A 115,343-nucleotide genomic window follows, 5' to 3' on the forward strand; every position below is an offset into this window, starting at 1 on the left:
TATTGGAAGACGAATGTCATACCTGCCGATGTGGCGAGTACGGTGAAGCAGCATTTGATACAGGTCATGGAAGACCCGCGCGGCACCGGACGAGGAGCACGCGTGCCTGGTATTCGCATGGCGGGCAAGACTGGAACAGCTGAGCTGAAACAAAAAAAGGGCGAGCTCGGGATGGAAAACGGATGGTACGCCGTTTTTAATGTAGATGATCCACGTTTGCTGGTTACCATGATGATCGAAGATGTCCGTGGTCGGGGTGGCAGTCATGTACTCGATGCACGTATCAAACGGATTTTCACGAAGGTACTGAAAGAGTAGGGAGAGTAAGGATGAAGGAAGAAAAAAATGATCGTTTGAAACGACTACAAATCGTCTATATCGTCGTATTTCTGATGTTTGTCGTAATCATTTTGAGATTAGCGCAAATCCAAATCCAGCAAGGGAGCGATTATGCAAATGAGCTGGCAGACAGATCGTATAAAAAAGATTACATTCCTGCTATGCGAGGAAACATTTATGACCGCAACGGATATGTCATTGCCGAAAGTCGGCCTTCCCATCTCGCTGTCTTCCGTGAACAAGAGGTCATGGAGAAGAAAGCATACTTTAACCTGGTGGAAAAGCTGGAGAAAATACTGAGCCTCGACAAGGCCACGCTGTTAAAAAAGATGGATGTCGGCTATGCCTACGAGAAAGGCAATTATGTGGAAGCGGCACGGCAATTGCCGCGCTATTTGGAAAAAGAGTTGAAGGTGGATTTGACGGATAAAGAAATCGCGGTGCTGGGTGAGCATCGCGGCGATTTGCCGGGGATTGAAGTGGTGACAAAACCGATCAGGAAATACGATCCCAAGCAAATCGCTGTACAGGCGGTCGGATATGTCCGGCCCTTTCATATTGCTGAAAATGTGAAGCTCGCCTCTTACAAGGATGAGAGTACGCGGTATTTGCCGAACCAGTTAGTTGGATTCGATGGGATTGAGCTATCTTACGAAAAAGAGCTTCGCGGGAGCAACGGTTACCGGATGTATGAGGTCGCAGCAAATCAGACGGTTGTGAAGCAAGTGGAGGAAGTTCCATCCGTCCCAGGCAATCATGTGTATCTCACCATTGATCAGCGGGTACAGCTAGATATCCGGGATTCGATCCGAGCGTTTCTTCCGAAGATGCGTGCAACCATCCCTGAGGCGAGGGCTGCAAAGGGAGCGTACGTTGTGGCAGTCGAGGTCAAGACAGGAAAGGTCGTCGCGATGGTCAGTTATCCGGAATACGATCCAAACGTGTGGATTGAGGGACCGGATCAAAAAATGTATGACGAGATCAAGCTAGCGGTGACGAATGGGACGATTCGGGAATCGCCATACGATACGAGGCCATTGACGGGCGAGGCGGCCATCCAGGAGGGTTACAAGCATCCGGGCTCGATTGTACCATCAGGGTCTGTCCTCAAGCCGATTACGGTATTGCTTGGTTTGCAGGAAGGCATCATCTCTCCCTCCGATCGTTGGAATGATGGAGGGGTGTATCACTATGGTCGTGGAACAGACCGGATTAAGAACGACAGTTCCAAAGCGCATGGCATGATTAGCCCTGCAATTTCCCTGCAAAAATCATCGAATACGTACATGGCGAGAATCGGGGAGGAGCTGTCCCGTCGAAAAGGAAAAGAGTCAGCGTCCGTGCTGCAATCGTACTATCACGCATTCGGATTAGGGGTTCAGACTGGCGTGGATTTGCCGAATGAAAACAAAGGAAAAGAAGACTACTTGGTGATGGATGAAAACTATGGACCATTAGCAGCGATGGTGCAGGCTTCCTTTGGGCAGCAAGTTCGGGCAACGACGATGCAATTGGCACAATATGCGGCGACGCTTGCGAATAAAGGTGTGCGTTTGCAGCCGCAGATGGTAGATAAGATCACAGACGCAGATGGGAAACTAGTGAAAACGTACACGCCAAAAACCATGAGCACCTTCCCTCACCCAGATAAATACTGGGGCATTCTGGAGCAAGGCATGGTGATGGTGACGAAACCAGGGGGAACAGCAGTCCGCGCGTATGAGGGAATGCCGTTTCAGGTAGCAGCAAAGACAGGAACATCTGAGCAAGATATTTATGTACCGGTGACGGTGACAGATGAGAAAACAGGACAGAAAAAGACAAGGTGGAAAATGCACGGCCGCATTACGAATGGTGTCAGCATTTCGTATGCCCCAGTCGACGATCCTGTCCTGGCAGTAGCCGTAATCGTTCCTGAGGGTGGTTATGGGGGCAGATCGGCTGCGATCATTTCACGTTCCGTATACGATGTGTATGACAAGCATATCGGATTGAAATAGCAAGCTGTTCGAAGTGATTCTGTCGAGGATCTACTTCGGGCAGCTTCTTTCATTTACCATGCCCCTCAAATAATGCGTTAGATAGCGTATACAAGCTATAATAGAAGGAATATGAGAGGGGGAAGCACCGTTGATTGCAAAGGAAGCCTATCGACAGTTAAAACAGATGATCTACTCCCTCGACGCGGTCAGTCTTGAGATTTGCCGTCACAATGAACCACTGATCCTCTCACCTGGTCATTCTCATCGAATCGGGTTTGTCAAAAATATAAAAGGAACAATGGAAGAGAGCGGGAAGAGACAGTTAGTTGAGGCAGGAGATGTGTTTTTTAACAAGCCGAAGACGAGCGTTTCTTTGCGGACGGAACAAGACAAAGAGCTGGAGATCTTTTTCATTGAATTCTCCTATTGGATCGAACAAAACGAAACAGGGAAAGAGAGAGTATTTGTTCCGGGGGGAGAAAATTTTCCTCTGGAAGGGACTTTCCGTGTACGCAGTCATTCGCAGGTATTGCATTTAATGGAGGAACTACATAGAAGCTATGCGTCAAATGAGGAGAGAGAGCAATTTCGGCGGAGGTTGTTATTCGAGCGCATTCTGTACATTCTGGTGAAAGATTTTTCTGCGATTGAGAGCAACGAAAATACGATGGCTAGCATCGAGGAAACGATTCTGTATGTCGACCAGCACTATATGCTCAATCTCACGCTAGAGATGTTGGCAGGAAAGGCGAATGTCAGTCCCAGCTATTATTCACGCATGTTCAAAACGTTAAAGGGTGTGAGCTTTTCCGATTACATGACGAGCCTTCGAATCAATCGGGCAAAGGTGCTTCTCCGATTGTCGGGGAGTCGATTGCGTGAGGTGGCACAAAGTGTAGGCTATAACGATGAGTTTTACTTCAGCAAGATGTTTAAAAAAGTCGTTGGCCTATCCCCATCGGAATACGTCAAGACGCATATGAGACAAGATAATTCATGAAATCGAGCAAGATTCTTCATGGTATGGTATAGTGGCTATCGATATAATCTCTATTGAAAATGATTTTCAATTTCGATAGAGTTTTATTTTGGTAGGAGGTTTTCTCATCATGAGAGCAAGACTGTTGTTACCTGGCTTTCTTCTTATTTTTATGGTATCTGTCTTTTTGAGTGGTTGCGGAACAGCGACACAAAATGCACAGGGAACAGCTCCAGCAGCTGCGACCCATACAGAGTCTGCACCAGCAGCTTCAAGTGAAAAACGAGTGATCAAGCATGAGCTGGGGGAAACGGAAATCGTTGGCAAGCCTGCGCGTATTGTCGTGATGGACTTTTCCTTTGCAGATGCTTTGGCGACATTGGGTGTAGCTCCTGTAGGAATCTCTGATGACAATGATGCGAATCTGATCATTCCTGAGGTGAAAGAAAAAGTAGGAACGTATACATCGCTCGGTTCTCGTTACGAACCAAACATGGAGCTGATCAGTTCCCTTGCTCCTGATCTCATCATTGCAGATTTGAACAAACACAAGGCTGTATACGACAAATTGAAGCAAATTGCACCTACTATTGTACTGAATGACCACCAGGCGAACTATGAGCATATGCTAGCCAATTACGCCGTAATCGCGGATGCAGTAGGCATGAAAGAAGAAGGCAAAAAACGCCTGAACGAGCATCAAGCGAAAATGGATGCCATCAAAGCGAAGCTGCCAAAAACAGATGCCAAGCTGAAGGTTCTGCCGGCAGTAGTGAACCCGACCGGATTCTTCGCTCACTCCAATGCTTCCTATGCTGGCTCTCTGCTGGAATACCTCGGGTTGGAGGATGCAGCAAAGAGTGAAGAGGCGTATCCAAAAACCAATCTGGAACAGCTGGTTGCCCTCAATCCAGACGTACTGTTTTTGATGAAAACAAGTGACAAGACGATTGTGGATGAATGGAAGACGAACCCACTTTGGCAAAACATCAACGCCGTAAAAAATGGCAAGGTGTTTGAGGTAGCACGCAATAAATGGGCGCTGTCGCGAGGCTTGATCGGATCGGAGTTAAGTTCGGAGGAAGCAGTAACGCTTCTTTCTGGCAAATAAAAGGAAACTTTTCGGGATGGGTGTCGTAGCTGACATCGATCCCGTCGTTTTTGCGGGAGGAGGTTGTACCTATGGAGGGAGCTTCAAAGGCGGGCATCGTTATTTCGGCAGGAATGCTCCTGCTCGTTTTTGGTTTAGTCGTCAGTATCTCGGTTGGTTGGACAGACATGGGGTTGGTGAGTGGTGTAAAATCCCTTTTTGCCCCCTCTACATCGCAGGAGCATTTGATTGTGACGACACTCAGGCTTCCAAGAGCGCTATTGGCGGTAATCATTGGGGCCAGTCTCGGCGTGGCTGGTGCGATTATGCAAGCAATGACAGGAAATCCGCTTGCTTCTCCACAGACGTTTGGGGTTAACGCAGGTGCATCGATGGCAGTCGTAGCTGCCTTGGTGCTCTTGCCAAATCTCCCGGTGCCATTTTTAGCGCCACTCGCTTTTGGCGGGGCAGTCATAGGCGGATTTGCGGTGTACTATCTCGGTGCGGCTGGGGGGATGACTCCTGTTAAGCTGGCTTTGGCTGGCACAGCGGTCCATCTGTTTCTCGCTTCGATTACAGAAGCGTTCATCTTGTTTCATCAGCACTCTACCGATCAAGTCCTGTTTTGGCTTGCAGGGTCATTGGATGGAGCAGATTGGACGGATGTGAACCGTGTGCTACCTTGGTCGATCGCGGGGCTCGTGGTTGCCTTTTTTATGGCTCGCTCCATCGGCATTATGCGTATGGGTGAGGATGTGGCCAAAAATCTTGGACAACATGTATTTCGGGTACGGATGATCTGTGGAATCATTGTCATCGTACTCGCAGGCTCGGCTGTTGCTGTTGCTGGTCCGATCGGTTTTATCGGATTAATGGTGCCTCATTTGACCCGACTTTTGCTAGGAAGAGAGAGTCAGCTATACCTCCCGATTACAGCGTTACTCGGCGCATTGCTGCTGGTCTATGCCGACGTTCTTGCTAGATTCATTGCGTATCCGTATGAGTCGCCAGTAGGCATCGTGACCGCTTTTCTGGGCGCTCCCTTTTTCCTCTATTTAGTGGGTAAGGAGAGGAGAGCTACATGACACGCAGACAAAGTATTGCACCTGCCCTTCTACTGTTGCTCATCGTCACTGCTGTTATCAGTATCGGAACTGGGGCGGTGTCCATATCACCCCGTGAGGTAGTCGAGTCACTTTTCGGGACGGGGCCGAAAAATCATAGCTTTATTATTGGAGAGTATCGTTTGCCGCGTGTTGTCCTCGGCATGCTGGCTGGAGCGGGATTGGCGGTATCCGGGGCTATTTTACAAGGAATGATTCGCAATCCGTTGGCCTCTCCTGACGTAATCGGCATCACCAAAGGGGCGGGGCTCGCATCTGCCATCGTCATTTTTCTTTTTCCCAAATCTCCGGCTTATTTGCTGCCGTTGGCGGCATTTGGGGGTGCGGCAGTTGTCGCTGCTATTTTGTATGTATACACCGCACGAAAACGCGTTCAGCCCGCTACTCTAGCGCTGGTAGGGATCGCCATCGGGGTCATTTGTCAGGCGGGCATCCAATACCTGATGGTCAAAAATCCGGGGGATGTCAATGCGGCACTGCTCTGGATGGCAGGCAGCTTGTGGGGGCGGGGATGGGAACACGTATGGGCGGTGCTTCCGTGGATACTCGTCTTTTTACCAATTGCTTATTTATTGGCGTACCGGCTCGACGTATTGTCTCTTGGAGATGATGTAGCAGAAGGCTTGGGCGAGGATGTGACGAGACTGCGTGTTGTACTTTTGGTAACCTCTGTCGCACTTGCAGGAGCATGTGTGGCGGTTGTCGGTTCCATCGGGTTCGTGGGTCTGCTCTCACCGCATATCGCTCGTCGATTGGTAGGTGGGAAGCACGCACTTCTTCTCCCGGTCGCTGCTCTGCTCGGTGCTACGCTCATGGTCGCAGCTGATGGGCTAGGCAGATGGCTTTTGCCGCCGATGGAGGTTCCCGTGGGCATCGTGACAGCTGTCATTGGAGTTCCGTATTTCTTGTATTTGATCGGACGAGAGAAAAGAAAAGGAGCATAAAAGAAGGGACCGAATCTTGCAAAAGGACTGCTTGCGAGATTCGGCCTTTCTTTTATGTGGTAAAATATAGCAGGTATAAGGTTGTTAGGGGGATGACTATGGTAGGGATGGAGATAAACGATTTATTAAGATTCGTTTTGATTACTTTTATTATAAGTTTACTCGTTATTTCCGTTGCTTTATTGCTTCAAAAGAAACGAGGCAATCTTGTCAATGGATTCACACTTAGTATGATTTCAGCAATTTCCGTAATCGTTTCTGGAACGAATCTTATGATTATGGGTTATATAGCTGATGAATTTAATCTAAGTGGAGATGCTATGTCCACCTATATGTTTTTCATCATATTAGGGTTAAACATACTTAATTTTCTTCTTTACTTAAAAAAAGAATGAGGGTTCGAATGTTGAAAAAAACGGAAAAACTCGATCGTTCGGCGATACGAAGTCTTTCCGTTTTTTTATATGTCAGGTTAAGCCAGCGAGACTGCGGCGTTTTTATTTCGTATCTGCTTTTTGCAAAAAGCTGCGGATAACTTGCACGTATTCGTCTGTCTCTTCCAGATAGCCGACATGCGAGCTGTTTTCAAAGACATGGAGCTCGGCGTTTGGAACCAGAGACTGATAATAACCTGTCGATTCAGGTGTCGCTTCATCATAACGGCCACAAACGAACAGGGAAGGGATGTTGATTTGATGCAGCTTGGGTGTGTAGTCGAATGTTTTCAGATTCCCTGTCGGGCAAAACTCAGACGGTCCCCACATCGTCATGTACACTTCTTTGTTCGCTTTTGGACGACTTTCTGTCATGGCTGTTGGCATTGGATCAAGGCGGCACACATGGCGCTTGTAGTATTCCTTCATGGCATCCTGGTATTCTTGTGAATCAGTTGTGCCCTGCTCCTCGTGTGTGGCGATGGTTTGTTGCACATCCACTGGCAATTGCTCGATTAAACGATCCGCGTCCTGTTTCCAACGCTCTGCGCTCAGGCATGGGCTGGAGAAAATAATGCTCTGTACCCCTTCCGGCTTGGCATCCACCAAATAAGCTGCTGCCAGCATCGTGCCCCACGAGTGCCCCAGTATGTGAACCTCTTTTAAGTCAAGGGCTTGTCTGATGCAAGCCAGCTCTTCCACAAAGCGCTCGGTTTTCCAAAGAGTCAGATCAGTTGGTCGATCGGAATTTCCTGACCCAAGCTGATCGTAGAAAATGACGGGTCTGTCGCTTCCTAAGACATGAAGCGTTGATTTGAGCGGATCATGCGTATTGCCAGGTCCTCCGTGAAGGACGATCAAGGGCGTTTTCTCCCCTTCGCCGACACGACTGTACCATACTCTTCCGCCAGGAACGTCAATATAGCCTTCTTGCATACTCATCGATAATGCCTCCACTTCAGGTTCATGCTGAGCTTTCCTTCTATCAATATAGCACATGTGAGAGTGCTTTTCTTTTTATACGTATTGTTGCAGTTTGAACATAAAACTGATACGATGATTTTATGGGACAAGAGTATAGACGTACAGCTACCACAGTATCTCTCATCAACTATCATTTTGTTTTCTGCCCTCGTTATCGAAGAAAGGTATTAGTAAAACAGGTGGAAATACGATTCAAGGAACTACTTGAAAAAATATGTCAAGAGAATGACTGGCATCTTGTAGCAATGGAAGTCATGCCAGATCATGTTCATCTGTTCCTGAATTGTCTTCCCGCCGATTCTCCATCAGACGTAATGGCAAAAGTGAAAGGAGTGACCTCTCGAATATTAAGGCAGGAGTTTCAGCATCTTGCTCATTTACCTAGTCTGTGGACACGCTCTTTTTTCGTAAGTACGGCAGGAAACGTATCAAGCGAAACAGTAAGGCTTTATGTGGAAGAACAAAAGAAGAGGGGGTGAGTATGTGCAAGCTTTAACTGTTACGATTCGCCTATTTCCTGATCAACCAGATATTCTCCGTCATTTAGGGAAGGAATATATTTGTGTAGTCAATCAGCTAACAGAACAAGCTGAACAACACGGAGCATTTCCGAAAATGACGACAAAAGATGTAGATACCATTCTTCCATCTGCCGTTTGCAATCAAGCGATTCGTGATGCCAAAAGTGTTTTCCGTAAAATCAAGAAACTAGGTATTCGCCCCATACTTAAAAAATCGGTCTATTTCGTCAACAATCAAAACTACACGGTATCCGACAATACAGTTGCTTTCCCTATCGTTGTAGATGGAAAGACGAAGAAAACAGCATTTCGTGCTACGATGACTAGCCGAGATAGGAAACTGTTAAGCAAAGGAAAATCAGGATTGATGCGTATCATTGAAAAGTCAGGGAAATGGTACGCTCAAATTTCGGTAGAAGTGCCTACAAGCGTAATAAACAACGAAAACATGATGGGGATTGACCTTGGTTTAAAAGTTCCTGCTGTTGCTGTCACTTCTACAGGTAAAACCCGATTCTTCGGAAAGGGCAGACAGAACAAGTACATACGAAGAAAGTACCAACAACGCAGACGAAAACTAGGAAAACTCAAAAAGTTGACTGCCATTCGTAAGTTAGGCAATAAAGAGCAACGTTGGATGAAAGATCAAAATCATAAGATTAGCCGTCAAATTGTCCAAACAGCCATTCAAGAAGGTGTGTCCATCATCAAGCTTGAACGACTAGGGAATATTCGCAAGACGGCAAGAACTAGCCGTAAAAACGCAAAGAATCTACATAGTTGGACTTTCTATCAGCTTCAACAATTCATCTCCTACAAAGCAAACCTTGTCGGCATAAAGGTTGTCGAGGTGAATCCTGCCTATACTTCTAAATCTTGTCCTGCCTGCGGGGAGAAGAATAAAGCGAGAGACAGAAAGTACGAATGTTTATGCGGATTCAACGCTCATCGTGATCGGGTTGGAGCGATGAATATCATGAATCAACCTGTGGCAGATGGTAACAGTCTGTCAGCCTAAGATGCTATAGGCACTGTCTTAGGATGGGCTGATGAGACAGCCCTGAACTTGGGGGAACTACGGTTAGCAGAAATGCACGACCGACTACCACCCAAGAATCCCACTGATATCGAAGGTATCAGCTTGCGGCTTTAGCCGTGGGAGTCTCAAACTTTTTTTAGAATTGATTTAGAGCTTGTTTAGTCCCGCCTTTTATCATCACTGGTATAGAAAGCGATGACAGTTGCTTTCGATGAAAAAGGAGGGATCAACATAAGAAAAAGTGTTGGGTGTCGGCTTGTCAGTTGGGATCACAGGAGCATTAAAGTAGGAATACGAGGCATCTGCGAGTTCGGATAGCTCGACGATGGTTGCGTACGAATCGGCCCTGCATCAAACAAAGGAAGCGAAGAGCATGCACTCACTGACAACGGAGCGAAGCTGCTTACACTGGAGGGAGTCTCAAAGATCGATCATAATCAGCAAATTGGAAATGTGGATAACATAAGAAATCCCGATACATCAAACACTTGGGTAATTAGTACCAAGTGTTTATTCTGTTTACCATAAATCGACAGAGTTATGTAAAATATAGGGCAGATGTCGAATAGTGTGTGAGTAATGCGAGCTAAGGGAGACACAGATTATGGAGAGAAAAATCAAAATCCTTGGAACAGGAAAATACTTACCTACTCGGCGAGTGACAGCGGCAGAACTAGAAGAAAAGCTGGGACTTGCGGCTGGATGGGTAGAGAAAAAGTCCGGGGTAAGTGTCAGGCATTTTGTGACGAACGAAACGGCAGCACAGATGGGAGCCATCGCTGCTAGGCGTGCTTTGGAAGCGGCGGGCCTTTCCCTTCACGATATCGATTGTATTGTATGTGCGAGCGGGACGGCGCAGCAGGAAATCCCATGCACGGCTGCTTTGATTCAGGAAGAGCTTCAACTAAGCAAAACAGGTATTCCTTGCTTTGATATAAATGCGACATGCCTCAGCTTCGTCACTGCACTGGATGTGATGTCGTGCCAGATGGCGGTTGGTATTTACGAGCGAGTCTTGATCATTTCGTCAGAGATATCCTCCGCAGGTTTGAATTGGGAGCAAAAAGAGAGCTGCGTGCTGTTCGGAGATGGAGCTGCGGCTGTTGTCATCGGCAGGACGCCAGAAACAGAAAGCTCCCGCATCTTGGGTTCAAGTATGAAAACATATAGTGAAGGAGCGCATTATTCCGAAATACGGGGTGGCGGTACGTTGATCCACCCGAGCCAATTTGCGCAAGGAAGAGAAGCAGACTTTGCATTTGATATGGACGGACGAAAAATTTTTCGCCTGACCTCGCAATTGATTACCGGATTTGTGGATCGCTTGCTGTCAGGAGCCTCCGTAACCAAGGAGCAAATTCGTACAGTCATTCCTCATCAGGCCAGTGGGATGGCGATGCGGATCATGGCAGGTAAGCTCGGATTTAGCGACCAGCAAATGGTGAACATTTTGGCAGAGCACGGCAATGTCATCGCAGCTTCGATCCCGATGGCGCTGCATGAAGCGATTGGGCAGAATCGGGTACAGCGAGGCGATCACCTGATGCTGCTGGGTACATCTGCCGGCTTGTCTCTCGGGGGAATTGTGCTTGAATACTAAACAATCAGTCTTGCTGACAGGAGGACGAGCTCCAGCTACGTTAGAGCTTGCGCGCTTGCTGGGCTCTGCGGGACATCGGGTCATTGTAGCGGAGAGTGCGCGGCGACATTTATGCCAGCACTCTCGTTATGTAGAGCGCTCCTACCAAGTGCCTCCTCCCCGACAGCTGCCCGATGCTTATATCGAAAAGCTGTGTGAAATCATGCAGCGTGAGCGCATCGATCTTTTGATCCCGACTTGCGAGGAGATATTCTACGTCTCGCGCGGGCGGGATCGCTTGCTTGACTTTGGTGAAGTGCTTGTAGAAGGAATCGAGGTACTGCGTTCGTTGCACGACAAATGGCTTTTTGCCGAAATGGCGAGCGAGGTGGGAGCACTGGTTCCACAGACGGTTCGAGTACAATCTCCTGCTCAATTGCGGGAGGCCATGCTGCAAGCAAGGGGGCCAGTTGTGCTGAAGCCCGTCTATTCTCGCTTTGCAGCTCATGTAAAGATCGTGGCAGACCCGTCCTCTGCGGCAGGGCAGTCCACGCTACCGGAACCGACAGTTAGGCAGCCATGGCTAGTCCAACAGTTTATAAAAGGGAAACAGGTGTGCAGCTACGCTGTTGTTCAGAATGGACAGCTCACCTTGTACGCCGATTACGAAACAACACATACAGCTGGACAGGGTGCCTCGATTCACTTCGCCTATTCAGCCCATCCACAGGTAAGGGACTTTGTTAGTTGCTTCGTGCAACGGCATACGTTTAGCGGACAAATCGCATTTGATTTCATTGAGAATGAGCAGGGAGAGCTATACGTGATCGAATGCAATCCACGCCTGACAAGCGGTGTGCATTTGTTTGCGGGACATCAAGAGGCTGCGACTGCTTATTTTTCGGATCGGGGAAAAACCGTTGTTCCTGCTGGAAAACAAGCTAGTATGCTAGGGATGGCGATGCTGACATACGGCCTCGCTGGCATAACGAATGGCGAGAAGGCAAAGCGTTGGGTGAGCGATTTGCTTTCTGCGAGGGATGTACTGTTTAGGCGGGATGATCCGCGGCCTTTTTTTAATCAGTTCTCCATGCTGGCAGATTTGGCTTGGCAGAGCTTTCGAACGAGAAAAAGCATGATCGCTTGCAGTACGAGCGATATCGAATGGAACGGAGAAGAGGCGTAAGGACGTGAGGAAGAAATGAACAAGCGAGTTCTAGTAACAGGGGCGACGGGGTTTCTCGGACAGAAGCTGGCTACACGCCTGCATGAAATAGGCTATGAGGTAACAGCGCAAGGGAGAGACGAGCAGATCGGCCGGCAATTGCAGGAGCGAGGCATCCAATTCCTTCGGGCAGACCTAAGAGACAGAGAAGCCATGGTGAAGGCTTGCCGCGATCAGGACATCGTGCATCACGCGGCTGCTTTTTCCTCCCCGTGGGGAACGTACCGTGACATGTACGAGACGAATGTGACAGGAACAATTCATGTCATCGAAGGCTGCAAGCAACACGGAATCGAGCGTCTGATCCATGTATCGACGCCGAGTATTTATTTTGCTTTTGACGACAAGCTGGGAATCCGCGAAGATGAGCCGATGCCCGTACTGTTTGCCAATACATACGCACAGACCAAATATCAGGCGGAGCTGGAAGTCGACAAGGCGTTTCTTGCAGGGCTTCGGACGATAACGATTCGTCCTCGGGCCTTGTTTGGCCCAGGGGACAATGCAATCCTTCCCAGATTGATCCGCGCCAATGAAAAGAAGTTCGTTCCGCTGATCGACGGAGGCAAAGCGATCATTGATTTGACGTATGTGGAAAATGTCGTGGACGCGCTGATCTTGTGCATGGATTCTCCAGCGCACACATTGGGACAGGCATACAACATTACAAATGGAGAGCCAGTGACGATGATCGAGGTGTTGTCAGATGTGTTTCGTCGCTTGGAGGTTCCGCTGAAAACGCGCGAACTGCCATATTGGAAGGCGTATGCGGCAGCTTGGGTGCTTGAGACACTCTCCAAGACCGTTTTGGGTTATCGCGAGCCGGTCCTGACGCGTTACTCGGTAGGCGTGCTCGCCAAATCACAAACCTTGGATATCTCAAAGGCGAAGCGCGATCTGGGCTATGAACCGCGGGTGAGCATTGCCCAAGGCATAGAGACGTTTACAGAATGGTGGAGGACGCATGATGGACGTTAAACTGACGCTGATGGATACAGGCTACTGCCAACAGCTCGAGATGTTTTCACGAAAAGGCGGCCGGATGAAAAATATTCCGTTTCACGCCATCGCAGGGCTTATCGAGCATCCCGTCCACGGAATGCTGCTCTTTGATACGGGCTATTCACAGCGCTTTTTTGATGCCACGAGCAAGCTTCCTTATTCGCTGTACGGCAAAATAACGCCCGTATTCTCGGAGGCACATGAGAGTATTTTTGAGCAGCTCGCGGCACGCGGAATCAAAACGACAGAGATAGCAGGTATTCTCATTTCCCATTTTCATGCCGATCATATCGGCGGTCTGCGAGATTTTCCGCATGCGCGACTATACTGCTTCGAGAGTGCCTACAACCACGTCAAAGGAAAGACGGGTTGGGCGGCGCTGCGGGAGGCGTACTTGCCTGATTTGATGCCGGACGATTTCGAAGAACGGGTGACTTTCATTGATCGCGGAAGGCTGGTGACATTGCCTGATGCTTACGCGCCATACACCCAAGGCTACGATTTATTTGCGGATCAGAGTCTGTACATCGTCGATCTGAACGGACATGCAATTGGGCAGTTTGGTGTGTTCCTGCGCGACCGGGATCATGGGGATGTATTTTTGTGCGCGGATGCCGCTTGGTCGAGTGAAGCCTATCGCGGCAACCTGCTGCCTCATCCACTAGCTATGTTGATCATGGCGGATCGACAGGCGTATCGTGAGCATTTGCACAAGCTGCATGTACTATCCCGCCAACGTCCCGACATGAAAATCATGCCGACACACTGCGGGGAAGTCTGGCAAGCCAGCAGAGGAGAGTTCACATGGAGATCATGACGCTCTTGAAGCAGTATGTAAAAACGAAGTGGCTTGCCCGTCGATTTTCCTCGCGTGAGCAGTTAGTAAAATGGCAAGAAGCGCAGGTCAGAGCGATGTTGTCTCGCATTTTTCCAGCCTCTCCTTTTTACCGAAAGAGATTGGTAACGCCAGAACAATGGAGACAGATGGAGCCGGTTGATAAAAAGCGCATGATGGATCATTTTGACGAGCTGAATACGTGCGGGATCAAGAAGGAAGAAGCATTTGCGATTGCACTGAAAGCAGAAACGACACGCGATTTCACTCCCCAATTAAATGGCGTGACCGTTGGCTTGTCTTCTGGGACGTCTGGCAATCGCGGACTTTTTCTCGTGGGACCGCAGGAGCAGGCGAAATGGGCAGGGGTGATTTTGGCGAAAGCACTGCCTGGTCAGCTATGGTCGACACATCGGATTGCTTTTTTCTTGCGAGCGAATAGCAACTTGTATACGGCGGTCAACAGACGTCGCATTCAATTCTCGTTCTTTGATTTGCAAATACCGCTCGATCAGCACCTTGATCACCTGAATCAGTATCAGCCGACGGTGTTGGTTGCGCCAGCCTCGATGTTGAGAATGCTCGCGACTGCCCAGCGTCAAGGGAAATTGCGGATTTCTCCGATTAAGGTGATCTCGGTGGCAGAAGTGCTGGACCCGTTGGATCAAACGTACATCTCAGAAGTGTTTGGGCAGATTGTGCATCAAATTTATCAATGCACAGAAGGGCTGCTTGCGGTGAGCTGCTCACACGGGACGTTGCATGTCAATGAAGACCTCGTGGTGGTGGAAAAGGAGTATCTCGATGAGCAAAAGGAGCGATTCTTTCCGATCATCACAGACTTTTCCCGGACGACACAGCCGGTTATCCGTTATCGATTGAACGACATTTTGACGGAAAAGCGTACGCCATGTTTGTGCGGCTCTGTATTTATGGCGCTGGAATCGATTGAGGGCAGGGCAGATGATCTGTTTGTTTTTCGCCATGAAAACGAAGCGCGATGGATATCGGTCTTTCCTGATTTCATCCGTCGGGCTGTCATTACCTCGTCTGATGAGGTCGAAGAGTATACGGTACGGCAGCTAAGCTACGAGAAAGTTGAGGTAGCACTGCTCATGAAGGATGGGGAAGGACCGTCCACGCAAGAGCAGGAGCGAGTACGCCAAGGCCTGAAGCGAGTCATTGCCGATCAGCAAGGACAATTGCCTGCGATTGTGTTTGCACCGTACGAGTTGGATCTCGGTACGAAAAAATTGCGGCGGGTAGAGAGGATGTTTGTTCAAGGTGAGCAGGCAATTGATTGAATGGTATGAAGGGACCTCGGCGGGGCAAATCCCTTGGGAACAGGCGCAGGATGCTGACTACGTCAAAAGCTATTTGTTGCCCATGATGACGGAACAACCATCCCGCTATGTGCAAAATGTACAAACGCAGATGCATGCACTCCGTGTAGGCGATCGGATCATGCCCGTAACGGTGAACGATACCGAGTATGACAATTCGTATGTCAGTTCGGTGTTTACCCATTACGTGACATATGCGAAGGAAGAGCTAGGCATGCTCGATTCCGTGGCGCTGAGGCGGGTGTTGTCGACTGTACTCACAGGGCTTGGACGCTGGATGAAAAAAAGCCAATGCAATCAAATGGTCATCGTCAACAATTGGCTGTTATCGACGAATCTGTATCATGATGTGCGTGCAGATGAAGTGAAGGACATCACGGAAAACGGCATCCAAAAGTTCCCTGATCATATCATCGCGTTTCGATCTGTTTGTCGCAGGCTGTATCCGGATTTCCACAAGGGACTCGTAGAGAAGGGCTATCTCATGGTCCCCAGCCGCTACGTCTACCTGTTTCACCCCGATTGGCCAGCGCAGGGCAAGTGGCGGGTCCGCAATACGCTCAACCGCGATCGAAAAATGCTTGCCAAATCCGGCTATCGCATCCTGCGTCATGAGGAGCTGGGGGAACAGCATGTCGAGCGAATCGTTGCTTTATATAACGCGCTGTATCTGGATAAATACTCCCAGCATAATCCACAGTTTTCGGTGGAGTTCGTCCAACTGGCGATGCAAAAGAGGATATTGACCCTCATCGGCTTGGAAAAAGACGGACGACTGGACGGCATTCTTGGCTATTTTGAGCGCAATGGTGTCATGACAACGCCGCTATTCGGCTACGATACGACGCTCCCCAAAGAGACCGGACTGTATCGGATGCTGTCATGCCTCTTGGTTCAAGAAGCACAGAGCAAAGGCATCCTACTTCATCAAAGTGCGGGCGTAGGCGCATTCAAAGCGGACAGGGGAGCCGAGGGGGAACCGGAATATACAGCGGTGTATGTCAAACATTTGCCGTTTTATCGTCAATCGGTCTGGAAGGTACTCGCTTTCTTGCTGAATCAAATCGGGATCAAAATGGTGGAGAAGTACCGACTGTAAACCATTTGCACACTTCGACGCTCATCGAACTAACCGTCAGGTACACTACATGTAAGAAGAAACAAGTAGCTTGCCTGAAACGGGGGAACAACGTAATGAATCGAATTTTGTTCGGCATACTTGTCGTCGTGACGACATCATTGATGGGCTCGTCTTTTGCAGTAGGAAAGATTGGATTGGCCTATTTTTCACCATTGCTACTGGTAGGACTGCGTTTTACGTTGGCAGGACTGATCATGGGCGCATGGGTATGGAAAAAACCGCTCCCGAAGTCGGCGGGTGACTGGGGGAAGCTATGCTTGATTGGATTTTTGCAGACGGCTGCTGTCATGGGATGTATCTTTTTGAGTCTGCGTACGATCACAGCGGGTGAATCCTCGATCCTGACGTTTATGAACCCACTGCTCGTGGTCGTATGGGGAACGTTGTTTCTAGGCATATCCTATCGGCTGACGCAATGGATGGGTGTTCTGATTGGACTGGTTGGGGTGTTCATCACGCTGGGCTTCCATCTGCAATGGGAGACGGGAACGTTGTTTGGTATCGGGTCCGCCCTTGCGTGGTCAATTGCCACGATCCTCGTCAAAAAGTGGGGAGTCCGATTCAACGTGTGGGTGATGACAGCCTATCAAATGTTGTTCGGAGGAATTCTTCTCCTCGTGATGGGGTTCACGCTGGAAACGCCGAAGCTGATTGTGACACCGACTGCTGTGTTCGTCGTCCTATGGCTCGCGATCATGGCTTCCATTGTGCAGTTTGCGACGTGGTTTTACTTGCTGAATCACGGAGATCCAGGCAGGACGAGTGCTTTCTTGTTCCTCGCTCCGTTCTTCGGTGTTTTGTCGGGTTGGGTGTTGCTGGGTGAGGTAGTGCAATGGCATGTGTATGTGGGAGGATTGTTGATTTTTGCAGGGATTTTCCTGGTGAACTGGACGTTTTCCCCGCGGAGGCAAGTAAGTGAAAAAGCACAGCTGGCAGAGTAGCTAGCTGTGCTTTTTGCATTCATCTACATGCAGTCCGAACTCGGTCATAAATCCAGAGCTGCCTAACGGCGTGACACGGACTGCTCTCCCGCCCGGCACTCGTTCGATCCAGCCAAGCTCAAAAAAACGGTTGGTGAGTGAAGCTCCGAGGCTGCCTGCCAAGTGGTGGCGACGCTCGCTCCAATCCAAACACGGACGGGCAAAGCGACGTCTACTCTTCTTCTTGGCCTGAAGGTCTACGCCGAGTGATTGCAGCTTGGTTTTTCCCGCTTCACTGAGCACGTAGTCTTGGCCGGATGCTTCAATCAACTGCAATTCCAGCAATTTCTGCGTCAGGGCAACGCCTACTTCGCCTGCGAGATGGTCGTAGCAGGTGCGAGCATACCGGATGGCTCGTAATTGGTCGGACTCGCGCAAGGAACGAACAGGCTTAGGGGCAGCGATCGTCATTAATGATTCTAGGGCATGGGCGACATCAGGGCTGGCTAGACGATAGTAGCGATGTCGGCCGTGTGACTCGCTGACCAAAAGACCGCCTTCCACCAGCTTTGCCAAATGCGTGCTTGCCGTTTGGGGGGTGACTTTTGCGGTTCGTGCGAGTTCACTGGCGGGGAGTGCCTTGCCGTTCATCAGGCTGACCAGGATGGAGACGCGGGATGGTTCTCCTATGAGGGACGCGACCTCTATAATATTCGGGCTGGTACTCATCAGACAGAGGACCTCCTCCATTATTTTTTCTTCTATTCATGACTCTAGCAGAATCTTACAACTAAAAAAACTAGAGATGTTCCGTAAATAGATGTTGTAAAATATATCCAAACATGAAAGGGGGGAGATCCACATGGAGACCAAGCAATGGCGAGTAGGAATTTTTTTATTTGACGATGTGGAGGTGTTGGATTTTGCAGGTCCGTTTGAAGTATTCTCGGTGACATCTATGGAAAATGACAGCCATATACCTTTTCATGTAAAAACGGTATCGGAAAAAGGGAGCATGATTCAGACGTTGAATGGTCTGAAGGTTCAACCTGATTACAGCTTTGCCAATATGCCTGTTTTTGATATTCTCATCATTCCTGGCGGGATAGGTGCGAGGGAACGAGAAGTTCATAATGAGCAGGTGATCAAATGGATTCGTGAGCAAATGCAGCAGGTGGAGCTGATGACCTCTGTCTGCACAGGAGCTTTTTTACTTGCAAAAGCAGGCTTATTATCGGGCAAAAAGGCAACGACCCATTGGGCCAGTCTCGATCGAATGGAAAAGGAATTTCCAGAAGTCATTGTGCAAAAAGGAGTAAAATTCGTGGATGAAGGAAATATCGTGACATCTGCTGGAATCTCAGCGGGTATCAATATGTCCTTTCACATCATTAAACGATTAGTAGGTGCGGAAGTAGCAGAACAGACTGCGAAGACGATGGAGTATGATATTGTCCTCTAAAAGAAAGCGGCAGGCCATCTCTTTGGATACAAGACCAAAGGATGGGCTACCGCTGTATAACAGCTATACGATTTACTTCGCGGTAATGCTTTCACCTTGACGCGGATTCAATCCGTTCTCCCACTGTACGCGAATGGATTTACTATTGAACAAATCTTTACCGTCAGAAACCTGATAATGCAGATGAGGCTCGCTGGAATTGCCAGAGTTGCCGCATACCCCAAGCAAATCCCCTTTCTCCACACGATCGCCAACCTTCACCTTGGCGGAGCCTTCCTTCAAATGGGCGAAGTAGCTGAATTCTCCGTTGCCATGATCGAGGATGACGACGTTGCCAGCGGGCTGCTGTGCGTTCATCGCTCCCACAGGGACATTATCTTTGATATCATTGACGACATGCACGACGGTTCCTGTCTGGGGTGCTAGTATTTCTTGCCCAAATGCGAAGTAGCTCTCGTTTTTCGCAGGATCACCCTTGTAGGAAAATCCGTCTTTGACCTGAATCAGATCGTATGCATATCGTTGGCTTTCGACCTCATAGTGATAGTTTGAAAGAACATTCTGACCTCCCCAAAACACATACCACTCACCTGCAAACGGTGCGCTATACGCTAGCTTTGTCAAAGCATTGTCGGTGTCAGGGTAGCTTTGCAGCGGCTTTAATAAAACGCCCGTAATGATCCCTTTTTCATCTGTCGTAAGGACAAGGCCCCGTTTGGCGTCCTGATCCACCCAAGTGTCATAATCACTGCCGTTTACGGACGTGTGGGAATGGTGATTCCACGACTTCAACCCCGAGCTAAAAGCAGTATACCCTTCTACAAACTGTGCTTTTGAAACCTGCTGTTTGAATGACGAGCTTGTTTGGTCATATACATCCTCTATTTTTCCGTTAAGGAGAGCTTGCACAAAAGATTCCGTTTTAACCGTCATCGTCTTTGCACCTTCTTCTTTCTTTGTGGGGGATTCAGTAGTAGAGGGAATTGCGGTTGCTTCTGATTGCGTAGCACATCCTGTCAAAAGAATTGCTCCTACCCCGAGTGAAATCCATACGTTTTTCATGTCGCCACTCCTATCTTTTTCTTAGCGCTAGCTCTATTATAGAAAGCCACTCTTATCGGACATGAAACGCTGCCTTACAGGATGCTTAAATCGAACGCAGCAAAATTATGATTCCGTTAAGGTTGTTGCGGACGCGCGCTGACACTGCGCATGATAAAATGGAGGATAACGCAAAAGCGCAAAAGGAGCGAAGTGATCGTGAAAGATGCAGCTATCCTTCTCGTGGACGACGAGCAAGCCATTCTCCAATTGCTTGAGACCGTACTGCACAAAGAAGGATTCCACTCGATCGACAAGGTGAAAACGTCCGAGGAGGCGCTCTATGCATGCGAACGAAAAAGCTATGACTTGATCGTCCTGGACGTAACGCTTCCGAACATGAGCGGCATAGAAGCTTGTCCATTCATCCGCCGTCTGACGGATGCGCCGATTTTGTTCTTGAGTGCGAGAGATACCGATTTTGACAAGCTGACCGGATTTGCTGTTGGCGGAGATGATTACGTGACGAAGCCGTTTAATCCGATGGAAATCGTCGCACGCATCAAGGCATTGCTTCGCCGTACACGCAAACAGAACCCGGTCGTACAGATAGCACCCGTTCAAGGTGTCTATGATTTTGGGCGTTTTCAAGTCTATGAAGCAGCAGGGGAGCTCTGTGTGGAGGGGAAAGGCATTCCTTGTCCGTCCCTTGTTTTCCAACTGTTGCTATTTTTGTGCAAAAATCCGAATCGGATATTTTCGAAGAGCGAGCTGTACGAACGAGTATGGGGCGTGAATAGCTTACGTGACGACAACACCATCATGGTACATATCCACCGGATTCGGGAGCGCATCGAGCCCGATCCAGCTCAACCGGAGTTTTTGGTGAACGTCAGGGGACTCGGGTACAAAATGGTGAAAAAGGGCCTTCCTTATGAATATTAAGAGTAGAATCGCGCTCCATCTGATCATGTGGTTGGTGCTGGTTGGCCTCATTCTCTTTGTGCTAGCCGGGTTTACGTTATATTGGACGCTTGAAGAAATGTCAAAAGTACAGTCCTCTCGTCAATTTGAGAGTGTCGGCTTGCAGAGGCTGATCCAGACCATTGAAGTAGAGGGAGAGGATGTCCGTTTTGACCCGAAGCTGCTCGAGGAGGTGCGAGAAAGCGGAGGGTGGCTTCAGCGGATTGATGAAAAGGGTTATGTCACCGACTCTTTCTTTACCCCGCCTGACGTACCCAGCTACTACGGTCCTGGCCAATTAACGGCTTATTGGCTCCGAAAAAGCCCGTTTCCGTATCAGCTCTCGCTATGGATACAGGAAAAAGACGGCGTAGCACACACCTTGCTGTATGGCATGACGAACCGCGATGACGACTTCTTGCAGCAGATGATTAAGGAGGCTGATCGTAAAAATAACGAGATCATGCTTCCTCCAAGCATCCAAAATCAACTGAAGAGTAAAGCGGGCTGGGTGCAGCTCCTTGATCCGAAGGGAACAGAGCTGGCTTCCTTCAATAAGCCTGCAAAAGCGATTAAGGATTTCTCGGTGGAAGAACTGGCGCTACGCTCGATATACCCAGATCGCTACGGAGCAACAATCGTATCGCATTATGATCAAAAAAGAGGCCAAACCTGGGTGCTCAGTTATCCGTTGCCAGGAACGACTCCCGGGGAAGAACCGCTTTTGACACCGGAAAGTAAGGCCCTTTTTATCGGGATGGGCATGTTGCTCTTGTCGGCGATGTTCGTCTTCGGGATTGTGTCCTACTTGTTCGGACAGCGATTTGGTGCACCGATTGTTCACGTTTTACGATGGCTGACCTTTCTGCGTGGAGGAAAGTACGAGGAGCCTGCCAATGCGGAGGGTGTTCCGCTCAGCCAAGACAAGCGAGGGAAGAGAAAGCGCAAATACCGTATCTACCAAGATGTGATTGATTCGATGGATTCCTTGTCGCAAACGCTTTACCGCAACGAAAAGCTTCGCCAAGAAACGGAGCAATTGAGAAATGAGTGGATTGCAGGTGTTTCCCATGATCTGAAAACACCGTTGTCCTCTGTCAAAGGGTACGCGCATTTGTTAGGAAATGCCGAGTATACGTGGACGACAGAAGAGGTACATGCTTTCGCCAAAATTATTTTGGACAAGTCAGCGTATATGGAAGACTTGATCAACGATTTGGCGCTGACGTATCGATTGAGGAACGGACAAGGAGCTCCTACAGTCGAGCTAGTTGACCTGAATGTTATTACTGCTGAAGCCATTACCGAAGCAGCAAAACATCCCTTGTACCCGGAAGGCTGCATCCAGTTTACCCCCTCTGCCGAACCTGTTTACATGCTCGTCTACAAGCCTTGGTTTCAGCGTATCGTGGATAATCTGGTAGCTAATGCCTTGATTCACAACGAGAGCGGTACGACTGTGTCCATCAGCGTACAGGCAGTCGAGCCATCAACAGCTGTGCTCATTTTTAGCGATAATGGTAGTGGGATGGATGAAGAAACAGCAGATCGACTTTTCGAGAGGTATTATCGTGGCACAGACACCGAGTCCCGCACGGAAGGCTCTGGCCTTGGGATGGTCATTACAAAAGCATTAGTGGAAGCGTTTGGTGGTTCAATCGAAGTGAAAACAGCTGTCGGGCAGGGGACGACGATTTCGATTACGTGGGAAGCGGAGCAACCGCCTCGTGCTTAAATAGGCTGATATGGAGTGGAAAAGGCTGCGTTTGCGAGGTCAGGGGTGACCAGCAAAGGCAGCCTTTTTCGTTTCAGAGATGATTCTTACACCTTAAATTGTTGAATCGATTCATGCAGCTCGTCCGCCATTTTTGACAAGGAAGCAGCAGAGGACGAAATTTCCTCCATAGAGGCTAATTGTTGTTCAGCGGCAGCAGAAATGTTTTGTGTTCCGAAAGCCGTTGTCTCCGCAGTGGTGGCAATCGCTTCAATGGAATGGACAGCTTGCTCTGCTCCGGTTGTCATGTGATGAGTGGCAGTGGTAACTTGCTGAATTTGACGTGCTACTTCTGTCGTTCCAGACAAAATTTCCTGGAAGGCCTTGCTGGCTTCATTTACGACTTCGATTCCAGCCGAAACCTCAGATGTCGTCGTCTCCATCACGTATACGGCTTTGTTCGTATCGACTTGAATCGCGCTAATGAGGTCTTTAATTTGCTGGGTAGATTTTGCAGATTGCTCGGCCAAGATACGTACCTCATTGGCAACGACAGCAAATCCACGTCCATGCTCTCCAGCACGGGCAGCTTCGATTGCAGCGTTTAGCGCCAACAGGTTCGTTTGTTCGGCAATTGAGGTGATGACCTCAATAATTTTGCTGATTTCCGAAGAGCGGTGACCAAGCATTTTGATTGATTCTGCCAGCTCTTGGACAGTAGTGTTGATGGAATTCATTTGAGCGATGCTACCGACAATCGCATCATTGCCGTTTGAGACCAGCATGTTTGTTGTATCGACTGTCAGAGAGACTTGTTCGGAACTGGATGCAATTTGTTGCAGACTCGAGGACATATCGTTGATCGTCTTAACCGTTCCATCGATCGTTTTGGACTGATCCTCTGCTCCGACGGCGATCTCTTGCATCGTGACGGCAATTTGCTCGGTTGCCTTACTCGTCTGTTCTGCACTCGCCGTCAACTCCTCAGAGGTAGAAGCGACATGCAGAGAGCTGATGCGGACACGAGAGATGAGCTCGCGCAAATTCTCTGTCATATGGGTCACGTCATGGACCAATTGCCCAATTTCATCACGGTTTTTTACCACGATGTCTTTCCCGGACAGATCACCACCAGCAATTTCTTTCACACGTTCGGCAACCAAGGCAATAGGCTTGGAAATGAACCCAGAGGCATACCACGAGACGAAGAATCCGATGATCAAGGAGAGTCCCAGCACGATCAGCAAATCAGACAGTACACTTTCAGCAGCGGCATTGAAGTCTTCCATGTAGCTACTTGCGCTTACGATCCATCCCCAGTGAGGGTCTAGCTTGGAGTAGGCAATTTTCGGATAGAGAACATCTGGCTCCGCTGGCTTCGACCACTGATAGTATGTAAAGCCGCCACCTTCCTGACCGCGCTTAATCATTTCTTGGGTAAAAAAGATACCATCAGGATCTTTTGCATCCCACTGATTCTTCCCCTCAATGGAAGGAGAGGCCAGCATGACACCTTTCTCATCCAGAACGAACATGTATCCACTGGCACCAGAATCGACATTTTTGTTAATCGAGCGGGTTCCATCCGACTGCTTAGGGCCGAGGATGTGAAGTTTTACTTGCTCTTGCGCATCTTCTTTGCTGATTTTGCCAGCTTCGACCTGTTTCTGGAGAACATCAATCATTTCAATCGTCAAGTTCACGTTGTTTTTTAAGATGCGGCTGCCCAAGTCGTCCAAGCTGTAGCTCGCAGAATAATAGCCCTGAATTCCGATGTTTAAGGCAGGAATCGCCAATAGCAGGAGACATAACAGGACGAGCTTAGTTCGTAGAGACCTTGAACGGGAGAACTTGGCTGTTTTCATAAAGAACACCTCGTTGATCCATAGTATTTTATCTAGAAAAGAAAACACCAAGATGATTGCCCCTAGATTACGTCAATTATCGACAATATGTAAACGTTTTTATAGAGGATTTTCAAAAAATCAGCAAAAAAAATAAGATAAGTCATCGTTGCTGCATACATGAGCAGATTCGAAAGCAGTACAGACCAGCAGGAAATGGTATGATTAGGAAGATAGAACGCTTACGGATGGAGGCTATCTCATGAAATTCATCGATAATCAAGGGATTACAGATCCGCGCATCAATTTGGCGATTGAGGAGTACGCCCTGAAGCATTTGCCCAATAGTGACGACTACTTGCTGTTTTATATCAATGAACCTTCTATTATTATCGGAAAAAACCAAAACACTATTGAGGAGATTAATGCAACTTATGTAGAGGAAAATCATATTCATGTCGTTCGGAGACTGTCTGGAGGCGGCGCTGTTTATCACGATCTGGGCAATCTCAACTTCAGCTTTATTACGAATGATGACGGTGAGTCCTTCCACAATTTCCGCAAATTCACGGCGCCTGTGGTACAAGCCTTGAAAACATTAGGGGTAGAAGCAGAGCTGACAGGACGAAATGACATACAGGTCGGGGAACGGAAAATTTCTGGCAACGCACAGTATTCGACCAAAGGACGCATGTTCAGCCACGGCACGCTGCTTTTTGATTCGGAGATGGAAAACGTCGTGTCTGCTCTCAAGGTAAACGCAGAGAAGATCCAGTCCAAAGGGATCAAATCTATTCGCAGCCGTGTCGCCAACATCTCGGAGTTTTTGGAGACGAAGATGACCATTGAAGAGTTCCGTCAGGCGATTCTCCGTTCGATTTTTGGAGAAGGGGAGATCGAAGAATACAAGCTGACTGAAAAGGACTGGGAGAACATTCACGAGCTTTCCCGTTCCCGTTACCAGACTTGGGAGTGGAACTACGGCAAGTCTCCGAAAAGCAACTATCGTCAATCCAAACGTTTCGATATCGGCACCGTGGAGATTCAGCTTGATATTGAAAAAGGCAAAATGAAAGAAGTGAAAATATACGGAGATTTCTTCGGTGTACGTGATGTAGCGGAGCTGGAAGCAGTGCTGCGAGATACGCCGTATGATCGTTCCTCAATCAGTGAGAGACTCGCCGACATTAATCTTCAGGAGTTTTTCGGGAATCTGGATCAAGCATCTTTTGTTGATCTGTTACTCGTCTAAAAAAAGAACGTCAAAAACCTAACTTTTGTTAGGTTTTTTTCATTTCCTCCTCTGATAGCATTGGTTTGCATGATTTTGTCATACAAAAGAAAAAGAGGGGGTATTTACATATGGGCAAACAGCAGCCAAAAGCCAAAACAATCCTAACAGCGGTTGTATCCACGGGTTTTTTGCTTTCTTTTGTCGGCAATGCCTATGCAGCCGTTTCCTATCCGATTAAAGAAATCCAGACAATCGGGACAGTCAGCGCTTCAGTAGTAGAAGAGCAAACGGATGGGGAAGTACGAGAGGCATCAGGGGAAGCAGTAGAAGAAGAGAACCAGTCATGGGAGTCCTTGCTAGAGTCTGAGGGGCACACAGCGACGAATGGATTTATTGCCTACCGATTGGAGAATGCCCCAGACAAGGCACCTGCTGCAAAGAATTTCCGTTTGATGGCCGCCATAGATGATCGAAATCCTACACGGATCAAAATCAAAAACTTTATTTGGCTAGAGAAAGAGCAGCTAGTATTGCTCAGTTTTTCTCCGATTCGTGCCACGAAAAAAGAACAGACGGTTTCCCTGCGCTTGCAGTATGACGGTGAAGAAGAGGAATTTGAACCATACGTGATTGCCGAAAGAGGGACAAAAGCAGAGCGGATCGAGCTGGTAGCGGTCGTTGAAGATGCGCGGCTATCTACCAAAGATAATACGGATAAGTCGCTAACGCTCATCGCCGTTGCATTTGATGAAAATGACCGCATCGTTACTGGACGGGAGCTGCTCTGGAGCTCTAGCAATAGACGAATTGCCTTTGTCAACATCGAGGGCAAGGTAACAGCAAAGAATGAAGGTCTGGTAGAAATTACGGCAAAAATGGACGATGCGGAAGCCGTCTTTGAGATAGCCGTAGATGGAGCGGAACTGCCTGATTTGCCCACGCTTTCTGTCAGCGAGACCATGATAGAAGAAGCAGGAGCAAATGATGGCAGCATCACAGCCAAACAAACGCTCAAGCTATCAAATGGCAAGTTCCTTGGCGAATTATCTGCCGATGATATCGAAGTACATAATCTGCCTGAGGCGCTGGATATTGAGGTCAACCAAGAGAGTGACGACGAGCTCATCATTTTGTTTACGGGACAGGCCAAAAAGCATACCGTCGCGGACACTGTAAAAGAGGTCAGCTTCACGATCGACAAGCGAAACATCAAGCGCGCACAGAAAGATGTCACAAGTGACAGTTTTTCCATCCGTTTCAGAGACCCCGTCATTGTGATTCCGACCCCAATCGATCCTCCACCGATCCCGGCTCTGCTAAAGGCGAAGAGAGCTGTCGAAGAGCTGTTTACGGATGGGAAGAAAGAGGAGCTGCGGGCAGGAACGACCCAGAAACAGATCGATGATGCGAAGAAGCTGGTCGAGGGTCTGGACAATCGAGTATCGGAAAAGCCGGGTCTGCTTGCTGATATCGGGAAGGCACAGGAGCAGTATGACGACTTGCTGCTAGTCGAAGCAAAAAAAGCCGTTCGTGACCTGTTCACCGATGAAAGCCAGGCAGCGCTAAAACCGGAAGTGACACAGAGCACCATCGATGCAGCGAAGGTAAAGGTAGATAGGCTAAAAGATGGCTCGGAGACAAAGGTATTCCTGTTAGCGGCCATTCAAAGAGCGAAGGAGCTATTTGATCAAGGGGATAATCTGCTGGAGGAAGCAAAGCGAGCAGTGGAGGGGCTTTATACGACGAATGATCTGGTCGAACTGAGGCCAAAGGTCACTCAGGAAATGATCGATGCAGCCTATTCAAAGGTCGAGCTTCTGCGTGAAGGTCCAGAAAAAACACACTGGATGTCCTATGTAGAAAAAGCACAAATGTTGTTCAATAATCCACGCGTAGATCGTTGGCCGGATGCAAAGATCGAGCTGCCGATTGCTCCGACTCAGAACCGTCAAGTTACGATTGGCGACAAATGGGAGCCCGCAATGGACAAAAGGGCATTGAGCGAATATCTTGAGGTATCTGTAAAAAACCAGCCTCTCTCGTACAACTATGACAACCAGTTGGATCGTTTTGTAATCAATGAAAAGGAGTACATCACCGTTGAGGTCGACGAGTCTTTACTGGAGATGACCCATGGAGATTATGGAGTGACGTTTAAGGCCAAACCAGCGGTTACAGAAGATGACAACTCTTATGCAGTGTTCAAGCTGTATCGCGGCCAAGATTTGCTGGATACAGAGGAGATCGGTGTCGGGTTTGATGCTACAAACCCACAATTGTCCCCAGACGTTACCGAAGAGGGAACAACCTATACATTGTCGGCGTCAGAGCCACTACGTAATGACCCAAATCCCAATTTGCGGTTGTTATTCTCACCTTCCGGAAATTTTGACGACAAGAGAGAAGTGACGGGGTATGCCAAATTCCAGGTGTCAGGAAACACCATTCGCGTAACGTTTCAGGATACGTTCTACAACACGTTCGGGTCTCTCATCACGGAACAGAGCAAGCTTTCCTTTGAACCAGGCTTCATAAGGGATAAGGCCGGGAACTTAATACAAGGTACTGCAACAGCACCTGTAAAACCCAAGCAATGAGTAAGCCAAAGTCCATCGAGGAGGTACGAACATTGCAACTAGAGGAACTGACTGCTAGTACTGCGCGGGCGTATAAATCGTTAGTGCACCCCAAGCACCTGGAGTTGCTGGACCATATCAACGGCTCATCTGTTTGGGGATTCGGGGCTTCTAACAACAATCAGCCTGCGGGCATCGTGTTGGGGCGATCCGCTGTAAATGAAGGACAGGCCAAGATCATCGAGCTTGTGGTAGCAGAGGGGCATCAACGGCGGGGAATGGGCATGAAGCTGCTGTGGCACGCTGAGCAAAAAATGAGAGAGCAAGGCATCAGCGATGGTCAGTTCGCTGGCTTCATCAAAGCACAAGATTTTTCATGGCTTTCCAAAATTGCGATCAGGGAAGGATGGCAGTTGCCAAGGGTAAAAACCTATATGTACACACTCGGCTCGATGCGGTTGGGTGAATGCCATTGGGTGGAGAGGCTGGCGCTCCCCGTAGGTTTTACCCTCTTTCCATGGAAAGACCTGACCCCAGCAGAGCGACTGGACATTGAACAGGGAGAAGGGCAATGGTACACGCCGCAATTGTCTCCGTTTTTTGAAGAAGGAAAATTTGATCCCGACTATAGCACAGGCTTGCGCTATCAGGGGAAAGTCATTGGCTGGGTGATCGTACAGCGAATGGCCGGTAATCTGCTTTTGTACAAAACGATGTTCGTCCAGGAGAAGTATCAGCAGCAAGCAAGAGGAATTACGCTGTTGATGAAAACCATTGCACAGGTGCAGCCAGCGTTTCCCTTTGGCATGTGCTTTGTTGAGCATGACAACGAGCCTATGTTGCGGTTTATGGAAAGAAGATTGGGTCCGACAATTTTGCACCGGAAGCTCTGGATTGAAACGACGAAGGTACTAGTCGGACAATATTCGGATCACTTCTGTTAAAAATGTATGCTTGTCACGCAGGGGTAGCGACGACCGTCGATATAAAAAAAGGATAGAGATTCAGGGCTTCCTGAATTTCTATCCTTCCTTTTTTTAGACTACATGGACGGAACTTTTCTTCCACTCGGTTGTTGCTTTGTGACTGAACGGTATTGCAGTTGCTTTCTTTGGAAGTGGTTGTTCCCAATTAGAGCAAGGATCACGAGCAAGGTGCCGCACAATTCGTAACGGCTGATCTCATAACCTTGAAACGCCATCATGGCAAAGGTCGTGATCGGAACCAGGTTGATAAACAAAATGCCATTGAGCGGAGTGAGCAGCTTGATACCTGCATTCCAGCTCAAAAGAGCTACAAAGCCAGGTAAAAGAACCATGAACGCCATTTCGTATTTGATGGACATCACCGTTTCGATGGTAGGAACCGGAAGCCATTGAAAGAGTGAGGAAGTCGTGACAATTACGAAATTCACGCCTGTTCCCAAGAGACACGTCAACGTGGAGTAGCGAAGCGTAGACCACGTGTTAAAACGCCCGCCGCCGATCGAGTAGACGACCCAACCCACGACACCGATGAAAATGAAGAACAACGGGAGCAAATGCTCACTTGCTGTAGTAAAGAAGGTAAGATTGCCATTGGTAATAACTAGGACAGCACCGACCAAAGCTACCAGAATCGTCGCCAGCGTATAGTACGGCGGCAGCTTTCTAGTGGTAACGGACAAAAGGACAATCGAGATCATCGGCATAAGCACTTCCATAATGGATGCTGCAATCGTGCCTGGCTCTCCCATCAAATCCTGCCCGAGAAAGACTCCCATATTGTAGACGGTAAACGCCATTGTTCCAAAAAACAGCAGAGACTTCCCGCGCCCCTCAAAACGAAAAGCAGACAAGCCTTCTTTTGCCCAGAGCAAACCGCACAAAATGATTGTTACGAAAAAATAGCGAAGAAATGAGAAGTAAAATGGATCGATCTCTTGCAGTGCGATGTGCGCAACCGGAAACATTGCCCCCCATGACATACTGGCGACCATGCAGAGAATAGACCCCAAAAGTAGTTGCTTGTTCATTATGCGATTTCTCCCTTTTTTTGAACTTCCTCTATGATGTTGACTTATCACATCATACTGGATGGAAATATGTTAGTATAATGATTGATAATAACTTTATGTATCATTTTCAGTGATAGATGAAAGGAGGGAGAAAAACGTGGAGATCAATGATTTGAAAATATTCCAGATGGTCGCCACATTGGGCAGCGTGAGCAAGACCGCCGCCGAGCTGAGCTACGTTCAGTCGAATGTGACGGCGCGGATCAAGCTGCTGGAAAAAGAGCTGGGGACACCTTTGTTTTATCGCAACAAGCGAGGCATGACTTTAAATACAGAAGGGAAGCGCCTGCTCGAGTATTCGCGAGAGATCATCGCCAAATTCGAAGAAATGCAAAAGTACTTTCATCGGGCTTCCGAGCCGTCCGGGGTGCTGGAGGTCGGGATGGTCGAGACAATCAATGCCCTTCCGAGGTTGCTATCCTCGTATTGCAGCCAGTACCCGCATGTGGATATTTCACTCAAGGCAGGCGTGACAGAGCATTTGCTGCAAAAAGTATTGGATCTCGCGCTGGATGGAGCGTTCGTGAGTGGACCGATCAACCATCCTTTGATCGAGCAGGAGCAGGTGTTTCAAGAGGAGCTGGTGTTGGTAACGAAAAACAGTTCCTTCACTGCCAGTGATATCACAGGGAAAGCTCTTTTGCTCTACAAAAAGGGCTGCGGGTATCGAGAACGGTTAGAGACCTGGATGAAGGTAGAAGGCTTGATTCCGAAAAAAGTGATGGAGTTCGGAACGTTTGAGACAATTATCGGGGGCGTAGCAGCGGGGATCGGCATTACCATTTTACCGAAGTCGGCAGTACATCACTTGGTCGAGAGCGGAACGGTTCATATTCATCGCATCCCGGAGCCTTATCATGAGGTCATAACCGTTTTTATTCGCAGAAAAGATTCATTTGTAACGAACACGATGCAAGCGTTTCTGGACGAAATCCGTTTGCAGAAAACGAAAGCGTAAGTGCTGCAATTTACTCCTTCCATCGTTCAGAAAAATATGGTAAATTTTATTTCAGAACAGACGTTCTGTATTTGGCTGTGCAAAAGAGGGAGGGAGCAGTTCGATTTATGGACAGGTATACCGAAATTGACGAAGTGATCGCTTATATACATCGGCATTTAGACGAGCCTTTACCACTTTCCCGGTTGGCGAATCATGTTGCGTATAGCCAGTATCATTTTGCGCGGATTTTTAAAGAAAGAATCGGTCTCCCGCCTCTTTATTACGTATCGACCATGCGACTCCAGAGGGCAAAGGATTTACTGCTAAGGACGAATATGAGTGTTCGCGACATCGGTCTGGAAATTGGACAGCAGAGCCTGGGGACGTTCTCTACCCGTTTTACGGAGCGTGTCGGGGTATCGCCTAGCGAATTTCGAGAAACGGCCCAGCTAGCAGAAGACCGTCTCCTTTCCTTGCAGCAGTTAACAGAGTGGACTCGGTTACATCCGGCCCCCGAGCGACCCATGACCATTGCAGGGACAATCGAGTCCACAGAGCCTTTTCAAGGTGTCATTTTGATTGGATTGTTTGCCAAGCCAATTCCAGAAGGTCTTCCTTTATACGGAACATTGCTACCCTCACTAGGCAATTTTTGTTTTACCAATGTCAAACCGGGCACGTATTACTTGATGGCGACGTCTGTTGCCTGGGGCATGCAGGCGATGGATTTTCTCTTGCCGTACGAGACATTGCGAACACGTTCCAAGAAACCAATCATTGTCACACCAACTGCGATCGTCCCTCATCAGCAAGTTACTCTTCATGTGCCTCATCCGGACGACCCTCCTATCTTGATTTCTCTTTCTTTGCTCATGAACAGATTCATTCAGCGGCTTCCTCAATAAGAACAATAGTCCCTTGTTTCAAAATGGCGGTCTTACGAATCAGCGGACTGCCTTTTCGTCATGGTCTGGTTAGAATGGAGCTTCTTGGGAAAGCCTACTATCACAATAGTCGAACTTTTTTCTGTGAGCAGGATATTGGACGAAAAAACGAAATGATAACTAGGCGCGAATATCATGCGCAAAAGAAAGGAAAGCAGGGAACGAGAATGTCAAAGCCTTACAAAAAAGTTTTTTGGGCAGCCGGTTTTGGCTGGATGTTCGATGCCATGGATGTTGCACTTTTATCTTTTATTATGGTGGCATTACGACAGGAATGGGGTTTGACAGGGGAAGAGGCCGGGCTGCTAGGGACGGGTAATCTCGTCGGCATGGCGATAGGGGCGATTGTAGGTGGCTATTTGGCTGACCGAATTGGCCGCAAGCCAGTGTTTTTACTGACCTTGGTCTTGTTTGGTTTGGCGAGCTTTGCGAGCGCTTTCGCAACTGGTTTTGCGACTATGATGCTGTTCCGGTTCCTGATGGGACTAGGCTTGGGTGCCGAACTGCCGGTAGCCTCGACGCTAGTAAACGAGTTTGCGCCACCGGAGAAGCGAGGAAGTACGGTTGTGCTGTTGGAGAGCTTTTGGGCGGTTGGGTGGATCGCGGCAGCCGTCATAGCGTATTTCATCATTCCGGACTACGGCTGGCGCGTGGCTGTCATGATCGGAGCATTGCCCGTCGTGTATGCCTGGTTCGCTCGGAGGAGCATTCCTGAATCTCCGCAGTTTCAAAAGCATGCCGAGAAGATTCCTGTTGGAAAGCTGTTGACGTCCCATCGCACAGAGACGATTACGCTGTGGGTCGTCTGGTTTGCAATTGCGTTCTCGTACTACGGCATGTTTTTATGGATGCCATCTGTTTTGGTCGACAAAGGCTTTACAATGATCAAAAGCTTCCAGTACGTACTGATCATGACGTTGGCCCAACTGCCAGGCTATTTCGCGGCAGCTTATTTCGTGGAAAAATGGGGACGGAAATGGACGCTGGCGACCTTCTTGTTCATGACCGGTGTGATGGCCTTCGCTTTTGGACAAAGCAGTGGCACCATGGAGCTGTTGGTGACGGGAGCCTTCTTGTCCTTCTTCAATCTGGGTGCTTGGGGTGCTTTGTACGCGTATACACCGGAAAATTATCCGACACCGCTGCGCGCTACCGGTTCTGGTATGGCATCCGGTGTCGGAAGAATCGGCAGTATTATCGCGCCGTATCTCGTCGGTTACTACTCGTCGCATCATTACAGCTACACGTTCATTTTTAGTGTATTTACCGCGGTGCTGATCGTGGGAGCAATCGTCCTGCTCATGTACGGACGAGAAACAAAAGTCCTTGCTAATTCGGGACCTCGTACAGGCCAAGTATAGCACGCACCTGCTCTAGGACCTCACGTTTCAGTTCTTGTGGCTCCAGCACTTGAATGTGCGGGCCGAAGCTGAGCACTAGCGAGCATGCTGATGCAAGTGTATGAAATTCAACCTCTGCTTCCATCCAGTCGTCTGTTGCGGCTTGGGTGGAAGCTATTTTTATATAACGCTCCTGTTTTACAGCAGGCAACGTCTCTTTTTTGACTAGCAACCGCGCAGGATAACGTGGGAGGCTGGACTTGAAGTCCATTGTGGATTGTTCCCAATAAGAAGCGAGGTCGAAATCGCTTGGGCGGATGAAGCCATCATCCAGGAGTTGTGCATCCAATAGTCGTGAAATCCGGTACGTCCGCATGTCCTCGTCCACTTTTGCGACCAAATACCAAATGCTTCGCTTGGCGACGAGTCCGAGCGGGCAGACAATGCGCTCTACAGCCACATCTTCGCGCATGTAACGAATGAACAGCTTGCGGGAGAGCCATACGGCATCTTGAACCACCGATAAGAAAGAAAACGTCTCCGTCGATTCATGCCAGCCAGCCCCATCGATATGAAGGAGCTGACGTACGTGGATAGCATCCTGCTGAACCGTTTTGGGCAGCGCGGACAGCAGCTTGAGAAAAGCAGCTTCATAGTTTTCATGCAGTCCGAGATCATTCAACAAGGCAGCGGGGGACGCTACTAGCAGTGATTGCAGCTCATCTATTTTCATTCCGGTCAAATTACTGCGATACCCTTCTGCCAATGCCCAGCCCCCATCTGCACCGCGCAGCGCATAGACGGGAACGCCTGACGCACTCAAAGCCTCCATATCACGATGAACGGTTCGCTCGGACACCTCCAACCTTTCAGCTAATTGCTTGGAAGTCATACGACCATGGTTTTGCAAGAGTAACAAAATCGCAAGGAGTCGATCTGCCCGCATAAAAAGCCCTCCTAGAAGTAAAAACAACATTGCTTTGATTGTATCGTAACGAATATGACAGCAGTTGTCATATTTACTTCGTTATGCTCCATGTATGAATCGATAAGGAGGCATGACGAATGAAGCCATTACAAGGCAAAGTAGCGGTGGTAGCAGGCGGCACAAGAGGAGCAGGACGGGGGATTGCGGTCAGTCTGGGAGAGGCAGGGGCGACGGTATATGTGACGGGACGCACGGTGCGTGGTCAGCACTCTGATATGGCACGACAGGAGACAATTGAAGAGACAGCAGAGCTCGTGACGGCAAGCGGCGGAAACGGGATCGCTGTGCGAGTCGATCATACGCAGGAACAAGAGGTAAAAGCATTCTTTGAGCGAGTAAAGGCGGAGCAAAATGGACAACTCGATCTTTTGGTCAATGACATCTGGGGTGGAGATCCGTTGACTCACTGGGGGACGCCGTTCTGGGAGCAGCCATTGGTAGACGGTCTATTGATGCAAGAACGCGCCATTCGTACGCATATGATTACCAGTCACTATGCGGTTCCACTCATGGTCGCACAGAAAAAAGGGCTGATTATCGAGATCACGGACGGAATCGACTATCGGTACCGCGGCAATCTGTACTACAGCTTGGCAAAAATCTCGACGATTCATCTAGCGGTGTCGATGGCAGAGGACCTGCGCTCGCACGGGGTTACCGCGTTGGCTTTAACACCGGGCTTCCTGCGATCAGAAGCAATGCTCGATCAATTTGGCGTGACAGAAGAGACGTGGAGAGAGGCGGCGAAGCAAGATAAGCATTTCATCATGTCGGAAACACCTACGTACATCGGTCGAGCGGTGGTTGCGCTGGCTTCGGACCCGGCAGTCGCAGACAAAACAGGGAAAACGCTCAGTACATGGGGCTTGTCGGACGAGTATTCTTTTACGGATCGAGATGGTAGCCGCCCGCATTGGGGAAATTACGCAGAGGAACAAGGGTTTTACCGCTAGTTTCAGGGAACATACAAAACGGCTCCTCAGATTCATTCGAGGAGCCATTGCTTAAATTGCATCCAGTACATCCTCTTCCGTAATAGATGGAATCTCGTCTGACACAAACACGTTCTTATATTCGGTGCCGCTGTCCCCACCGGTCGCCTTAAATAACTGATTAGGGGTATTTGGAAACCATCTCACGTGACCAACTTCTTCATCATAACCACCGTTGAGAAACAAAAGATATTCGCCTTCTGGAATTTCAGTCTGCTTATGATCCGCAATCGGAGCAATCTCTTTATCTTTATCAGGTTGAAAACCTACGATGCGGTACAGCTTGATCGTATCTCCTGCCTCAATCTGGTGATCGGTGAGGTTTTGAAACACGTTGTCCACGGCTACTTCATACACATAGAATAAGAGGACTTCGGTTTTTTCTTCTTTGTATGCTTTGGGAACGGAGCCTCTCAAAATAACCATGGCGTCTTGGGTGATTTCTTCTGTGGATGAAAAAGTTTTCGATAGCGCAAAACCACTTGAGGAGTGTGTGGGCTCCTTCGTCGTGCAAGCAGAGCCGACCGCTAAAAGGAAAGCTGAAAGAGTGATGACGCCAAACCATTTTTTCACGGGACACTCTCCTCACGTTCAGGCAGCTATGCCAACGGCTGCGTATTCTTCTTTTTCCCAAACCAGCTTTTCACATTGCCATTCAAAATCAAATGGGTGATCACCCCCGCAATCAAGCCCCAGAAAGCAGCACCGATTCCGCCAATGGAGATGCCGGAAATCGTGACAAGAAACGTAACCAGGGCGCTTTCCCGTTCCTTCGCTTCGCTCATCGCCTGTGCGAGGCTGGAACTGAGCGAGGCAAACAGAGCCAAGCCAGCAATGACGGCGATCAATTCTTTGGGCAAGGCAGCGAACACCGAAGCCATTGTAGCGCCAAACATCCCGAAGAGTAAGTAAAAGCCGCCGCAGGCAATTCCGGCAATGTAGCGCTTGGTATGATCCGGATGAGCTTCTTTTCCCGTGCAAATCGCAGCTGTAATCGCCGCGAGATTGATGCCTGGTGAACCAAAAGGAGCGAGCAATAGAGAAGCGATACCAGTAGTCGTTACGAGCGGTCCAGCAGGTGTATCGTACCCGTCTGCTTTTAAGACGCTAATTCCTGGGGCGTTTTGAGAGGCAAGCGCGACGATGCACAATGGAATCCCCAAGCCGATGATCGCATCGAGAGAAAACGTCGGCATCGTAAAGACGGGCTGGACGAGGGACATCTGGACATTGTCCATTTGCAAACGCCCCAAAAGAAAGGCGACACCCAAGCCGACCAAAAGCGTAAGTACGACAGCATACCGTGGAGACCAGCGTTTGGCGAACAGGTAGCAAAAGATCATCGGCAGAGCCAATGCAGGCAGGTGTTGCATGGAAACAAAGACTTCTACGCCAAAAGACAGGAGAATCCCCGCGAGCATGGCGGTCGTTATCGACTGCGGGACGTATTTCATTAAGACGGAAAATAAACCAGAAACACCGACGAGCGTAATGACCACGGCCGAAAAAATATACGCGCCAATCGCGTCGGGAAAGGAGTATACCGTCAAGCTGGTGACTAACAGAACGGCCCCCGGCGTCGACCAAGCAGTGATGATCGGGGTGCGAAACCAGATACTGAGCACAATGCACGTCAAGCCGCTCCCAATCGAGATGGCCCAAATCCAAGAGGCGAGGACTGCATCGCTGAGTCCGGCACCCTTGGCAGCTTGAAAGACGATCAGCAATGGTCCTGCATAGGAGACCATCGTGGCGATGAGTCCAACAATAACGGCAGATAGAGAGAAGTCAGCAGGGATTTTTTTCAGGGTCGAGAAAGGTTTTTCGGGTACCACGACGTGAATGCCTCCTAGATGCGCCAATTCAGACGTTATGCTTTTTCGTTCAAAATGTAGCGAATCGTCCGTTTGGTGATGTTTAATTTTTTGCTTAAAAGCTGTCTGTTTCCATTCGTTTCGGTCAAGCCCTTTTCGATAATCGTTCGCCCGATCTCGCCTTCGAGCTGTTTAACCCGCTTGATCAAATAATCGAAGTCGATCCCGTCTACAGAGGTGACAAGGCGGCTGATCGTATCGACAAAGTGCTCACATTCGTGATCGATGACTTGTTCTATCCGTTTGGGAACAGTGGGTGGATGCACCTGTACCATGCGATTCCGCAAATTGGCTGGCAAATGATCGGCACGCAGTCGATCGCATTCGTGCAACGCAATGGTTTGATTCAGTACGTTGATCAGTTGGCGGACGTTGCCCGGCCAATCATAACGCTGCAAGAGCTCGATGGCATCCTGATCGATTTCGCAGGGCCCTCCACTGCGCTTTTGCAAGTAGTAGTGCGCGATTGTGGAGATATCCTGAACTCGTTCGCGAAGAGGAGGAATCGATAGCTTGATCCCTTCCAGACGATACAACAGGTCACTGCGGAAACGATTCATCCCGACTTCATGCTCCAGATCGCGGTTGGTAGCAGAAATAAAGCGAATATTGCTCTGACCGATCTGCTCGCCACCGACGCGCATGAACTCTCCCGTCTCTAACGTACGCAAGAGCTTCACTTGGATGGAAGGGGGAGCCTCCCCGATCTCGTCAAGAAACAGTGTTCCGTTATGTGCCAGCTCGAACAAGCCTTTGCGAGATTTGAGCGCTCCGGTAAAAGCGCCCTTTTCATAGCCGAACAGCTCACTTTCCAGCAAGGATTCCGGCACTGCCCCGCAGTTAAAAGCGACAAAAGGCTGCTGGGCGCGATTGCTTGCTCCATGGAGAAAACGGGCCATCAGCTCCTTGCCGGTACCCGTTTCGCCCTCAATGAGCACATGGATCGCCTTTTTTGCTAATTTTTTGGCAATTGCGCATACATTGGCCATCGGACTGTCAGATGAATACACGATACCATATTGGGCGGCTTCTTGGGATAGGTGATCGCTGTGTTTGCTGGAAGAGAAGAGCACTGCGTCGATGACCTGCTCCAAACTGTCCAGATCGTCGAACGGCTTCTCCAAGTAATCTCTCGCGCCCCATTGCATCGCTGTCACAGCCGATTTAATCGTGCTGAAGCCCGTCATGATCAAGACTTCGCAGGCGGGAAATACTGCCTTGATCTGTTTGAGCAGCGTCAATCCGTCGGCATCTGGCAGCTTCAGGTCCACGAGTGCAGCGTGAAAGCCGGTGGAATCCGAGTGAAGCAGCCGTTCCACGTCCTTGCCAGAATTGGCGACGACGATATCGCAGTCTTTTTTCTTGAGGAAATAGGTAAAAAAGGTAGTCACTTCTGTTTCATCATCCACGATCAAAATCCGTTTTTTCTCCATCGTTGTCCTCCTCGTCAGCTAACAGTGGCAAATGCATCGTAAACCTGCTGTACTCTCCCTCTACGCTTTCGGCAAACAGCTTCCCGCCATGTGCTTCTGCAATTCCAAGACTGACGGAAAGCCCGAGACCTGTCCCTTTTGTCCGTTCCTTCGTCGAGAAGAAAGGCTGAAAAATCTGCGAAAGCTGCTCTGCACAAATCCCTGTGCCGTTATCGTAAACGGATAAGCCTACGAAAGAGCTATCCTCCTCTTGTACGAGGAAGGAACGGATGACAATGTGTGGAGATGCCCTGCCTGCCACAGCGTCACGTGCATTTAACAGGAGATTGATCACAATTTGCTCGATCTGATGACGGCTTCCATGAAACAGCAGAGGAGGCTCGGACATTTCCCGGGTTATGGTCAAGCCGGAAACAGACAGCTGGTAGCCAATCAGCCCGAGTACGTCCTCTACGACCTCGTCAATAGAGGTAGTGGAAAACAAGTACTCTTCCTGTCGCGAAAAGGTGAGCAGGTTTTGAATGATCTTTTTGCAGCGCACGCCGCATTGATAGATGTCTTTCATCAAGGGAGCCTCTGGGGCATCCGTCATCTCGCGCATGAGCAATTGAGAGTTTCCGAGGATGGCCGTGAGCGGACTGTTCAGCTCATGGGCAATGCCGGCAGCCATCTCGCCAATCGCAGCCATTTTTGCGGATTGAATCAGTTGGGCTTCGATTTTGATCTTTTCATTCACGTCTTGAAAAAGCAGGCTGTTTTCTACGACGACACCTACATGGCTGGCGACGAGCTGGATCAATTCGGCTTCGTCCCGATCGACGAGCTTCTTTGTTTGGCGTAAGAGCGTCAAAAAACCAAAGGTCTGATTCAATTGACTGCGCAGCGGAACAGAGGTGGCGTGATGCTCAGGCAGCGCTTCGGCAAGGGTAAAATGGACCTGCCCAGTGAGCACAGGGGCTTCCACTGAAACAGTCTGTGTCAGCGTATAGCATTGCCAATCCCCGTCATTCCACTTGGCGAGATAGGAGGAGAGCATGCCTCCCTTCACGATGGTCAGGGCAAAATGCTCGAACACGAGAATTTGCGAGAGCTGTGCGGCGATATAACTGGTTGTTTGTTGCCAGGTGGCGCTGATCTGAATTTGTGTCAGCTGGTTAATGACGGCGAGCTGCTTGTTTTTCTTTTTCATCTCCTCGATCAGATAGACGAGCTCACTGTAATAGCTTTTTCGTGAGGATTGAATCCCGGTCAATTTTTCCAAAATCTCTTGTTTGGTATGCATGACGAACCTCCTACAAGGCTTGGCGAAATAACGACGCGACATCGTGGACGGTCATGTCACGGGGATTGGTCGTCATGCACACGTCCAGTACGGCGAGACTACTAAGTAGGTCGATCTGCTCTGGATGTAGCCCGATGGCCGACAACAATTGGGGCACCTCCAGATCGCTTACCAGCTCCTTGACCGCTTTGAGTGTGAGACGAGAGGCGGCATGTGTGCTCAAGCCCGCCGTGTTTTCCCCGAGGCATTCTGCGATTAGCCTGTATTTTTCCGGTGCTGCGATGTAGTTGTACTCGAGTACGTGGGGGAGCAGGATGGCATTCACCTCGCCATGCGGAGCGTCGAGGAATCCCCCGAGCTGATGGGACATGGCATGCACAGCACCAAGTATGGCGTTGGAAAAAGCGATTCCGGCTTGAAGACTCGCCATGGCCATCGCCTGCTTAGCCTCCGTATTGTATTGACTGGCGACAGATGGGCGCAAATGCTTGGCGATGAGACGCATGGCTTGCAGCGAATGCACCTCGGTAAGCGGCGTCGCGGCGAGCGAAATATACGATTCAATGGCATGTGTCAGCACATCTATGCCTGTATTGGCAGTGAGCAGCTTGTCCTTGGTCATCAAGGTTTGCGGGTCGATGATGGCGATATCGGGTATGAGTGACTTGGAGATAATCGCCATTTTCATCTTACGTGAACTGTCTACAATGATGGAAAATTGCGAAACCTCCGAACCGGAGCCGGCTGTCGTCGGTACCATCACCATGGGTGGAAGGGGATGCTGGATATTGTCGACGCCTTCGTATTGGACGATGCTGCCCTCGTTGGTAGCCAACAGCGCGATTGCCTTCGCTGCATCGATCGCACTGCCTCCACCAACACCGAGAATAGCATTGCATTCCTTGGCACGATATTCGGCAATCCCGGCATGAATCTCGTAATCTTTCGGATTGGCTGTCACGTTCGTCCATAGATGGTAGTCGAGCCTTTGCTGCTGCAAGTAAGAGATGATCCGTTCGACCCAGCCAGCGTTTGCGACACCAGGATCACTGACAAGAAAGACGCGAGAAGCTCCCAATCGGCGCAAGCTTTCCCCTACCTGGCCGAGAGACTGGTTCCCGAAAATGATTTCCGGCGTCATGAACTTGGATATTTGCATGCCTTCGCCCCCTTTTTCCACTACGTAGTAATACCGCAGGCAGGGAGGAATACCCTTTTTCGGCCAAAAGGTTGGCAAGTGGGCCGTTTTTTCGGCTCATGTGCCGCAATATCGGCTGAGTGGAAGAAAAGAAGCCGCATAATGACTCGTTTTTTAAGCGTTTTCATGTTGGCATACTGCTTGCAATTAGTAGGAGGCAGGAAGAACACCTGCCCTTTGCACACATGCCTGAAGGGGAAAAAGAGGAGGATGGTCAAGATGAAAGCAGCAGTGGTCAACGAGTTCCATCAAAAGCTGGAAGTAAAGGAAGTCGCTATTCCAGAGGTCGGACACGGTGAGGTTCTGGTAAAAATCAAAACGTGTGGTGTCTGCCATACAGACCTGCATGCGGCACACGGGGATTGGCCTGTGAAGCCAAAGCTGCCTTTGATTCCTGGACATGAGGGCGTAGGTGTTGTCGAAAAGCTGGGGGAAGGTGTTACCTCGCTGAAAATTGGTGATCGTGTAGGCATTCCGTGGTTATTCTCCGCTTGCGGCGAATGCGACTACTGCCTGACAGGGTGGGAGACACTGTGCATGCAACAGTTAAACGGGGGCTATTCCGCTGACGGTGCCTATGCTGAATATTGCGTAGCGCCTGCTGCTTACGTAGCACGCATTCCTGATGAGCTGGGCGATGTGGAAGCAGCGCCGATCCTGTGCGCAGGGGTAACCACGTATAAAGCATTGAAAGTAGCAAACGTGAAGCCGGGTGAATGGGTGGCAATCTACGGCATCGGCGGCTTGGGACATGTGGCTCTCCAATATGCCAAGGCGATGGGCTACAACGTCGTAGCGGTCGATATTCACAAGGAAAAGCTGGACTTGGCAAAAGAACTAGGGGCAGATGTGACAGTAAACGGTAGTGAGGTTGACCCGGTACAAGCCATTCAAGAGCAGGTGGGCGGTGTCCACGGGGCGATCAGTGTGGCAGTTACCAAGAAGGCATTTGAACAAGCATACAAATCCGTTCGACGCGGTGGTTCTCTCGTCGTTGTTGGCTTGCCGAATGCAGAGCTGCCCATCCCGATTTTTGACACGGTGTTGAATGGCGTGACGGTGAAAGGCTCCATTGTGGGGACGCGCAAGGATATGCAAGAAGCGCTTGATTTTGCAGCACGTGGCAAGGTTCGCGCGATCATCGAGACGCAGCCACTTGATCAGATCAACGAAGTATTGGAGCGTTTGGAAAAAGGTCAAATTAATGGTCGGGTTGTTTTGACGATGGAGTAGTTGAGGGATAGGTGAAGCTGTTGTCGGGCTATGCTTTTCGTAAGCATGGACAGGGCGACAGCTTTTTATTTTTATGAAGGATAGCCAACAATGGGTAATCACTAAAGAAGCAAAATAATAAATGAATAAGTGAAGTGAAGCAACGTAGTACGGCTATCTCATAAGGCTAATTATGGCCAAGGGATAGCCTTTCATTTTTTCTTAGTAACCTACAAAATTTGTAAAAAAAGAAAAAAGACCTATGTAAAAACATGGATATATAATCCAAAATTTATATGTTATGTAAAAAACAGGGATAATGGAGGCGTTTTTTTGAAGAAGTACCTAAGAATATTTTTAGCATTCGTTCTATTATTAACAGGTTCAGCTCCAATAAGCTATCTTCCAAATGCGGTGCAAAGAGTGTCTGCGTCTAGTTTACAAGAGGTGAATCTCTCAAGTTCTGAAGAAGAGAAGGTTGATCAAAAAGTAAAATCATTATTGGCATCTCATGAAAAAGTGGAATTACGAGTCGGGGAATCGACAAACGTTCGTATCTTTAGTGACTCCTATAGCAACAGTAGTGATGTTACTCAAGAGGTTTCTTGGAACCCCAAAAAGAAAGATATTGTATCTATTAAAAACGGAGAGTTTACTGCAACAGCTATTGGTTCAACTTTGGTAACTGTTCAGTATGGAGAACAAGAATTAAAAATTCCAGTTCAAGTATCACCTAACCCAGAGAATCTAGAGATTAAGGCAAGTGAAAATGAAGGAAGCGCCATTATAAGTTGGGGAGATATGGATGCTTCTAGTTATACAGTGAAGCGAGGAGAAAATAAGAGAAAGTACGAAGTTCTTACGGCTGATCTTAAGAAGAACACTTTTTCTGATGATACAGTCAAATCAGATATAACCTATTACTATATGGTTGAAGCACACTTATCTAATAGAGATATCGTTGTTTCAAAGCCAGTAAAAATCAAAATGAAAAAAAGACAGAATGACTTTACATTAGAAACTGATTCTACTAGCCTTGACTTTCAAGTCGGTGAATCTAAATCAATAGAAATAATTGCGAAGTTTACAGATGGTACGACTAGAGATGTAAGCACCAAGATAAAATGGAAAGTCGAAGATGAGAGTATTGTTTCGATAACCAACGAAAAGATAGAAGCAATGAATGCAGGGAAAACGAGGATCATCGGCTTTTACAATCAAAAAGAAATCCAGCTAGAAATATCGGTTGGTACCGATGAATCTATTCACCTTAGTGCGCAACAAGAAAACGAAGAAATCCGGTTGACTTGGAGTGAATGGTCAGAAAACTCAAAGTATATTGTACAACGTCGAGTTGGTAATGAAGACTTCGAACAAATAACGGATGAATTGTGGGCAACAAATTATAAGGATACCTCATTACAAAAGGGAGCCACTCATGAGTATAGAATTATTGGGCTTGGCACCGACGGATCACAAACTTTATCAAATGTAACTACTGTACAGATACATCAGGATGAACCTACATTAATTCCTTCTCTTCAAAAAGTAGCTTTACATGTAGGTGGTGAAAAACAAGTAACCGTTGAGCTTCAAAATCCAGATGGCACAATGAAAGACGTTACAAACGAGGTTCTTTGGAAGGTAAAAGACGAAACGATAATTAGTGTTAGTAATGGAAAGATAACCGCACATGCTGAAGGAACAACACTGATTAGAGCTTTCTATGAAGACAAGATGACAGATATTGAGATTTCAGTAGCAGATTCTCAAAAACGTATTCATCTTGACGTAACTCCTACTGCGGATGGAAATGCTCTTAGTTGGAATAGTGAAGACAAGATTACGAGTTATAGCGTAAAAATGCGTAGGAGCAATCCCAAAAGTTATGAAGAGATAATTTCAAAACTAACGGAAACCTCCTATGTAGATCATTCCATTGATCAAAATTCTGATGAATCTAGATACTATGTAGTAATGGGTATGACTGAAACCGGTGAAAGGGTTATCTCGAATGAGGTAGAAATTACTCCAAAAAGGGATGCATTGAATTCTGTTCTCCCAGAGGAGATCAAACCATTAAGATCACCTGGTCCTGTCGAAGATACAATCGGAGCTTCAGGGTATAACTGGTACTCTATTACATTACAAGAGAATCATACGTTAAGCGTATTTACACCAGATCTTCAGGGGAGTGGGACCTCTAAAGACATTTACAGTGATCCAACTCAACCATCGTTAGCTTACACAACAAAGAATACCTTAACGTATACACCCAAAACCACCGGTACTTACTATATTAAAATAAAGGGCAGCAGTGGACAAAAAATTACGATATCTGCTGGTGATGGATCTAGCTTTGAGCAACCATATGCAATCGTTTTTGATAAAGACGATAAAAAGAGTATAGGAAAATTCTCAAGTCCTGGTAACGATAGTATCTACTTTGCTGCGGAGTTGACAGAGGGATATAACTATCACATTTGGGGAGACCCATTAGCTAAAGGCTGGGTCTTGTACGATAGCACACAACGAGAGGTTTTATCTGGTACTACTGCACGTACTGATATCAAGGTTGATAAAAGTGGAACATACTACATCAAATTGTTAACCGGTGAGAATGCAGGGGAGCACCAATACTATATTCTCAAATCTATCCCTCTATCCGTATCTACGCCTCAAACCTATACCATTGGACCTGAAAAGAAAATATGGTATCAAGTGAAAGCAAAAGCGAACCATACCTTAAGAGTTTATACGCCAGGTTTGAGTGGTTTTGGTACCGGTAAGTACTTATACGATGATCCGAACAAAGCTGCTCTAAAAACGGTTTCTTTAGACACTCTTACTTTTATTCCTGCGGAAACAAGTACCTATTTTGTAGTAATTTCGGGGAGTAGCGGAAAGACATTTTCTATCACAGCTGGTGATGGATCTGATCTTAACCAAGCATATTCAGTTTCTTTGGATGGGATAAAAGGAACGATTGCTACTTTTTCCACTCCAGGTAATGATAGTATCTTCTTTCGGGCTGAATTAAAAGCTGGATTCAATTATCATCTTTGGGGGAAGGGTTCCTCTCCGCTTGAAGGCTGGGTCTTGTATGATAGTGCAAGAAAAGAAATCCTATCCGATACTACTTCACGTATGGATGTAAGGATCGAGACGAGTGGAACGTACTATATCAAGATGCTAACTGGAGGAACTGGTGGAGAAAATAAGTATGAATGGCTCGTATCCACACCAGTATCGTTACCAGGTCCTCAGACAGATACTTTTGGCTCATCTAAAGACATTTGGTACATTGTAAAGGCACAAGCAAATCAAACTATCAAAGTAGTGCAAAAAGGACTCAGTTGGACAGGATCACTAACACTTTTAGATGACCCAAATGGTTCAAAAATTGTATCTTCTTCGGGTGATACTCTTACTTATACTCCCTTGAATTCGGGGATATATTTTATTCGGATAACCGATCAGAATGCAGCTCCCGGTAATGTGGTTACGATCAATATAGAAGGGGTAGAACCATGGCAGCCCCCCTCTATATCGCCATCTCCTAACCCAGACCCTGAAAATATTGAAATTTTGAAAGAAAATGAGCCTTTAGATGTAACGGCAAACTCTGGTAAGAGCTTGTACTACAAGTTTACTCCTTCAGTTTCTGGGAACTATCGATTTTTTACCAGCCCATATAAGAACGAAGGACCCGAAAACGATACTTACCTTCAATTATATTCTGATGATTCGTTCACAACATTATTGGCAGAAAACGATAACGTTCCGGATGGTCCATATGGAAAGCTCTTCTCGAAGCTTGAATATAATCTGAGTGCAGGTACGACTCACTATTTAAAATTAGGCGCTACTAATGGAAGCCTAAATACACGTATAACAGTTGAAACTGTGGATGCCGATAGTGCAAGAGAAGGAGCAATTCCATCTGAGTGGGACGAGATATATAGTGATAGATTGTCCTCCAGGTTTGATGTGGATTACTATCGCTTGAATCTAAAAGAAGCCGCACAGATTCATTTGTTCGTCTCAGCAAATGCTATAACATTAGAAGATGAGTCTGGCAAATCGATTCAAACGTTCTACCCTGATGAACCAGAGACAATCTTCTTTGCAAATCAACCTGGTACTTACTTTGCAAAAGTTCAGTATCATGAAAACGCATCAGAAAATACTACTAAAGCATTGCTTACTTTACCAGATAGCCGCGGTTATCAAACTACTCATAAAGAAATAAAGTTAAGCCCGTCCTATGCTGTTATTGATGCAACACCAGGATTTAAAAAAAGTGCTACATTCAGATGGACATTTAAAAGTCCACATGAAACAACATATATTCAAATATTTAACGATAAAAAAGAAAAAGTATACGAACAAATTAGAAAGAACGTGAAAGCCGAGGAGCAATTTTTTGAATGGGATGGGATTGTTTCTGCACAGTTTGGTAGCTTTGCACAATCAGGTCGTTATAAAGTAAAGATCGTAACAGCTGATTTCCCGCAGTGGCCAATCCATGCAGATGTAGTTATCAAAAATACAGTCGATCTTGAACAATTTGAATTGGTGCAGTTACTAAATAAACTAAACAACACAATTCCAAGTGAAAAAATAAGTAGAATGCAAGAATATTTAAGGAAAATTGGGTTTTATGAAGGGGATATTACTGGAGTTTATGACAGTGAATTATTGATGGGTGTAGTTTCATATCAAGTCATTCTCAACAAGTGGAGTACCCATGTTGCAAAAGATGTTTATGAGCGAAACATGGGTTACTTGCAGGAAGATGGTATAATCACTGATCGCTTGTTAGGTTATGCTTATGCAGATGCATCACTAGGACATAATAGATATGGAGAAACAGTTGAAATCTTCCTTATTGGAGATGCGGTAATTGTTGCCGAAGCAGCTGGATGGGTAGTGGGTACAGTAGTTAGTGGCACTATTGTCTATCTAAGAGGCAGTGAGTTTGTAAAGCGTGCATTCACTTACTTAAAAAGTGAACGTGGAAGCATCATTATTGGTAATGTTGCGAAGTTAGGAACAGGACGTGTTGGAGATTTTACTGGAATACGTGGAACTACAGTAGATGATATTATATCAAGAGTTCCAGCTTATGCAGAAAGACGCGAATTAATTCCGGTAAAAGGGAAGGTAGAAGCCGGTTTTGAATACAAATGGATTCAAAATGAAGAGACATGGCGAGTGAGAGTTCATGGACCCGATCCAACAGCTATAGGAAGTAATGCAAGAAATAATTGGATTGTTAGAGTTCAAAAAGGAAAAAAGTCCTTGGATTCTAACGGAAATTGGCATACAGGTGGAATTTACAAAAAAGAAAGCCCCTATTATAGTGAAGAGATTATTAATGACACTCACATACCTATTCAAACTCCTTAGGAGGAATAATATGATCGACGTCACATTTCTGAAAAGGTTAATCCTAAATAGAAATAAAGATCTAGATCTCAAATTAGATGAAATTGGTGATTTGCTTGAGTATGGAACACTCAATAGGAATGAAGTTATAAAATTTACAGAGTATGCCTTAGTTCTTGCGATTGCCGAAGAAAACACTGCTGTAAAAGAAAGTTTGTTTCGGATACTTCTTAATGCAGTAACATTTCAAGACGTAGCAGATAAAGTTGAATGGGATAAATTAGCAAACGCACTTCCATCACTTCATGACCCTATTTTAGATTATGCATTAACCATAATTGGTTTTTCAAAAAACCAAAAATTTATCAATGTAATTGAACCTTACTTAAATTCTCCGACTGATTATATTAGGGAGACTGCGGCCGAAGCATTGGTGGAAATCAATTACGACCCCGAAAAATCGCAGTAAGGAATCTTGGGTACTTGTGTAAGGAATGGATTCCACATTCAGTAAACCAAGTGCTCTATTCGCATAAAGGCTACATCCACTCAAAATTGGATGTAGCCTTTTATGTTGTCAAGTATAGGTATGATCGATCCATTTTTTCTTCCTTCACTCTATTAAAAAGTGTAATCTATTTAAAAATGATTCAAATCGATTATATCATTCGTGGGTGATTGTGCTATCATATCCATAAAAAGGAATCATCAGGAGGGTGTATTTGCTGTGATTTCAGAGGGAAAGACCTTTGGGGGCATATTACGAGTATATCGAAATAGAGCAAACTTAACACTGACTGAGTTATCAGAAAGAACAGGTGTAGCTTCTGGAACCATTAGTAAGATAGAATCCGATGCTTTTACTTTACCAAATATGCAGCATGTAATGAAACTGGCAAAAGTACTGGATATTCCACTTTATACAGCGATCGTACCCTATTTACATAAAATTAAGCGCGAAGCGACACTTCGGACTCTATTAGAGACCGTGATGCAAGAGAAGAATGTGGTTCTTACCAACAAAGTAGCTTTGCAATTGCTAAATTGTCCCAAAAGCAATACATTTCTTTCTTTAGACTATCTGTATCAAACCGCAGGAACGGAAGGGAATGAAGAACTGCGCTTGGCTCTTTATGACGTGATCTGTGACTACTCACGTGAGCATGGAATTCCTCTGTATCTGGCAAGATCGCTTTTCCAACGATATATGATTCGACGTGAAAATCTAAGCCAATTAGATCAAACCTATGTAGAGGGCAAGGAGCTATTACATTACACGTCCTATCTGCATATCAATGAGCGAGTTTTGACCTACTATAAATTTTCCTTCCATGCATTGCGTCTTGGATTTTATTCAGATTGTATTCATCTGTGTAAACAAGGACTTGAAATCGACCATAGTCAGAGTGAGCAAAAAGCAGCAGCGATCCTTGCGATCATCATTTCCTATTTTGAGCTGGAAGACTACACATTGGGACATTTTTATCTGGAGAGATACGAAATGTTCGATTATCCCGAAGTACATAAACATGCCAGACATATTCGGGGGAAACTATACGGAAAGACAGGGAAATTTGATAAGGCCATTCCGGTATTACAAGAATGTCTTGCGCAACAATCACAAGATGACAAGATTGTGATCGCGAATGATTTGTTGGAGATTTATATACAGGTTGGAGAAGAAACGAAAATCCGAGAACTATTTTTGGCTGAAGCATCTATCTTGCCGAAGAGTCTCACTACTCCGAATCAATACAATCAATTGGGACTGTATTTTCGAACGAAGGGCATCTTTTGCATTCAAAATAATGAAGTAGACTTAGGAATCGAGAGTCTTGTGGAAAGCGTGAATTACTATCGCGCAATCAATGAGATAAAACAAGCAGATAAGAGTCTTAGCGTTCTTTTTGAATTCTATGTGTCACAGAAAAAAAATCTTCCATTTGATATACTCCATAAATTGGTAAACGTGTATAATGGAAGTAATCATAGAAACAAACAGGAGGTATAGGTCATGAAGAAATGGATATTGTCTTTATGTATGTTAACCGCCTTCATTACATTACCAGTTTTAGTAGAACAACCAGCCAAGCAAACAGCTCCGATTATACAATATGGTTGGCCGGAGCCTTGGTAATCATCTGAATAATACGATCAATGCCCTCCAATTGGAGGGCATTTGTTATACTTGCCAAACTGACCACAACAGTCGGAAGACAACATTTTTACTTGAGTAATTCGTTATAATTAATTATAACTAGTTATATATAGTTATAATTGGTGTGGAGGTAGCGGATAGAGATGGTGACGACGACGATGGTCAATTCGCAAAAATTATGGATGGTGGTTAAGCGGATGGAGCCTCATTTGATCCGCAATCAGGCCAATATGGAGAAGCTTTTGAAAATGCTGATGATCCATGATGTTTCGAACGGCGATATCAAAGAGCTTTGGAGCGAGTTCGAAAGAAATGAGACGTATGAAGCGAAAGTCGCCCATGCTATTATTCGTCTGATCGACCAAATAGAAATCTAGCTGACTACCATATGCTGTGTCCCATGCGGACTGGCTATGGTAGTTTTTTTGCTTTCGCACACAATGGGCGCATGAGCCATAGGCTGATGGTAGCTTTTTTACTGAGGTGATACACATGAGACGCCCGGATAATCAGCCAGATTTTATCGGTGCCCTTCTAAGTATGATCCTTGGAGTCTGCATATCGTTCGAGGCCTATCGTCTGGAGGCATTTTCGACGTCGTTGTACGTAGGGGATCACACGCTGCCTGCGATTCTTGGCTTATTGTTTTTCATGCTCGGAGGTGTGCTGCTAGTTCAATCATTCCGTGTGACGGAGGAAGCCTCTTCGCCAAATCCCGGACCGCTTCTTCCTGGAAAAAGGTTGCGCCTGCTGCTTTGCTTTTCATTCTTGTTGCTGTATGTCTGGCTGCTCGGCGCGATCGGTTACACAATGGCTACGTTCTTTGTCTCCTTTGCTTTTTTTATACTGATCGGCAGCTACCGGTGGCGTACGTCCATTGTGTACTCCGTCCTTTTGACAGGGGGTCTGTATGTGGTGTTCATCTACTCGCTGCATATCACACTGCCTGGAGGAGATTTGTTTTAGAGCACGCATTTTTAGGAGGTGCTGATCATCGAGACGTTCCAACTATTACTGGCTGGTTTTGCTTCAGCCCTTACCCCGGAGCATTTGCTCATGGCAGCACTCGGCGCTCTTATTGGCACCTTTGTAGGTGTATTGCCCGGTCTGGGTCCCACTTCTGCCATCGCGATTCTGCTTCCGGTGACAGCCGTACTGGAGCCGACACAAGGCATGATCATGCTGGCAGGTATTTATTACGGTGCCATGTACGGTGGCTCGACGACGGCGATTCTGCTCAATATCCCGGGGGAGCTATCGTCAGTCCCCACGTGTCTGGATGGCTATCCGCTCGCGAAAAAAGGGAGAGGTGGGCCGGCATTGGGGATATCCGCATTGGCTTCGTTTGGTGCAGGGGTACTCGGGGTAATCGGACTCGTTTTTTTCGCTCCCATTCTGGCAGATCAAGCGTTAAAATTCGGACCGCCTGAATATTTTGCGCTGATGATTTTGGCTCTCACGCTGATGGTCAGCCTATCGGGAGGATCATTGGTCAAATCGTTTTTGATGGGGGCATTCGGCTATTCGCTCGCTCTAGTTGGGCTCGGACCATCCTCTGGCATGCCGCGCTTTGATTACGGCGTCCCTGCATTGGTCGGCGGTTTTGACATGATTAGCATCATTATCGGGTTGTTTGCGATTACGGAAGTCCTCAAAGGGATTGATGAAAAACGCACAGCTACCCTGATTGGCAAGCCAGGCAGTGTCTACCCGAAAAAGGAAGACTTGAGAGTAAGTGCCGGGCCTATGCTGAGGGGAGGGATTATCGGCTTTTTTCTTGGATTGCTGCCGGGCTGTTCGGCTGCGATCACGTCGTTTTTGGCGTACGATATGGAAAAAAAACTATCGAAGCATCCCGAGAAGTTCGGTCAGGGAACAATCGAAGGGGTGGCGGCACCAGAAGCAGCGAATAATGCGACCAGCAGTGCGGGCTTCATCCCGCTGTTTTCTCTCGGGATTCCTTCCTCACCGCCATTGGCGATTTTGTTGGCAGGCTTGATGATCTACGGATTGACGCCAGGCCCCGTTTTGTTTGAACAAAATGCGGGCTTTGTCTGGACGGTCATCGCCTCGATGTTCGTGGGGAATGCGATGCTTCTCGTGCTGAACCTCCCGATGGTATGGGTGTGGGTCAAATTGACGAGGGTACCATATGGCATCATGGCTCCGATCATCCTAATGTTCTGCACGATTGGGGCATACAGTGTGCGGAACAGTATGTTTGATGTGTGGGTAGCGTTTTTGTTTGGCGGACTTGGGTATGTCTTTTCCAAATATAAGTGGCCAGTTGTTCCGCTGGTTTTGTGCTTCATTCTGGGACCTCTTCTGGAAGAATCCTTCATTCAAACGATGGCAATGGGCTCAGGTGATCTCAGCATTGTTTTGTTTCGGCCTTTATCGTTGACCATCTTGCTGGCAGCAGGAGCACTCTTGATCATCTCCATGATGTTGAACCGCCGGACACAGCAACGGTTGAAAGAAGAGCGAAACCGGGGAGTAGATGTCGCGTAGGGAGGAAGAGTCATTGAAAGGGTATAAACAATGGGCGGCTGTCATGATGTCGTTGCTTTTGGCGGCAGCCGTTAGCGCATGTGGAAATCAAGGTACCGAGTCGGCCTATCCATCGAAGCAGGTGGAGTATATCGTGCCGTATTCTGCCGGGGGAGGAGTCGATCTCGTGGCCAGAGCGGCAGCTGATTATTTGAGCAAGGAATGGGGGCAGCCCATCGTCGTCGTCAACAAGGCGGGAGGTGGTGGGGCAGTTGGAGCGGAGTATGCTCTAAAGCAAGCCAAAAACGATGGTTACACAGCGCTTGCTGTCAATGTTTCCAATACGACGATGCTCGCTGCTGGGATGAAAACGCCGCCGATTACAAACGAGGATCAAATCTATACGGCCAGGATTGGCAAAGGAACGCTTGCTTTTGCAGTAAAAGCCGACGCGCCTTGGAAAGATTTCGCCGAATTTTCCGCGTGGGTGCGCGCGAATCCTGAGCAGTTAACATGGACTTCTGTAGGTCCAGCAGGTTTTTCCGCTTTTGGGGTAGCGGAGTGGCTAGATGTGATTGGAGCTGACTTTGCCAAGACGAGAATGATTGTGACAAAAGGAGCCTCCGATTCCGTCCCGAAAATCGCTGGAGGGCACGCGATTTTGGCGGTACATACAGTGGGGGAGATCATGCCGATGTTGCAAGCGGGTAAGGTCAAAATCCTCGCCGTATCCGGTGACACGCGAAGTCCGTTCCTGCCTGACATCCCTACTGCGGGGGAGCAAGGGATTCAAGGCTTGTCGGTTTTCTGGTGGACGGGAGTGTCTTTTGCCAAAGGAACGCCAGACTCAGTTATTCGCAAATGGGAAGAAGCGATTGCCAAGATGGAAAAGGACCCAGCCTTTTTGCAAAAACTGAGTGAAATCCAAGTGGAGCCGGCATATGCGGCTAGTGAAGCATTTACGAAGGAAACACAGGCAGAAACGACGTACTACTTGGAATTGGCGACCAAGAAGGGCATTCGAAAATAGGGGCGACGAAATAAAAAAAGGAGAATGGCCTGTAGCCGTTCTCCTTTTCCATCTATCTATTTAGGTATCCGTTTTTCGTACCTGAATTTATAAAAACCATTCATTACGTTCGGCTCAGTCTCGCCGATCTTTTTGTAACCGCATTTCTCGTAAAAGTGCTGGTTGCGTACGGCTTCATAGCCGGTATCGAGCGTCCACTTCTTGATGTGTGGATAGGCGGCCTCCATGAACTGCATGGTTTGGCTTCCGATACGCAAGTTTTGCTTATCAGGATCGACATAGATGATCCCCAGCTCCAAATGCTCATGATCGACTGGAATGAGGCAAAAACCGCCAACGATCTGGTCATCCAGCAAGATCGTATAGTAATGGGCCTTTTGCATGAACAAAATATGCTGGTCAGGCTGGTCATGTCCGGCAGGGCCCTCTCCGTACTTTTGGACTTCTTCTGCGAAGCAGCGAGTGGCAATTTTGGTGAGTTGCTCCGCGTTCGCGGGGACAGCCTTTTTGAAAAAAACCATAGGACTCATGAGATCATCTCCAGTTCGTCTGACTACTTCGAAATTGATGTATGTATGATTAGCAAAATTCTCCTATATAGCAGACGGATGAACCCACAGAATGGTAACCCACTTATTTTTCTCATTAAGCTCTCCAACGGTCCCCTCTCGAACCAACGTCTCCATAATAGTGTGAGTACAATGGAAAAGAGGAAGAAGCCTACGGCGTAGAGCATCGCAAAATCGAGACCAATGACTCTGGTAGAAGACACTTTCATCCGGGTTCTTTCCTCTCTACTTTCTATATGCTTATCGGTAAGTAAAATGCAATGGGATGGATTGTAAATAGCAAGCCCTAAAATGCTGGAGATGGATAAGCACAACTGTCCTTTGCCCGGACACTGATGTCTCATACCTGTCTGGATTTGAGAATGTCGAGACTGCTTGTCACTTGTAAAAAATCACGTTCGACAAGGGGGGATTCGGTTGGTATCCAACTTGCAGAGCTTCTTTCTGAATGCGGATGCAATTGTAGAGGAAGGGAGAGAATGGCTTGGATATGCGGGAAGTGGTTGCCATTGTATCGGGTGGTGCTTCCGGTTTGGGAGAAGCCGCTGTGAGGAATGTAGTTCAACACGGGGGAAAAGTAGCCATTCTTGATTTGACGGTGGAAAAGGGGCAAGCGCTGGCGAATGAGTTGGGGCGCGAAAATGCTTTGTTCGTGCATACGGATGTCGTGAGTGAGGCGAGTGTACGAGAGGCAATCGATCAGGCTGCTGGCACATTCGGTACGATTCACGCAGCGGTCAACTGTGCGGGGATCGGTTTGGCACAGAAAACGCTGTCGCGAAGCGGTCCACATTCACTGGAATCCTTCAGCAAAGTCATTTCAGTCAATCTGATCGGTACTTTTAATGTCATTCGGTTGGCGGTGGAGCAAATGGCAGGAAACGAGCCGAACCAACAGGGGGAGCGAGGTGTCATCATCAATACCGCATCGGTGGCGGCTTTTGAAGGGCAGGTAGGGCAGGTTGCCTACAGCGCCTCCAAGGGCGGAATCGTAAGCATGACGCTGCCGCTAGCAAGAGACCTGGCTTCGTATGGCATACGCGTGATGGCGATTGCACCGGGGCTATTTGACACGCCGATGTTCGATCAGCTCCCGCGCTCTGAAAAAACGGCGTTGGGTGCGACTGTTCCTTTTCCTCCTCGCATGGGTGATCCGCTAGAATACGCGATGCTCGTGAACAGCATCATCACCAATCCGATGTTGAATGGAGAAACGATCCGACTGGATGGGGCAATCAGGATGGCACCGAAATAGAGAAGACGTGTTGACAGAAAAGTAGTTAGGTGCCATACTATATCCATGACAAACCATTCAAACGGAAGAAAACAAGAAGACGCGATCCCATCGCTTGTTCAATCGCAGCGCCAGATTGATCAGTATGGACTCGATGTTGATGCGCAAGCTGTACTCGTCGCTGCCAGGCTGATGGAGGCAGGAGCAAAGCTTGGGCATGCGGCCGAAATACATTTTGCCAGATTCGGCTTGTCTACGGGACGATATCGGTTATTGGCAGACCTTGAAGATAACGGTGGGGAAGTGCTGCCGTCACAATTGGCAGAGCATCTGGGGGTAACACGTGCTACTGTTACTGGTCTGATCGACATCCTGGAGCGCGATGGCCTTGTTTCACGACGAGCGAGTTCAAAAGATGGCAGGCAAAAATCGGTCATTTTAACGGAGCTCGGGGCAAGCAAGCTGCGTGAAATGGCGCCTGAGCACTTTGCGAGATTGGAAGCGATGGTCGGATTGCTCAATACCCAGGAGCGCAGTGTGTTTCTCGACCTGCTGGGCCGCGTAACACAAGGCATCTCGGCACTGACAGATGAATAGTAAGCAGGAAAGCGGGCTAGGCAGCTAGCCCATTTTCATCCTTATATAGTTAGGTTCCTAATTATTTTTCGGAAAAAGGGAAAGGAGGTGAAAAACATGCATGACCCTGCAAAATCGGAAGGTGTTTATCCGATCAAGAGGGCACGTTCCGAACGAAAATCGTTTGTTTTATGGCGTGAAGTAATCATGGCTTATTTGTCTCCTGCGATCATGGCGAGCATAGGAGGATGGATCACCGCTGACAAAGGGCTGCAAATAGGGGCATTGACCACGATTGGCGGAACATCCGCATTGATTGCCGCACTCCTTGGGCAATGGTTACAGAGTCACGGTATACATAAACGCTGGGTCACCCGCACGCCTCATTTGGCGCTGGTAGCGGTTATGGGGATGACAATGGCAGTGATTGGTCTACTGGTAGCATGGCTAACAACGGAGTTACTCGTCATCTTTAGTCCAGGTGAATCGTTGGCTTGGCTAAGTCGTGTCTGGATCGACTTCCCGCTGTCAGCGATAATCGCCAGTACGTTAATCACATGGCGGTGGCGTAGTGCCATCAACCATGATTATCAAAATAGGAATTACGGAGGAGATTGAAAATGATCGTAGTCATGGGAGCAACAGGAACCATAGGTAGTGCACTTTTGAAACGATTGATAGAGCTTGGTGTTCCAACCCGAGCATTGAGCAGAACGCCAGAAAAACTTCAGATGCTAATGGGAGAGAGGGCAGCATCTACGGTGGAAGTCGCAGCAGCGGAAGCTTCTGACCCTGAATCGTTGCGTCGGGCGTTTGCAGGGGCGAATCAGCTCTTCCTTTCCCTTTCAAACAGTCCCAATCAGGTCGAGCTGGAAACATCGATGATTCGCATTGCAGCTGAGGCTGGGATCCAACACATTGTGAAAATATCCAGTCCAGCCTACGACGAAAAGGTGCCAGTCGCCGTAGCGGGATGGCACCAAGAAATCGAGAGCGCTTTATCAGAATCGGGTATGAAAAGTACCGTGCTACGACCGTACGCCTTTATGCAAAATCTGCTCCGCTTTGCACCGACGATCCAGTCGCAACATGTTTTCTTTGGCACGATGGGCGAAACAGCATGCAACTTTATCGATTGCCGGGATATCGCCGATGTTGCCGCAGAGGCATTGACCCATTCCGAAAAGGCAGGTCGTGTATACACACTGACTGGTTCTGAGGTTCTCAGCTATCCACAAATTGCGAGCAAGCTGTCCGAGCTGCTCAACCGCCCGATTACGTACATCAACAAGGATAGCGAAGCACTCCGACATGATCTGATGGAGTACGGAAATATGCCGGAGTGGCTCGCCAGTCATGTCGTTGAAATTCAAGCTATGTCCGTAGCGATCCCGGAAAAGCCGACAGACGATGTATTGCGTGTCCTCGGCAGAGAGCCTCGCAAGCTGGACGCTTTTCTGCATGAACATATTGAAAAGTTCCGTTAATCAACAGGACTATTTTCTAGCAGTGAAATTTCTTGGGCTTTCAGAAGAGCTTGTGTGCGATTGGTGACACCGAGCTTGCCATAGATCCGATGCAAATACACCTTGACCGTCCCGAGCGTATTCCCTAGCTCATCGGCAATCACCTTGTTGGATGCTCCTTCGGCCAGCATGGAAAGGATGATCATTTCCTTTCCAGTTAACGGCTCGATTAAAGGAGCTTTTCTTTTCTCCATTTTCTTAGGGAAAAGGGATAGCAGTTGATTGACATACGCAGCCGATACGGATGGAGCAGGTTGTTGGGATCGTTTTCTCATTCGTTGTTGGTAATCGTGCAAGAGGTGAGACATCGCCGTTCCCTCGTCTAGAAAGCTACGGAAGTAGATGTTGTTTCCGCCAATCAAGAGTGCTTCGTGGAGGAAAGCCAGCGCTTCTTTTTTGTTGCCGCACTGCTGGTGGGCGAGTGCTTGCAGAATGGCGATGTCTACCTGACTGATCAATAGCTCCTCACGAATGCTGGATGGCTTTAGGATCGCTAAAATACGCAAGGCTTCCTGTTCCTGCCGCTCGGCGAGCAGCAAACGGACATAGGTCAAAACCTCTAATTCTCTCTGGATGCTAGGCTGATTCAAAATGGAAGGGGGAAGCTTGGACAACTCCGCTTTCGCCAAAGCGATGTCGCCTTCCTGGATCGCGATGTGTGCGAGAAATGCTTGTAACGGGCTGAACCAATACGAAGAACCCCAGCTTGCGACCGTCTCCCGTGTCTCTGAAATGATTTTTCGTGCCGCAACAAAATTTCCCTCGACTAGCTTGTGCTTGGAGTAAGTAAGCGCATAGGGGACGAGCAGGCCAGGTATTTGCTTTTGCAATGCGACGAAACGAATTCGCTGAAGATGATCGAGGCTTTCTTCCAGCCTGTTCTCCTCATACAGCCCTTCCGCCAGCGCCTGAATGGTGTACAGGTTGATCAAAGAATCCTTCCAGCCATGAGCTTCGAGTATGCTAGAGAAATGCTTGCCGACAGCCTCTGTCTGATCGGACAGCATCCCTTTTAAGCCGAATCGCGTACGGCGAATATACGGCTCAGTCGTGTTGTAATTAAAATGGTAAAACAACGGGCTCTCTGGCAGCTCACCACTTAACTGTGATGAACTGGCAATCCAGCTCTCAAAATCTCCAGTTGCAAACACTAGATTCGCTCGCACAAAAAACAGCCCGCTCAAAAACTGTTGATGCTCCGTCGAGTCTTCTAGGCTCGCAGCGCTTTGCTCCAATTGGGTGAGGGCAACCTCTGCCCGATCCGTAAAACCGCAAGCAACCAAAAGGAACACATAGATCAGCCGAAAAAGTGGTGAGAAATAGTTCGCGTGATCAGGGATGCTGTCCAGCGTTCTGAGAAAGCTGGAAAACTCGCCGCGTTGGAGCAGTATCGGAATATGTTGCGCAAGGAAACTTACAGCCAGCGTGTAATCGGCAGCGGCAATCGCATGTTCGATCGCTTCGTCCATCATTCCACGCTCCGCATAGCTCTCACTGGCTAGCCGGTGCAGCTCACGTGCTTCTCCGGGAGCTGTCTGCTCCAATTGACTGCGTAAAAAATCGGCAAACAAGTGATGGTACCGATACCACGTCCCGTAATCATCCAGCGGGATTAGGAAAATGTTTTGGCGGTGCAAGTTGGTTAGCATTTGTTGGCATTGGGGCAGGCCAGTCAGAGCGTGGCACACGTGAGCGTCCATTCTCGCCAGCACAGAGGTTTTGAGCAAGAAGCTGCGCTCCTCTTCTGGGAGTCGCATGATCACTTCATGAAACAAATACTCCGAAATATTGCGATGAGAGCCAGTGAATCCGGCAAAAAATTGATCGTAGTTCTCCATATTCACGAGTGAAATAGCAGCGAGCTGCAAGCCGGCGACCCATCCCTCCGTGCTTTTCACCAGCTGCTCGATTTGCATTTCGGTCAGAGGTAAATCGTGAACCTGCCGGTAAAAGCTATCCGTCTCTTGATGACTGAAAAGAAATTGTCCCGACTCAATGTGACATACTTCATGGCGTACGTTCCATTTGACTGTAGAAAAAGGCAACGTGTTGCGACTGGCGATGTACAGATGGACGTGACTCGGGACATATTCCAGAAAATAAGCAAGACTGTTGTGAATCGTCACATCCGAGATCACGTGGTAGTCATCGAGAATGATAGCAAGAGGCTGTGTTGTAGAAGCAAGTTCATTGAGCAGGGAATCGATGAAGGTAAAGATCGAGGTATGACTGGTCGCCTTCATGGCTGGTTCCATTCGTTCGGAGAGTTCTGTGAAGTCAGATTCAGCCAGCGTAAATACGATGTATCTCCAAAAGCGAATCAGGTCATTATCCATCTCATCGAGTGAGAGCCATACAGTGGTACCGCCGTACTGATGAGCCCATTGACTGAGCAAGGTCGTTTTTCCGTAACCGGCTGGAGCGTATAGTGTGGTTAGTCGGCATTGCAGACCAGCGTCCATTTTTTGTAGCAGTCGGCTCCTATGAACGCTATTCGACCGAACGGCGGGCATAGCTGTTTTGGTTTTCAGCATAATGGAATGATGGAGCATATTTGTACCGTCCTATGTATTAGAATCTTATTTGTCCATTATACTTGTTATCAGCAAAAATCGACATTTGGAAAAATGAGGAATATTTTGACTCAAGGAGTAGGCCCTAAACCGCCATCTTTTTCATGCCCGTCACTTTTCGGCGAGAAATTTCCACGGAAGCCAGACATACTTCAACAGGCTTCACATCCCGCGGCTTCTAGAATGGAAGCAAAAAAGAGAAGTGGGCGAAAGAGGCATGAAGATTAGACGATGGAAACACGCTGTAATCGTGGTAGCTGCATTGATGTTCTGTGTTGCGATGGGAACGGAATCTGGCGCCTTCCGGGCGAGCAGCGAAGGGGATTTGCAGGAACAGGATTCCATTCAGGTAGCGTTTGTCGGGGATATGATATTGGATAAGAGCGTTGGGAATCAGATCGGACGGTACGGCGTAGATTATCCGTTTCAAAAAACAGCGGATTTTCTCAAGCAGGCAGACCTGACGATTGGCAATCTGGAGACACCAGTCAGTACGCGGGGACGTCCGGAGAAAAAGGAATATACCTATCGAGCGAAGCCAGAGTCGTTGAAGGGGCTCGTGAACGCGGGCTTCGACGTGGTCAATCTGGCAAATAATCATTCGCTGGATTACGGAATGGACGCGCTCTATGACACGATGGAGCATCTGAAAAAGGCGAAGATCGGTTACGTGGGGGGAGGGAAAAACGAAGGAGAAGCATTCGCACCCTACATCCAAACGATCAAGGGGAAGCGCGTGGCAGTCATCGGGATTAGCCGTGTCCTTCCAAATGAGCGTTGGTATGCGCGAAAAAACAAGCCAGGTCTCGCACATGCCTACTCGTATGAGCCGATGCTGTCCCATGTAAAAAAGGCAGTGGCGGAGTCAGACATTACGATTGCAGTCATGCACTGGAATCGGGAATATAAGGATTACCCAGAACCATATGCGCGTGAGATGGCGAAAAAGCTGATCGACAGCGGTGTGGATGCCATTGTCGGATCGCACAGCCATTCGATCATGGGCGTCGAGTTTTATAAAAAGGTGCCGATCTACTACAGCGTAGGGAATTTTGTGTTTACCACCTCGCGCAATCCGAAAGGTCGCGAAGCCATGATGGTCCAACTGACCTTTTCAAAAGACGGGAGCAAGAGCCGCGTGATCCCAGTGAAGCTCACGAACGGTCAGCCTGCTCCGATGGACGAGAAAAACAAAAAGAGGATCATCGACAAGCTCAACCGCATTTCCTACGGGGCGAGCATAGACGAACAGGGGGGCGTAAGCGAGTCTAAGCCTCAATAATAAGTCGCCGCATCATTTCTCTTCGTGTGAAACCATACTGTTCGTATAAGCCATGAGCATCCCGAGTAGCGAGTATCATGCTCGTATGACGGATGTCTGGATGTTCCACCATCGCCTCCATGAGCCATTTGCTCAATCCCTTACCTCGATGCTTTGGGTCGACGAAGACATCACACACCCAGGAAATCGTCGCGTAATCACTCACGACCCGGACGAACCCAGCCTGTCCATCCTCACTATACAAGCCAAAGCAGAGTGAATTTTCGATACTTTTTATAATCATTTCCTTGGAGCGTTCTGACGCCCAATACGTTGTCGACAGCCAAGCGCTGATGCGTTCGACATCGAGTAAAGCTTTCTCATCACTCATTTTGTAAGGCAGTGTCGCGTGTCTTGCTTCCATCTGTATCCCTCCGTATTTATATTTACTCTTTTGCTTACGATTCACTATACTCAAGGGACTAGGGCGCATAAAGGAGAGAAAAGTGAATCTGTACCCACACAGATGACGGGGGAGTGAAAGGGATGAAGAATAAATACGAAGTGGTGAAAGACAGCATCAAGGAGCAGCTTCGCACCCATACAATCAAGCCAGGGGAGAAGCTGCCGTCGATTCGTACTGCATCCGAGCGTTGGTCATGCAGTTTGAATACGGCGATACGGGCGTATCAAGAGCTGGAGAAGGAGCACATGATTTATTCCATTCCCAAAAGCGGTTATTACGCGGTCCTTCGCCCTCTTCAGAGAGCGAGTTTTCCAGAGGAGCGAATTGACTTTACCGCAGCCAGCCCCGACGCAGAAGTCATGCCATTCAAAGATTTCCAGCATTGTCTAAACCGTGCGATTGAATTGTATGAGGATCAGTTGTTCTCCTATTCGGACCCTCAGGGCTTTTTTTCTTTGCGACGGGCATTGGAGAGCCATCTCGCCCAATCACAAGTGTTTGCATCCCCTTCGCAAATTTGCGTCGTTTCGGGAGCTCAGCAAGCGCTGCATCTGCTCGCCTCCATGCCGTTTCCAAATGGAAAGAGTGCAGTGCTAGTCGAACAGCCCACCTTTCACGGCATGCTGCGTTCACTCGAGCTACTGGGAGTTACCGTTCTAGGCATCCAGCGGACTGCGGCAGGCATCGATATGGATGAGCTGGAGCGGCATTTCCGCAACAACCAAATCAAGTTTTTCTACACGGTTCCCCGGTTTCACAATCCGTTGGGGACAAGCTATACAACGGAGCAAAAGAAACAAATCGCCAAGCTGGCTCAGCGCTACGATGTATACATCGTCGAGGATGACTATCTGGCGGACATGGAAACCAGTCTGAAGGCAGACCCGATCTACAGCTACGATCAATCAGGTCGAGTCCTGTACGTCAAAAGCTTTTCTAAGATCATGCTGCCCGGACTTCGATTGGCGACAGTCGTCCTGCCCCCTTCCGTGATGGAAACATTCCGGTTGTTTAAAGCATCGTGTGATTCCAGTACGGCTGTCTTGTCTCAGGCGGCCTTGGAGCTGTATTTGAATAGTGGGATGTACGACCATCATGCTGCCCTTGTCCGGGAGCGTTATCGCCTGCGGATGGAGACAATGGCCGAGTGTTGCCAGCGCTATCTTCCCCCGCAGCTTCACGCACAGATCGGAACAGGCGGGATTTTTTCGAGAGTGCTACTTCCCGATGAGCTGGACGCCCAAGATATCATCGCGGCATTGCACCAGCAAAACGTGCGGATCATGTCCACGAACCAGAGCTATTTGCCTACCTTCCCTCGTGAAAACGGCTTGCGAATTAGCATTATCCAAACAGATGCAGATAAGATAGAGAGAGGGATCGCCCTGTTAGCGGAGACGGCTACTGGACTTTTGCAGAAGAAAAGAAAAGAGGGGCAGTGGCGGATCATCGATTGGATCTAGTGGTTATGTATACTTGAGGAATGGGCAGAATGGAGACGTATATCATCACGAAAAGGAGTGATTGTCAGTGCAAGCTATCACTACGTTTTTCATGTTCCATGGACAAGCGGAAGAAGCGATGAAGTTTTACACTTCTATTTTTGATCGCTCAGAAATCAAGCAGGTCATGCATCACGAGAATGGACAAGTCCTGCACGCTACCTTTACATTAAAAGACCAGACCTTCATGTGTATCGACAATACGAACGGTGACTATCATGCCTTTACTCCGGCGATTTCGTTGTTTGTTGACTGCGATACAGAGGAAGAGGTTGATCGGGTTTTTGGACAGCTTTCTTCGGATGGACAAGTACTCATGCCGCTTGGACAATATCCGTTCAGTGAAAAGTTCGGATGGGTTCAAGATCGTTACGGATTATCATGGCAGATTAATTTACCGAAAAGATGATATTTGAAAAGCCGGTACACCTCGAGGTACCGGCTCTTTATGTTTATAAACGTTGCTGTAGTGGGGGGAAGAAGCGAATTTCCAGTCTACGCTTCGGCCTACGCCCCGCAAGGGGTATCACTGTCCGCTTCGGAATAAATGGCGGGAGCGCTTCAAACGTAGAAGTTTCGAGGAGGTCATTCATAAGTGAAGCTGAAATTCCCCGCCATTTTTTCCGAAGCTGGGGCGGGCTCCAGAGGCGCTTGGACTGGAAATTCGCTTCTTCCTGCGTAGCTATTCGTTAAATCATTGAAAGTGGTTCTAAGATGTTTTATTCCAATTGTCTTGACTTTCAAAAGCTCCCCTGTGTTAACTTGCAAAACGTTTTAAACCCACGAAAGAATCCACAGCTGTCCGGAAGCACTGTCACATGTTTGGAAGGAGACCGCCCGAACGTAGAGAGGATACAGGCGACTGGAAAACATGTGGCAGGGCTTCACCCGACCACAACCGATGGAATATATCTTTTTGTCTACATCGTCATCAACTGACGAAAACTACGACGATAGCTCCACAGCAAATACACTTCCAAAATCGCGACAATCAGTCCCATAGCGAGCATATCGGGATCGACAAACAGGTGGAACGTCAAGATGTTGACAGCAAGAGGAGCGGTGGCGGTTAGAGCCAGTGGGACGAAGCGGTTAGTCAGGAATAGCAATCCACAGATGATTTCGACGGTTTTGACCAGAACTAGCAAATACCCTTGTAGAATCTCCATGGCAGCAGGACTGGTTGGAAAGATAGGCTCGAATCCAAATAAGACAATGTAGCCATTCACACCTGCTCCAAGCAAAATCAATCCAAGGATGATACGGGCGAATACGGGCAAAGTCCGTGTCATCAGGCATCACTTCCTTGTGGTGGAATATGGATGATGAAGTCTTCGAGGAAAGTATAACTCCACTTTGACCACCTGGTCAATGTGCGTTATGATGGGAAAAAGAAGAACGGAGAGAAGGTGACGGACATAAAAGTAATCTGGCAAGACGAAACGCTGGAGCCGAACAAGCGAAAGCTGTTGGATGCGGCCCTTATTGAATTTTCCGCGAAAGGCTATGAACGAGGCTCCACCAATCAAATCGTTCAGAACGCAGGCGTATCAAAGGGGATGCTGTTCCACTTTTTCGGGAATAAAAAGGGACTGTTTCTGGCGATTGTCGATGCGTGTATCGAGCGTTTTTTTGCCTATATACAGGCGCGAATGGAAGCGGCGCCGCAAGACTTTTTTACACGATTTCTTCATGTCAACCAAGCGAAAATGGCCCTCTTTGCCGAGGAACCAGCTATTTATCAAATGGCAGTTGCGACCTTTTTCGATTATCCTGAGGAATGTCGTGCTGAGATCGAAGATAGAGAGGCCCAGTTCAATGCCCGATATCTTCCCTTGTTTCTGGATCAAGTCGATACGTCATTGATCAAAGCGCAGTTCGATCCACAGAAGGCGCTGCATTTTTTGCTGTCTGCTGTAGAGGCATTGACGCAAAAGTACGTCCGCGAAAACTACGATGCCAGCGATAAAGGCTTTGCACATGTCCAATCCTTTTTTGCGGAATTAGAATCGTACATGGATATGATGAAGGTAGGGCTGTACAAACAATCAGACAGTGGAGCATAAAGGGGAAAAAATAATGGATGAGAAATGGACGCGCCTGGTACATAACATGAATCCGTCAGCCAAGCTCCTTCGTGTATGGGAGCTAAAGGGAGGGATCTCTGCACAGGTCACCGCGCTAGAAATGGAGAGCCCTGACGGCACGCAGAAAAAAGCAGTCGTCCGCGAGCACGGTCAGGCTGACCTCAAGAAAAATCCGCAGATCGCATCAGATGAATTCAAACTTTTGCAAATACTGAGGTCCGCTGGCTTGCCGACTCCAACGCCCTATCATCTCGAAGCATCCAGCGATATGTTTCCCACACCGTGCCTTGTCAGCGAATTCATAGAAGGACAGACAGTCACCGCGCCAGCAGACTTGTCTAGCTTTCTGCAACAAGGAGCTGAGGTGCTGACTCGCATCCATTCGGTAGACGCTTCTAGACTGGCGGACACTTATTTGCCGAAACAAGAAGAAGCGATAACAGAGAAGCTCCACAAAAGACCTGCGACTCTGGACAAATCATTGGATGAGGGACTCATTCGCGAAGTGCTGGAGTCCGTTTGGCCGCTGCCCCAAGCGAATACAGTATCCCTTTTGCATGGCGATTTCTGGCCGGGAAATACGATGTGGAAGGAAGAAAAACTGGCTGCTGTCATCGATTGGGAGGACGCTGCGATCGGCGACCCCTTATCTGATCTCGGCAATGCCAGACTGGAGATTTTGTGGGCATTTGGAGTGGAGGCCATGAATGATTTTACCCTTTACTACCAATCTGCCAGCAAGACACTCGATTACACTCAGCTTCCGTACTGGGATTTGTGTGCCGCACTGCGGCCAGCTTCGAACCTCTCAGATTGGGGATTGGAAAAAAGGATTGAGAAAACCATGCGCGAGCGGCATTCTCTATTCGTGATGCAGGCGTGTGAAAAACTAGGCATTCCGTATAAAAGACATGCCACTTATGAGAGCCTCGAATAATCGGGGCTTTTTTTGTTTGGAAAAAACTGTTGACCGATCCGGTGGCGATACCTATAATCTAATTCATAGTAAACAAATAGGAATTATAAGTTATTATCTTTTGATCCGACCGGACCACCGGAGGAGCTGGTTTTACTGAGTGAGTGGATATGAAGGAGGATCACCATGAAAAAAAGGCTTTCGCAAATCATTTCAACTTTGCTACTAGGGACGCTACTGGTCACAGGTTGCAGCTCCGAAGGCAGTGCGCCGGCTACCTCGACACAAACAGCGACTCCGTCGACAGAAGCATCAGCACCCGCTGCCAGCAAGGTGCAAGACATAAAAGACGGCATTAATTTAGCTACGGATTTATCGAAGCTGCCGGAAGCAGCAGTCAAAAGGACTGATACATTCATTGCGGGACTGACGGAGCCAGGCGGCGTATTTAACCCGTTTTTTTACCACAACGGCTATGATGGCAACGTCTCCTCAGCGATCTTCGAATCACTGGTGGATGTCGATGCGACAGGAAAGCCAGTACCCAAGCTCGCAGAAAAATGGGACGTATCTCCTGACCAGCTCACGTATACGTTCCATCTGAGACCGAATCTGAAATTCAGTGATGGTTCACCGCTGACGGCAGAGGATGTAGCCTTTACACTGACGATTCTGCATGACAAAACGTACGACGGTGAAACCGACATTTTCATAGCAAGTATCAAGGGTGGTCGTGAATACAAGGAAGGCAAAGCGAACACGATCGAAGGAATCAAGGTAATTGATCCACAGACGATCCAGATCACGACGGAGAAAGTGAACGCCAAATCTCTCGTTCTGTTAGGCGGGCAGGTGCTCTCCAAGGCGTACTACGGCAAGGAGTACAAACCAGGCAATCTGGAGTATCTCCGCACCTTGCACGGCAAGCCATTGGGAGCTGGACCTTACAAATTCGAGGCGTACATTCCTGGACAAGAAGTCCGCTATCTGGCAAACGAACACTATTATGCGGGCAAGCCGCAAGTCGAGCACTTTATCTACAAGACGACCGAGGGCGACGCTTTGCAGTTTATCCAGACAGGGGAAATGGATTACAACTCCTTTACCGTCAACTCGGATAACATTGAGCAGCTGCAAGAGCTGGGATACGTGAATATCAATCTGTACACATCCAGTGCCTATTCGTACATCAAGTTCAATCATTCCAAGCCATTTTTCAAAGACAAGCGCGTCCGCCAAGCCTTCATCTACGGACTGGATCGCCAAAAGATTTTGGACTTGACCTACCAAGGATACGCACAAGTCGCCAATGTACCGATCAGTCCTGTTTCGTGGGCCTATACGGAGGATGTCAATCCGTACGCCTACAATCTGGAAAAGGCGAAGCAGCTCTTGGATGAAGCGGGCTGGAAGCCGGGCGCGGATGGTATCCGTGAAAAAGACGGGCAGAAGCTAGTCGTGCATTACTACACGACAAAAGGAAAGCTGGGAGAGGTCCTGATCCCGATTGCCAAAGAAAACTACAAAGAGCTGGGCATCCAGTTTGAAGCGGAAATGATGGACTACAACGCCGTTTTGGCACGGACGGAAAAGGGCGATCACGACCTCGCATCGTTCTCGACCACGATGCTGATCGATCCAGATGACGGTGTAGACGCCTTCTCGACGAAAAAGGGCAAGAGCGGATTTACCGGAACGAATGGCTACTCCAATGCCAAAGTAGACGAATTACTGGAAGCAGGTTTATCTACGCTGGACATCGAGAAGCGCAAAGCGATCTACAAAGACCTGTACAAAGAGCTGAGCGATGACCCACCATACATCTTCCTCGGCTACCGCAAAATTTTGTCTGCGCACAACGGCAAGATCAAAGGCTTGGAACCGAATCCGTTCACGGGCATTTCGACCAGCCTGCCTGGTATCAAAATTGAGTAACAAGCTCGAGTAACTGACTCACGAATGTTGTGCCCGGCCCTGGGGCTGGGCTTTCTTTTTTTCCCAAGCATGAAAGGAGGCCAACGATGACGTCCTACTTCCTGAAAAGGGTCTTTTACATGGCATTGACGCTCTTCGGCGCATCCATTTTGATTTTTTTCCTGTATGCCCTAACGCCCGGTGATTTCGTCGATACGAGTCCCAAGCTGACAGCCGAACGAAAGCTGGAGCTAAAAGCGATGTACGGGCTGGATAAGCCTGTCGTCGAACGGTATTTCATCTGGATGAAAAACGCCCTCCAAGGCGATTTTGGTTATTCCCTGCAGTACCAGCAGCCGGTGATGTCGCTGCTGAACGATTACATCTGGAATTCGTTTTTGCTGGCGATTACCTCCACCTTTTTTACGTGGCTGATCGCGATCTCAATCGGAGTTCTGTCTGCTGCAAGGCAACATTCCTGGTTCGATGCGCTCGTGACGATCGGTGTTTTTGCTGCGATGTCGCTGCCTGTCTTTTTCGTTGGACTACTGTTTATCAAGTTGTTTGCCGTTGATGCCAAGCTGTTTCCCGCAGGGGGAATGATGACGATCGGCAGCAAGGAAACAGGTCTCGCCTATGCGTGGGACGTGGTTCAACACATGTTTTTGCCAGTGATGGTGCTGACTTTGCTGAGCGTGGGGACGCTGACTCGCTATTTCCGCACGAACATGCTAGAGGTCATTCAACAAGACTTCGTGCGCACGGCCCGGGCAAAAGGACTGAAGGAAAAAGTCGTCCTGCACAAGCACGCGCTGCGGAATGCGCTCCTGCCCGCCATTACACTGCTAGGTTTTGAGCTGCCAGCTCTGTTTGGTGGGGCGATCATCACGGAAAAAATCTTTAACTGGCCCGGTGTCGGACAGTTGTACATGCAGGCGTTTTCTGTACGGGACTACCCGCTCTTGATGGGCTTTACGATGTTCCTGGCGATTCTCACCGTCATCGGAAACTTATCTGCTGATTTGCTATACAGAGTGGCTGACCCGCGGGTCCGGTTGAAATAGGAGGGAAAACGATGGCATCAACGGTAAGTGAAGTAGCGGAGGTGACGAGAACGGAGCAGGTAGCGTTGCGTTCTTCCTTGTGGCACGAGGCGTTTTTGCGACTGAAAAAGAAGCGTCTGGCCATGATTGGACTTGTGTTTTTACTCGTCATGGCAGTGGCATGTTTCATCGGTCCGTTTTTTTCTCCGTATGCATCCGGCAAGATTAATACGGCTATGATCAACAAGCCGCCAAGCTTCTCCCATTGGCTCGGGACGGACAGTTTAGGCAGAGACATTTTGACGCGGTTGATGCAGGCTGGCCGAATCTCGCTGACAGTCGGCATCGCTTCCATGGTGCTCTCCGTTTCGATTGGCGCCCTTCTCGGGGCACTGGCTGGCTTTTACCGTGGGTGGGTCGATCAAGTGATCATGCGGGTAGCAGACGTACTCATGACCATTCCTGGTCTACCGCTCTTGTTTATTATGGGCGCAGTCCTCTCCGAGTGGAAAATCCCGACCGACTACCGCATTTACATCGTCATGGTCATGCTGAGCCTGATCGGCTGGCCCGGTTTGGCGCGAATGGTCCGCAGCCAGATGCTCACCCTGCGTGAAAGTGAATTCATGCAAGCAGCAGAAGTACTCGGTCTGCGCGACAGTCGCAAGCTATTCTTTCATTTGCTGCCCAATCTGACACCGCTCTTGATTGTAGTTGCCACCTTGAACGTCGGCGGTGCGATCCTGAGCGAATCCGTATTATCTTACTTCGGCCTCGGTGTCGTTCCGCCAACGCCGACATGGGGCAATATGATGGATGCAGCGAACACCTTGATCGATTTTCAGAAAAGACCGTGGCTGTGGGTTCCTCCTGGGATTGCTATTTTCGCTACTGTCATCTCGATTAATTTGTTAGGGGATGGACTGAGGGATGCTTTAGACCCGAAGCAGCAGCGTTGATGCATGTTCTTGAGTGATTCATAACTTCTTGAACCTTCTTTCAAGAAAAAACTGAAGTTGCGCAGGGAGAAGTGATTTCCAGTCCAAGCGCCTCTGGAGCCCATCCCAGCTTTGAAAAAAATGGCGGGGAATTTCAGCTTCACTTATGAAATACTTCCTCGAAACTTCGACGTTTGAAGCGCTCCCGACATTTTTTTCAAAGTGGACAGTGATACCCCTTGCGGGGCGTAGGCCGAAGCGTAGACTGGAAATCACTTCTCCCCTCCACTACAGCTCCTCCTATACACAAAAAGGCAGGTGAGACAAGCATGAATGCTTTAGTCGAAATCCAAAATTTAAGCACCTACTTCAAGTCCGAACAAGGCGTGGTCAAAGCAGTCGATGCCCTCGATCTGCGCGTCCATGAGGGAGAGACAGTATGCATCGTAGGCGAGTCGGGCTGCGGCAAAAGCGCGGCAGCCATGTCATTGATGGGACTAATCCCAGAGGCGGTAGGCAGTATCGTTTCGGGTGAGATATGGTTTGCAGGCCGTGATCTGCGAAAAGTCAGCAAAGAAGAAATGCGAAAGCTCCGCGGCAATGAGCTGGCAATGATTTTTCAGGAGCCGATGTCGTCACTCAATCCCGTACTGACCATCGGTGAGCAGATCATGGAGCCGATCGTGGAGCATCAAGGTCTAAGCAAAAAAGTAGCCCAAGCGCGAGCCGTTGAGCTAATCGAGCTTGTCGGAATCCCGCGGGCAAAAGAAATCGCCAAATCGTACCCCCATGAATTGAGCGGGGGCATGCTGCAACGTATTATGATTGCCATCGCAATATCCTGCAGTCCTCGCCTGCTGATCGCCGATGAGCCGACGACTGCTTTGGATGTGACCATTCAGGCGCAAATTCTCGATCTGCTGCGCAAAATCAAGGAGGAAGCCCAAACTGCGATTCTTTTTATCACGCATGATCTGGGTGTTGTTGCGGAAATGGCCGATCATGTGGTCGTGATGTACGCAGGGAAAGTGGTAGAGGTGTCTCCTGTCGTTGAGCTGTTCGAGGAGCCGAAGCATCCGTATACACAAGGCTTGCTTCGCTCCAAGCCTGTGTTGAATCAACGCAGAGCCAAGCTGTATTCCATCCCTGGTCAAGTACCGAATCCGACGACACTCGGGGAATCCTGCTATTTTCTTGACCGCTGCGATCAGTGCCTGGACATTTGCCGGGTGAAGCAACCGCCTTTGCGCGATGGGGGAGACGGCAGAAAGGTCGCGTGCTGGCTGTATGAGGAGGAGATCGCCAGTGGACAATAACTTGCTGGAAGTGCGCCGATTGAAAAAATACTACCCGATTACTGGAGGGCTTTTAGGCAGAACGATCGGCCATGTAAAAGCGGTGGATGACGTCAGCTTTTCCATCCAAAAAGGAGAAACGTTCGGGCTGGTTGGTGAATCCGGCAGCGGAAAAAGCACGACAGGTCGCACCATCCTGCGCCTTTTGGAAAAGACAGAGGGAGAAGTCCGTTTCCAGGGTATCGATGTGCACGCCTTGAATCGCCAAGAGCTCCGTGCTTTGCGCCCGCGGATGCAATATATTTTTCAAGACCCGTACAGCTCGCTGAATCCGCGCGTCCGAATCGGAGAAGCACTGGGGGAAGCGCTGCTTGATCATGGGCTGCTCCCACAAGCGGAGGTCAGAGAAAGAGTCTTAGAGGTCATGGCATTATGTGGATTGGCGCCGTATCATGTCGAGCGGTATCCGCATGAGTTCTCGGGCGGTCAGCGTCAACGGATCGGTATCGCACGGGCCATTATGATGAACCCTGATTTTATCGTCGCGGATGAGCCAGTATCTGCTCTGGATGTGTCGATCCAAGCCCAAATCATCAATTTGTTTGCAGAGTTGCAGGAGCAAAGGAAGCTGACGTACTTATTTATTTCGCATGATTTGAGCGTTGTGGAGCATCTGTGCACGAGGATAGGCGTCATGTATTTGGGGTCATTGCTGGAGCTGGCACCTCGGGATGAGTTATTTTTGGAGCCGCTTCATCCGTACACCAAAGCATTGCTATCCTCTGTACCGCTGCCGATCCCGAAGAAAAAGCGCGAACGCATCGTCTTGCAGGGAGACATGCCAAGTCCAGCGAATCCTCCTGCAGGGTGCAAATTCCACACGCGCTGTCCGTTTGTGAAGGACATTTGCCGACAGGAAGTACCTGCTTTTCGCGAAGTTAGCACCGACAGATTTGTCGCCTGTCACTTGGTGTAACGGGAATCAATGGGGGAATGAAGAACTGCACGGGGCATTGACCGATAGCAGAATTATATGGTAATATTTTCATATCACAGTAAACGTATCGGTTTTTAAATGATTAGCTGATCGGTCGACCGAAAGCTCCCGCGAGGACAAAGACAACCAAGCTGTCTAGTTGCGCAGGGGGCTTTCGTCAATCGAAGGAAAATGAGGTGAGAAAAGCCTCTTGCTGCCCAAACTGTTTGATATTGACGGTTATGGGGATCAAGGGGTATTATCAGAACAAAAATCAAAGTAAATAGGTAGGATTAATATGTATTGATTTTGACGAAACAGGAGGGGGCTTCCCATGGCAAAAAATGAGATTTCCCTAGACGATCTCTTATTAGAGAAAATCGCGCGCGCACTGAATGGTCTGGAATACGGCTCCATACATATTGTGGTTCACGATTCACAGGTCGTTCAGATTGAACGAACGGAGAAATACAGACTCCCTGCGGAAAAGCCTGAGACAAAGATTTCGCAAGCGCGCACCGGAAAATAGAAGAAAAGGCGTGGAAAAAAGAGAGGAGGAAGGACTATGGCAGGCGTTCTTGTGGTAGGAGGAGATCGGGTAGCAGAAATCGAGAGCTTGTTGCAGAACAAAGGGTTCCAGAATGTCTATCACGTATCTGGCCGCAAAAAATCCGATGTGAAGGCGACGATTCCTTCTGATACGGAGCTTGTTCTTGTCTTTATTAACTTCGTGAGTCACAGCTTGAGTAAAAATATAAAGAAGCTGGCGAAGCAAAAGCACGTCCCGATCGTATTTTGCCGACGGTCATGTGATGCGGTAGCCATGTATGAACCAGCAATAAGCTAGAGAGGACAGTCCAAATATGCGCTGATGAATAGAAGTATTCAAGGATGAATACTTCTTTTTTGCGTGACAGAGACTACTGGTAGAAACTTGTCGGACCAACACGGGTAAAAGTATTCAGCCCTGAATAAAATCAACAAAAGAACAACGGAAAACACGAATGGCACAAAATTTGCAGAATATTTATGCAATAATCGGTTATCCGACTCAAACAAGGGGGTACAGCATGAAAAGACCAGTTGTCATGACAAGTCTCTTCGTTTTGCTTACGGGATTATTTGCAGGCTGTAGCAGCGGCAATATGCCGACTCAAACCGCACCAGACAACCAGCAGCAACCAGCGCCAGCACAGCAGGCAACTGTGCAGCCTGCGACAGAGCAGATGTTGCGCATGAATGCCGCGGAGCCTGAAACACTTGATTCAGGCATGTCAAATGATGTGATTTCCGGTGCGTTCATCCGTTCGCTGTACGACGGGCTCGTTCGATTGGACAAGGATGGCAAGCCAGTCAATTCCGTTGCATCTGACATTCAAGTATCGGAGGACAAAAAGGTGTACACCTTTACTTTACGCGACAGCAAGTGGAGCAATGGCGACCCGGTTACGGCTCAAGATTTCGCCTTCGGCTGGATGCGCGTGCTCAATCCGAAGACAGCCAGCGGCTCCGCCTACAAGTACTATCCGATCAAAAATGCCCGCGCCTTTTTCGAAGGGAAGGCGAAAGCGGAGGATGTCGGCATCAAAGTCGTCAATGACAAGACACTGCAAGTCACCTTGGAAAACCCTACCCCTTACTTCCTGACACTTGCGACCTTCTACTATCCAGTCAACCAAAAGGTGGTAGAAGCCAATCCTGATTGGGCGAAAAAGCCCGAGTCCATCGTGACCAATGGGCCGTTCAAGCTGGTGAATTGGGAGCATAAAAACAAAATTGAGCTGGCCAAAAACGAGCACTATTGGGACAAAGATGTCGTGAAGTTTAACGAAATCGAGTTTTCCATGATTGAAGATACCAATACCGAGCTGGAGCTGTTCAACAGTGGCGAGCTGGACTGGGCTGGCGGCCCGATTAGTGGTCTGCCTGCGGATGCCATTGGACCGTTGCGCGATGAAGGCAAGCTGCAAACCATGCAACGTGCCACCAACTACTATCTCTTGTTCCAGACAGAGAAGCCGCCATTTACGAATAGCAAAATCCGCAAAGCGTTTGCCTACGCGATCAACCGCAGTGACATCGCAGAAAATATTGGTCAGGCCGGACAGACTCCCTTGATGGGCTTCGTCCCACTTTCCGCTTCGCTGAAGCCGGAAGGATATTTCAAGGATAACGATGTGGAGACGGCGAAACAGTTATTGGCAGAAGGAATGAAGGAGACGGGCATCACTAAGCTGCCCGAAATCACCTATCTTTACAATACCTCCGACCTCAACAAGAAGATTGCCGAAGCATTGCAGGCTCAATGGAAACAATCTCTCGGTGTGGACGTCAAGCTGATCAACAAAGAGTTGAAGGTCATGTTTGACGATCAGGAGCAAGGGAAGTACATGATTTCCCGAACAGGCTGGACGGGAGATTACAACGACTCCGTCAACTTCCTGGAGCTGATGATGGAGAAGTACAGCTCCAATAACTCTACCTTCTGGTTTAGCGAGAAGTACGTAGAGCTGGTGAAAAAGGCGTACGCCGAGCCAGATGAGACCAAACGTAATCAGTATCTGGTCGAAGCGGAGAGCATCTTGATGGAAGAAATGCCGGTTACAGGTGTGTACTCCAGCGTCAATTCATGGGTACAAAATGAAAAGGTAAAAGGCATCACCGTCGATCCTTTGGGCTACATCGACTTCAAGTGGGGATACAAAGAACAATAGCGCTGAAAAGAAATGGCCGACATAAAAATCCATGTGTGGGCCGTTTCGCGAGTAATGGGGGAGGAATTTTCATGACATGGCAACAAGCAGTAGAAAACGTGCTGAAGGAAGCGCCCGGTATTTTTGGAATCGCAGCTGTGCATCTGGAAACAGGAGAGACAGCAGGGCATCTGGATGAAGAGTTATTTCAACTGGCGAGTGCATTCAAAATTCCGATCATGGTCACCTTGATGCGCGAGGTGGAAGCAGGACGCATTCGCCTCGATCAGCGTGTGACACTAAAATGGGAGGATCGCGTACCGGGGTCAGGCATTTTGCAAGAGCTGGATGCCGGAGCGGCCTTAACAGTCAAAGACTTGGCGACACTGATGACGATTGTCAGCGATAACTATGCGACGGACCAAATCATCGAGCTGATCGGCGGCATAGACAAGGTGAATGAGCACATGCATGAGCTGGGTCTTTCGCAGATTCATTTGCGGCATAATTGCTGGGAGCTCCTCAACCACTGTGTGGGTATGAACGAGTCTACACCTTCGGAAGCAGGGTTCGATGAGTTCATGCGACGGGAAGAGTCAGGCAATTACGAATTGATCCACGATGTATCGATGCCTACCCGTGATAATAACGTAGCGACACCAGCCGAGCTAAACCGCCTGCTTATCATGATTGCGCGAAAAGAAATTCTCACGGAAGCCTCCTGTGAGCTGATGCTGGACATCATGCGACGTCAGCATTACAACAGTCGTCTGCCGTACTTGTTGCCAGAAGGAACAAAGGTCGCGCATAAGACAGGGACCGTCAATGCAGTCGTCAATGACGCTGGCATCATTTATTTGCCCGAAGGAAAAGGAATGATAGCGATCACGGCACTATCACGCGATGTTATTGACAAAGAAGCCGCAGAGCTAACTATCGCCCGTGTTGCAAAAGCGATTTATGAGCAAGCGATGGGGAGTTGATGAAAATGACGGCATGGAAGGAACAGTTCGAGGCGTATGCACAGCAGCTGTTGGACGAGGCAAAGGCTCCGGGCGCCGCTATTGCTGTTGCACGTGATGGTGAGCTTTTGTACGAGGGGACGTTCGGTTTTCGTGACAGAGAAAAGCAACTGCCACTTTCCCGAGACACCGTTTTTGGCATCGCATCCATCACCAAATCGTTTACTTGCGTCGCAATTATGCAGCTGCAGGAGGCAGGCAAGTTGTCTGTCCACGATCCGGTCGTGAAATATTTGCCTGAATTTCGGGCTGGCGACCACGAGCTGACTGCACGCATGACGATTCATCACTTCATGACACATACGCCTGGAATAGCGCCCATGCCTTACTTGGACGGCGCAATGAGGCGGAGTATGGAGAATGATCCTGCTGTCATTGGCACTAAGGCCGAGGAAGAACTGAAGACAGTGCCTTATCTGGATACGTACGAAGAAGTCATGAAAGCCATTGCTGGATTCGAAGGGAAACCGCTCTCAGAGCCAGGGGGTGCCTTTAGCTACAACAACGATGCGTATGGGCTTTTGGGGGCGATCATTGAACGGGTCAGCAACCAGACGTATGAAAACTACGTAGCGACGCATATTTTGCAGCCACTGGGTATGGACAGAACCGTTTTCTCCGTGGATGATTTGGCTGACAAGGATGATGTCACGATTTTGTATACCAACAAAAAAATCGAGGACGAAAACCAAATCATTGCAGCACCCATCTGGCACGATGCCCCGGCGATGCGAGCAGCCGGTTTCCTCAAATCGACTGTGAGTGATCTACTCGCCTATTTGGAAGTCTTTCGTTTGGGGGCAACGAGAAACCCGACATCGATTCTGTCTGCCGACAGCGTTCGGGAGATGCTCACTCCCTTTGCTCGTGTGGACGGACACCGTTCCTACGGCTATGGTCTGATGGTCTCTCCTGCCTTTCCAGATCCAGATGGCTTACTGGTAGAGCATGGCGGATCGCTGAAGGGAATCAGCTCGCACATTTTTTCGGTTCCGAATCAAGGGATTACGGGCGTGATTCTGGTCAATCTCGATGGAGTGAGTGTCCGAGAGTTGGTCCTCGGCTTTTTGAACAGTTATTTTGCAAGGCCGGCTGGAGCACCGGTCTATGCCTATGAACCATACGAGGTCAAAGATGAGCAGTTGTCATTGTACGAGGGTCGCTACTCTTCGCAGGAATGGGTAAGTGCATCGATAGCCAAAAGTGAAGGCAAGCTATTCCTTGCGGTGGATGGTCTCTCGTATCCACTGATACCAGTACAAAAAGACAGCTTCGTTTTTCAAAAAAGAGATTCCATCCCTTGGATTGAGTTTTTCCGGGATGAAGACGGGCAAATCGTGAGGATGAGCTACGGATTACGTCAGTTGACGAGGGAATCCACAAAATCATCAAGCTAAATAGATAAACAAGGATAGGAATCCGTTGGGTTCTTATCCTTTTTCGTTTCAATCAGGCAGCCGCTTTTGTCTTTGTTTTGCTTTCTATGCCCAATCCAAGCCATAATAGAGACAATACATACAGGATGTGATTACGCTTGCAGATCATTGTTTTTGACCTTGAAACGACACTGACTTATCAGAAAGACAAGATCCCGGAAATTATTGAGATCGGGGCAGCAAAAGTCGTACCCGGAAAAAATGGCGTGGAGGTTGACACATTTCAGCGCTACACCTTTCCAGCCATTGAGCGCAGAATCACAGAGAGAACGCGCAAATTCATCGGTCTCGATAAAGAGAACATGCCAACCTTTATCCCGTTTCGCCGGGCATTCGCAGAATTTATGGAGTGGATCGGCACCGATTCTGAATACTTCCTGTGCACATGGGGGCAAGACGACAAGCGGCTGATGATCGAGCATTGTGCGCGGTTTGGCTTGGACTTCAACTGGATGCGCAATTACAACGACATTCAGCCGCCAATTAGCATGCTTTTGGCTGATCGCAAACAGATGAGTCTGAAAGAAGCGATCGACACGGCAGGAATTATCCAGGAGGGCAGGCTACACTCCGCCTTGGTCGATGCCATCCACACAGCTCATTTGCTCATCAAATACAACAAAACGGTACACTTGAAAGAAAACACGCCAGAAGAGAACTACAATTTGTCGAGCTCGTTGTACATTACGTGCCGATCCTGCAAAAAAAGCAAATACTACACGGCTTTCGGGCGAAAAAGCAGAAGATGCGAGGCTTGCTTGCAACATCGCAAGAAGTTGGAAAAAGCAGCAGAAGCAGCAACCGTCCAACAGAGCTAACGGGAGGAACGGAGGAGTGCGTAGATGATACGACAAGCACAATCTACTGACAAAGAGACGATCGTGACGATGATCGGCGAAGGCATGCTTTGGAGGACCGAAGAGATTGTTGATATCGTGGAAAAAGCTACGGTTTACATCTGGGAGGAAGATGATCAAATCATCGGCTGTGGCACATATGATTTGGACTCCTCCGGCGAAGACGGGACAGCAGAAATATACGTCTATACAAGACCAGACCATCGAAAGCGAGGAGTCGGCTCCCGGCTGTTCGATAAGCTTTGGCTGGAACTGCAACAGCACGAGGAGAAGCCGAGGGCAGTCATGGCTACCTATCGGGTAGACCACGGGCAGGGTGCTGATTTCTTTGCCAAGAGAGGTTTCGCTTCTATCTGGGGACATCATCTGATGAAATACACAGGAGTGATCGGACCTACGCCGACACTCGACGTACGAAAATTCACCGAGTCCGATATGGATACGTACATCCAATCGCAGAGTGACGCTTACTATGAGGTGCGCAAAGGCATCGATCTTCAGCCATACCGTTTGGCGGACTATCCTGAGAAAACGATGAACGCATGGAAAAACTGGCTGCTGGGTGAGATGAGAGAGGACATTTATTTGTTCGAGCATGAGGGAGTATTCGTAGGGTCCTTGATCATCACAGGACACGGCGAGGTTTACGATGTGTTCGTTGATCCCGTGCATCAAGGCAAGGGCTATGGCAAAGAGCTTGTCCGTTTTTTTGTGAACCAGACGCTGGAAAAGGGCTTGAAGCCCTATCTCGTCACAGGTACCCACAACGAGCCTGCGATTGCATTGTACGAACGGACAGGCTTCCAGACGTTTCAGACGACCACGACAGCGAAGAGAGACTTTGCGTAGTCCGCTCATAAAAAAATACCGCAGGGATTAGACCCGAGCGGCATTTTTCATTGTGACCGATAACCTATACTCCGAGCAGGAGCAGGATAATGGATGTCAGACTAAAGCAAACACTGATCAAGCACAGGAAGGTGACGACCTGCTTTGGATTGAGTCCAGAACGCAGCAGGCGATAATGAACCTGGCTGGCATCTGCTTGGTAGATCGGCTTTCCTTGGAGGAAGCGTTTGGTCACCACAAACAGATTATCAAAAATCGGCACACCGAGTGCTAAAATCGGAATGAACAAGGAGAGAACAGTGGCCTGCTTAAAGGCACCATCCAACGCGATGACCGCCAAGATAAAGCCGAGGAAGGTCGCACCTGCATCTCCCATGAAAATTTTGGCGGGAGGCTTGTTGTACCGCAGATAAGCCAAGGCAACACCAACCAGACTGATCGCCATAATCGCAGATGTGCTTTGTCCTTTTACCAAAGCGACTACGAAGAGCGTGCCTGCCGAGATTGCAGAAAGCCCTCCAGCCAATCCATCCATGCCATCCGAAAAATTGATGACCGTCGTTACTCCGAAAATCCACAGGATGGTCAGGATGAATTGCAACCATTCCGGGAGTAATATGTATTCGCCACTCAAAGGATTGTAAAAGCCGGAAAAAGTAATACCCGACAAGTAGACAATCACGGCGGCCGATACTTGGACGATCAGCTTGGGCAGGGCGGAAAAATCCTTGCCTTGCGTCTTGTACCAGTCATCAATGGTACCGATAATTAGCAGCAGTAGTGAGCCTGACAGAACAGCGATCGTTTGCCCGGTCGATTCTTTCGAGAAGAGCAAAAACGATGCAGCAAAGCCGACAAAAATGGCGTAGCTAGCTGTCAATGGGATAGGCTCCCGGTGAATTTTTCTTTCCACGTCTTTACGTGGCTTGTCCACAAAATCAAGGCGAAATGCCAATTTAGCCAGAGGCGGAATCAGCACCATAACGATACAAAACGACAGTAAAAACGAAAGAGCGTACGTTATCGTGACCATCTCCTACAGGTAGTAAGCTTTCTATTGCAAAGATACTCGCATACCGTGTTGTTTGACAAGTCTATTATAGGAAGGATTCCAAATTTTGTCGACTCTTGTAATCACGTGAGGGTGAGGTACCAAAAAAAGTTGGTACTTATCTCCAACAGAACGGATCCCTATAATCCTTCGTAGGAGGGATCCAGATGGAATACTTGTCATTATGGTTTATCGTAGGGATCATCTTTTCTATAACACTCGCGGCGAAACAGATCAAGCCTTGGCTGAAGTTCGTTATATTCGGTTACTACCTCGTGCTATCCTACCTATTTATCTCTCGTAAAGAACAGATATATAGTGAATATCATCGGGTGCCCGTGCCAGAGCAGTTCTGGGAAACCAACTCGGATTGGGTGGGATTCATGCTGGGCTTTTATTTTGTCCCATTTCTACTCATCCTGCTGTTCATCTACTTTTGGCTGTTTCGAAAAGCCAACAGTGTGAAGAAACGGTTTTTCATTGCTCTTACCATTGTACCCGCAGCGATTATTTATCTATGCTTGCTGTTTGTTTTCAGTATGTACGGATATCGACCTTAAACAAGTGATGTTGGATTATCTTACATAGTTTTGGTTTCTCCGTGCCCCATGAACATGTGAAAATTTGGGTAGCTGTACAGGACGGGGTTTGCCCGAGCGGCTGATGGCAGCTTGCATGATACCGTCCTTTACTTTAAAACATTGGAAAAGTCGAACAAGCTACAAGCGGACGGTTAACAGGCGTCCGTTTTTCTGTTTAAATAGTATGAAAAGTTTCCATGCTGGGAGGTTCTTATGAAGGTATCCAAGCTTAGGTCTGGCCAAGAGGTCATCATCCGTTTAGGAAAAATCGCTGACGCAGAAGCTGTGATACGAAAAATCAATCTGAAAGTCCGTTCAGACAACGATTCTGCTATTCGTTTGTACAGAAAGCTAGGCTTCAAGGAACTCGGTACGGTGACGAGAGAATTTTTGATAGAGGATACATTCTACGATTGTCTTTACATGGGCATCGAAATAGACTGAGGAACAGACCGTCAGGATTTTGACCTGACGGATTTTTTGATGAATAAAATACTGATTATTCAAACAAATGGAAAGGGGCCATCATGAAAAGGAAAGTCTCGACGCTTTTTTTCCAAGGAACACTGCGGGCGAAGATTCTCACGCTTTTTCTCTGTTTGATTGCAATCCCGCTAAGTTTGCAAGGAATCATCACGTACAACAAGTTTTCGGCTTCAACGGAATCGAGAACGGCTGAATACACAGGACAGATTGTGGGTCAGATCAATCGCAACCTGGAGCGCAATATACGGGAGATGAAGCGTTTATCACTCATGCCGCTCTACGATCCAGAAGTCCTGTCCATTTTAAAAGAAATTCAGACAAATACGTCGGCTACTTCTTTTCTCTCCATGGAAAAAAGGGAGAAGATGACACTGTATATATCCAGTCTTTCCTATAGCCGACCAGAAGTAAAAGGTATTCAAATCATCGCGGGGAATGGCATGATTTTTTCCAATCTGGACCCATCCGTCATGAAGAGCAAGGGAGATTTGGCAGAAGAGGGATGGTATTCGCGCGTGATCAAGGAACAGGGGGCAGCCGTCATTATTCCACAGCATCGGCCCGGCTATTATTTGGATGCCTCTGGGGAGCGCTATGTGTCAGTGGCTCGATTATTGCGAGAGCCATATACGAAAGTACCGCTCGGAATCATTAAAATCGATATGAAAATGGACATGTTTGACCAAATCTTGTCCGATATGCCTTTTACCAAGGATGGGAGCTTGATCATCGTAAATGAGGGAAACGAGCTGTTTTATGAAAAGAGGGAGAGCGAAGGCTCACCGGGCTATCGTACTTTGCTGCAAGAAACTGACGGGATCAATCGAGGTGATGCGAATCAGATGATGATTCAGGGACAGCGATATCTCTTCGTGGATCATCAATCGAGAGAGACGGGGCTTGTGGTGATCAGTCTGATTCCGCTCGATATCCTGCTCGCAGAATCCAATAGCTTGCGCAGTTTTACGATGCTGATTGCGGCGATGTTTTTACTCGTCGCTGGCGGGCTCGCGATTTATTTTTCCTATTCACTCAGTAAGCCCCTCGTTCAATTGAAAGAAAAAATGCTGCAAGTAAAGCGAGGTAACTTCCATGAACGAGTTCCTGTAGATTCCCAAGACGAGATCGGGAAGCTGAGCGAGCAATTTAATCAGATGGTCGAGGAAATCAACCGCCTTGTCAATGAGGTGTATCTCAGTAGCTTGCGTGAGCGGGAGGCAGAGCTGGCGGCCTTGCAGAGCCAGATCAATCCGCATTTTATTTACAACACACTCGAATCGATTAATATGATGGCGATCCGCTCGGGTAATTACGATGTGTCTGACATGGTTTCTTCGCTCGGAAAACTCATGCGCTATACGGTCGCTCGAGAGGATGGGCACGTTTCACTGACGCAAGAGCTCGTATCGTTAGAATCCTATGTCCGTATCCAAAAGATTCGTCTGGGCGAGCGCCTTCAGGTGTATATGGACGTGGAAGAGAGCCTGTCAGATCAGCGTATCCCCAAGCTGCTGCTACAGCCATTGCTTGAAAATGCAATTGCACACGGGATTGAACATCAGGAACGGGGAGGAACAATATGGCTCACGGCGCTTGGTCAGGAGGGTGTGATGCAAATCAGCGTGAGGGACAATGGCAAGGGAATGTCTGAGCAATCATTGAGTTGTCTGCTCGCAAGTCTGCATACGCCTATGCAGCAGCATGAGATGACAGGAAACGCACACAATGGGACAGCATTGCGAAACATTTCCCAGCGGCTGACCTTATTGTTCGGGGAAGAGTACAGGCTGACGATTGTGAGCAGACCGGATCAAGGCACAGAAATTACGGTGAAGATTCCGCTCGATTTTCAGAAGGGAGAAACACGAGATGTACAAGGTATTGCTGGTGGAAGATGAACGAATGATTCGGGAAGGATTGAAAACGTTAATTGAAAAAGGAGCATCTGGTTTTGCCGTCATGGCAGAAGCGGAAAATGGAAAGGATGCCCTGCAGTATATGCGCACGGAAATGCCTGATTTGATTGTGACAGATATCCGCATGCGGGAAGTCGACGGCTTGGCGCTGATCGGGAAAATTCGGGAGATGTACGAGGAGCTGCCCATCGTGATTATTAGTGGCTATGGTGATTTTCACTATGCACAGAAAGCGTTGAAGTACAAAGTCTCCGACTATCTCTTGAAGCCCATAGATCGTTTAGAGCTGGTGAGCACGCTCGCAAAAATCAGGCAAGTGCTGGATCGCAAAAAGAAAGTTCGGGAAGAAGAAATCGACGGCAGCCAGAGAGAAGAAAGACAAATCATTCGCAAGATAAAAGCATTCATTCACGATCATTTGGACGGCGATCTGAGACTCCAGACGCTGGCGGAGTCTGTTCATTTGAATCCGATTTATTTGAGTCAATTGTTCAAGACCGAGACGGGGGAAAATGTCTCCGACTACATCACCCAGGTGAGGATGAACCGCGCCAAGCGGCTTTTACACGAGACGAGCCTAAAGGTGTATGATATCGCCCGCTTAGTCGGGTATCAGAGCGCGAAGCATTTCATGCTGGTATTTAAAAAGGAAGTCGGGATGACACCCGGGAGCTACCGAGATCTCGTAGGCAGTGAAGACCTTTAAATCTCATACCAAATCTAAATCTCGCGTGATTTATCTTACTATTCGATCAATTTTATACTGGTGACAGGGAAATCAGATAAGGAGGTACGCCATGAAAAAGGCATTCCTGTTGGCATTGTCTACTGCTTTGACAGCGTTTACATTTGGGTGCAGCAACACCGCAACGACTCCCGGTGACTCCGCAGCGGGCAAGAAAGAAGCAGTCGAGCTTACGTTTTTAACATGGGGAAACCAAGCCCACCTGGACCTGTATACGAAGCTCTCTGAAAAATTTACGCAACAAAACCCGACCATCAAAGTGAAGCTGGAATCTGTGCCATTCCCCGATTACCAGCAAAAGGTGACGGTGCTGGCTGCTGGTCAAGAGCTACCTGACATCGGTTGGGTGTCTGAGCGAATGGTGCCGCAGTTTATGGAAAATGGGATTTTGGAAGATGTCTCGGATGTAAAGAACGACGCTGCTTTTAAGCTGGACGACTTTATTCCGTCGACGCTTGAGCTGTTCCAAAAAGACGACAAATTGTACGGACTGCCGTTTTCTACCCCGCCTACCGTGATGTTTTACAACAAAGACTTGTTTGACAAGGCAGGCTTGAAATCGCCGAACGACCTAGCGAAAGAAGGAAAATGGACGTGGGAGGAATTCGAAAAGTCGTCTCAGGCGATTTCGAGCGGAACCGGGGCGAGTAAAATCTACGGGGCCAACTTCTTCCGCGATTGGAAAACGTGGATCATCCTGTCTTCCTATTCGTGGTCAAATGGCAGCGGCCCGTTCAACAAAGAAATGAATCAGTTCACGTGGAATGACCAATACGGGGTGGAGACACTCAGCATGCTCCAACGGATGATGTTTTCAAATGGGTCGCATCCGAAGGCGGGTGAGCAAGTCAGCTTTGAATCAGGCAAAATCGGCATGTTCTTTGATGTGTACAGCTACGTTTCGAAGGCGCGGACGATCAAGGACTTCAAGTGGGACATCGCTCCGATGCCAGCGGGTTCAAAAGGCTCGGCACCGATGCTCGGTCAGGCAGGGTATTCGATTTTCAAAGGAACGAAGCATTTGGAGGAGACCAAGCTATTCCTTAAGTTCCTCGCGAGTGAGCAGGGTGTTCAGGAGACCTCGACTTACTTTGTACCGCCGCGCTTGTCTGTGCTGAATTCTGATCCGTTTTTGAATGTTCCAGGCAATCCTGACCCTGCACACATCAAGCAGGCGGTTATCGATGAAATGCCTAAGGCACACCTGCAACCAGGCCATGTGGACTGGCAAAAAATCGACACTGCGATACTGGCTGGTTTTGATCAATTATTCGGCCAAACGGCACAGCCTGCGGATATCGTGAAGTCGCTGGAAGAGAAAGTCAATCCGATCCTGAAAAAGTAAGCTCGCCACAACGGTCTGGGATACAGGCCGTTGTGACTTGAGAGGGGGGTTACGATGAATCGTTTTCGACAAGCACTGGAAGAGAAGCCGTTTCTGCTGATGGTCAGTCTCCCGCAAAACGATGAGACCTTGGCCAGAGCAGCGATGGAGGAAGGCGCAGATGGCTTGAAGATGCACATCAATGTGTACCATCGTGCCAGTGGCAACCGGTTCGGTCCTCTGGCTGAATATACGGACTTTCTCCAAACGATACGCAGCCAGTTCGCAGGGCCGATTGGCATTGTTCCGGGCGGGTCAATGGAGGAACTCCATCCCGAGGAAATCAAGCAGTTCGATTCGCTGGGAATCGACTTCATCTCCATCTATGGCCATCATTTGCCTGCGTCCCTTTTGAAAATCGAAGGGGTGGCGAGTACGTTTGCCATCAATGATCAGTTTGACTTGTCCCGATTGGAAGCCGTAAAGCATTTTCCCATGACCGCATTGGAGGCGTCGATTGTTCCGGGGAGTGAGTATGGCACGAGGCTTACGTTTGCCGACCTGCTCACCTATCGGTACATCGTAGAAAAGGCAGGCATCCCGATCATCGTCCCGACACAGCGAAAAATTGTGGCGGAGGATATAGAAGCTCTGCGGGAAACGGGGGTTCGTGTCCTGTTAGCTGGAGCGATGGCGATCGGGAGGACAGAGGATGAAATGCGCCGTTCCATCCATGCACTGCGGAATGCGATTGACAACTAAGGAGGGATCGTATGGAGAGCAAGTTGAATGTCCCGCTCTCTCCTGACAAGAGAACAAGTGGCACAAGGAAAAAATCCTTCAACCGGGAAGCCAATCTGACAGGATGGCTGTTTATCAGCCCGATGGCCATCGGGTTTGTGGTGCTGTTGCTTGGTCCGCTTTTGCTCGCGCTGTACATGAGCTTTACGGATTGGCCGTTACTAGGGGAAGCCGAATTTATTGGTTTGGAAAATTACAGAGCGATCTTTCAGGATGCCGAATTTTGGACGGTCTTGGGCAATACCTTTACGTTCTCTGCTGGTCTCGTCCCCCTGAACATCGTATTGGCGTTGGGGTTGGCCTTACTGCTCGTGCGTAAGCTGCCGGGGATCGGGATTTTCCGAACAGCCATTTTTGTGCCGGTCATGACATCACTGATTGTCTGGGCGATTGTGTGGAAGTATTTGTTTGCGACAGACACAGGGTTTATCAATCAAATCTTGCAGATGTTCGGGATTACAGGTCCCTCATGGCTTTACAATCCAAAGCTGGCGATGCCAGTGGTGATCGTGACGAGTGTCCTGAAAAATGTGGGCTTAAACATGGTTCTGTTCATCGCTGCCTTACAGCAGGTGCCTGTTCACTTATACGAGGCGGCGCGCATTGATGGAGCCAGTCGGACGCGTCAATTGTTTCAGATTACGATCCCGATGATCAGTCCGACGATTTTTTTAACTACGTTGTTGACGATCATCGGCTCGCTCAAGGTGTTTGGGCAGATTTACGTCATGACCCAGGGTGGGCCAGATAACAGTACAAAGGTGCTCGTCTATTACATATGGGAGCGTGCCTTCAAAAACTTTGAATTCGGCTATGCGTCTGCACTTGCCTTTGTGCTGTTCTTTATCATTTTAGTGTTTACGCTCTTGCAGTGGCAGTTTAGAAAAAGGTGGGTGTTCCATGAAGAGTAATCACCACGGATTACAAGCGGGCAAGTTATTGGGAATTGGCGGTCACTATGTAGCGTTAGGAGCGATCTCCCTTCTGATGCTGGTGCCTTTTTTGTGGATGCTTTCTACATCGTTAAAAGAGCCGGCCAAAATATTCGTCTTTCCGCCAGAGTTTATCCCTTCGTCGATCCGTTTAGAGAACTACACGGAGGTTTTGGCGAATACGCCGTTTCATTTGTTCTATTGGAACAGCCTGTACATTGCGATTCTGGTCACGGTTGGAACGGTATTATTTGCCTCGATTGCGGGCTATGCGTTTGCCCGCATTCCGTTTCGTGGACGCAATATCGTCTTTCTGGTGCTGTTGTCGACAATGATGATCCCGCATGAAGTGACGTCGATTCCGATGTTTTTGTTCATGCGCATGCTTGGGTTTATCAATACGCATGTGCCTCTGATCGTGCTTCCCATTTTCGGGGCAGGCGGAATTTTTGGTGTGTTCGTCATGCGCCAGTTTTTCCTCGGGATTCCAAAAGAACTGGAGGAGGCGGCGATGATTGATGGCTGCTCGCGTTGGCGGATTTACTGGAGCATCATGCTGCCACTGGCGAAGCCAGCCATCGCTACGCTGACGATTTTTACGTTTTTGACGAGCTGGAACGAGTTTTACGATCCGCTCATTTTCATCAACGACAGAGAGCTGATGACGCTGCCACTCGCTTTGTCCTTGTTTACCGATGAAGTAGGGACAGCTTGGCATCATCTGATGAGTGCGTCCGTCATGGCGACCTTGCCGCTTTTGATCGTGTTCTTTTTCGCCCAGAAGCAGTTTATCGAGGGTGTATCGATGACAGGCCTCAAAGACTAGAGGAAGCATGGATGTAAAGGAAGTTCAAGTTCAACAAGGAGTGAGTGCAGATGGATCGAGTAGTGGAAGCAGATGTAGTCGTGGTAGGCGGGGGACCGGCAGGAATTAGTGCCGCTCTCGCCAGCGGACGATTGGGAGCCAAAACGATCCTGATCGAGCGTTACGGCTTTCTCGGAGGGATGTCGACGATTGCGCTCGTTTATCCGTGGATGACGTTTCATACGGAGAAAGGCGAGCAAGTCATCAAAGGAATTGCACAGGAAATCGTCGACCGCTTGCAAGAAAAGGGGGGATCGCCTGGACATTTGCAGGATACGGTAGGATTCGTCAGTACAGTCACGCCGTATCATCCGGAAATTTACAAGCTGGTAGCTGTGGAAATGCTCAAGGAAGCGGGCGTCAAGCTGTTTGTCCATAGCTTTGTCGATCAGGTGAATGTAGAAGGGACAGAGATTACTTCTGTTACGCTCACCAGTAAATCAGGCAAGTATGAGATCAAGGCCAAAGTGTTCGTCGATGCGACAGGAGATGCAGATATCGCTTATTTATCGGGAGCGCCGACGAGTAAAGGGCGAGATGCAGATGGGCTGACACAGCCGATGACCATGAAGTTTCGCATGCGCGGAGTCGATCTGGAGCAGGTGAAGCAGTACATGCTTGACCATCCAGATGAGTTTTATCACAAGACGCCGTTTGCACAGTTGCCGTCCATTCCACTGACGGGTGTCCAAGGCTTTTATACGCATTGGAAGGTGTCAGGTGTTCCGATTAATCGGGATCAAGTTCTGTTTTTCACAGGTCCCGAGAGCGATGAAGTTCTGATCAATTGCACGCGGGTGCAGGGGCTGGATGGAACAGATGTCGAGGATTTGACGGAAGCGGAGGAAGAAGGGAGACGTCAAGTGTTGTTGATGTCTGAATTTTTGAAAAACAGAGTCCCCGGTTTTGCGAAAGCGTCCGTCTCCGCAGTCGGAACGCAAATTGGCATCCGTGAGACGCGCAGAATCGTCGGGGAGTACAGCTTGACGATCGAAGACGTGGTCGCGGGCAGGCGTGTTCCGGATGTCATTGCACGAAGCGGCTATCCGGTTGACATTCACGATCCTTCTGGCAAAGGCGTAGTGGCTGCAGATATTGAAGGGGAGGGCGCTTATGACATTCCGTATCGCTGTCTAATCGCTCAATCCATCGACAACTTGCTTGCGGCGGGGCGTTGTATCTCTACGACACATGAGGCGCTGGCTACGACCAGGCTTACCCCGAGCTGTATGGCTACAGGGCAAGCAGCAGGTACAGCAGCGGCCATTGCCTTTCACGACAAGACCATTCCGCGTTTGATTCACGTGGCGAAATTACAGGAACAATTGCGTCTAGCGAATGCCGTCCTCGATTAAACCTTTTCATTTTGAAAGGAGATTGGATCTATGAAAAAGTTGCGCGTTGTCATTTCAACACTGGCTATGGCAGCACTAGTAACAGGCATGGTTCCATTTACGCAGACGAGTACAGTTGCGGCGAAAAAAGCGTCACCAAAGCCAATTGCCAAAGTCGCCCTTGTCCCCCTTGATGATCGTCCGGTCAACACGTATTTTCCGCAAATGTCAGCACGGGCAGGCGGGGTGGAGGCGATTATGCCGGATGAAGACATGCTCGGTCACTTTATGACGCCGGGCGATGGGGAAGAAATTGGCGATTGGCTGATCAAACAAGCAAGCAAAGTGGACGGCTCGGTCATCTCTGTCAGCATGCTGGCATATGGCGGACTGGTTGCGTCCCGTACTGATCAACAGTCCTATGAAGATGCCCTATCAAATATCGAAGCCATTAAGAGACTGAGAGACAAACATTCCAAAAAGCCGATCTACGTCTTCGATACAATTCAACGCCTGGCGGTGACGGCGACTGATCCCGAAACATTGAAGTACTATGAGCAAATCAGAGAATGGGCCATTTTATACGATGAAGTGCACAACCTCGGCATGATAGAAAAAAAGGATCGACTCGATCAGCTGGAAAGGGAGATTCCTGAGTCTGTGCTGGAAGATTACTTGAATGCCCGCGAACGTAACCACAAGATTAACTCCTTGATGATTGATTGGGTAGAGGATGGGACCATTGATTATTTAGTGCTGGCTCAGGATGACGCTGCTCCCCATGGTCTTCACCGGGCAGAGCGGGAGACTTTGGTCAAAAAAGCAAAGGAGCTGGATGTAGAGGATCGTGTGGCGATTTTCCCTGGAGCGGACGAAGTAGGAACCGTCTTGTTGAGCCGATTCGCCTTGAACGAAATGCGCATCCATCCAAAAGTAGCAGTCGAGTATTCGGGTATAGACGGCAGTGAGTGGACGGCGCCGTTTGAAGACACGACCTTTGATGTAAATGTCGAGAAACATATCATCGCAGCAGGCGGCAAACCAGTTCGGGATGAAGACGATGCAGATATCGTATTAATGATTAATTCACCGAAGAAAAAAGGACAGAGCAACGCAGAGAGACGCGAAGACCTGGATGAGTTCGTCGAAGAAATCAATGATCTTCTGGAGGAAGGAAAGCAGGTCGCCATTACAGACGTTACGATTACAAACAAAGCTGACCCTGAGCTGATCGAGCGACTACAAGAAGAAGTAAAGCTGCCAGAACTTTTCGCCTACACGGCATGGGGAACGGCGGGAAATAACATGGGAAGCGCGTTGGGACAGGCATTGCAACGATCAGCCTTTTTGGAAAAAGGAAATCAGTTCGGTGTGCCCTTAACGGTGGATGCGGCAAAAACCCATATCAATCTGCTCTTGTCATCGTTTGTAAATGACCATCATTACCGAAATGAAGTCATGGCAGAAGCACGCAATCTCGTAAAAGAGTTGAATGGGAATGAATGGAATCTCGGAGATGATTACGACGAAGTCAATGATTTTGTGAGAGATGCACTGACACCACATACGGAAGAATGGTACGAAAACTACTTTGCCAATCAATCGCTGGTTATTGGGAAGCGAGGCAAGAATACGTTTGAAGGCGAAATCGTCGAATTAACGGATAGGGAGATCAAGCTTCCTTGGGAACGGTTATTTGAAGTCTTTGTCGGGCCAGAAGTGAAGATTGAAAGGAAGTAAGGTTTAGAAAAAGCCGGTCTATTTTTCTAGTCTGCACATATCATGTCTCTATCGCTATAAGAAGGTGACTAGGATGGAGACTCTACAATGGTTGTATGTGCAGTATGACTTGGAAATGTATGTGAGGGTAGTGGTGAGCGCGATTCTCGGTTTGTTTATCGGGTGGGATCGCTCGCATAGAAATAAGCCTGCCGGGCTGAAAACGTACATGTATGTGTCGGTAGCCTGCACGCTCATCACACTCGTTTCTATTTACAGCACAAAGCTATACAGCGCGCCTGGCAACGGAACGATGATGGACCCGATGCGCTTGGCTGCACAGATTGTCACAGGTCTTGGCTTTTTGGGAGCAGGCGTCATCTTGAAGGACGGCTTGAAAGTAAAAGGACTGACCTCCGCAGCCATGATCTTTTTCGCTGGAGGAATTGGCATAGGGATCGGTGCCGGATTTTACGGCATTGTGATATTCTCGGTCATCATCGCCTTTGTACTCGCCAGGATCAGTCAGCGTTTGGAAGATGTCCAGCACAAGCGGTTAGGAAAGTGAATCATGGAGAAGCGGTGTATTAGCATCGCTTTTTACTTTTTGCAGGAGCTGTAGTGGGAGGAAGAAGCGAATTTCCAGTCTACGCTTCGGCCTCCGCCCTGCAAGGGGAGGTAAGACTGTCCGCTTCGGAATAAATGGCGGGAGCGCTTCAAACGTAGAAGTTTCGAGGAAGTATTTCATAAGTGAAGCTTAAATTCCCCGCCATTTATTCCTACGCTAGGTTGGGCTCCAGAGGCGCTTGGACTGGAAATTCGCTTCTTCCTACGTAGCTATTCGTTCATTCATTGAAAGTGGTTCTAAGATGTTCTATTTCAACTGAATTAACTTCCACAAGCTTCCTTGCGTTAACTTGCAAAACGTTTTAATAACACGAAGGAATTTACTGCTGTCCGGAAGCACTGTCACATGTTTGGAAGGAGACCGCCCGAACGAAGAGAGGATATAGGCGACTGGAAAACATGTGGCAGGGCTTCTCCCGACCACAACAGTGGGATCAAGTTTTTTTCGATGATATTCCTCTGACAAACGCACGCTATGCTGGAAGGGTAATGATAATCTGGAAAGGACGCGTGACGGATGAGAGATGAAAGACTAGGAAAAATAGCCGACAACTTAATTTCGTACAGCCTGGATGTGCAAGCCAAACAGCATATTATGATCATGGTCGTGGATGAAGGAGAAGCGCTGGCAATGGAATTGGTGAAGCGCCTGTATGCGAAGGGAGCGTATCCTCACCTGCGCTTTGTCCGGCCGAAGGTCCAGCGGGAATGGTTGAAAGGGCTAACGGAAGAGCAGCTTGCCCAGACCGTTCAGTGGGAAAAGGACATGTGGTTTGGCATGCAAGGCTATATCGGAATTCATGGCGAGACAAATGACAGTGAGATGAAGGATGTTCCGCAGGAGAAGTACCGTCTGTACGCAGAAGCGTATAATTCCATTTTCCATCATATCGACAATCAAGTTACAGGACTGCGCATTAATTACCCGACCTCGGCCCTTGCTCAAAAGGCCAACATGACGACAGAAGCGTTTGAAGATTTTTATTTCAACGTATGTTCACTCGATTATCGGAAAATGGCTGAAGCGTGCCAGCCGTTGTACGACCTCATGGACAAAACGGACAAGGTGCGCATCGTCGGACCGGGGACAGACCTGACGTTTTCGATCAAAGGGATTGGGACGCGGACAGCGGTAGGCAAACGAAACATTCCCGATGGCGAAGTGTATACCTCTCCCGTGCGCGACTCGATTCACGGGACGATCAGCTACAATACGCCCAGCAATTTCAAAGGCACGACGTTTGAAAACGTCCGGTTTACTTTTCGGGAAGGAAAGATTGTCGAGGCCTACGCTAACCATACAGACAAGCTCATGGAAATATTAGACACGGATGAAGGTGCACGCTACATCGGTGAATTCGCCATTGCGTTTAACCCGTACATTTTGCACCCGATGGGCGATACTTTGTTTGATGAAAAAATCGCGGGTAGCTTCCATCTCACACCGGGCCGTGCCTATGATCAGGCGGATAACGGCAACCGCAGCGCGATTCATTGGGACTTGATCTGCATTCAGCGTCCGGAATATGGTGGCGGCGAAATCTGGTTTGACGATGTACTCATTCGAAAAGACGGAAGGTTTGTGCATGAGGCGCTACTGGAGCTGAATCCGGAGCAATTGATTCTGTAGAGGAGGGCGATCATGCCCTCCTTTTTTATTTGAGTTTGAAAACGACTACGCCTGCGATCATGATGCCGATTCCGATGATTTTGTTCAAGGTGATCGGAACCTTTTGCACGCCGAACAGGCCGAGAGAATCAATGAGGAGAGCGACGAGCAATTGTGAGATGAGCAGAATCGATACGGCGTAAGCAGGGCCGATGGCGGTAATGCCTTTCATCACACTAAAAACGATGATCGCTCCGAAAACGCCTCCTAGCAAATACACCTTGTTCACTTCCCCGATGCTTTTCCAATCGCCATCACGAACGTAAAGAAAGATCGCGAACGATACAAGAAAACCTACGGCGTGAACAATCGCATTGGTTTGCCACAGTCCGAGCTTTGTACTAGCCTGCGCATTGAACACGCTTTGCAGACAAATAAAAACGCCAGCGAGTAACGAAAAGAGAATGCCTTGCACAATATGACCTCCTATCTGGTTGATTACTCATAGATGTTTCCGCTCGCAAGCTCACTGATTTTTTCTCGATCCTTGATAATCAGTGCGCTTTTTTTGCGTTCGATCACGGATGACCCGATTCAAATGTCGGTAGCTGGTACCCAACAACTCGGCAACCTCCGTCAGCTTCGCCGTCTTTAGCTCCTCGGAAGCGGTCGATCCCGTATCGTTGGACAACGTGGAGAGCAAATAGCTGGCAAAGCGATTTTCAACGGGATACAACAGGTTCAGGCTGGTTGAGTTCGATGATGTTTGCAGCTTGTGACTGATTTTATGTAGAATGAATTGCAAAAAAGGTGGGTGGTTCTGGTAGTTTTCCTGCAAAACGTGAAAGGGGAGACTGACCACGAGACTTCGATGGACAAACTCAACCGTATTGCGGACCTCGCATTGTGTGACATACTCGACGTCTCCGATAATCGCGAGTGGATTGTTAAAGCGTAGCAGCAAAGATTTTCCGTTAGGGAGCGTCGTGAAAATTTTGATTTTTCCCTTCAGAATGAAGTACATATGGTGAAGCTGATCGCCCTTCGAACAGAGGATGTCACCCTTTTCAGCCTGATACAGGCGCATTTCATGGAGGGTAATGACATCAAAAATATCGGGCAAGGGACTATTTTGTACCAGCGCATGCAAAAGTGTACGGTCGTGAAGTTCTTTCATGTAACATGCCTCCTGCTAGTTTGCTTGCAGGTTATACCCTCTCTAGTAAAAGGCATTTGCGCGCGAAAAAAAAGGACATATGTCCTTTTTCCCAGTTAAACACAGAAGACGTGTAGCAGGAATATTCGGATAGATTCGAGAAGTACAATTGTCGAGATAATAGGAAAGAGAGAAACGAAGGAGTGGTTCACATGACTTTGCCTGTAAGTGAAAGAATCATTGGATTTGTAGGAACGGGTGTCATGGGGAAAAGCATGGCAAACCATTTTCTGCAAGCAGGATATACAGTGCTGGTGTACACGCGTACAAAGGAAAAAGCGGCAGATTTGCTGGCAGCAGGTGCGATTTGGAAGGAACATGTCAGTGAGCTGGCAAAAGAGGCAAACGTGATCATCACAATGGTCGGCTACCCATCTGATGTCGAGGAAGTGTATCTCGGCGCGGACGGAATTGTGGCAAATGCGAAGCCAGGCACTTATTTGATCGATATGACGACATCGAAGCCGTCGCTGGCGAAACATATTTATGAGGAAGCCAAAAAGCATGAGCTGTATTCCCTGGATGCGCCTGTCTCCGGTGGAGATGTGGGAGCGCGGGAAGCGCGCCTGACCATCATGGTCGGAGGCGATCAGGAAGTATTTGATGCGATGGAGCCTGTGTTTACGATCATGGGGACAAACGTCGTCTTGCAGGGTGGACCAGGTGCAGGTCAGCATACCAAAATGTGCAACCAAATTTGTATTGCCACGAACATGATTGGTGTGTGTGAAGCGATTGCGTATGCGAAAAAAGCAGGTCTGGACCCAGAGAAAGTGCTGACGAGCATTGCAGCGGGTGCCGCAGGCAGCTGGTCGCTGTCGAATCTGGCACCGCGCATGATCGCGGGCAACTTCGCACCTGGCTTTTACGTTAAACATTTTATCAAGGACATGGGAATCGCATTGGAAGCAGCGGAGGAAATGGGGCTAATGACACCAGGACTCGCGCTCTCCAAATCGCTCTATGAAGAATTGGCAGCAAATGGCGAGGCAGATAGTGGCACGCAAGCTTTGATCAAATGGTTTGAAGGCAAGTAGAAGTAAAAAGGAGCCCTTTTCACGAGGGGCTCCTTCTCTATGTCCATCATGTCACGTGTTGACTTGTACATCTCGTACATCCTTTGGAACGGATCTATTTTTGGTAGGGGGTTGTTCCATTTTCTTCACTTCTAAGATGTCCAGCAAGAAAACAAAGGACGGAATTCCAACAATCAGTCCCCATACTCCAAAGAAATGTTCGGAAAAGATCAGAACGATAAACGTGTAGAAAATCGGCAAGTGAGTCTTCGTTGCCATCAAGCGAGGATTCAACACATATGCCTCAAGCGCGTGAATCACCATGATAAAAATGAGCAAATAGACGACAGTTGCGATACCACCGACACTGAAGGCGATGGCACTGAGCGGAATCAATGAAATGGCGACACCTGCAACCGGAATGAGCCCCAGTATGAAGACCATGATCGCGAGTCCCAAAAGATTCGGAAAGCCCATGATCCATAGGCCGATGACGGTGAAGGTTGTATTGAATAAGGCGATTAACAGCTGTGTTTCGATTACTTTTCCAAAGGTCAGGATGAATTTTTGACTGAAGTAGGCGATTTCGTTATATAGCCAGGATAATTTGCTCGTGCGAAATTGAGCGGTAAACGTAACGACATTGTCTTTGCCGAGTAGGAAAAACAGGCTCAAAATAATCGCCAGAAAGACATTGAACCCAACGTTTCTGACCACTGCGAGAAAATCAAGACTGCCTTGAACGATGCCCTTCATATCTAGCTTCCCAACAACAGACATCAGATAAGGGGCAAACTCATTGTGCTGATTTTGGTGGTACACTTGCTCGATGACATGGAACAATTGTCCGGTTTGGTGAATAAGCGCCGGAATGGCTTTCATCCCACCCACAATGAGAAAGAACGTTAGCAACATATAGAGAAAAATGAGAATCAGCTTGGGATGGATCGGCACGACTTTGTGAGCGAGTCGCGTGAGGTAGTGATGCAGCCGATTCATTAAATAGGTAACTAAAAAGGTTAGCAAAACCATGTTCAGCATACTTCCCAAGGAGTAAAGCAACAAACAAAATAACGCCAAAATCCCAAATCGTCTTACATCCGGCTTTTGCAAGGCGGCAGCAAAGAAATTCATGGGAACATCCTTTCCAAGTGCTCTTATAAGCACTCCCATCCGTATACGATGATTATACTGCGTCGGTGTGAACAATTATAGCACGCTTAAAAGCGAGTTGATTGAAAGAAAAGGTTCCAGTTGTTTGAAAAAGTGCAACGAAACTATTTCACCCCACGAAGCGTCAAAGGAAGGGAATGTTTGCCAAGGGAGGCTAATCACCAATGAACATAAAAACAAAAACCGTGAGTCTGGTTACCGCGCTCATACTCGGGGTAAGTGCGTGGACTTCTTCTGTCCATGCGGCTACGTTTTCCCAGATTCAGCCGTATATAACAGACTACAAGATCGGTTTTACGGACGGTAACAAGCTGGTCACCCAGGCCATTTATGATGATTTTGAGCTAACTTCCAAAAACATGATCGTAACAAAGGGCGGTAAAAAAGGAATTCTCGACGCGCGGACAGGGAAAGAAATAACTCCCGCGATTTGGGATAATGTCGACATTCCCGATTCCAAAAATATCGCCATTGTTCAAAAAGGCGGCTGGTTCCAATATATCGATTTGAAGACGCACAAGCTGTCGACCTTGAAGTTTGCTGGGGCGCATCCTTATTATTTGTCCAAAGAGCAGGGGATGGCGATTATGTTCTTGGGGAAATCATCCATGGTGCTCCATGTAGATGGAAAGGTGCTGATTCCACCAGTTGCAGGCAAGCTGTCGATGGTTGAACTCGTTGCTCCTGATCAGACGGAAAATAAAGAGGCGGAAAATGTGCGTTATTTCGTCGCGACTACTCCAAAAGAGCTCATCATGTACGATCCTGCTTCCGGCAAAAAGCTGTTCGCGCTGCCAAAAGCAGAACTGATTCCAAACGAAGGCGGTCCTGACACTGCATATCTCAAGGTGCGATCCGGTGGAAAAGAAGGCTTGATTGATCGCAATGGCAAGTATGTACTCGAGCCCAAATACACCTCGATTTATATTTGGAATAACGGATACTTTCAGGTGATTGGGCCCAAAGGACAAGGGCTGTGGAAGGACGGACGGATGCTAGCAGAGCCCATATATAAAGAAGTGGCGATCGAGCAAAATACGGATGTGTACTACACGGTTTCTGGAGATGTCATTACTTATCATTCTAGATCCAAAGGTACGTCACATCCATTGAAAAAAGGTGCCCAGTTTTTGCATGGCAGCTATGTGTTGGGACAGGACCCTAAGTCTAATCTGTACGGAGTCGTCCAGGTTGGGGGAGGAACGGTCATACCGTTCACTTATTCTTCGGTAGAAGGTCCTCCAGCCGCACGCTTGCTCGTCCGCAGCGACGGGAAAAAAGCAATCCTCCCAGGCTGGGATAAAGAAGTCAAGGAGCCTGAGTTTTGGTTCGACTCGTATGTGACATTGGGCAGCTACAGCATGCTTAGCATCAAGGACGGAAACAAAATCGGACTTTATTCTGAAAATGAAGGCTTGGTTTTGGCTCCTGTTGAGAATCGAGTCATTCGCTATGAGGAAGCATCGAGTCAGGTGCTGGTGACTGAGCCGGATGGAAAGGTGCTGCGATACAACTCCGTCGGGAAACCGGTAGAAACCGGAAATCCAATACCGTTGTCCGATGATTTGACGAAAAAGTATGAGCCGGGAAAAGGCGTTATGATCGTGGACCGCAAGACGAACCAACCGATCAGCAAGCTCTACCGATCTGTCTACATGGATTCCGATACCAATCTTATCGTTGCAATAGATCACGATTGGGCGGATCTTTATACCCATGATGGCAAGCTGTTGACTACGGAGATCAAAGTCGCGATGTGGAAGTCAGGCAACGATAGACCGCCTCTTACCTTGATCAAAGCAGCTGATTCCGTATACACGATGGGTGTGAGAGCGGAGAATGTCGGAATGGCGATGATTAAGGTCGATGGCGGGCAGCTCCAGGTCTTGAGCGATTTTGTGTATCGGGATGCAAACGAAACGATTGTACAAAATCAAAAGATCGCGATGACAGCACGGTTGGACGGCACATTGGATGTATGGGCGCAAGAAGGGAACCAGCTCGCAAGCAAGCTCACTAGCGTGAAAGGTTTTCACACGGAATCTAATTTTGATCGGGTATTGATTCAGTCAAGTACAGGATGGGATGTCTATTCACCCCAGTTGCTCCGCCTAAGCACGGGCGATTATCAGTCCATGAAGTACATGCACTTATATGATCTTAAGACGGGTGCCATTGCCTATCAGGACAAGAAGACGGGATTGTACGGCCTTATGTCGCTGGAAGGAAAGGTGCTGACAGCGGCCAAATATGAGGCGATTTTGCCAAGAAGCAAAGTATTCCCACAAGTGTGGAGTAAGGCAGACGATCAGACGCCTTATGTATTCACAACCAAAGACCAGTTCGGTTATCTCATTCAAGGTGGGCAAGAGCAGTTTGCGACAAGATTCCTGACGAAAAAACCAGTGGTCTCCTATAGTCCGATCACTTTCCAATCGTTTTCGGCCTACTCGGATACGATGCGACAACGCCCGCTTGAGCTGATCGATTTCGGCAAACCGTATAGCTGGCCAGCTGGTGGCAACAGCGAGAGCCATTTTTTTGCCAATCTGGCGCTTTATTTAAATCTGCCGAAGGATGCAGGTAAGCAGGCGGTACTTTCAGAACTGGTGTCCAAGGGTATCGTTAAAGCCGATGAGAATCGTTCTGTCATGAGCGACGAAGATATGTTCCGAGTGGCTTATGTCATGGCGACAGGCAAAACAAGTCAAGCGATGACGACGCCACAGGTGTTGGAGTGGGCACAGAAGCGGGGAATTGTGCCGGTGCGAGAGGGAATGAGCTACTACATGACGATGAATTTATACGCGGAGTATCAGCACATCTTGATGACAGAGCTCATGCGTTCCCTGAAAGGAAAAAAAGTGCTCAAGCCAAAGGTGTTAACGACGACTTCACTCAGTGACGCACAACAGCAAATGCTCACAACAGCACTAATCGTGAACGGCAAGCCGGCCAATCAACTGCCAGTGCCGCTCCCACAAGCTGAGTGGCAGAAAGCCATTCAAGGCTTGGTCAACCAGTACAACAAGCAGGCGGCTCAATTACTTGCGGCCTATGAAGCGAAGCTATGAGTGGATAAACGTACAGGCGCGGGTGATAATCCTGCGCCTTTTTTTGTGCTATTAAAAAAATGGCCAATATTTTACAATTAACACATAGAAGGCAGCGTGAACGCAAGCTGTGACCGCCAAGGAGACAATGAACGAGACAAACGAAATCTGATCGAGCTTGTAAGCGACCAGGAAAAATATCGTAAAGGCAATAAAGGCGATAAACGTACCTTCTTCTAAATAAGCGACAGCCATAATAAATCTACCTCGATTCAAGAAAGGATTGCTTTCGAATGATGATTACGATCGAAAAATTAAGCATACAAGATGCAGCCAGCCTATTTCAATTTGAAGTGCGCAATCGCGCCTTTTTTGAAAAATCGGTTCCCAGTCGGGGAGACGCTTACTACCAATATGACCATTTTTTACGAGGTCTGCAAGCCTTGCTCGACGAGCAGGCGCAAGGAATCTCGTTTTTTGGCCTCATCAAAAACAGCCAAGGTGACATCTTGGGAAGAATTAATTTGGTAGACATCGAAAAAGACGAAGGAATTGGACATCTCGGCTATCGAGTCGGGGAAGATACCGCTGGTAAAGGCGTAGCTTCGCAGGCACTGAAGGTCTTTTTAGAGGGGCATGTTCCCCACTTGAATGTCAGAATGATCTGTGCGAAAACAACACCGGATAACATCTCCTCGCAAAAAGTGTTGCTGAAAAATGGATTCGAGCACTATGACATGGAGTCGGAAACACCGGATGATTTTCTACACTATCGTTTGTGCGTTGTCTAAAAAGCTGTTGGCTGAAGGTATGAAGCTACAGCAAAAAGTCCCCTGCCTGTAAAAGGTAAGGGGACTTTTTGGCGTTACGGGGTGTTCAGTAAAGGCTCCCACGGACGTCTTGTTCCGAGCATATCCGCGAGATGCTTGTTATCCTTGCGCCTGATTTTTCGTGCAGCAGCTCGCTCGTCAGCACCATTGTGCAGGAATACTTCCTCTTCCGTCTCCGGCACGATCTTGGGCACAGGGGTAGGCCGCCCATCCTCGCCAATCGCTACAAATGAGAGAAATGATGTGGCACAGACGCATCGAACGCCCGTTAGCAAATCCTCCGCAACAATTTTAACAAAAACCTCCATCGACGTGTTATGCGTCCATGTGACGAAGGCTTCGAGTGCAACCTCATTGTCCACCCGGATCGGCTGCAAAAAGTCGACGGAATCTGTGGAGGCTGTCACGACTGGCCCACGTGCATGCTTCATGGCAGAGATCGCAGCAACATCGTCGATATGCGCCATCAGCCTGCCGCCGAACAGCGTATTGTGATTGTTCGTATCCGGAGGCAGCACATGGCTTGCTTTGAACGTACGCGACTCCCGAACAAAACGTTGAATCGTCATAAAGGTAGCTCCCTTCTTTCTTGCAATCGGATTATGAATGATGACAATCTTCTCTCCTTTTCATTGTTCCACAAAAAAATGAATCTATTCCTCTTCGGTGGAGTAAGACGGCGAATTTTATCAAAGGCTATGGACGGGATAAGGTATGCGAGAGGAGGTTTTCCGGTTTGGGGGACTATGTGCAATATTTCAATTTGGCGAAACGGCAAAAAGAGACATTAATGCTGTTGCCACGAATGTCATTTGTCGCTATACTTGTGGAGTAGTTTATGGATAATAATGTAACGGTTGTTGCTACGACCGTCTCTATATCGAAATTGTATGCACATAAAAACAGCGGAAAGGAGGGTATCCACATGAAAAAAAGATCATTACTGTCTTTGCCAAAAGGAATCGGATACTCCACCGCTGTTTTCTTTGATCTGGCGAAATCACGGGAGAAGTATGTCCAAAAACGGATATAGCGACCATCCTTTGATGTAGTGGGACTCATCAGGATACAGTGGAAAAACGCCACAGGTCGCTTCCTGTGGTTTTCTTTTTTGAGCACCGCAGGATTTCCTGTGGTGTTTTTTTATTTCGAAAAAGGGAGATGGATTGTATGCAAGGAATCGGAGAGAACATTTACGTAAGACTGGTACAGGAATCGGATGCACAGAGCCTCTTGGAGCTTGAAGTGAGAAACAGAGACTTTTTTCAAAACTTCACAGGGACGAGAGAAGAGGCGTTTTACACGCTGGAGGGGCAAATCGTCAGGATCAAGAGCTCGATGGCTTTAAAAGAAGAAGATAGAGGGTACGTCTTTGTCATTGCGAAAAAAGGACAGGATGAAATCATTGGGGAAGTCATCCTTTCAGAGGTCGTAAGAGAGAATCTGCAAAGCTGCTGGATCGGCTACTTCCTGGACAAAGAGCATAATGGAAAAGGCTACATGACCGAAGCCGTAAAGCTCGTCGTTGACTATGCCTTCGATACATTAGGTCTTCACCGTTTGGAAGCAGGCGTGATGCCGCATAATATAGGCTCGATCAAGGTGCTGCTAAAAGCTGGTTTTCACAAGGAAGGGATTGCCAAGAAAAACGTGAAAATCAATGGTCGGTGGGAAGATCATCAAACACTGGCAATCGTGAAAGAAGAGCAAACCGATCAAGTGAGGTCCAAGGTTCAGCGCAAAAATCCTAGTACAGTTGCTCCGCCTATGGGACCCTATACACATCTGACGGTCATTCCAAAAGGAGCCGATTTGCTCGTGCTTTCTGGGCAAGTAGGAATGGACCTTCACGGAGAGTTACCGACAGATATGAAAGAACAAGTAGAAAACACGCTACAGAACATACTGCGCAATTTTAAAAGTGAGTCAGTAACTGCGGACCATATCATCAAAATCAATATATGGGCAACCGAGGAAATGGATTGGAAGCATTTTAATCAGGTGTGGGAGAAGTTCCACGGGGGGACACCGCCAGCGATGACCATGTCTTACGTCCCGGCATTGGCTGTCCCTTCGCTCAAAGTGGAGATAGAAGCTTGGGCAGCGAAATGGTAGGAAGGAAATAGAGTCGAAAGAAAAAGGGTGAAGCTTTTTGCTTCATCCTTTTTTCTGTAACTTTTTTCTAGCAAATACGTCACTATTTTCAGGAGATAGAATGATCGTGACGATATTGCTGTTTTGAGAGCAAAAGATGTCAAAACATGAAGGAATATGCGGACGAATCGAGAAGTTCTTTCTATTAGCTGGATTTTCCAAAAATACGAAAAAAACAGAGGGGAACGAGGAACTTGCTTTTACGAGTAAATGTCAGCTTGCTAGCTGTTTTCTTCTTGATTTTGCTGATGCCTCTGTCCATTGCGCGAGCGGCCACCCATGTAGACGTGGCGGTCGATCAGTTAAATATTCGAAGCGAGCCAGGTACGACTACCCAGATCGTCGCAACACTCAAAAAAGCGACCCGGTTGCCAATCACCAAGCAGCAAAAAGATTGGACTCAGGTAAAGCTGCCGAACGGCAATACCGGATGGGTCAATAATAAGTATGTGAAGATGATAGAAGTTCCACAGATCAAATATGTCAAAAGTAATGTGGACATGCTGAATGTTCGGGCAGAACCAAATGCCACTGCACAAATTTTGCAGATCATCGACAAAAACGGTGTGTTTTTGCAAACGAGAAAGCAAGGGGAATGGGCACAAATTAAGCTGTCTGATCAAAAGAACGGCTGGGTGAAAGCCAGTTACTTGACGGAGACAACGGCACCAGCGTCAAAACCACCCCAGGTACCAGCACAAATCCCAGATCCGACAACAATTCCAGCACCGCCCCCTCCAGTACTCCCATCCAATACAGGAAGTGGATTCGAACAAGGGACAATCGTATTGACGGAAGGCTATGAAGTTTATGCGCAGCCAGATATTCTTGGTACCGTCATTGGTGAAATCCATGGCGGGATGACAATCAATTATTACGGATATGCAAATGGTTGGTATACCATCAACTTCAACGGTACCTATGCCTATATTTTTAAACCAATGGAACAGACTGGGACAGCTCCACAACTGCCGAGTTCAACACCAGGGGTACCAGCGACTTTGCCAACAACAACGCCTCCCTCTGTACAAGAACTACAGGTTCGCGTCAAAAATCCTGATTCTAACATCCGCAACGGTCCCTCAACCGATCATGCCATCATCGGAAACGTTCAACCCGGACAAGTATTCCCGGTTGTGCAAACAGTAGGAGACTGGTACATCATCAGGCTGGCAGACAATTCGACCGCCTATATCGCAGGGTGGATCGTAGAGAAGATTCAACCAGCTGGTACTTTGCCACCGACAGGAGCAACGTACGAGTACAACAGTGGGATGATTGGAAACGAGAAAGTGTATATCTATCACACCCATAACCGTGAGTCTTGGCGAAATGTAGCGCGGAACCAACAAGGTAGCTCGGTAGATGATCCTGAGATCAACATCACGCTTGTGGGGAAAAGGCTGGGCGAGCTGTTGCAAACAAGAGGCATTTCGGCATTGGCGAGCCAGGACGATTTCGCTCAGAGATTGAGGGAACAAAATAAAAGCTACTCGATGTCTTATTCCGAATCGTACAAGGCTGTAGCGGCAGCGGCTGCAACCAGTCCGCACTTGCAGTACATTTTCGATATTCATCGGGACAGTGATGAGCCACGCAGCAAGGTAGCGATCACGATCAATGGCAAAACCTATTCCCGGATGCTGTTTGTAATCGGAACAGCGAATCCGAACCATCTGGCGAACAAAAAGCTGGCGGAAGAGTTGCACGCCCGTCTGGAAGCCTCTTATCCCGGTTTGTCGCGGGGGATTATCCTGAAAGGTTCAAATCAAGGGAACGGGGTGTACAATCAGTCCATTTCCGGGGGAGCCCTGCTTTTGGAATTCGGTGGTACGAACAACACCTTGGAAGAAGGCTATAATACAGCAGAAGCCTTTGCCGAAGTCTTTGGGAATTACCTGATCGAATCTCAAATCGCCTTCAATTAAAAGTAGCACGATTCTATTCGCCACACGCGAGAGAATCGTGTTTTTTTCCAGGAGGATCATTTATGGCTACGCATCAAGAACACATACAATCAACTGACGATAAAAGTCGCCGTCATCTTCAAGGTGACTGTGAAAGCTGCTTTGGCTTGTGCTGTGTGGCATTGCCTTTTGCTGCTTCCTCTGATTTTGCCATCAATAAAGACGCAGGCAAGCCCTGTAGTAACTTACAGGCAGACTTCCGGTGTGGTGTTCACACAAAGCTGAGAGGGATAGGCTTTCGTGGTTGTACTGTCTACGATTGTTTTGGAGCTGGTCAAAAGGTGTCTCAAGTCACTTATGGCGGCCAAGATTGGCGTGCAGTACCTGGAACAGCGAAGCAAATGTACGAAGTATTTCCGATCATGTGGCAGCTTCATGAGCTGCTCTGGTATATAACGGAGGCGTTGACCCAGCAAGCTGCCCAGTCCCTCCATCCTGCATTGAAGGAAGCGTTGGAGGAGACACAGCGCCTGACGGATCACGGTCCTGAGGACATCCTGAAGCTGGACATCACTCTTCATCGAGCAAAAGTTAATGAACTATTGTTGCAGACAAGTGAATTGGTACGTAAGGACGCGATTGCCAAGTACAAAGGGGGCAAGCAAGGAAAAACCTATGGACGAGGCGCTGATCTCATCGGTGCCAAGCTCAAAGGTGCTGATTTACGAGGAGCTCAATTGCGCGGGGCTTATTTGATTGCTGCTGATTTGAGAGGAGCAGATTTGCGGGGAGCTGACCTCATTGGTGCAGATTTTCGCGATACAGATGTGAGCGGAGCGAACTTGACGGAGACGTTGTTTCTCACGCAGGTTCAGCTCAACGCGGCGAAGGGCGATGCAAGCACCAAGCTACCACCTTCGTTCACGCGTCCACCGCACTGGGCTAAATAAATGAACCCAAAGCAGGATGTCATTCGTTGACAGCCTGCTTTTTTCAGTCATTTCGTAGAATCCGCATGCTTGCAGTTCCGGGGGCCTCCTTATTTCTTCGTAGGGTATCCACACGTCATTTCCTCGGCTCTTTAAAAATGGTTGTTAATACAATTCTACTTTTTCCGTATTAACTATCGTGAGGCTCACAAACCAGACAAATTGCGCAATTTGTTATGATAACAAGAAGGGAGGGGAAGTAGTTGGAGATTGCCCAAGTGAACACAGGCATCTGCCAAAACGAAGAAAACGCTAGGCACGCAGAAAGTATGTCGACCGAAGCATTTGCCCAAATTTATGGTGCTTATTATAAGCGCGTCTATAAATATATTTGCTATCGGATCAACAATCACTACGCAGCAGAAGAAATATGTAGCCATGTGTTTGAAATGGTGATTTCAAAATATAGCAGCTTTTCACCGGATAAATCAAACTTTGAAGTCTGGCTGTTTGCGATCGCCCGAAACGCAGTGGCAGATTACTTCCGCTCACAGAAAAAAAGAATCAGCTTTTCATTGGATTCGATTCTGAATCTGGTCTTGCCGAAGTCGTCACCGGAGGACATCGTGATCCGCGACGACAATCATCAAGCCTTATTTCAAGCACTGGCGAAGCTGAGTGACAAGGAACGCAATATCATCGCCATGAAATATGCAGCTGGTCTTAAAAACGCAGAAATCGCCGAACTTCTTGGTGTCAGTGGTTCAAATATTGGCGTCGTTCTATACAGATGCTTGAAAAAGCTGCAGATGGAATTGCAAAAAGGGGGCTTCCGTTATGAAGAGTAAGCATGATCTAGACGATTTTCATGAACTCACCGACTTGCTTACTGATCTGGAATTAGATGACGCCACTCCAAAAGCCAACATATACAATCGGCTGAAATTCAAATTGGAATCAGGAAATATACAACTACATGAAAAGGACGGGATCTATATGAAAATGAATAAATGGAAAGCTGCCACAGTTAGTGCTGTTGCTGTTGTTTGCCTTTTAGGTGCATTCTCGACTACGTCGTTTGCCCAAGGAATGCTCCAGACGATCTTGGCACGCTTTCAGGTTGGGAACATGGAAATTACCCAATACGATAAAGAGCTACCTGCTACACAGTCCAATACCCAAGAAATCGAGATACCTATAGAACGCAAGGCCCCCCCACAGATGACAGTGGAAGAAGCACGCGCAGCTAGCAAAATGGACTTTCCCGCACCGACATGGTTGGCAGAGCATTATTCCTATGTGAACACGGTCGTTCAAGGCGAGCGTATGGTAGAGATTCAGTATAAAAAAGAGAAAGAGTTTATTTCCTTGTTGATTTCAAACGGTGGCGAAAACGGCATCAGCACGACAGAGGGTGTCAAGATCGAAACCATTGGCGGGAAAAAGGTACATTTCGCCAACGGAATCGTGATTTGGGAGCATGAAGGATTCACATACGAGCTGTACCAGATGGCAGAGAAGAGCTTTGATGCTGCAACTATCGGCAACATCATCGATTCCTTGTCAACGAAATCCGCCAAAAAATAAGCAGTTGTTGCTTCACCACGTACCCAGGCACACCGACTTCGATTGCTTTTCGAGGTCGGTGATCGCCTGGGTATTTTCGTAATGATGGAATTGGTAGTGATTTGGGAATGGATACGCCGCTTACACAAGTGTCGTATCTCATCAAAAAAAATCAATAGGGGAAAGATAGGCCTGTAAAAGGGTTCATTTTTTCTACGGCCATAATCGTTGATAATTTTTAATATGAATGAAATCTATTGCATGTGTAATGAAATAAGTAATGAAGCATAAGTCTAGCTCAAATGATAGGGTAATCCTAAACAGTCACAGAGTGTTAAAAATCATGTAACGAATCGGACACCCTCTAGGGTCAAAAGTCCTGCTACAATTATGCATGACCGGAAATATACAGGGTAAAACAAAACAAAGAACTCTCTCACGAAGATGAATGCGAAAAGGGGGTTACAAGAGAGAGAATCAATTGTGAATTTTTTCACATATATTTGTGATTTTTTTCACAAAGTCGCCATAAATTCTGGTTTCCCCACTGGTATAATTCCGGTACATAAAGGCCAAGACGCGAATAGAAAGGGATCTTGTACATGGATATAGTGGATTTGGGACGACTTCAATTTGCGATAACAACTATCTTTCACTTTGTTTTTGTGCCGATTTCCATCGGGCTGTCATTATTAGTAGCCATTATGGAAACGATGTATGTGGTAAAAAAGAATGACTTGTACAAAAAAATGGCCAAGTTTTGGGGAACCTTTTTGCTCATAAATTTTGCTGTCGGGATCGTGACAGGGATTATGCAGGAGTTCCAATTTGGGATGAACTGGTCTGATTTCTCACGATTCGTCGGCGACGTATTTGGGACACCACTAGCGATTGAGGCCCTCTTAGCATTCTTCCTCGAATCGACTTTTATTGGACTATGGGTGTTTGGTTGGGATCGCTTGTCCAAAGGTGTGCATCTCGCATGTATTTGGCTCGTATCCATCGGAACGATTCTTTCGGCTCTCTGGATTTTGGCAGCCAACTCGTTCATGCAGCAGCCAGTCGGCTTCGCTATCAATAACGGACGTGCAGAGATGGTCGATTTCTTCGCTCTCCTTACCAATGGACAATTACTATATGAATTCCCGCATACCGTATTTGCGGCATTTGCGACAGGTGCCTTCTTGGTAGCAGGTATCAGTGCTTGGAAGCTGTTGAAAAAACAAGACGTTACATTCTTTGTGCAATCTTTCAAAATTGCGATCGTGGTAGCATTGATTTCCTCACTTGCTATTGCTCAATTCGGTCATGGTCAGGCACAGTATTTGGTTGCTACCCAACCGATGAAAATGGCAGCGAGTGAAGGTCTCTGGGAAACAAGCTCAGACCCAGCTCCTTGGACGGTTTTTGCAACGATTGATCCGGAAAAACAAGAAAACGGTTTTGAAATAAAGATTCCTTATCTGCTTAGCGTCCTGACGTACAATTCCCTTTCAGGTTCTGTACCGGGCATGTTGGAATTGCAAGCAGAGTATGAGAAAACCTACGGTCCAGGAAACTACATTCCACCAGTTCGGACGACCTTCTGGAGCTTCCGCATCATGGTAGCGGGTGGTAGTGCAATGATTTTGCTGGCTTTGTACGGGGCATATCTCGCTTTACGTAAAAAGTTGGAACAGCCAAACAAGCGGTTCATGCAGTTGATGGTTGCGGGTATCTCACTACCATTCATCGCAAACTCGGCTGGGTGGATTATGACGGAGGTAGGTCGTCAGCCGTGGACGGTATTCGGGCTACTGCGTGTTGAAGATTCGGTTTCGCCAAGCATTAGCACAGGAGAGGTATGGTTCTCTCTCATTGCCTTCACGACGATTTATCTCATCCTGCTTTGCCTCTTGGCTTATCTGTTTGCTCGTGTGGCCAAAAAAGGACCGGATATGGATAGTCACGAGGAAGTAGAGGATTTACAGCTTCAGGATCCATTTGATCGTGTAAGGAGTGAACGTTATGGAGCTTAATGAACTGTGGTTCCTGCTCATTGCCGTTCTGTTTACCGGATTTTTCTTTCTCGAAGGCTTCGACTTTGGTGTCGGCATGGCAACGCGCCTGCTATCACGAAATGATTTGCAGACTCGGGTTCTGATTAATACGATTGGCCCGTTCTGGGATGCCAATGAAGTTTGGCTGATTACAGCGGCTGGTGCGATGTTTGCAGCGTTTCCGGAGTGGTATGCCACGATGTTTAGCGGGTATTATCTCGTGCTTACGCTGATTCTGCTTGCGTTGATTGGACGCGGGGTAGCATTTGAATTTAGAGGCAAAGGGAAAGGCGAGGCTTGGAAAAAGACGTGGGATGTAGCGATTCTGATTGGAAGCTTTGTACCGCCGATGTTGTTCGGAATGGTGTTTGCCAGCTTGGTGAAGGGTGTTCCGATTGATCAGAATATGGAAATGACTGCTGGCTTCTCTGACATTGTGAATGGTTACTCTTTGTGGGCAGGAGTGACAGTTACAGGACTATGCTTGCTACACGGTCTGAACTTCATCTCGCTGCGCACTGTAGGCGAGCTGCGTGAAAAATCACGTGTACTAGCAGCAAAGCTGTTGCCGATGCAAGCGGTTCTGATGGCGGTGCTTGTAGGGTGGACATTCATGGTAACCGATCTGTTTGAGCGCCAGGGTGTTTTGTTGACAGCAGCCGTACTCTTAGGTGTTGTGGCTTTAGTACTGGCTCGTCACTTCTTGAGACAAGGCAGGGAAGGATGGGCTTTCGGGATGACAGGTGCGATGATCCTGTTGACGTTCGTCTCGATGTTTATCGGTTTGTTCCCACGGGTGATGGTCAGCACGATTGATAGTGCGTTTGATTTGACCCTCTATAATGCAGCTTCGAGTCCATACACGTTAAAAGCAATGACCATTGTTGCAGCAGTGCTTTTACCGTTTGTGCTGACCTATCAGGCTTGGAGTTACTTCGTTTTCCACAAACGAGTCACTGAAAAGGATCATTTGGAGTACTAATGGACAAGGAATTGTTCCGCTTACAAGGAATCCGACCGGTTATGCTGCTGCTAGCCGGTCTTTCCCTCCTGCAAAGTGCGGCGATTATCGGTCAGGCACTGCTTTTGGCGAAGTCGATCGCGATCTTGTTTGAAGGTCAATCTCTTCAGATGGCGTATCAGCCGCTTGCACTGTTTTTGGTCATGATAGTCGCTCGTCATACCATCGTTTGGCTGCAAAAGAAAGTCGCTGGCCGTTTTGCTGAAGCCTCTAGTGAGTCTTTGCAAGGACGAGTTCTATCCCGATTGTTCGAGCGTGGTCCACGTTTTGCCGCCAGTGAAGGAAGCGGAAAGCTTGTTACGCTTGTCCTGGAAGGTGTAGATCGTGTACGTACCTACCTGGAGTTGTCTGTTCCGCGTACGCTGGATATGGTTTTTGTTACGTTTCCGCTACTGGCATTTGTCTACATGCAAGATGTGATTTCTGGACTGATCCTGACGGTAACGATGCCTGTTCTCATTGGATTTTTTATCGTACTCGGTCTGGCTGCGCGTAAACAAGCAGACAAACAATGGCGCTCGTATCGAATGCTATCCCATCATTTCACGGATTCGCTTCGCGGGCTTGCGACGCTCCGGTTTTTGGGACGCAGCAAAGACCATGGGGAGACCGTCGGAAGAGTGAGCGATCAATATCGATCCGCTACGATGCGCACTTTGCGCGTGGCCTTCTTGTCTTCCTTGGCACTCGACTTCTTCAGCATGCTGTCGGTTGCGTTTGTGGCAGTTGGTCTTGGGTTGCGGCTGATTGAAGGAAACTTTGGGTTTGAAACGGCATTGGTCATCCTGATTCTTGCACCGGAATACTTTTTGCCAGTACGGATGCTGGGATCGGACTACCACGCCTCATTGGATGGCAAGGAGGCGTTGGGGACTATTCGTACGATTATCGATAGTGGCGCTCCGGATGAACATAAGGCGGCACCACAAGCAACAGATAGCCAGACGTCTCTGACAGGTGTATTGGATGGAACGATTACTTTGTCCGATATTCGTGTCGTCGGTGAGGATGGAAGACAGGTACTGGGGGAGGTATCTGTAGAATTGGGCAGCAACATGAGAAGAGTGGGCATTGTAGGGGCGAGCGGGGCTGGAAAATCAACACTCCTCGGAGTGCTAGGCGGCTTTTCTGATCCCGACGCTGGCATGATACAAGTAGATGGGCAACCCATTACGGGGGATGCGAAGCAGGAGTGGCAGCGGCAAATCGCTTACATTCCTCAGCATCCGTATTTATTCAATCAAACGTTGACGGATAACATTCGCTTCTATGAGCCGGAAGCGACGCAGGAACAGGTGGAGCAGGTGATTCGTGATGTCGGTCTGGGAGAGCTGATGGACAGCTTGCCAAATGGCTGTGACGAAATCATTGGCGAAGGGGGGCGTACGTTAAGCGGCGGACAGGCACAGCGGGTTGCATTGGGACGTGCGCTGCTTGGCAACCGACCAGTGATTTTGCTCGACGAGCCGACCGCTCACTTAGATATTGAAACGGAATGGGAGCTCAAACAGACCATGTTGTCGGTGTTGGGGGACAGACGCGTATTTTTGGCCACACATCGTTTGCATTGGATGCGAGACATGGATTGGATTTGGGTAATCGACCAGGGACGACTGGTGGAAGCGGGTACCTATGAACAGCTCGTTGCACAAAAAAGCGTATTTTATCGGTTGTTGACAGCTGGTGCCAAGGGGGAGAAAGGATGAAGGAAGCGCGAGAAGGCAATCAGGGGTGGTTTCTTCCATACTTTCGCCAGTTTTTCTGGCAGTTTGCCGCAGCGGCTTTGCTGGGAACCTTGGCAATGGCATGTGCGAGTGCTTTGCTTTATACGTCCGGCTATCTGATTTCTCGCTCCGCACTCAAGCCCGAAAACGTCTTAATGGTCTATGTTCCCATCGTACTTGTCCGGGCTTTTGGCTTTAGCAAAGCAGTCATTCAGTACCTGGAGCGTTTGGTTGGACACGATGCAGCTTTGCGTGTGTTATCGCGTATGCGTGTGCGTTTGTACCAGGCTATCGAGCCGCAAGCTCAGCTACTTCGCACTCGTTTTCGTACGGGAGATCTGCTTGGTGTACTAGCGGATGACATTGAGCAACTACAGAATGTCTATCTGCGCTTTGTGCTGCCAGCTGTCTCGGCGGTCCTCCTCTACGGGGCAGGTATTGTGGCACTGGGAAGAATGGACGGGATGTTCGCGCTGCTGATGGCGTTGTACTGTGGTTTTCTGCTATTTGTTGCACCCGCAGTAGTTTTGTGGTCATCCATTGCCAAGAGTCGTCGGTTCAAGCGGGAGAGACAGGCAGCATATCGGGAGCTGACTGATGCTGTTTTTGGCATGAGTGACTGGATTCTCAGTGGTCGTACACAGCAGTTTCTCCAGTTGTTTACAAGACGGCAAAAGACAGCTGCCCAAATCGAAAACTCCATTCGACGCGGAGAATGGCGAGTACAGTGGATGTCTCAGTGTGCAATCGGTGGTGCCATTGTCTTACTGGTTATCTGGGTGGGCGGACTTGCCGCTGCGAATCAGATTCCTGCTACGCTGATTGCTGCGATTGGGCTGGTCGCATTTCCGTTGATGGATGCGTTTGCCCGTATTTCTGATGCTGTTGTGCGAATGCCAGAATACAAGGAGTCTCTGGGGCGGCTTCGTGAGATCGAGGGCAGTCGTCCATCCATTGGGGAAGCGCAAAAGGAAAAGGTGGCAGATCAAGCTGGAGGCAGCTTGAAGCTCGATCATGTTCATTTTCGCTACCCACAAGCCAGCAATTGGAGTGTGCAGGACGTGTCTTTTGAGGTGCCTCAAGGTGGTAAAATCGCGTTGCTCGGTCGCAGCGGAGCGGGTAAATCGACGATACTGAACTTGATTCGAGGTGCCATACAGCCGGAGGCAGGTAAGTTGACAGTAAATGGGCAGCCTGTCCAGTCGGAAGAGGCTTCTGCTTGTTTGTTTTCCGTGTTGAATCAGCAGCCGTATTTGTTTGACACAACCGTAGCCAATAACATCAGGCTCGGTCGACCCGATGCGTCCGATGAAGAAGTATGTGCTGTGACAGCGCAAGTCGGTCTGGATCAGCTGATTGAATCCCTACCGGACAGTTATCAAACACGGATGCAGGAAACCGGTCTGCGCTTCTCTGGCGGAGAAAGGCAGCGCATAGCACTTGCCCGTATTTTGCTGCAAAACAAGCCGATTGTTCTCCTTGATGAACCGACAGTGGGATTAGATCCTTTGACTGAACGCGATCTGATGACAACGATCTTCCGTGTCTTGCAAGGGAAGACTTTGATTTGGGTGACTCACCACTTGAGCGGTGTAGAGCAAATGGACGAGATCATTTTTATGGAGCAGGGAGTCATCTCGATGCGAGGGACACATGACCAGTTGTATCGGGACAATCCAAGGTATCGCAACCTGTATACATTGGACTGTCCGTTGGCGTCAGTATTGGAAAAATAAGAAGAGGAAGAGAGGCTGTTCCGAAGAGGGACAGCCTTTTTCGCTTAAGATAGGGCCTCGCTGGTTACACCCTGGTAGTAATGAGTGTGCCCGTCATCATAAGTGGTTTGCCCTGAAAACTCGTGGTAATGACTTCCGTCCGGCAGTGGAATAGGCGGACTCGTCCATCCCCTGTAGTGATGCACATGTCCATCATTAAACGTAGTCGTACCTTCGTAGTAATGGACGTGCCGATCTCTCATTCCTTCTGGGGGCGACGTTCTGCCACGTATTCGGTGACGATGACGATCCGAAATGCTTGTCAGTGTGTCATAGCCATGAAAATGCCCGGGTCGATCGGCAAATCGAATAAAGCGTAATGAGTGAGAGTGCTGAGAGCTCATTAAGAAACGCCCCTTTGCATGCATTTATCACTAATAAATGCGTTTGTCAGGCGTTTCGAAACGGACATTCGTCTATGCGTTGAAAAGAACGAGAGCCTTCCTCAGTAGAAAAGGCTCTCGTCTGATTAAAACAGTTTTTTCCCCATGATATGATCGAGTGGAATTACGCCAATGACTCTACTATCATCGCTATTGTTACGATTATCTCCCATCACAAACACATGGTTTTCCGGTATGACGATCTTGGCATCCGGTACGTCGACCATCTTTTCTTTTATGTACGGCTCGTTTAACGGCTGTCCATTTCGATACAGGCTCTCATTCTTAAACTCCAAAGTATCGCCGGGTTTGCCAATGACTCGTTTTACCCAGAATGTTTTGGCATCGCTTTTCCCCATGGCTAGCATGAGGAGAGGATTTTCAAGGATGTCGTCTTTTAACGTACGATCCCGGTCTACACGGCTGTCGACCACGACAATATCGTTGTACTCAGGGAGATAAGAGAATGTGTGGGACAATTTCGACACATAGATGCGTTCGGCGCTTTGCAAAGTGGGCTCCATCGATTGTCCATTCACCTTAAATGGTTGGAGGACAAATATGTTAACTAACATCGCGAGTGAAAGGGAGATGCCCAACGTTTTCGTCCAGCCCCATATTGCTTTTACATTTTTCAAATCAGATCGCATCCTTCCACGTGAAAGATTACTTTGGTGTGGCTATTGATTAGTACGTGAAATGGTGCTTCTTGGTTACGTAAATGAAAAGATGACAGCATAATTGCCAGCTTGATCGATGTCCTCAGTCGTTATCGCTATGCAAAGTAACGCCAAAACCAAGTGCTTTAAGCATGTGAACGACCTACTTTTTTGGATATTTTAAACTGTAAATATGGGTTGCCATAAGATTAGATCTTTTTAACAAAAGTAACCCGGTCGTTTCCTTTTCCATCATAATTAGAAGTCACATCGATTCCATCCACCATTTGATCTCCTTTTTCAACCGCAAAACCTAGCTTTGTGTGGAAGGAGATTGAGCCTTTATTAACAGGAGAGGTAATGCATCGAATCGTATCGCATCCTTTTTGTTTTACAGTTTGAAAGAAATGTTGGTATAATTCGCGTCCCCATCCATCTTTTCGTTTGTCGGGATGCACCCCAACGAAGTGAATGTAAGCTTCGCCAGGGAACGTTTGGGACAAGAAGCCGATGAGGAAAGCGATGACTTCTC

General features: G+C 48.2%; 105 protein-coding genes (1 of these 105 running past the window's edge). 80 read left to right on the forward strand and 25 right to left on the reverse strand.

From position 1 onward, the window contains the following. The 7 genes from PMI05_RS28370 to PMI05_RS28400 all read left to right on the forward strand — a co-directional run. Nucleotides 1-318: penicillin-binding transpeptidase domain-containing protein (locus tag PMI05_RS28370; RefSeq protein ID WP_007729438.1), on the forward strand; the 318-nt coding region annotated here is incomplete at its 5' end. An 11-nt stretch (nt 319-329) separates the two neighbouring features. Further along, nucleotides 330-2,339 carry a penicillin-binding protein 2 gene (locus PMI05_RS28375; protein ID WP_007729440.1) on the forward strand — a complete coding sequence of 670 codons (2,010 nt, stop codon included), beginning with the start codon at nt 330-332 and terminating at the stop codon, nt 2,337-2,339. 130 nt (nt 2,340-2,469) lie between these two features. Beyond that, the gene (locus tag PMI05_RS28380) at nt 2,470-3,321 is read left to right on the forward strand and encodes an AraC family transcriptional regulator (RefSeq protein WP_007729441.1); all 852 of its coding nucleotides are present in this window, start codon (nt 2,470-2,472) and stop codon (nt 3,319-3,321) included. A 109-nt stretch (nt 3,322-3,430) separates the two neighbouring features. Continuing rightward, nucleotides 3,431-4,411 (forward strand): Fe(3+) dicitrate ABC transporter substrate-binding protein, encoded by a 981-nt coding sequence (locus tag PMI05_RS28385; RefSeq protein ID WP_007729443.1) that lies wholly within the window; start codon nt 3,431-3,433, stop codon nt 4,409-4,411. Between the two features lie 71 nt (nt 4,412-4,482). Further along, nucleotides 4,483-5,475: an iron ABC transporter permease gene (locus PMI05_RS28390; protein WP_007729444.1), complete on the forward strand. Its 993-nt coding sequence runs from the start codon at nt 4,483-4,485 to the stop codon at nt 5,473-5,475. Beyond that, nucleotides 5,472-6,458: an iron ABC transporter permease gene (locus PMI05_RS28395; RefSeq protein ID WP_007729445.1), complete on the forward strand. Its 987-nt coding sequence runs from the start codon at nt 5,472-5,474 to the stop codon at nt 6,456-6,458. Before PMI05_RS28390 ends, PMI05_RS28395 begins: the two co-directional genes overlap by 4 nt. Before the next feature lie 98 nt (nt 6,459-6,556). Continuing rightward, the gene (locus PMI05_RS28400; protein ID WP_007729447.1) at nt 6,557-6,853 is read left to right on the forward strand and encodes a hypothetical protein; all 297 of its coding nucleotides are present in this window, start codon (nt 6,557-6,559) and stop codon (nt 6,851-6,853) included. Between the two features lie 102 nt (nt 6,854-6,955). On the opposite strand, the gene PMI05_RS28405 is transcribed toward PMI05_RS28400, so the two are convergent. Further along, on the reverse strand, nt 6,956-7,834 hold the full coding sequence (locus PMI05_RS28405; protein WP_007729449.1) for a proline iminopeptidase-family hydrolase: 879 nt from the start codon (nt 7,832-7,834) through the stop codon (nt 6,956-6,958). Between the two features lie 122 nt (nt 7,835-7,956). Here PMI05_RS28405 and tnpA point away from each other — a divergent pair, with 122 nt between their 5' ends. The 9 genes from tnpA (at nt 7,957) to PMI05_RS28445 (ending at nt 17,502) form a co-directional block, all read left to right on the forward strand. After that, a complete protein-coding gene (tnpA, locus tag PMI05_RS30470) occupies nt 7,957-8,355 on the forward strand; it encodes an IS200/IS605 family transposase (RefSeq protein WP_081496891.1) in 399 nt (132 codons plus the stop codon). Then, a complete protein-coding gene (locus PMI05_RS28410) occupies nt 8,327-9,415 on the forward strand; it encodes an RNA-guided endonuclease TnpB family protein (RefSeq protein ID WP_052006460.1) in 1,089 nt (362 codons plus the stop codon). The genes tnpA and PMI05_RS28410 overlap by 29 nt, the downstream gene beginning before the upstream one ends. Nucleotides 9,416-10,040: 625 nt before the next feature. Further along, on the forward strand, nt 10,041-11,036 hold the full coding sequence (locus tag PMI05_RS28415; RefSeq protein ID WP_007729452.1) for a beta-ketoacyl-ACP synthase III: 996 nt from the start codon (nt 10,041-10,043) through the stop codon (nt 11,034-11,036). After that, nucleotides 11,026-12,201, forward strand: a complete 1,176-nt coding sequence (locus tag PMI05_RS28420; protein WP_007729454.1) for an ATP-grasp domain-containing protein — start codon at nt 11,026-11,028, stop codon at nt 12,199-12,201. The genes PMI05_RS28415 and PMI05_RS28420 overlap by 11 nt, the downstream gene beginning before the upstream one ends. Before the next feature lie 15 nt (nt 12,202-12,216). Further along, nucleotides 12,217-13,218: an NAD(P)-dependent oxidoreductase gene (locus PMI05_RS28425; RefSeq protein ID WP_007729456.1), complete on the forward strand. Its 1,002-nt coding sequence runs from the start codon at nt 12,217-12,219 to the stop codon at nt 13,216-13,218. Next, a complete protein-coding gene (locus PMI05_RS28430; RefSeq protein WP_238543374.1) occupies nt 13,205-14,059 on the forward strand; it encodes an MBL fold metallo-hydrolase in 855 nt (284 codons plus the stop codon). Before PMI05_RS28425 ends, PMI05_RS28430 begins: the two co-directional genes overlap by 14 nt. Then, a complete protein-coding gene (locus tag PMI05_RS28435; protein ID WP_007729461.1) occupies nt 14,047-15,381 on the forward strand; it encodes a F390 synthetase-related protein in 1,335 nt (444 codons plus the stop codon). Before PMI05_RS28430 ends, PMI05_RS28435 begins: the two co-directional genes overlap by 13 nt. Further along, the gene (locus PMI05_RS28440) at nt 15,374-16,519 is read left to right on the forward strand and encodes a GNAT family N-acetyltransferase (RefSeq protein WP_039961585.1); all 1,146 of its coding nucleotides are present in this window, start codon (nt 15,374-15,376) and stop codon (nt 16,517-16,519) included. Before PMI05_RS28435 ends, PMI05_RS28440 begins: the two co-directional genes overlap by 8 nt. Before the next feature lie 95 nt (nt 16,520-16,614). Further along, a complete protein-coding gene (locus PMI05_RS28445) occupies nt 16,615-17,502 on the forward strand; it encodes a DMT family transporter (RefSeq protein WP_007729465.1) in 888 nt (295 codons plus the stop codon). Here the strand turns inward: PMI05_RS28445 and PMI05_RS28450 are convergent, their stop codons facing one another. Next, on the reverse strand, nt 17,503-18,210 hold the full coding sequence (locus tag PMI05_RS28450; RefSeq protein WP_007729468.1) for a helix-turn-helix transcriptional regulator: 708 nt from the start codon (nt 18,208-18,210) through the stop codon (nt 17,503-17,505). Nucleotides 18,211-18,343: 133 nt separating this feature from the next. Here PMI05_RS28450 and PMI05_RS28455 point away from each other — a divergent pair, with 133 nt between their 5' ends. Next, nucleotides 18,344-18,943 carry a DJ-1/PfpI family protein gene (locus PMI05_RS28455; RefSeq protein ID WP_007729470.1) on the forward strand — a complete coding sequence of 200 codons (600 nt, stop codon included), beginning with the start codon at nt 18,344-18,346 and terminating at the stop codon, nt 18,941-18,943. Between the two features lie 72 nt (nt 18,944-19,015). Here the strand turns inward: PMI05_RS28455 and PMI05_RS28460 are convergent, their stop codons facing one another. After that, nucleotides 19,016-20,005 (reverse strand): M23 family metallopeptidase, encoded by a 990-nt coding sequence (locus tag PMI05_RS28460; RefSeq protein WP_007729473.1) that lies wholly within the window; start codon nt 20,003-20,005, stop codon nt 19,016-19,018. A 198-nt stretch (nt 20,006-20,203) separates the two neighbouring features. On the opposite strand from PMI05_RS28460, the gene PMI05_RS28465 reads away from it, so the two are divergent. Both PMI05_RS28465 and PMI05_RS28470 read left to right on the forward strand, forming a co-directional pair. Next, nucleotides 20,204-20,929: a response regulator transcription factor gene (locus tag PMI05_RS28465; protein ID WP_007729475.1), complete on the forward strand. Its 726-nt coding sequence runs from the start codon at nt 20,204-20,206 to the stop codon at nt 20,927-20,929. After that, nucleotides 20,919-22,682 (forward strand): sensor histidine kinase KdpD, encoded by a 1,764-nt coding sequence (locus tag PMI05_RS28470; protein WP_007729477.1) that lies wholly within the window; start codon nt 20,919-20,921, stop codon nt 22,680-22,682. Before PMI05_RS28465 ends, PMI05_RS28470 begins: the two co-directional genes overlap by 11 nt. An 86-nt stretch (nt 22,683-22,768) precedes the next feature. Here the strand turns inward: PMI05_RS28470 and PMI05_RS28475 are convergent, their stop codons facing one another. After that, nucleotides 22,769-24,526, reverse strand: a complete 1,758-nt coding sequence (locus PMI05_RS28475; RefSeq protein WP_007729478.1) for a methyl-accepting chemotaxis protein — start codon at nt 24,524-24,526, stop codon at nt 22,769-22,771. Nucleotides 24,527-24,767: 241 nt separating this feature from the next. On the opposite strand from PMI05_RS28475, the gene PMI05_RS28480 reads away from it, so the two are divergent. The 3 genes from PMI05_RS28480 (at nt 24,768) to PMI05_RS28490 (ending at nt 29,259) form a co-directional block, all read left to right on the forward strand. Then, entirely contained in the window at nt 24,768-25,757 is a 990-nt protein-coding gene (locus PMI05_RS28480) for a lipoate--protein ligase (RefSeq protein WP_007729480.1), read from the forward strand. A 110-nt stretch (nt 25,758-25,867) separates the two neighbouring features. Then, entirely contained in the window at nt 25,868-28,336 is a 2,469-nt protein-coding gene (locus tag PMI05_RS28485) for a toxin Cry1Ac domain D-VI-related protein (RefSeq protein ID WP_007729481.1), read from the forward strand. 32 nt (nt 28,337-28,368) lie between these two features. Continuing rightward, entirely contained in the window at nt 28,369-29,259 is an 891-nt protein-coding gene (locus PMI05_RS28490) for a GNAT family N-acetyltransferase (RefSeq protein ID WP_039961588.1), read from the forward strand. A gap of 98 nt (nt 29,260-29,357) precedes the next feature. Here the strand turns inward: PMI05_RS28490 and PMI05_RS28495 are convergent, their stop codons facing one another. Next, nucleotides 29,358-30,329 carry a DMT family transporter gene (locus PMI05_RS28495; RefSeq protein WP_007729486.1) on the reverse strand — a complete coding sequence of 324 codons (972 nt, stop codon included), beginning with the start codon at nt 30,327-30,329 and terminating at the stop codon, nt 29,358-29,360. Between the two features lie 139 nt (nt 30,330-30,468). Between PMI05_RS28495 and PMI05_RS28500 the strand changes: the two genes are divergently transcribed. The 3 genes from PMI05_RS28500 to PMI05_RS28510 all read left to right on the forward strand — a co-directional run bounded on the left by PMI05_RS28500 (nt 30,469) and on the right by PMI05_RS28510 (nt 33,616). Beyond that, nucleotides 30,469-31,329, forward strand: coding sequence for a LysR family transcriptional regulator (locus PMI05_RS28500; protein ID WP_007729489.1), 861 nt, complete (start codon nt 30,469-30,471; stop codon nt 31,327-31,329). Nucleotides 31,330-31,436: 107 nt separating this feature from the next. Continuing rightward, complete coding sequence (locus PMI05_RS28505; protein WP_007729504.1) at nt 31,437-32,216, forward strand: helix-turn-helix domain-containing protein; 780 nt, start codon at nt 31,437-31,439, stop codon at nt 32,214-32,216. A 206-nt stretch (nt 32,217-32,422) separates the two neighbouring features. After that, on the forward strand, nt 32,423-33,616 hold the full coding sequence (locus PMI05_RS28510) for an MFS transporter (RefSeq protein ID WP_007729508.1): 1,194 nt from the start codon (nt 32,423-32,425) through the stop codon (nt 33,614-33,616). Here PMI05_RS28510 and PMI05_RS28515 read toward each other — a convergent pair. After that, nucleotides 33,585-34,541: a YafY family protein gene (locus PMI05_RS28515; RefSeq protein WP_007729509.1), complete on the reverse strand. Its 957-nt coding sequence runs from the start codon at nt 34,539-34,541 to the stop codon at nt 33,585-33,587. The two genes, PMI05_RS28510 and PMI05_RS28515, sit on opposite strands and share 32 nt — an antisense overlap. 119 nt (nt 34,542-34,660) lie before the next feature. Between PMI05_RS28515 and PMI05_RS28520 the strand changes: the two genes are divergently transcribed. After that, nucleotides 34,661-35,536: an SDR family oxidoreductase gene (locus PMI05_RS28520; protein WP_007729513.1), complete on the forward strand. Its 876-nt coding sequence runs from the start codon at nt 34,661-34,663 to the stop codon at nt 35,534-35,536. A 51-nt stretch (nt 35,537-35,587) separates the two neighbouring features. Here PMI05_RS28520 and PMI05_RS28525 read toward each other — a convergent pair whose 3' ends face one another. Genes PMI05_RS28525 through PMI05_RS28545 form a run of 5 tightly spaced genes read right to left on the reverse strand, consistent with a single transcriptional unit; the run spans nt 35,588 to nt 41,323 of the window. Next, a complete protein-coding gene (locus PMI05_RS28525) occupies nt 35,588-36,148 on the reverse strand; it encodes a hypothetical protein (protein WP_007729517.1) in 561 nt (186 codons plus the stop codon). 26 nt (nt 36,149-36,174) lie between these two features. Beyond that, nucleotides 36,175-37,410, reverse strand: coding sequence for a benzoate/H(+) symporter BenE family transporter (locus tag PMI05_RS28530; protein WP_007729521.1), 1,236 nt, complete (start codon nt 37,408-37,410; stop codon nt 36,175-36,177). Between the two features lie 35 nt (nt 37,411-37,445). Further along, on the reverse strand, nt 37,446-38,882 hold the full coding sequence (locus PMI05_RS28535; protein ID WP_007729524.1) for a sigma-54 dependent transcriptional regulator: 1,437 nt from the start codon (nt 38,880-38,882) through the stop codon (nt 37,446-37,448). After that, nucleotides 38,851-40,164, reverse strand: a complete 1,314-nt coding sequence (locus PMI05_RS28540; RefSeq protein WP_007729527.1) for a sensor histidine kinase — start codon at nt 40,162-40,164, stop codon at nt 38,851-38,853. Before PMI05_RS28540 ends, PMI05_RS28535 begins: the two co-directional genes overlap by 32 nt. Before the next feature lie 10 nt (nt 40,165-40,174). Next, nucleotides 40,175-41,323: an iron-containing alcohol dehydrogenase gene (locus PMI05_RS28545; protein ID WP_007729530.1), complete on the reverse strand. Its 1,149-nt coding sequence runs from the start codon at nt 41,321-41,323 to the stop codon at nt 40,175-40,177. A gap of 258 nt (nt 41,324-41,581) precedes the next feature. Here PMI05_RS28545 and adhP point away from each other — a divergent pair, with 258 nt between their 5' ends. The 9 genes from adhP to PMI05_RS28585 all read left to right on the forward strand — a co-directional run bounded on the left by adhP (nt 41,582) and on the right by PMI05_RS28585 (nt 53,643). Beyond that, nucleotides 41,582-42,595 carry an alcohol dehydrogenase AdhP gene (gene adhP / locus PMI05_RS28550; RefSeq protein WP_007729533.1) on the forward strand — a complete coding sequence of 338 codons (1,014 nt, stop codon included), beginning with the start codon at nt 41,582-41,584 and terminating at the stop codon, nt 42,593-42,595. Nucleotides 42,596-42,907: 312 nt separating this feature from the next. Continuing rightward, the gene (locus PMI05_RS28555; RefSeq protein ID WP_007729535.1) at nt 42,908-47,986 is read left to right on the forward strand and encodes a polymorphic toxin type 30 domain-containing protein; all 5,079 of its coding nucleotides are present in this window, start codon (nt 42,908-42,910) and stop codon (nt 47,984-47,986) included. A gap of 10 nt (nt 47,987-47,996) precedes the next feature. Beyond that, on the forward strand, nt 47,997-48,434 hold the full coding sequence (locus PMI05_RS28560) for a hypothetical protein (protein WP_007729536.1): 438 nt from the start codon (nt 47,997-47,999) through the stop codon (nt 48,432-48,434). A gap of 258 nt (nt 48,435-48,692) precedes the next feature. Further along, the gene (locus tag PMI05_RS28565; protein WP_007729537.1) at nt 48,693-49,976 is read left to right on the forward strand and encodes a helix-turn-helix domain-containing protein; all 1,284 of its coding nucleotides are present in this window, start codon (nt 48,693-48,695) and stop codon (nt 49,974-49,976) included. Nucleotides 49,977-49,979: 3 nt separating this feature from the next. Next, the gene (locus tag PMI05_RS31715; RefSeq protein ID WP_007729539.1) at nt 49,980-50,102 is read left to right on the forward strand and encodes a hypothetical protein; all 123 of its coding nucleotides are present in this window, start codon (nt 49,980-49,982) and stop codon (nt 50,100-50,102) included. 164 nt (nt 50,103-50,266) lie between these two features. Further along, nucleotides 50,267-50,500, forward strand: a complete 234-nt coding sequence (locus tag PMI05_RS28570; RefSeq protein WP_007729541.1) for an HD domain-containing protein — start codon at nt 50,267-50,269, stop codon at nt 50,498-50,500. Between the two features lie 115 nt (nt 50,501-50,615). Continuing rightward, complete coding sequence (locus tag PMI05_RS28575) at nt 50,616-51,089, forward strand: tripartite tricarboxylate transporter TctB family protein (RefSeq protein WP_007729542.1); 474 nt, start codon at nt 50,616-50,618, stop codon at nt 51,087-51,089. Between the two features lie 18 nt (nt 51,090-51,107). Further along, nucleotides 51,108-52,634: a tripartite tricarboxylate transporter permease gene (locus PMI05_RS28580; RefSeq protein WP_081496892.1), complete on the forward strand. Its 1,527-nt coding sequence runs from the start codon at nt 51,108-51,110 to the stop codon at nt 52,632-52,634. Continuing rightward, nucleotides 52,624-53,643 carry a tripartite tricarboxylate transporter substrate binding protein gene (locus PMI05_RS28585; protein ID WP_039961592.1) on the forward strand — a complete coding sequence of 340 codons (1,020 nt, stop codon included), beginning with the start codon at nt 52,624-52,626 and terminating at the stop codon, nt 53,641-53,643. Before PMI05_RS28580 ends, PMI05_RS28585 begins: the two co-directional genes overlap by 11 nt. Nucleotides 53,644-53,699: 56 nt before the next feature. On the opposite strand, the gene PMI05_RS28590 is transcribed toward PMI05_RS28585, so the two are convergent. Together PMI05_RS28590 and PMI05_RS31875 are read right to left on the reverse strand one after the other, a co-directional pair. Then, nucleotides 53,700-54,173: a GNAT family N-acetyltransferase gene (locus PMI05_RS28590; RefSeq protein ID WP_007729545.1), complete on the reverse strand. Its 474-nt coding sequence runs from the start codon at nt 54,171-54,173 to the stop codon at nt 53,700-53,702. 23 nt (nt 54,174-54,196) lie between these two features. Then, complete coding sequence (locus PMI05_RS31875; protein WP_369751256.1) at nt 54,197-54,556, reverse strand: DUF418 domain-containing protein; 360 nt, start codon at nt 54,554-54,556, stop codon at nt 54,197-54,199. Nucleotides 54,557-54,696: 140 nt separating this feature from the next. On the opposite strand from PMI05_RS31875, the gene PMI05_RS28595 reads away from it, so the two are divergent. From PMI05_RS28595 to PMI05_RS28610, 4 genes are all read left to right on the forward strand, one after another. After that, nucleotides 54,697-55,467, forward strand: a complete 771-nt coding sequence (locus PMI05_RS28595; protein ID WP_039961594.1) for a 3-hydroxyacyl-CoA dehydrogenase — start codon at nt 54,697-54,699, stop codon at nt 55,465-55,467. Between the two features lie 45 nt (nt 55,468-55,512). After that, the gene (locus PMI05_RS28600; protein ID WP_007729549.1) at nt 55,513-56,043 is read left to right on the forward strand and encodes a MarR family winged helix-turn-helix transcriptional regulator; all 531 of its coding nucleotides are present in this window, start codon (nt 55,513-55,515) and stop codon (nt 56,041-56,043) included. Between the two features lie 96 nt (nt 56,044-56,139). Next, a complete protein-coding gene (locus PMI05_RS28605; protein ID WP_007729551.1) occupies nt 56,140-56,640 on the forward strand; it encodes a hypothetical protein in 501 nt (166 codons plus the stop codon). A 2-nt stretch (nt 56,641-56,642) separates the two neighbouring features. Beyond that, nucleotides 56,643-57,509 carry an SDR family oxidoreductase gene (locus tag PMI05_RS28610; protein WP_007729554.1) on the forward strand — a complete coding sequence of 289 codons (867 nt, stop codon included), beginning with the start codon at nt 56,643-56,645 and terminating at the stop codon, nt 57,507-57,509. Here the strand turns inward: PMI05_RS28610 and PMI05_RS28615 are convergent. Further along, nucleotides 57,506-60,100 (reverse strand): LuxR C-terminal-related transcriptional regulator, encoded by a 2,595-nt coding sequence (locus PMI05_RS28615; protein WP_007729557.1) that lies wholly within the window; start codon nt 60,098-60,100, stop codon nt 57,506-57,508. The genes PMI05_RS28610 and PMI05_RS28615 overlap by 4 nt on opposite strands. A 238-nt stretch (nt 60,101-60,338) precedes the next feature. Here PMI05_RS28615 and PMI05_RS28620 point away from each other — a divergent pair, with 238 nt between their 5' ends. Next, nucleotides 60,339-61,403, forward strand: coding sequence for a CapA family protein (locus tag PMI05_RS28620; RefSeq protein ID WP_007729560.1), 1,065 nt, complete (start codon nt 60,339-60,341; stop codon nt 61,401-61,403). On the opposite strand, the gene PMI05_RS28625 is transcribed toward PMI05_RS28620, so the two are convergent. After that, nucleotides 61,390-61,806: a GNAT family N-acetyltransferase gene (locus PMI05_RS28625; protein WP_007729571.1), complete on the reverse strand. Its 417-nt coding sequence runs from the start codon at nt 61,804-61,806 to the stop codon at nt 61,390-61,392. The two genes, PMI05_RS28620 and PMI05_RS28625, sit on opposite strands and share 14 nt — an antisense overlap. Nucleotides 61,807-61,928: 122 nt before the next feature. Here PMI05_RS28625 and PMI05_RS28630 point away from each other — a divergent pair, with 122 nt between their 5' ends. Both PMI05_RS28630 and PMI05_RS28635 read left to right on the forward strand, forming a co-directional pair. Next, nucleotides 61,929-63,311, forward strand: a complete 1,383-nt coding sequence (locus PMI05_RS28630; protein WP_007729574.1) for a PLP-dependent aminotransferase family protein — start codon at nt 61,929-61,931, stop codon at nt 63,309-63,311. Between the two features lie 61 nt (nt 63,312-63,372). Next, nucleotides 63,373-63,759 (forward strand): VOC family protein, encoded by a 387-nt coding sequence (locus tag PMI05_RS28635; RefSeq protein WP_039961596.1) that lies wholly within the window; start codon nt 63,373-63,375, stop codon nt 63,757-63,759. Nucleotides 63,760-64,270: 511 nt separating this feature from the next. On the opposite strand, the gene PMI05_RS28640 is transcribed toward PMI05_RS28635, so the two are convergent. Then, nucleotides 64,271-64,642 (reverse strand): hypothetical protein, encoded by a 372-nt coding sequence (locus PMI05_RS28640; RefSeq protein WP_007729580.1) that lies wholly within the window; start codon nt 64,640-64,642, stop codon nt 64,271-64,273. Between the two features lie 117 nt (nt 64,643-64,759). On the opposite strand from PMI05_RS28640, the gene PMI05_RS28645 reads away from it, so the two are divergent. The 14 genes from PMI05_RS28645 to PMI05_RS28715 all read left to right on the forward strand — a co-directional run bounded on the left by PMI05_RS28645 (nt 64,760) and on the right by PMI05_RS28715 (nt 79,376). Beyond that, complete coding sequence (locus tag PMI05_RS28645) at nt 64,760-65,416, forward strand: TetR/AcrR family transcriptional regulator (protein WP_007729582.1); 657 nt, start codon at nt 64,760-64,762, stop codon at nt 65,414-65,416. Between the two features lie 13 nt (nt 65,417-65,429). Continuing rightward, nucleotides 65,430-66,374, forward strand: coding sequence for a phosphotransferase family protein (locus PMI05_RS28650; protein ID WP_007729587.1), 945 nt, complete (start codon nt 65,430-65,432; stop codon nt 66,372-66,374). 165 nt (nt 66,375-66,539) lie between these two features. Beyond that, nucleotides 66,540-68,288, forward strand: a complete 1,749-nt coding sequence (locus tag PMI05_RS28655; protein ID WP_007729590.1) for an ABC transporter substrate-binding protein — start codon at nt 66,540-66,542, stop codon at nt 68,286-68,288. A gap of 86 nt (nt 68,289-68,374) precedes the next feature. Continuing rightward, on the forward strand, nt 68,375-69,331 hold the full coding sequence (locus PMI05_RS28660) for an ABC transporter permease (RefSeq protein ID WP_007729598.1): 957 nt from the start codon (nt 68,375-68,377) through the stop codon (nt 69,329-69,331). 11 nt (nt 69,332-69,342) lie between these two features. Next, nucleotides 69,343-70,269 carry an oligopeptide ABC transporter permease gene (gene opp4C, locus PMI05_RS28665; protein WP_007729607.1) on the forward strand — a complete coding sequence of 309 codons (927 nt, stop codon included), beginning with the start codon at nt 69,343-69,345 and terminating at the stop codon, nt 70,267-70,269. 308 nt (nt 70,270-70,577) lie between these two features. Beyond that, nucleotides 70,578-71,564 carry an ABC transporter ATP-binding protein gene (locus PMI05_RS28675; protein ID WP_007729608.1) on the forward strand — a complete coding sequence of 329 codons (987 nt, stop codon included), beginning with the start codon at nt 70,578-70,580 and terminating at the stop codon, nt 71,562-71,564. Then, entirely contained in the window at nt 71,554-72,519 is a 966-nt protein-coding gene (locus PMI05_RS28680) for an ABC transporter ATP-binding protein (protein ID WP_007729611.1), read from the forward strand. The genes PMI05_RS28675 and PMI05_RS28680 overlap by 11 nt, the downstream gene beginning before the upstream one ends. A gap of 334 nt (nt 72,520-72,853) precedes the next feature. Continuing rightward, nucleotides 72,854-73,048, forward strand: a complete 195-nt coding sequence (locus PMI05_RS28685; RefSeq protein WP_007729614.1) for a YezD family protein — start codon at nt 72,854-72,856, stop codon at nt 73,046-73,048. Between the two features lie 36 nt (nt 73,049-73,084). Next, nucleotides 73,085-73,366 carry a DUF2325 domain-containing protein gene (locus PMI05_RS28690; protein ID WP_007729617.1) on the forward strand — a complete coding sequence of 94 codons (282 nt, stop codon included), beginning with the start codon at nt 73,085-73,087 and terminating at the stop codon, nt 73,364-73,366. A 223-nt stretch (nt 73,367-73,589) separates the two neighbouring features. Next, nucleotides 73,590-75,233: a peptide ABC transporter substrate-binding protein gene (locus PMI05_RS28695; protein ID WP_007729619.1), complete on the forward strand. Its 1,644-nt coding sequence runs from the start codon at nt 73,590-73,592 to the stop codon at nt 75,231-75,233. Between the two features lie 71 nt (nt 75,234-75,304). Next, the gene (locus tag PMI05_RS28700) at nt 75,305-76,195 is read left to right on the forward strand and encodes a serine hydrolase (RefSeq protein WP_007729622.1); all 891 of its coding nucleotides are present in this window, start codon (nt 75,305-75,307) and stop codon (nt 76,193-76,195) included. Between the two features lie 5 nt (nt 76,196-76,200). Continuing rightward, nucleotides 76,201-77,631, forward strand: a complete 1,431-nt coding sequence (locus PMI05_RS28705; protein WP_007729625.1) for a serine hydrolase — start codon at nt 76,201-76,203, stop codon at nt 77,629-77,631. A gap of 137 nt (nt 77,632-77,768) precedes the next feature. Further along, nucleotides 77,769-78,488, forward strand: a complete 720-nt coding sequence (locus tag PMI05_RS28710) for a 3'-5' exonuclease (protein WP_007729628.1) — start codon at nt 77,769-77,771, stop codon at nt 78,486-78,488. A gap of 24 nt (nt 78,489-78,512) precedes the next feature. Beyond that, nucleotides 78,513-79,376, forward strand: a complete 864-nt coding sequence (locus tag PMI05_RS28715) for a GNAT family N-acetyltransferase (RefSeq protein WP_007729629.1) — start codon at nt 78,513-78,515, stop codon at nt 79,374-79,376. Between the two features lie 64 nt (nt 79,377-79,440). Here the strand turns inward: PMI05_RS28715 and PMI05_RS28720 are convergent, their stop codons facing one another. After that, the gene (locus PMI05_RS28720; protein WP_007729630.1) at nt 79,441-80,409 is read right to left on the reverse strand and encodes an MraY family glycosyltransferase; all 969 of its coding nucleotides are present in this window, start codon (nt 80,407-80,409) and stop codon (nt 79,441-79,443) included. 185 nt (nt 80,410-80,594) lie between these two features. On the opposite strand from PMI05_RS28720, the gene PMI05_RS28725 reads away from it, so the two are divergent. The 12 genes from PMI05_RS28725 (at nt 80,595) to PMI05_RS28780 (ending at nt 93,387) form a co-directional block, all read left to right on the forward strand. After that, nucleotides 80,595-80,987, forward strand: coding sequence for a hypothetical protein (locus tag PMI05_RS28725; RefSeq protein WP_007729631.1), 393 nt, complete (start codon nt 80,595-80,597; stop codon nt 80,985-80,987). A gap of 234 nt (nt 80,988-81,221) precedes the next feature. Beyond that, the gene (locus tag PMI05_RS28730) at nt 81,222-81,452 is read left to right on the forward strand and encodes a GNAT family N-acetyltransferase (protein ID WP_007729632.1); all 231 of its coding nucleotides are present in this window, start codon (nt 81,222-81,224) and stop codon (nt 81,450-81,452) included. An 83-nt stretch (nt 81,453-81,535) separates the two neighbouring features. Continuing rightward, nucleotides 81,536-83,392 (forward strand): sensor histidine kinase, encoded by a 1,857-nt coding sequence (locus PMI05_RS28735; protein WP_007729633.1) that lies wholly within the window; start codon nt 81,536-81,538, stop codon nt 83,390-83,392. Then, nucleotides 83,364-84,116: a response regulator gene (locus PMI05_RS28740; RefSeq protein WP_007729636.1), complete on the forward strand. Its 753-nt coding sequence runs from the start codon at nt 83,364-83,366 to the stop codon at nt 84,114-84,116. Before PMI05_RS28735 ends, PMI05_RS28740 begins: the two co-directional genes overlap by 29 nt. Before the next feature lie 91 nt (nt 84,117-84,207). Then, nucleotides 84,208-85,500 (forward strand): sugar ABC transporter substrate-binding protein, encoded by a 1,293-nt coding sequence (locus PMI05_RS28745; protein ID WP_007729639.1) that lies wholly within the window; start codon nt 84,208-84,210, stop codon nt 85,498-85,500. A gap of 54 nt (nt 85,501-85,554) precedes the next feature. Next, complete coding sequence (locus PMI05_RS28750; RefSeq protein WP_007729642.1) at nt 85,555-86,241, forward strand: hypothetical protein; 687 nt, start codon at nt 85,555-85,557, stop codon at nt 86,239-86,241. An 11-nt stretch (nt 86,242-86,252) separates the two neighbouring features. Further along, nucleotides 86,253-87,191, forward strand: a complete 939-nt coding sequence (locus PMI05_RS28755) for a carbohydrate ABC transporter permease (protein ID WP_007729644.1) — start codon at nt 86,253-86,255, stop codon at nt 87,189-87,191. Then, on the forward strand, nt 87,181-88,038 hold the full coding sequence (locus tag PMI05_RS28760) for a carbohydrate ABC transporter permease (protein WP_007729646.1): 858 nt from the start codon (nt 87,181-87,183) through the stop codon (nt 88,036-88,038). The genes PMI05_RS28755 and PMI05_RS28760 overlap by 11 nt, the downstream gene beginning before the upstream one ends. A 50-nt stretch (nt 88,039-88,088) precedes the next feature. Continuing rightward, entirely contained in the window at nt 88,089-89,432 is a 1,344-nt protein-coding gene (locus PMI05_RS28765; RefSeq protein WP_007729648.1) for an FAD-dependent oxidoreductase, read from the forward strand. Between the two features lie 30 nt (nt 89,433-89,462). Next, nucleotides 89,463-91,151 (forward strand): DUF4127 family protein, encoded by a 1,689-nt coding sequence (locus tag PMI05_RS28770; protein ID WP_007729650.1) that lies wholly within the window; start codon nt 89,463-89,465, stop codon nt 91,149-91,151. 73 nt (nt 91,152-91,224) lie between these two features. Next, entirely contained in the window at nt 91,225-91,698 is a 474-nt protein-coding gene (locus PMI05_RS28775; protein ID WP_007729652.1) for an MgtC/SapB family protein, read from the forward strand. Between the two features lie 576 nt (nt 91,699-92,274). Beyond that, nucleotides 92,275-93,387, forward strand: coding sequence for an aminopeptidase (locus PMI05_RS28780; protein WP_007729654.1), 1,113 nt, complete (start codon nt 92,275-92,277; stop codon nt 93,385-93,387). 25 nt (nt 93,388-93,412) lie between these two features. Here the strand turns inward: PMI05_RS28780 and PMI05_RS28785 are convergent, their stop codons facing one another. Both PMI05_RS28785 and PMI05_RS28790 read right to left on the reverse strand, forming a co-directional pair. After that, nucleotides 93,413-93,841 carry a DMT family transporter gene (locus tag PMI05_RS28785; protein WP_007729656.1) on the reverse strand — a complete coding sequence of 143 codons (429 nt, stop codon included), beginning with the start codon at nt 93,839-93,841 and terminating at the stop codon, nt 93,413-93,415. 51 nt (nt 93,842-93,892) lie between these two features. Further along, nucleotides 93,893-94,543, reverse strand: a complete 651-nt coding sequence (locus PMI05_RS28790) for a cyclic nucleotide-binding domain-containing protein (protein ID WP_007729658.1) — start codon at nt 94,541-94,543, stop codon at nt 93,893-93,895. 191 nt (nt 94,544-94,734) lie between these two features. Here PMI05_RS28790 and PMI05_RS28795 point away from each other — a divergent pair, with 191 nt between their 5' ends. After that, nucleotides 94,735-95,619, forward strand: a complete 885-nt coding sequence (locus tag PMI05_RS28795; RefSeq protein ID WP_007729660.1) for an NAD(P)-dependent oxidoreductase — start codon at nt 94,735-94,737, stop codon at nt 95,617-95,619. Nucleotides 95,620-95,670: 51 nt separating this feature from the next. Here the strand turns inward: PMI05_RS28795 and PMI05_RS28800 are convergent, their stop codons facing one another. Then, on the reverse strand, nt 95,671-96,732 hold the full coding sequence (locus PMI05_RS28800) for an AI-2E family transporter (protein WP_007729662.1): 1,062 nt from the start codon (nt 96,730-96,732) through the stop codon (nt 95,671-95,673). 203 nt (nt 96,733-96,935) lie between these two features. Between PMI05_RS28800 and PMI05_RS28805 the strand changes: the two genes are divergently transcribed. After that, a complete protein-coding gene (locus tag PMI05_RS28805; RefSeq protein WP_007729663.1) occupies nt 96,936-99,845 on the forward strand; it encodes a WG repeat-containing protein in 2,910 nt (969 codons plus the stop codon). A 51-nt stretch (nt 99,846-99,896) separates the two neighbouring features. Here the strand turns inward: PMI05_RS28805 and PMI05_RS28810 are convergent, their stop codons facing one another. Continuing rightward, nucleotides 99,897-100,079 carry a hypothetical protein gene (locus tag PMI05_RS28810; protein ID WP_007729666.1) on the reverse strand — a complete coding sequence of 61 codons (183 nt, stop codon included), beginning with the start codon at nt 100,077-100,079 and terminating at the stop codon, nt 99,897-99,899. A 38-nt stretch (nt 100,080-100,117) separates the two neighbouring features. On the opposite strand from PMI05_RS28810, the gene PMI05_RS28815 reads away from it, so the two are divergent. Next, nucleotides 100,118-100,615, forward strand: a complete 498-nt coding sequence (locus tag PMI05_RS28815) for a GNAT family N-acetyltransferase (RefSeq protein ID WP_007729669.1) — start codon at nt 100,118-100,120, stop codon at nt 100,613-100,615. Nucleotides 100,616-100,689: 74 nt separating this feature from the next. Here the strand turns inward: PMI05_RS28815 and PMI05_RS28820 are convergent, their stop codons facing one another. After that, a complete protein-coding gene (locus tag PMI05_RS28820) occupies nt 100,690-101,223 on the reverse strand; it encodes an acyl-CoA thioesterase (RefSeq protein WP_007729671.1) in 534 nt (177 codons plus the stop codon). A 601-nt stretch (nt 101,224-101,824) separates the two neighbouring features. Here PMI05_RS28820 and PMI05_RS28825 point away from each other — a divergent pair. From PMI05_RS28825 to cydC, 9 genes are all read left to right on the forward strand, one after another. After that, nucleotides 101,825-102,769, forward strand: coding sequence for a GNAT family N-acetyltransferase (locus tag PMI05_RS28825; protein ID WP_007729674.1), 945 nt, complete (start codon nt 101,825-101,827; stop codon nt 102,767-102,769). Between the two features lie 233 nt (nt 102,770-103,002). After that, nucleotides 103,003-104,736 carry a stage II sporulation protein P gene (gene spoIIP / locus PMI05_RS28830; protein WP_007729676.1) on the forward strand — a complete coding sequence of 578 codons (1,734 nt, stop codon included), beginning with the start codon at nt 103,003-103,005 and terminating at the stop codon, nt 104,734-104,736. A gap of 62 nt (nt 104,737-104,798) precedes the next feature. Next, nucleotides 104,799-105,665, forward strand: a complete 867-nt coding sequence (locus PMI05_RS28835; protein ID WP_007729678.1) for a pentapeptide repeat-containing protein — start codon at nt 104,799-104,801, stop codon at nt 105,663-105,665. Nucleotides 105,666-105,907: 242 nt separating this feature from the next. Next, complete coding sequence (locus PMI05_RS28840; RefSeq protein ID WP_007729680.1) at nt 105,908-106,492, forward strand: sigma-70 family RNA polymerase sigma factor; 585 nt, start codon at nt 105,908-105,910, stop codon at nt 106,490-106,492. Then, entirely contained in the window at nt 106,482-107,231 is a 750-nt protein-coding gene (locus PMI05_RS28845) for a hypothetical protein (RefSeq protein ID WP_007729682.1), read from the forward strand. Before PMI05_RS28840 ends, PMI05_RS28845 begins: the two co-directional genes overlap by 11 nt. 581 nt (nt 107,232-107,812) lie before the next feature. Next, nucleotides 107,813-109,228, forward strand: a complete 1,416-nt coding sequence (locus tag PMI05_RS28850) for a cytochrome ubiquinol oxidase subunit I (protein WP_007729684.1) — start codon at nt 107,813-107,815, stop codon at nt 109,226-109,228. Then, complete coding sequence (gene cydB, locus PMI05_RS28855) at nt 109,218-110,231, forward strand: cytochrome d ubiquinol oxidase subunit II (RefSeq protein WP_007729686.1); 1,014 nt, start codon at nt 109,218-109,220, stop codon at nt 110,229-110,231. Before PMI05_RS28850 ends, cydB begins: the two co-directional genes overlap by 11 nt. Then, nucleotides 110,231-111,976, forward strand: coding sequence for a thiol reductant ABC exporter subunit CydD (cydD, locus tag PMI05_RS28860; protein ID WP_007729688.1), 1,746 nt, complete (start codon nt 110,231-110,233; stop codon nt 111,974-111,976). The genes cydB and cydD overlap by 1 nt, the downstream gene beginning before the upstream one ends. Beyond that, a complete protein-coding gene (gene cydC / locus PMI05_RS28865; protein WP_007729690.1) occupies nt 111,973-113,730 on the forward strand; it encodes a thiol reductant ABC exporter subunit CydC in 1,758 nt (585 codons plus the stop codon). The genes cydD and cydC overlap by 4 nt, the downstream gene beginning before the upstream one ends. A 44-nt stretch (nt 113,731-113,774) precedes the next feature. Here cydC and PMI05_RS30490 read toward each other — a convergent pair whose 3' ends face one another. The 3 genes from PMI05_RS30490 to PMI05_RS28875 form a co-directional block, all read right to left on the reverse strand. Then, nucleotides 113,775-114,113, reverse strand: a complete 339-nt coding sequence (locus PMI05_RS30490; RefSeq protein WP_081496893.1) for a YmaF family protein — start codon at nt 114,111-114,113, stop codon at nt 113,775-113,777. Nucleotides 114,114-114,238: 125 nt separating this feature from the next. Beyond that, nucleotides 114,239-114,802, reverse strand: coding sequence for a signal peptidase I (gene lepB, locus PMI05_RS28870; protein WP_039961611.1), 564 nt, complete (start codon nt 114,800-114,802; stop codon nt 114,239-114,241). Between the two features lie 218 nt (nt 114,803-115,020). Next, nucleotides 115,021-115,343 carry the 3' portion of a GNAT family N-acetyltransferase gene (locus PMI05_RS28875; protein ID WP_007729694.1) on the reverse strand. Its footprint extends 148 nt past the window's final position, so 323 of the gene's 471 nt are visible here — the last part of the coding sequence; the start codon falls outside the window, past its right edge — the gene reads right to left on this strand; the stop codon is at nt 115,021-115,023.

Origin of the sequence: Brevibacillus sp. BC25 (assembly GCF_000282075.1) — a bacterium.
In the GTDB taxonomy this organism is placed as follows: domain Bacteria; phylum Bacillota; class Bacilli; order Brevibacillales; family Brevibacillaceae; genus Brevibacillus.

Excerpts from the sequence above, each read along its gene's own strand:
- PMI05_RS28375 (WP_007729440.1), top strand. The coding sequence starts at position 330 with ATGAAGGAAGAAAAAAATGATCGTTTGAAACGACTACAAATCGTCTAT.
- PMI05_RS28385 (WP_007729443.1), top strand. The coding sequence starts at position 3,431 with ATGAGAGCAAGACTGTTGTTACCTGGCTTTCTTCTTATTTTTATGGTA.
- PMI05_RS28390 (WP_007729444.1), top strand. The coding sequence starts at position 4,483 with ATGGAGGGAGCTTCAAAGGCGGGCATCGTTATTTCGGCAGGAATGCTC.
- PMI05_RS28395 (WP_007729445.1), top strand. The coding sequence starts at position 5,472 with ATGACACGCAGACAAAGTATTGCACCTGCCCTTCTACTGTTGCTCATC.
- PMI05_RS28400 (WP_007729447.1), top strand. The coding sequence starts at position 6,557 with ATGGTAGGGATGGAGATAAACGATTTATTAAGATTCGTTTTGATTACT.
- PMI05_RS28405 (WP_007729449.1), bottom strand. The coding sequence starts at position 7,834 with ATGAGTATGCAAGAAGGCTATATTGACGTTCCTGGCGGAAGAGTATGG.
- tnpA (WP_081496891.1), top strand. The coding sequence starts at position 7,957 with ATGGGACAAGAGTATAGACGTACAGCTACCACAGTATCTCTCATCAAC.
- PMI05_RS28410 (WP_052006460.1), top strand. The coding sequence starts at position 8,327 with ATGTGGAAGAACAAAAGAAGAGGGGGTGAGTATGTGCAAGCTTTAACT.
- PMI05_RS28415 (WP_007729452.1), top strand. The coding sequence starts at position 10,041 with ATGGAGAGAAAAATCAAAATCCTTGGAACAGGAAAATACTTACCTACT.
- PMI05_RS28425 (WP_007729456.1), top strand. The coding sequence starts at position 12,217 with ATGAACAAGCGAGTTCTAGTAACAGGGGCGACGGGGTTTCTCGGACAG.
- PMI05_RS28430 (WP_238543374.1), top strand. The coding sequence starts at position 13,205 with ATGATGGACGTTAAACTGACGCTGATGGATACAGGCTACTGCCAACAG.
- PMI05_RS28435 (WP_007729461.1), top strand. The coding sequence starts at position 14,047 with ATGGAGATCATGACGCTCTTGAAGCAGTATGTAAAAACGAAGTGGCTT.
- PMI05_RS28445 (WP_007729465.1), top strand. The coding sequence starts at position 16,615 with ATGAATCGAATTTTGTTCGGCATACTTGTCGTCGTGACGACATCATTG.
- PMI05_RS28450 (WP_007729468.1), bottom strand. The coding sequence starts at position 18,210 with ATGAGTACCAGCCCGAATATTATAGAGGTCGCGTCCCTCATAGGAGAA.
- PMI05_RS28455 (WP_007729470.1), top strand. The coding sequence starts at position 18,344 with ATGGAGACCAAGCAATGGCGAGTAGGAATTTTTTTATTTGACGATGTG.
- PMI05_RS28460 (WP_007729473.1), bottom strand. The coding sequence starts at position 20,005 with ATGAAAAACGTATGGATTTCACTCGGGGTAGGAGCAATTCTTTTGACA.
- PMI05_RS28470 (WP_007729477.1), top strand. The coding sequence starts at position 20,919 with ATGAATATTAAGAGTAGAATCGCGCTCCATCTGATCATGTGGTTGGTG.
- PMI05_RS28475 (WP_007729478.1), bottom strand. The coding sequence starts at position 24,526 with ATGAAAACAGCCAAGTTCTCCCGTTCAAGGTCTCTACGAACTAAGCTC.
- PMI05_RS28480 (WP_007729480.1), top strand. The coding sequence starts at position 24,768 with ATGAAATTCATCGATAATCAAGGGATTACAGATCCGCGCATCAATTTG.
- PMI05_RS28485 (WP_007729481.1), top strand. The coding sequence starts at position 25,868 with ATGGGCAAACAGCAGCCAAAAGCCAAAACAATCCTAACAGCGGTTGTA.
- PMI05_RS28495 (WP_007729486.1), bottom strand. The coding sequence starts at position 30,329 with ATGAACAAGCAACTACTTTTGGGGTCTATTCTCTGCATGGTCGCCAGT.
- PMI05_RS28505 (WP_007729504.1), top strand. The coding sequence starts at position 31,437 with ATGGACAGGTATACCGAAATTGACGAAGTGATCGCTTATATACATCGG.
- PMI05_RS28510 (WP_007729508.1), top strand. The coding sequence starts at position 32,423 with ATGTCAAAGCCTTACAAAAAAGTTTTTTGGGCAGCCGGTTTTGGCTGG.
- PMI05_RS28515 (WP_007729509.1), bottom strand. The coding sequence starts at position 34,541 with ATGCGGGCAGATCGACTCCTTGCGATTTTGTTACTCTTGCAAAACCAT.
- PMI05_RS28520 (WP_007729513.1), top strand. The coding sequence starts at position 34,661 with ATGAAGCCATTACAAGGCAAAGTAGCGGTGGTAGCAGGCGGCACAAGA.
- PMI05_RS28535 (WP_007729524.1), bottom strand. The coding sequence starts at position 38,882 with ATGGAGAAAAAACGGATTTTGATCGTGGATGATGAAACAGAAGTGACT.
- PMI05_RS28540 (WP_007729527.1), bottom strand. The coding sequence starts at position 40,164 with ATGCATACCAAACAAGAGATTTTGGAAAAATTGACCGGGATTCAATCC.
- PMI05_RS28545 (WP_007729530.1), bottom strand. The coding sequence starts at position 41,323 with ATGCAAATATCCAAGTTCATGACGCCGGAAATCATTTTCGGGAACCAG.
- adhP (WP_007729533.1), top strand. The coding sequence starts at position 41,582 with ATGAAAGCAGCAGTGGTCAACGAGTTCCATCAAAAGCTGGAAGTAAAG.
- PMI05_RS28560 (WP_007729536.1), top strand. The coding sequence starts at position 47,997 with ATGATCGACGTCACATTTCTGAAAAGGTTAATCCTAAATAGAAATAAA.
- PMI05_RS31715 (WP_007729539.1), top strand. The coding sequence starts at position 49,980 with ATGAAGAAATGGATATTGTCTTTATGTATGTTAACCGCCTTCATTACA.
- PMI05_RS28570 (WP_007729541.1), top strand. The coding sequence starts at position 50,267 with ATGGTGACGACGACGATGGTCAATTCGCAAAAATTATGGATGGTGGTT.
- PMI05_RS28575 (WP_007729542.1), top strand. The coding sequence starts at position 50,616 with ATGAGACGCCCGGATAATCAGCCAGATTTTATCGGTGCCCTTCTAAGT.
- PMI05_RS28585 (WP_039961592.1), top strand. The coding sequence starts at position 52,624 with ATGTCGCGTAGGGAGGAAGAGTCATTGAAAGGGTATAAACAATGGGCG.
- PMI05_RS28590 (WP_007729545.1), bottom strand. The coding sequence starts at position 54,173 with ATGAGTCCTATGGTTTTTTTCAAAAAGGCTGTCCCCGCGAACGCGGAG.
- PMI05_RS31875 (WP_369751256.1), bottom strand. The coding sequence starts at position 54,556 with ATGAGACATCAGTGTCCGGGCAAAGGACAGTTGTGCTTATCCATCTCC.
- PMI05_RS28600 (WP_007729549.1), top strand. The coding sequence starts at position 55,513 with ATGACAAACCATTCAAACGGAAGAAAACAAGAAGACGCGATCCCATCG.
- PMI05_RS28605 (WP_007729551.1), top strand. The coding sequence starts at position 56,140 with ATGCATGACCCTGCAAAATCGGAAGGTGTTTATCCGATCAAGAGGGCA.
- PMI05_RS28610 (WP_007729554.1), top strand. The coding sequence starts at position 56,643 with ATGATCGTAGTCATGGGAGCAACAGGAACCATAGGTAGTGCACTTTTG.
- PMI05_RS28615 (WP_007729557.1), bottom strand. The coding sequence starts at position 60,100 with ATGCTCCATCATTCCATTATGCTGAAAACCAAAACAGCTATGCCCGCC.
- PMI05_RS28620 (WP_007729560.1), top strand. The coding sequence starts at position 60,339 with ATGAAGATTAGACGATGGAAACACGCTGTAATCGTGGTAGCTGCATTG.
- PMI05_RS28625 (WP_007729571.1), bottom strand. The coding sequence starts at position 61,806 with ATGGAAGCAAGACACGCGACACTGCCTTACAAAATGAGTGATGAGAAA.
- PMI05_RS28630 (WP_007729574.1), top strand. The coding sequence starts at position 61,929 with ATGAAGAATAAATACGAAGTGGTGAAAGACAGCATCAAGGAGCAGCTT.
- PMI05_RS28640 (WP_007729580.1), bottom strand. The coding sequence starts at position 64,642 with ATGACACGGACTTTGCCCGTATTCGCCCGTATCATCCTTGGATTGATT.
- PMI05_RS28650 (WP_007729587.1), top strand. The coding sequence starts at position 65,430 with ATGGATGAGAAATGGACGCGCCTGGTACATAACATGAATCCGTCAGCC.
- PMI05_RS28655 (WP_007729590.1), top strand. The coding sequence starts at position 66,540 with ATGAAAAAAAGGCTTTCGCAAATCATTTCAACTTTGCTACTAGGGACG.
- PMI05_RS28660 (WP_007729598.1), top strand. The coding sequence starts at position 68,375 with ATGACGTCCTACTTCCTGAAAAGGGTCTTTTACATGGCATTGACGCTC.
- opp4C (WP_007729607.1), top strand. The coding sequence starts at position 69,343 with ATGGCATCAACGGTAAGTGAAGTAGCGGAGGTGACGAGAACGGAGCAG.
- PMI05_RS28675 (WP_007729608.1), top strand. The coding sequence starts at position 70,578 with ATGAATGCTTTAGTCGAAATCCAAAATTTAAGCACCTACTTCAAGTCC.
- PMI05_RS28685 (WP_007729614.1), top strand. The coding sequence starts at position 72,854 with ATGGCAAAAAATGAGATTTCCCTAGACGATCTCTTATTAGAGAAAATC.
- PMI05_RS28690 (WP_007729617.1), top strand. The coding sequence starts at position 73,085 with ATGGCAGGCGTTCTTGTGGTAGGAGGAGATCGGGTAGCAGAAATCGAG.
- PMI05_RS28695 (WP_007729619.1), top strand. The coding sequence starts at position 73,590 with ATGAAAAGACCAGTTGTCATGACAAGTCTCTTCGTTTTGCTTACGGGA.
- PMI05_RS28700 (WP_007729622.1), top strand. The coding sequence starts at position 75,305 with ATGACATGGCAACAAGCAGTAGAAAACGTGCTGAAGGAAGCGCCCGGT.
- PMI05_RS28705 (WP_007729625.1), top strand. The coding sequence starts at position 76,201 with ATGACGGCATGGAAGGAACAGTTCGAGGCGTATGCACAGCAGCTGTTG.
- PMI05_RS28715 (WP_007729629.1), top strand. The coding sequence starts at position 78,513 with ATGATACGACAAGCACAATCTACTGACAAAGAGACGATCGTGACGATG.
- PMI05_RS28720 (WP_007729630.1), bottom strand. The coding sequence starts at position 80,409 with ATGGTCACGATAACGTACGCTCTTTCGTTTTTACTGTCGTTTTGTATC.
- PMI05_RS28725 (WP_007729631.1), top strand. The coding sequence starts at position 80,595 with ATGGAATACTTGTCATTATGGTTTATCGTAGGGATCATCTTTTCTATA.
- PMI05_RS28730 (WP_007729632.1), top strand. The coding sequence starts at position 81,222 with ATGAAGGTATCCAAGCTTAGGTCTGGCCAAGAGGTCATCATCCGTTTA.
- PMI05_RS28735 (WP_007729633.1), top strand. The coding sequence starts at position 81,536 with ATGAAAAGGAAAGTCTCGACGCTTTTTTTCCAAGGAACACTGCGGGCG.
- PMI05_RS28740 (WP_007729636.1), top strand. The coding sequence starts at position 83,364 with ATGTACAAGGTATTGCTGGTGGAAGATGAACGAATGATTCGGGAAGGA.
- PMI05_RS28745 (WP_007729639.1), top strand. The coding sequence starts at position 84,208 with ATGAAAAAGGCATTCCTGTTGGCATTGTCTACTGCTTTGACAGCGTTT.
- PMI05_RS28750 (WP_007729642.1), top strand. The coding sequence starts at position 85,555 with ATGAATCGTTTTCGACAAGCACTGGAAGAGAAGCCGTTTCTGCTGATG.
- PMI05_RS28755 (WP_007729644.1), top strand. The coding sequence starts at position 86,253 with ATGGAGAGCAAGTTGAATGTCCCGCTCTCTCCTGACAAGAGAACAAGT.
- PMI05_RS28760 (WP_007729646.1), top strand. The coding sequence starts at position 87,181 with ATGAAGAGTAATCACCACGGATTACAAGCGGGCAAGTTATTGGGAATT.
- PMI05_RS28765 (WP_007729648.1), top strand. The coding sequence starts at position 88,089 with ATGGATCGAGTAGTGGAAGCAGATGTAGTCGTGGTAGGCGGGGGACCG.
- PMI05_RS28770 (WP_007729650.1), top strand. The coding sequence starts at position 89,463 with ATGAAAAAGTTGCGCGTTGTCATTTCAACACTGGCTATGGCAGCACTA.
- PMI05_RS28775 (WP_007729652.1), top strand. The coding sequence starts at position 91,225 with ATGGAGACTCTACAATGGTTGTATGTGCAGTATGACTTGGAAATGTAT.
- PMI05_RS28780 (WP_007729654.1), top strand. The coding sequence starts at position 92,275 with ATGAGAGATGAAAGACTAGGAAAAATAGCCGACAACTTAATTTCGTAC.
- PMI05_RS28790 (WP_007729658.1), bottom strand. The coding sequence starts at position 94,543 with ATGAAAGAACTTCACGACCGTACACTTTTGCATGCGCTGGTACAAAAT.
- PMI05_RS28795 (WP_007729660.1), top strand. The coding sequence starts at position 94,735 with ATGACTTTGCCTGTAAGTGAAAGAATCATTGGATTTGTAGGAACGGGT.
- PMI05_RS28800 (WP_007729662.1), bottom strand. The coding sequence starts at position 96,732 with ATGAATTTCTTTGCTGCCGCCTTGCAAAAGCCGGATGTAAGACGATTT.
- PMI05_RS28805 (WP_007729663.1), top strand. The coding sequence starts at position 96,936 with ATGAACATAAAAACAAAAACCGTGAGTCTGGTTACCGCGCTCATACTC.
- PMI05_RS28810 (WP_007729666.1), bottom strand. The coding sequence starts at position 100,079 with ATGGCTGTCGCTTATTTAGAAGAAGGTACGTTTATCGCCTTTATTGCC.
- PMI05_RS28815 (WP_007729669.1), top strand. The coding sequence starts at position 100,118 with ATGATGATTACGATCGAAAAATTAAGCATACAAGATGCAGCCAGCCTA.
- PMI05_RS28820 (WP_007729671.1), bottom strand. The coding sequence starts at position 101,223 with ATGACGATTCAACGTTTTGTTCGGGAGTCGCGTACGTTCAAAGCAAGC.
- PMI05_RS28825 (WP_007729674.1), top strand. The coding sequence starts at position 101,825 with ATGCAAGGAATCGGAGAGAACATTTACGTAAGACTGGTACAGGAATCG.
- PMI05_RS28835 (WP_007729678.1), top strand. The coding sequence starts at position 104,799 with ATGGCTACGCATCAAGAACACATACAATCAACTGACGATAAAAGTCGC.
- PMI05_RS28845 (WP_007729682.1), top strand. The coding sequence starts at position 106,482 with ATGAAGAGTAAGCATGATCTAGACGATTTTCATGAACTCACCGACTTG.
- PMI05_RS28850 (WP_007729684.1), top strand. The coding sequence starts at position 107,813 with ATGGATATAGTGGATTTGGGACGACTTCAATTTGCGATAACAACTATC.
- cydB (WP_007729686.1), top strand. The coding sequence starts at position 109,218 with ATGGAGCTTAATGAACTGTGGTTCCTGCTCATTGCCGTTCTGTTTACC.
- cydD (WP_007729688.1), top strand. The coding sequence starts at position 110,231 with ATGGACAAGGAATTGTTCCGCTTACAAGGAATCCGACCGGTTATGCTG.
- cydC (WP_007729690.1), top strand. The coding sequence starts at position 111,973 with ATGAAGGAAGCGCGAGAAGGCAATCAGGGGTGGTTTCTTCCATACTTT.
- PMI05_RS30490 (WP_081496893.1), bottom strand. The coding sequence starts at position 114,113 with ATGAGCTCTCAGCACTCTCACTCATTACGCTTTATTCGATTTGCCGAT.
- lepB (WP_039961611.1), bottom strand. The coding sequence starts at position 114,802 with ATGCGATCTGATTTGAAAAATGTAAAAGCAATATGGGGCTGGACGAAA.